This window comes from Paenibacillus sp. P46E (genome assembly GCF_001909095.1).
Taxonomy (GTDB): Bacteria; Bacillota; Bacilli; order Paenibacillales; family Paenibacillaceae; genus Paenibacillus_AQ; species Paenibacillus_AQ helianthi.
Genome location: NZ_LVYZ01000066.1, coordinates 1 through 115,343 on the forward strand (window position 1 = coordinate 1; position 115,343 = coordinate 115,343).

The following is a 115,343-nucleotide window of genomic DNA, read 5'->3' on the forward strand; positions in this document are numbered from 1 at the left end:
AGGAAGGTTACGGCCTGGCCGTACGCCGAATGACGGAACCGGAAAGTGTATTTGGACAACTGAAAAATAACCGGGGCTTCCGGCGCTTTCTGCTTCGCGGCATGGAAAAAGTGACGCTTGAGGTCGGTTGGCTTTGCCTTGCCCACAATCTCTTGAAGCAAGCTGCAAATGACCAAAAACAAAGAGCAACATTTCTCCAGTGACGGGAGAATCGTTGCTCTTTTGACCTTTTTACGGTTTTGAAAATGAGAAGGGTTTGTCTCTACTCGTAGAAAACTACTTTTGGGACAGCCCCTTTTTAGTATTACTGGACATTGAATTACACTAGCAATCAACTTTTGTTAGTCAGCCAATCTCTCTCGGCTTGAGCCTCTCCGAAGCGTGAGAATATGCATTTCAGATGGACTCCCCCAGCGTAAGGGAAGATGGGCTGTGCCAAAACCACGGCTAATCAGCATTTTTGCTTTGGTTGTAGAACCGTCTTTTCTCGGAAGCACAAAATGACCTGCGTTATACACTTGATAGAAAGGATCAACATGGCGTTGGCCGACAAAGGGCAACACTACCTGTCCTCCGTGCGTATGACCGGCCAGTACCAAATCTGCAGGAATCTCTGATTGCTGCGACAGCCATAGCGGATCATGTACGAGAATAATTCTGCAGAGTGAAGCATCCGGACCCGATAATGGTGTTAAGGGCTGATACGCCTTCTTACCACCCTTCCGCGGAAAGTCCACACCTGTCAGGAGCAGTCTGCTCCCCTTTTTTTCAATAGCGATGCTCTCGTCTTCCAGTAAAATCGCTCCGCTCCCACGTATGATGTTGTCCACCAGTGAAATATTCGCCCTGTAATCATGATTGCCATGCACTGCGTAGACCGGGGCCAGTCCAGCCACCAATGTCATATTATCGTAGAGACGGTTCATAGACCCGCCTTTTTCTGTCAGGTCCCCTCCAAGGAAAACGGCATCCACTTTCCCCTTCATTGGATTCAGTAGCTTTATTGGAAGGCGCCTCCGGTGTATATCTGAGATAAAAAGAATACGGAAGCCTTCAAATGCACCTGGTAAAGCTTCAAGAAATATTTCCTCGGCAATAATCCGGTTTCTGAATGCTGCCACAAGCATCATAGCTGCAAACACTGCAAGTAGCAGCATAATGATTGACAGAATGCCAAGCAGCCAGGAGGCTACCATAATGTATTCAAGTCCGGAGCTCCAATAAGTCCCCAATACAAAAGGAAAAGAAGAAGAAGCAAAAATATTACAATTAATGAGTTGATGAACATTTTGCTAAAACGCAGCCGCTCCGAGGGATAACTTTCTGCACGTGAAGGTGTGGAGCTTTCCTCATCCACTGGTCTTGCTTCCCGTTTTATCTTTTTCCCGGGTTGGACTGCGGAGTGGCGGCTTTTTCTAGACAGGGTTCCCGCAACTGCTGCAGGAGAATCGTTAATTGTCGGCGGGGCTGATAAGGTCCGCGATTCAGTTCTTTTTCTGACAGGAGCAGGCTGTTCAGCTTTATTTGGTTTCTTGCGGGACTTCACCCGGCTAAGTTCCTCGCTCATGACTCCCTCCGGTAACGGATCACAAGACCCGAGAACACATCAATGATAAAGTGGCATAAAATGGGTGCCCAAAGTGTTCCTGTGTGTATGTAGATATATCCCAGCCCGTAGCTGCTGAGGAATACCCACCCTGTTGGAATCCAGTGCCGCAAATAGCGCACATGAATAACAGCAAATAAAATACTTGTCCAATAAGGCCCAAACGAATGCTGAACTGCCCCCCGGAACAACAGCTCCTCGCAAACCGATACAATGGCTGCGATGACAAGGATATGCCATACTGGTCTTTTACCAAAGAGCAGCTCGTTAATTCCGCCATCATCCATGCTATCTTCTGGAACAATATGGGTCAGCAAGAAGTCTACCACCAGCATAATAGCAGCCAGTCCAAGCCCCCAAAACACAAATTGTGCGTTTTCCGGAAAATTTAATATGTGAATGGGGTTTCTTTTCTGTAATAATATCCATATCAAACCGATAATTAAGGTAAGGCCCTGAGTGATATACAAATTAAGTAAAAGAAGCTTATCGGTTAACTGCTGAGGATCGGCTTTTTTAATCCTGATTTCACCAAATTTGAATTTTTTCATTGTAACCTGCCTGTTCTATATTGTTTTTACATAAGATAATTTACCTAGAAGAAGGAGCATTAATTATGAACAGCCGTACCTCCCGCACTCAAATGTTATACACACTAGGTTTTCTGTTATTTCTGATATCCGCATTCGCCGCTTTTTTTACGGGAGTGAAGGTCGGGGCAGACAAAACAGAAGCCAAATACGAACACCTCGATAATAAAGATACCGCAGAGGAATACTCCGGCTCCTATCAGCAGCAGGATCTTGTTACGTTCTATCATAACGTATTTTTGCCCTATCGGGAATTCAAGCGCAATTGGAGCACTGAGCTGGACAACCTGGCACGCAGCACAGATGCGCGTGAGAATGCAGCAACCCTGAAGAATCTGAGCATTCTCGCAGACAAGCAGTATGACAAGGTCACTCAGGATTCGATCTTCACGGGCTCACCTATGCTCTATGAATCCCAATTGAATATTTTGAAGAGCCTGACTTTGTTCTCCCAGGCCTCCAGCAAAGTTAATGCAGGTGCATCAGGGGCTGAAACAGCCAAAGTGCTAAAGAGCGATAAATTCACAGCCAGTGCTGTAAAATTCGGATTACTCGCGCAAAAAAACTTCTATGACTCCATGCTCAAATGGGGCTCGAAAGACAACAGCAAAATTCCTTCGGAAGCCGCTGAGCTAAAGACTCTCTCTTTTATCCAATGGAAAAAAATGCCTCTTCTAGTTAAGAACGCATCCATAGCTGATATGATGTTGAACCGTTCCATCTATGAAGGTTATGACCCACAGGATATTACAGCCAAAATTGACGATATGATCTATTCCGGCACGGCTAGTTCATTGAATCTAAAGGATATTCAATCCGCCGTCACCCTGTTAATTTCCACAGGAGCGGTGCAGGAACAAGATTTCATGAAGTGGCGTGAACAATATTACGGCAAGGAAACCATGCCACAGCTCCCTTTTTTCTATGAGTAGAACCAGCTATTGCATCATAACGAAAAATGAGAGCCACTTCAAGGAGGCTCTTCTTCAATTAGACTATTGACACATCTGGCATCGTCATGTTACATTATGAAAAATTAATCAAGCAAAACCGATGATGGAACAAAGATTCTGCAAGTCTTCAGAGAGCCGGTGGGTGGTGTAAACCGGTGACGGACAGAACTCTTTAGCGCTCCTGAGATATTGTGTCGAACTATACAGTAGGCACAATCGGATCATCTCCGTTACCAGTGTGGCCTTTGCGGGCCAATGAGGCTGCTTCTTCATACGTTGCAGTGAATTAGGGTGGTACCACGACAACTCTCGTCCCTTACTACGGCAGTAGTATGGGGTTGGGAGTTTTTTTGTTATCTAATTTCCAGTTCGATGGCCATACAGGGGCCCTATTTTCAGGATTTTTTGGTCTGCTGCACACTCTTTCTTTTATGCGACAGCGCGTTCCCCCGTTATTCCGACATATTTTTCACTAGTTATTCTGGCTTCTGGTACTGTGGACTGCCTCTTCAGGGCATCCTTGGGCATATATAGCTTTCCAAATTTAAGGAGGACAAGAAACCATGTTTAAAGTACTAGTATCGGATCCGATCAGCGATTTGGGCATTCAGCAATTAATGGACGCAAGTGATGTGACTGTTGACAAAAAGACTGGACTCAGCGAGGACGAGCTTATCGCCATCATTGGCGAATATGATGGCCTGCTCGTACGCAGCCAGACGACTGTAACTGAGAAGATTATTGCTGCGGGCACCAACTTAAAGGTTATTGGACGCGCTGGAGTCGGCGTTGACAATATCAAGCTTGAGGCGGCCACACAGCGGGGTGTCGTTGTTATCAACGCTCCGGACGGCAATACAATCACAACCTGTGAGCATGCTTTTGCTATGATGATGGCACTGGCCCGTCATATTCCGCAGGCTTACGCCAAAACGATCTCCGGTGTGTGGGATAAGAAAACTTTCCTCGGAGTAGAACTGCGCGGCAAAACGCTGGGTGTTCTCGGTATGGGCCGGATCGGGAGTGAAGTAGCCAAGCGTGCCAAAGCCTTTGGCATGAACATTCTTGCCTATGACCCCTTCCTGACCACTGACCGTGCGGAAAAACTGGAAGTGAAGCTGGCTTCAGTAGACGATATCGTACGCGGCGCGGACTTCATCACTGTGCATACTCCGCTCACCCCGGAAACCCGCCATATGATTTCTGGTCCGCAGTTCGAGGTCATGAAAAAAGGCATGCGCATCATCAACTGTGCACGTGGTGGTGTAATTGATGAATTGGCGCTGGTTGAAGCCATCAACAGCGGCATTGTAGCAGGAGCAGCCTTTGACGTATTTGAAAAGGAGCCTCCGCAAGCTGATCATCCATTCCTCTCCCATCCTAAAATCATCGTAACGCCTCATCTTGGCGCTTCCACCGTAGAAGCCCAGGAGAACGTTGCTATCGATGTATCAGAGCAGGTCCTGCATATTCTGCGCAACGAGCCGTTCATTAACGCCGTGAACATCCCTCCTGTTGCTCCAAGTGTGATGAACAAGCTTCAGCCTTACTTCACACTCGGCGAAAAGCTGGGCAGCTTCGCAACACAGCTTACCGATGGCGCGATCAGAGAAATCCAAGTAGAATATGCCGGCGACCTATCCGATGTAGATACACAGCCTCTGACCCGATATATCGTTAAGGGCGTACTTTCCCGCCACTTTGGACCAGATGTGAACATCGTCAATTCGATGCATCTGGCCAAAACCAGTGATGTGAATGTAATTGTGACTAAGGCATCCAAGACCAAGGGATTTACCAACCTCATCACCGTTACCCTGAAGGCAGATCCGGACGAAGAACGTCTGGTTGCGGGAACGCTGCTGCAGGGTTATGGAGAACGGATCGTGCAGGTCAACAAGTTCCCGGTCGATATTGCTCCAGAAGGCCATCAGATTGTAATTTCGCATAACGATAAACCGGGTATTATCGGAGCTGTCGGTACACTGCTTGGGGAGAACGACGTCAATATCGCCTCCATGCAGGTAGGACGTAAAATCGTTGGCGGCGCTGCGATCATGCTGCTCACCGTCGATAAGGCGGTTCCTCAAGCCGTTCTGGTGAAACTGGCAGGACTGCCGGAAATCAACACCGCAGAAGAAATTGTCTTACTGTAAAAAGTAACTCTTGAACAAATGCTCTTTGGAGAGCGGGCATCCGCCTGCTGTTCCAAAGAGTTTTTTTTCTATTTCGGATGTGTCATTCCCCTGAGCCTAAAGCACTAGAAAAATGTACGTTGTCTAAAGTGAACAACATTACCGCACTATTATAAGGAGATTCACACAAAATTCATGCCCGAAAGACCTATTTAAGCATTTTTATGTCAAATTTTACAATAGACCTCTCCCATTGAAACCGCCTATAATATTACAATACACAACATTATTTTAGGAGGAACTTTTTATGATGGACTGGATGAACAAGCTTCCGTTAAAACAGAGAATTAGAGCCGGTTGTTACTTGATTGCCGCTTTATTCGCTGTCCCTGTACTAATTACACTTGTAGTGATGGGCAAGATGATTATCGGGATTATAATGGTGGCGGTATTGGCTGCACTGACCTTCCCTCTCGCACGCTTCATTGAGAGAACGCTTACATCTTCATTCGATGATATCTCCAACGTAACCCACACAATTGCCAAAGGTGACTTTACCACCCGGGCAGATGAGAACGGTTCCATGGGTGATGTCAGCCGTTCCTTCAATACAATGATCGACAAGCTGAAGAAAATACTTACCGAAGCGTCCCAGATTACCCGCCATGTCATGGATGCCAGCCGCGGAATCGAGGACAAGAATCAGAATCTGAAGATCGTAATGGCCCAGGTCTCCTCCTCTTCCAATGAACTGGCTCTTGGTGCAAATGAAATCTCCGTGGACATCGCCGATATGACTGAATCCATCAAAGACATTGAAACCAAGGTTTCGAATTACACAAGCTCTACCAAAGAAATGAACAGACGTTCCATACATACACTAGAATTAGTTGAGAAAGGCCGCCAATCCGTAGATACTCAAGCAGAAGGTATGCGCAAGAATATACAAGCTACCCAGAAGGTTGCCGACACGATTGAAGCACTATCACACAATGCCCGGGGGATCACGATGATCACCAAAACCATTACAGAAATCGCCGAGCAGACCAACCTGCTCTCACTCAATGCATCAATCGAAGCAGCACGCGCGGGTGAACATGGTCGTGGATTCGCTGTTGTAGCCCAGGAAGTACGCAAGCTTGCTGAGGAATCTACAGCCTCCACCAAAGAAGTATTCAGTCTGGTGCGCAGTATTGAGAATGATATCAAGCAAGCGATTGAGAATATTGCCATCAATGAGGAAGTTGTCCAAGTGCAAAATGATATGATCATTGAAACCGCAAATATTTTCGCCCAGATTGTGCAAAGCGTTCAATATATAACCGAACAAATTGCCGCTTTCTCTTCTGAGAGTGACCTCATGCTGGAGAGCGCATTGAAAATCTCTGGAGCAATCGAAAACATTTCTGCTATTACAGAAGAAACTGCGGCGGGAACCCAAGAGGTATCCGCAGCAATGAACGAACAAATAAATGCCCTGCACTCTGTTGCAGAAGAAACAGATAAAATGACTCAAGCAGTATTTCAACTCCAGAAAACGATCCATATCTTCAAATTTTAATCCCCTTTTTCTTAGACCGATTCATATGAAGCGGTCTTTTTTTGTTCACAAAATAATCAATGTTATTTTCAGCAAATTCAGTTTTTTGGCAGCAGCAAGAACCGTTATTTCTTTTGCACTTCTCTCCGCTATTTTTAATGAAAAAAATAAAATGTATGCAATGGGATTGAAAGGGTGTTTTGAACATTAGTCTTATTAACCCAGATATAAAATGAGTACACCTGATTACTCCAATGTAATCCTCCATTTCCATACATAGGGATAGTTCAATATACCTGATATATTTCCGTTTCAATATTTCTTCACAATTTGTATTATTAAGACTTTTTTGCACTAGATTATTTTTTGGATTCGCCCTGTTTTACAACTCAACCGGACATCTTCTTACAATTGACATTGTTCGTTAATTTCGTCATAAACTGAGCTTTTCAGCACAAATATATTGACAAGAGAGGAGTTAGAAATATATTGTAAAGTAAAAATATGCATTATTTTCAATACATCATAACGGCAAAATTCTCCGAAAGGGAATGACGCAAAGCCATGGATCTACAGTCTCATTTTTATGGGACCAAGACAGCCAGGTTGCTGAACAACCGAAGGTCTGGGAAACCCCCGTTCTTAACGGTTATTCATTGCAGCCGACCTGTACTCTCGTGAGTGCAGGTTTTCTATTGTTGGCTAAATAAAAAACATTGGGTGGGTGGATTATCTGAAAACGGTCGCAGATTATATGGCTGAGGCACTACGAAACCTCGGCGTAACACATTCCTTTGGCATAATCGGCAAGTCTATTTGTCCCGTAGTTCTAAAAATGGTAGATTACGGGATTGAATTTATTCCTGGCAGACATGAGTCCAGTTCCGGGTTCGAAGCAGCAGGTTATGCTCTCAAAACCGGCAGGCTGGGTGTAGCTTTTGGGACCTCGGGGCCAGGCGGAACCAATCTTCTTACTGCTGCAGCGCATGCAAAAGCGAACAACCTGCCTGTACTATTCATTACAGGGCATCAATCTATCAAGGAACTGGGAATTCCACAGTGCCAGGATTCTTCGTCATATCTGGCTGACCTGGCAGACATGTTCAGACCGGCTACACTCTTCAGTAAACTGGTGGAGCGAGGCGATCATTTCAGCACCTTATTTAACCATGCTATTTCCATCGCTCTGGGCGGGCAGCGTGGTCCGGTCCATTTATGTATACCGTTTGATGTGCAGACGGAAATGCTGGAAGAATGCCGGATAGTGATTCCAGAGCGTGAACATCTCGTAAGCACTGCTAATTTCGAACGTGTAATTTCAGCAATTAATACCTCTAGCAATCCTCTTATTATTGCCGGCAAAGGGGTTAACCGTTCTATTGCACACCAAGAGCTTATTCAGCTGGCTGAAACTTTTAACATCCCTGTTGTTACCTCACCGGGAGGAAAAGGTGCGATCCCTTGGGATCACCCGTTATACCATGGACCAATCGGTGTTGGCGGCTGCAAGCACGGTGATGATTTATTGAACCGCAGTGATCTGTTCATTGTGCTTGGATCACGTCTGAGTGACATGACGATCTGCAATCTAAAGGCTGAAAATCACCCTAAAACACTTATCCAATTTGATGTTGACCCTACCTTCGTAGGAAAAATTTTATCTTCACAGACCATCTCTATAGGCGGCGATTTACGCGATAATTTGTCTTTTTATCTAAAGAATATAGATACTGCCGCTATAAAAAAACACATAACAGAAACCGATGTTGATTATGCGGAAGAGTTGCCTGTTCTCTCCAAGCTGTCACTAGCTTCGGTTATGAGTACCCTAAGCGATTTGATTCCTTACAACAACACCGTTTTTGTGGATGACGGCAGCCATGGCTTCAACGCTGTAAAATGGTACAACGTGAAAAAACCGGGCAGTTTTGTCTTTGATGCCTATTTTGCCTGCATGGGCAATTCCATTGGCATGGCCATTGGCGCTAAGGTCGCTTCTCCTGAAGAAACTATTTTCTGCATAACCGGGGATGGCTGCTTCATGATGCTTGGTGCTGAAATCAATACTGCAGTCTGCAAGAATATTCCGGTAATCTTTATCGTAGTGAACAACATGCAGCTGGATATGGCACTTAAGGGAATGGAGAAAACCACAGGCAGAATTGACGGTACAATCTTCGAGGTACCTATGGATGCCGTGAAATTCGCTGAGTCGCTCGGAGCCACGGGCTATAGATGCGAAACTACTGAGCAATTCAACAATGCTGTACAAGCTGCAGTCGCGTCAAACCGTGTAGCTGTCATTGAGCTGTTGACGGACCGTGACGAAGTGCCTCCAACGGCCCATAGGACGTTGAATCTCAACTAAGTTCATAGCAGCGGTAAGAATCAAGCTTACTATGGCCGATTCCTTGCCGCTCATCAAAATTCAGGAGGCATCTCTGTGGAAAACACCAGTAACAGCGGTCTAAAGCATTTTACCAACCTATCCGGCGACTACGGTGCCAAGGCACTGGCTCCAATTAAAGAGCATTTCCCCGAACTGGCCGAGTACATCATGGGCAACGCTTACGGGGATATTTTTCAGCGCACAACGATTGGTTCTGATTGGAAAGAAATTGCTGTTATTTCTTCTTTGATTACTATGGGGCAATTTGAACAGCTCGGAGTCCATTATGTGATGGCGCTCCGCGTCGGAATAACTGTGGACCAGATCAAGGGAATCTTACTCCACCTGGTGCCTTGTATCGGTGCTCCAAGAGTCATTTCAGCCTTTAATGTGCTGCTTGCAACGCTTGAGGAAATCCAATAAATTCTTCTTCAACAATTTTATACACAATTCGACTTTTTTCTTGCTTATTTGAGAAATATATGATTATATTAGAGGGAAAATATCCCAAAACTATAGTTTTCGTGTCGAATCAAAGCGTAAAACCAAAAGTTATTTGGATATATTCTATGACTGAACGACAACGTACAGTCGACATTTCCGTTAATCGTTTCACACATTTAATTTTGGGAGAGATGAGCACATGGGTAAATTTATTTTGAAAACCGATTCTGTTAACAAGGTCATTAATATTGAATTAGAAGGCACTTTCTCCAATGAGGATGGTCTCAAATCGATTCAAGCTTATCAGCAGACCGTTAACCCGATCACACCTTCAGAATACGCACTGCAGATTGACTGCAGAAAACTAAATGTTACTGCTCCTGATGTTGTGCCTCTGCTGGAAGGCTGCTTCATCATGTTCAAAGCTGATGGTTTTGAAAAAGTAAGCCTGACCCTTGAAAATAACCCTATCCTTAAAATGCAACTCGCACGTCTCGGCCGTAAAGCTGGACTTGATAACCTGGAGATTGTTTCAACTGTTCAATCTTAAGTATTGTTTCAAGACTCACCAGCCTGAATGATGGTTGTGAAGCAAGTTTTGTACAAAACTTGAGGGCGGGAAGAATCGCTCATTAACTTTTAGGAGGATTACCATGGCCGGGATACGGATTAAGGACATTGATATCTATCATCCAAGCAAAAAGATTGGCAACGACTTTTTCATACAACATTTTGACGAAAAAGGTATTGATATCCGTGGCCTCCTGGCTACTCTTGGCCGTGATAACCGCTATAGCATCGACAGCAATGAAGAGAATTCTCTGACCATGGCTTTTGAGGCGGCAAGCAACGTACTGGACAAGACCGGGCTTACCGGGGCTGACATCGACCTGATTGCCTATGCCAGTCAGACTCCTGAATACATCTTCCCGACGAACTCACTCATGATTCACCGATTAATCGGTGGGGCTTCCCACACCATTTGCATCGACAGTAATGCCAACTGTGCAGGTATGACTGCCTCGGTGGAACAGGTAAGCCGCCAAATGATCGCCAATCCAAGAATCCGCCGCGCACTGGTAATCGGTTCAGACCACGTTGCTCCGCATGCGGATAAAAACGATCCTGTCTATTTTGCCAACTTTGGTGATGCTGCCGCTGCTGTTATTCTGGAGCGGGACGAGAATTCGGTGGGCTTCATTGATTCTATATATCAGACAGACACATGTGTCTATGGGAACTCGATGTTTCCTGCGGAAGGCTTAGCTAACCTTGGACGCGGTGGTGTAGGTGCCGGAGAGTTCAATGTGAAGTTCATTCCTTTTGATGACTCCATCTGTGTAGATGCAGCCTCGGAATCAATCAATACATTGCTGAGCAATAATGAGATCGCTCCCGAGTCTATCAAAGCCGCCTGCTTCTCACAGCTGTCTCTCCCTAATATTCGCGCCGTATCTGACAAAATAGGCATCGACACCGACGTTGCGGTCTACATCGGCGATGAATTCGGCTATACTTCGACAAGCAGTCCTTTTGTCGCCCTGCACAAAGCAGTGACTACTGGAATGATTGAACGCGGTGACAAAGTGCTCTTCTGGACCGTTGGCGCAGGCTGGCAAAATGTTGCTTTTGTAATGGAATACTAAACATTATTCGTGATACCTAAAATGGCCCGCAAGCAGATCATCTGCTTGCGGGCCATTTGCGATTAGTCTATCTAATAAGTTCGCTGCTCTGATAGCGATTCATTCCATACTCGTTAACGGTGACCTTCATGCTTCTCCCAGCCCATGGTCCGCGACACAGCATCCTGCCAGGCATGGTAACGAAGCTCACGCTCTGCCGGCTCCATAGCAGGCGAGAATACCTTCTCAGCCTTATTAAAGCTATCGAGCTGTTCCCGGTTCCAAATCCCTGACGTAAGGCCGGCAAGCAGTGCTGCCCCCAGTGCGGTAGTCTCCGCATACATGGTACGTGTAACCTCACTGCCTAGAATATCCGCTTGAAACTGCATGAGCAGATCGTTGCGCACCGCGCCTCCATCGACCCGCAGTCCCGTGAGCGGCATGCCTGCATCCTTTTCCATCGCACCGATTACATCTCTTGATTGAAAAGCAAGGGATTCCAGGGTAGCCCGTACCAGATGACCTGCAGTAGTTCCGCGTGTCAAGCCAAAAACCGCTCCGCGGGCATACATGTCCCAGTAGGGTGCTCCCAGTCCTGTGAAGGCCGGAACGACTACAACACCTTCACTGTCCTCCACTTCCCCCGCTTTTCCCTCTGAGTCTGCAGGACCTTCAATCAGCCCCAGGCCTTCATGCAGCCATTGCACCGCTGCTCCGGCTACAAACACGCTGCCCTCAAGGGCATAATACAATTCATCTCCCATACCCCAAGCCACCGTTGTCAGCAGTCCGTGGCTGGAAGCCACCGCCTCAGTGCCGGTATTCATAAGGATAAAACAGCCCGTGCCGTATGTATTCTTGGCACTTCCGGCTTCAAGACAGGTATGCCCAAACAAAGCGGCCTGCTGATCTCCCAGCACCGAGCGAATTGGAATTTGAGCTCCAAACCATTTACTACTTGCTGCTCCGAATTCCCCTCCGGACATTCTTACTTCGGGCAGAATTGAACGAGGTATCCTAAGCTCGGCAATCAACTGCTCATCCCATATCCGCTCGTGCAGATTGTAGAGCATGGTGCGCGAGGCATTCGTCACATCCGTTGCATGTACAGATCCTCCTGTGAGCTTCCAGATCAGCCAGGTATCGATAGTTCCTCCAAGTAGTTCGCCCCGCTCCGCACGCTCACGCGCCCCAGGAACATGATCCAGAATCCAGGCTAGCTTGGTTGCTGAGAAGTAGGCATCCACTACAAGTCCAGTCCTGGCAGCAATCACATCCGCAAGTCCGCGCCGTTTCAGTTCTTCGCACTGCTCGGCCGTTCGGCGGTCTTGCCAGACGATGGCCGGGTAGATAGGCTTCCCGCTGTCCTTCTCCCAGATCAAAACGGTTTCCCTCTGATTGGTAATACCGATAGCTGATATCTCGTCAGCGGGCCTCCCGCTTCCTCTTATGGCCTCTCTGGCTGCCGCCAGCTGTGTCTCCCAGATTTGATTAGGATCATGCTCCACCCATCCCGGCCGGGGAAATGACTGGCTGATCTCAAATTGCCCCTGAGAGATCATCCCTGCTTCATAATCGAACAAGATCGCGCGCGAACTTGTAGTTCCTTGGTCTAATGATAAAATCATCTCTATAGGCCTCCTAAAACTGGCTTCGTAAGCATAGCGGTATGTTCCACGGTGAACAAGATTAATGTGGTGGTTTCAACAAAAAGCACCTCTGCGGTCAGAGGCGCTGTCATACGTTGTCTTGGGTTTACTGTTTTTCGACAGGAAGCCGCAGAATGAACTCGGTTCCTTCGCCCAGCCTGCTGGAAGCCGTGATGGTTCCGCGATGCGATTCGACGATATTCTTAACGATAGCGAGTCCAAGCCCGGTCCCCCCGGTTTCTCCCCGTACTCGGGCTTTGTCCGCTTTGTAGAAGCGTTCAAATATAAATGGAAGATCCTCCGGAGGAATACCTACCCCTTCATCCCGGATTGCAATCTCCAGATAACGGCGGCCTTCTAATACAGCAGAGCCCGTTAGAACCTTGATGTGTTTATCCGCAGGAGTATGCCGAAATGCATTGTCCAGCAGATTGGTCAGCACCTGCTCCAGCTTGTCTTCGTCAGCCGCTTTGAGAAGCGGTGTATCGTTACCGAAATTCAGTTCGAGGTGGATTCCCCGCTCCTTGGCCCGAACAGAAAATTTACGGTACACCCGTTCCAGAAGTGCCTCCATATCTACCGGGACCTTCATCATATCGGTGTGGCCGGCTTCCATGCGTGCAAGATCGAGCAGATCCTTCACCAGCCGGCCCATCCGCAGAGACTCGTCATGAATAACTTGAACTAGCTCACTGCTCTCCTCAGGAGAAGAAGCCATACCGTCCAGCAAGGCTTCACTGTACCCCTGCATCATCGATAGAGGAGTACGGATCTCGTGTGAAACATTAGCGACGAAGTCGCGGCGCATCTTCTCAAGCTTCACCTCTTCAGTGACATCACGCAATACAGCCACTACTCCTCGAATGGCATCGTCCGAGTATAGCGGAGCCATGTGTACTGACCAGACTCCCTGACGTACATGCACCTGGGAGCGTTGATCCCCACCCTGACTCAGTGTACTGAAGAATAAGGGCCGTAAGGGAGGTGGTACTGCACTGTCATTCCCCCCTTGCGGATAGACCTCGGATTCACTCTCCTGCTCCCAGCTCAGATCACTCCACGTCTCCAGCAGAGCCTGGCCATGCGGGTTGGTCAATATGATCTGCCCCTCGACATCAAAGGTGAGCACTGCATCGCTCATGCTCCGCAGAACACTGGACAGATGTCCCTTCTCATGATTCAGGCTGCGGATATTTTCTTCCAGTTCTTCCGCCATATGGTTGAAGGAGGTAGCCAACTGGCCGATTTCGTCACTGGTCACCAGTGTGAGTCTCGTCCCGTATTCGCCCTTGCGAATGTTATTCGCCGCTTCAATGACCTGCTGCATTGGCTGTGTGATCTTGGTGAACAGGAACAAGGCAAAAAACGTCGTTAAGGAAAACCCTATCATACAAACATAAGTGAACAAGCGTTTGATCGCCCCGGAATTGGCGAAGTTGCTGTCGATATAGGGCAGCAGGAACAACCCCAGTGTGATAAGCACGACAGCAACCAGACAGATGATCGTGATCCACAGCTTCCCGACAAGACTTCTCCAGAATTTCACTTATTTGGGCACCTCTAACTTATAGCCTACTCCCCATACCGTGGTAATCATCGCTGCCGATTCCGGTGATACTTTATTGAGCTTCTCACGAAGTCTTTTGACATGTGTATCCACTGTTCGCAAATCCCCGAAGAATTCATAATTCCACACATCCTTCAGCAGTTCTTCGCGCGAGAACACCTTGTCCGGTGAAATAGCCAAATAATGCAGCAGCTCGTACTCTTTCGGAGTCAGGCTTACTTCCTGGCCGCCGGCAGTTACCCGGTGTGCATCATGTTCAATGATAAGATGGGGAAATACGATATTGTTGCTGGAATTGCTCTCTTTGGACAAAAAGGCTGTCGCAGAGGAGCGGCGCATAATCGCTTTTACCCGGTAGATCACTTCACGGGGGCTAAAAGGCTTGACGACATAATCGTCTGCCCCCATCTCGAAGCCTTGCACCCGGTTGATCTCCTCACCTTTGGCTGTAAGCATCAGAACGGGTGTCGATTTGACACCCCGGAGTCTCGTCAACACTTCTATGCCATCGATCCCAGGCAACATCACATCCAGCAGAATCAGGCCGTAGTCATTGGCCGTTGCTTTGCGAAGTGCGATTTCTCCGTCTTCCGCTTCATCAATCTCGTAACCTTCTTTTTCAAGATACATCTTAAGCAGGCGGCGAATGCGCTCCTCGTCATCCACCACCAGTATTCTGTTCAAATGCTCTGCCATTTCACAACAACCCCTTCATCAATTACAGTACAACGATACTCTCAGGTATTAGTGCCTCTTCGGCAGATTGTTGATTCAGTCTGTTCCGGCGTAGGAATGTAATCCGGCAATCACCAGATTAACTCCAACCAGGGTAAACATTACGACCAGAAAGCCGAGTACGGCGAGCCATGCGGATTTGCGCCCCTGCCATCCGCGGGCCAGCCGCAGATGCAGATAGGCGCTGTAGAACAGCCAAGTGACCAGTGCCCAGACTTCTTTGGGGTCCCATCCCCAAAACCGGCCCCAGGCCACTTGTGCCCATATCATTGCAAAAATCAAAGCCCCCAGTGTAAAGATCGGGAAGCCAATGGCAATCGCCCGGTACGTAATTTCATCGAGGTCATTCTCATCAATTCCATCCAGTACAGGATGAATCGCTCTGCCCAGCGGTCTGCGGGCAACCAGACGCAGAATTCCATATAAAACCGCACCGGAAATCAGCGACCAGAGAACCGTATTGAATTTACGTCCGGCATTGACGCCATTCATCCAGGATGGCGCTTCGAAAAGCGGCTCCTTCATTCCAAGAAACGGCTGGAAGCTCTCAATTTCGCTATGGTAAGGTGCCACGATTGGTGGCATTTTATAACTCACTTTCTCTATTGTACTATCTCCCTGCCCGGGGCTGTCAATCGTAACGTTAGAACGAACGAAAACCGTTTCGTATCCTGCGCCGCGAAATGCAAAAACCGATCCAAGGAACCCAATTATAACAATGATTGAGAACAGAGTAAATTCGACCAGACGCTGCTGCTTGCGGTCACTCTTCTCCTTGCTGGTGAAATCTACGGTACGCAGGAGATACATCAGGCCAGCGGCAAAACCAACGGCAAAGAAAGATTCGCCCAGCGCGGCCAGCGTGACATGGATATTCAGATATATCGATTTCAGTGAAGGGATCAGCGGCTGAACCTCCTGGGGGAATACTGCCGCATAGGCCATGACTATGATGGAGATCGGCACCGCAAAGACTCCGAGAATAATCTTGCGGTATATAGAGAAAATCACGGTAAAAGCGACCATGACCATCATGGATAAAAACGTCATGAATTCGTACATGTTGCTGACCGGAATATGCCCTGAACCGGACCAGCGGGTGAAGAAATAAGCAAGATGACAGACCAGACCCAAGGAAGATACGATAAAGGCGATCCTACCCCAGCGGGCGGTATGCTCTTCCGGCTTCCTGCCGGACCATTTCCGGCCCATGATCGCAATGGTGTACAACATGAACGACCCGCTGTATAAAAAAAATGCGGCAATAAAGACGTCACTGCTGAAGTCGAGCAAGCTCATGCCAGGCCTCCCCCGTTGTCCAGAGATTTTTCATCCACGGTCAAATCTGCCTTCGCCAGAATCGAAACGATCTCACGGCGGAAGCCGAACCAATTCTTATTCGTATGGCCTCCGAGTACCAGCTCTCCTTGATCGATAGCCAGCCATATCCGCCTATGCTGCCAGTAGAAGCCAAGGACCAATCCGAGCATGACAATCCCTGCCCCGATCCATACAAAAGGCATCGCCCGGTCCACACGTATGTTCAAGTAAGCCGTAGACTCCGAGAAATCCACATCGCTCATGCTGCCTACCTCAAGCTCCAGGAACCGCCTGCTGCCGCCAAGCTTGTCATTGATGGCTTCCATCTGGAACTTTTCCTTGTCCACCTGTTTCGGAAAATAGAAATATTGCTGTCCTCCGGCTGGCAGATCCGGCCCCGTAATCAGGAAAAGGAAGGCCGGAGCATTCGGATAGGGAGATATGGATACCGGCTGACCTTCATCGTTCAAACCGAAATCCATATATTTCTCTTTTAGTTCCAGCGTATAAGGGCCAGCCTGAAATGTCCGCTGCGGATTTTTCATATCCAGCTTGAACTTGCCGTAGACCTTACCGCTCTTGGAATTTGTGAGTTCCGGCTGCACCGAGCGCAGCACCGGGGTGAGGTCATAGTCAAACTGATACGCTTTCAAACCTTTGTAGCTCAGCGGTGAATTCACCTGAATATCATGTCTGGCCACCTCGGCCAGCTGCGGCTCCTTCGAAGGATCCGTGCAGTCTGCAGTACATTCATAGAGAACAGCTTTAGTTTCGTAAAGTTTCGGAAGGATTTTGGTCCCGCGGAATTCCTTGGGCATTTCTTCCTCCGTATAGAATTCAACGGTAAACTTCTCGTTCTTGAGATAATAAGTAGTGTCCGGAATCCTCACGGCTTCACCTTGCTGAAAAGCCAGATGCTGATCCATGTTCAGCCCTGGAAGTCCTCTGGCTAATACAGCCAATAAAAAAATAATCAGGCCAATATGGATGACATAAGGCCCCCAGCGGCTAAACCGGTGTTTCTCGGCGAGCAGTGCGCCTCCCTCAGTCCGTACACGGTAACCCTTTTTCTCAAGCGGCTTCACCAGACGAGCGACCCAGGCTTCAGGCTCATCCTGCAGCTCCGTCACAAGCACTACCTTTTGGCGGGTCAGGAATTGCCTATGCTTGCGAATCTTTTGCCGGGTTAACGCCTTGTACAGGGGGAGCACACGGTCCAGGCTGCAGATGACCAGTGAAGCTCCAATAAGCACAAGCAGCGATACGAACCACCAGGATTCATAGGTGTGCGAAAGGCCGAGTTTATAGTAAATCTCCCCGGCTGTTCCGTACGTTTCTTGATAATAGGTTGATGCGTCAATATTGAGAAAAGTGCTCTCCTGGGGAAATATCGTTCCCAGCATGGATCCTAGCAATGTAAGCACTATCAGGTAAATAGCGATCTTGACCGAGGAGAAAAAATTCCACACCAGGTCGATCACCCCCGGATTCACCCGCTGTGAACGCCGGGCTACACCGTCATACCGCATTTCCAGATTGCCTGCTGAGATCTGTTCCTCACCGTCGACCGGCTTGCCACAGGCCTCGCAAAGGACCGTTCCCACCGGATTTTGATGGCCGCATTCACATTTGGTATTAGTAATCAGGGGTCTCTTATCCGTCACGGCTCCACCAGCTTCCTGATCTGGTCGTCAAGCGTGCCGAGATCCAGCTGTCCGATATGAATGCTGTCTACCCTGCCCTTCGTATTAATGAAGAAGGTGGTTGGAAGCGGTGACACACCATAGCTGCGGACGGCATCGCGGCCACTATCCATGACCACAGGAAAATTGATATCAACGAGTTTGACAAAATTCTCGACCGTCATCTGATCCTCACCGACATTTACGCCTACAACCACTACGCCCTGGTCTTTCCACTTCTCCCACTGTGCCTGCAGTGCAGGCATCTCCTTGACGCAAGGAGCGCACCAGGACCCCCAGAAATTAAGCACTACGGACTTGCCCTTGTATTCGTTCAACGTATGGGTCTGGCCATCAAGCCCGAGCAGTTCAAAAGACGGGGCTTTACCGCCTTCCTTAGGCTTGCCGTCCCCTCCAAATACCGAGGAACCGATTGCATAACCTCCAAGCAGAAGTATTACGAACAGAATAATGATTTGAACCGGCTTTCTCGCTTTGCCCACACGCCAGGCCCCCTTCTGTGACGCAACTCATTACTTTAGTTGTTAGGTGTGAACATCCTATGAACATTATAACGAATATTGTCACAGTTTTAGGAGGGGGAATTGTGAACTTTATGTGTCTTTGCGAGTCGGGTTAGCTTTTAGCATCCCTGCTTTGGCAATTTGCTGGAGATGATTGATCTCATCCTTGGTCAAATGGCGGTATGAGCCGCGTTTGAGATTCTGCAGCAGGATATCCCCGAAAGAGATCCGTTTCAAGCGGATGACGGGATGGGAAATCGCTTCGAACATGCGCCGTACCTGCCGGTTGCGGCCTTCATGAATCGTAATGCTGATGACTGTTTCTTTGTTTACTTCATCAATATCCTTGTATTCGACTTCTGCCGGAGCGGTCATACCGTCTTCCAGCTTGATGCCGGCTTTGAGCTTGTCCAGCGCGGTTCCATGCGGAACCCCCTTGACCGTGGCAAGATACGTTTTGGGTACATGGTGCTTCGGATGTGTGAGCAGGTTGGCAAACTCCCCGTCGTTCGTCAGCAGCAGCAGCCCTTCCGTATCGTAGTCCAGACGGCCTACAGGGTATACGCGTTCTTTGATGCCTTTCAGGTAATCCGTTACCACCTTGCGTCCCTTATCGTCGGATGCGCTTGTAATTACACCCTTAGGCTTATTGAACATAATGTAGATTTTGTTCTCGCCCCGGATTAGTCTACCGGCGACCTTGATTATATCTGTTGCGGGGTCCACCTTCGTGCCAAGCGTAGTTACGAGTTCCCCGTTGACTTCCACTTTACCGGCCAAAATCATTTCTTCACACTTGCGTCTCGACGCTACACCTGCCTGCGCCAATATTTTCTGTAATCTTTCCATTTTCGACTATTCACCTCAGGTTAATGATAACCATCAGCGGGATAAATCACAAGTTCATTCCATGGAAAAAATGCTCCTGGACAGGTTTTTGTGTGGGTTTCCACCACTAGCGGGTCCATTTGATAACGTGAAGCCAATTCCAATATGAGTTTGCTGGCCGCAAACAGCTGAACCCCTCGCTCAGACACAGGCGGCAATGTATCCTCTTCCCCGAAGTTGCCTTCCAGGCACACATGAACATATTCCGGGTCTGTCAACAGCGGTGCTGCGTAAATCGAGCCATCTGCTCCTACCCAAAAATCAAAGCCTTTGCCATTAATGGACGGACAGCGGGAATGATGCAGAATAAAACCTTTATACTCCATCGTCTTTCAGACTCCCTCCGTATTGCTGCAATAGCATATGATGTAGGGGGGAACGGGGTGAGGGGGTATTTGAAAATCTTTGAGGGATGCCGTGCGGGTCGGGCAAAAAACGTTGACTAATTGTAACTCCGAGGAATGTTTGGACTTCCGGCCGCTGTTATGTTTGGATTTCCTGATTCTATTCCGCTGATTGCGGTAGAAACCCAAACATAAAGGCGGTCGCTGACGCTCCTACAGTTCCAAACTTCCTCTCCGTTACCTCGTCAACGCGGGTAAACACCTTTACAGAAAACAGCCCTTCACCCGCTCAAGGGGGAGGGTAAAGGGCTTCAAGCGGACTTGCAGGTGCTTGAGGAGCTTGTGGGGCCAGCAGGAAGCATCATCCAAACACCAGCAGACACACTGCAATGGCGGCAATGAAGCCGACAATGTCGGAAAAGAGGCCGACCTTAAGAGCGTAGCGTCCGTTGCGGATGCCTACGGCACCAAAATAGACGGTCAACACATACAGGGTGGTATCGGTGCTCCCCTGGATCGTGGAGGCGATCATCCCGATCAGGGAGTCGGGCCCATGGACACTGATCAGATCTGTGGTATAAGCCAGCGAGCCGGTACCTGTAAGCGGACGCAGCAAGCCGAGCGGTAATACTTCCGGAGGCACCCCTATCCCTTTAAGGGCGGGTGAGATGAAGCTCATGAGAAAGTCCAGTGCACCCGATGCACGAAAAACACTAATCGCGACAAGCATGCCTACAAGATGGGGAATAATTGCAATAGCGGTGCCGAAGCCGTCCTTGGCCCCTTCGACAAAAGACTCATAGACAGGGACCTTTCGCGTAAATGCGTATAGTGGTATAAAGGTAATCATGACCGGAATCGCCCAGGCCGAGATAAGGCTGATTAGCTGAAACAAGGCACGCTCACCCTTTCGCAGAAGAATGCGGCAGCGCAGCATGTACAGGACGCACGGCAGGCGGCGGCCCCGGCGGCTTGCGGAGCAGAGCCAGGCGGCGGCACAGACGGTCTGCCGCAACAGCCGCCAGCGTCGCCACCGCTGTTGCGGCAAGCGTCGTACCGACAATAGCCGACGGATCTGCCGATCCATAGTTCATCCGGATGGCAATCAGCGTCGCCGGGATCAGGGTAATACTGGCCGTGTTCAATGCGAGCAGGGTACACATCGCCGGAGTTGCGGTCTCCTTGTCCGGATTGAGGGTCTGCAGTTCCTGCATCGCCTTGATTCCCATAGGCGTGGCCGCATTCCCTAGACCGAGCAGATTGGCGCTCATGTTGGAAAGGATATAGCCGATGGCAGGATGGCCTTTCGGCACATCAGGAAACAGAAAAGATACAAGCGGGCCCAGCACTCTGGCAATTTTTTTTAGCAGGCCTGCATCTTCGGCAACCCGCATGATCCCCATCCAGAACACCAGGACACTGATTAGGCCAAAACTGACGGTAACCCCATTTTTCGCTCCGTCAAATACAGCGGCCGTGAATGCGTCCATACGGCCGTTCACAGCCGCGAATACAAAACCGATGAGGATCATCCCCAGCCAGATCCCATTAATCATGTGATTCCCTCCCTATTCTCTACTGCCTTCTATTCATTTCCTTGTGTCACCCATTTGAAGAAGCGCCCGAAGTGCGCTTCCGAATGCCTGCAGCCAATGGTTCACCGGATAGGCACCTGCTCCTGCCGATTCGTATTTTTTCTCATAAGCTGATTGCTCCGGCGGCAGCTGCTCCGGCGGATAGACCGGAACTCGGCCTATCTCCTTCCCTCCGAGCTGAAGCACCAGGATTCCTTTGAGGCCAAAGCTTGCGCTGCTGCGCGCCCCTTGCTGATCAGCTGCCTTTGTCGCAGGAAGAAGTACAAGCTTAGTTACAAGCCGAGCCTCCTCACCTTGACCTAGCGGATATGAAAATGTCCGGCCTGTCACGTAACCATAGCCGCGAATTCCTTCACCACGTTCGATAAGTCTCTTGAGGGGATAGTGGTTGAACCCGAAATCCAGCAGAGCCGCATGATCATTCCAGTCATCCCCGTCATTCAGCGTGACGGCGATAAGCTGCTGGCCCCCACGGGTAGCGGAGCTGACGAGGCAGCGGAGCGCTTTTTTGGTATACCCTGTTTTCACTCCGTCTGCCCCCTCATACAAGCGGAGCATTTTATTTTTGTTAAGCCATTTGTAGTCCCATTTCTCATATGGATTGTCAGCCGTCTTCTCCCGGGTTTTGACAATCTTCTTGAATACCGGATTATGCATGGCGTAGGCTGTGAGCACAGCCAGATCATTGGCGCTGGAATAGTGCCCTTCTGCGTCCAGCCCATGCGGATTGGCAAAATGGGTGTTTTGAAGCCCCAGCTCCTCCGCCTTAGCATTCATCAGATAGACAAAGCCCTCTTCCGTTCCTCCAACATGCTCCGCAATAGCCGTTGCCGCATCATTTCCTGAGCGCAGCATCAGCCCGTACAGCATATCCTCCAGGCTCATTTCTTCTCCTTGTTTCAAATACAGGGACGAGCCTTCTTTGGCAAAGGCATTTTTGCCGACCTTGACCTTGGAATGCAAATCACCATTCTCAATAGCCACAAGCGCAGTCATGATCTTGGTCAGACTGGCAATCAGCATAGGCTCGTCCCCACGGCTGCTGTACAGAATTCTGCCGGATTCCACATCAATCAGCGCTGCAGCCCTGGCATGGGTGGAGATGGAGCGATTCTCGGCCTTGACGACAGGCTGTGAAGCTGTAGCCAGCACCAGAGCACATAATATAAGGATCAGCGGCAATTTAAAATTTGGTGTATTCATGTTCATCCTCCGGCTTCTTATCAGTTCGCTTGTGTTGTACAAGTGTATGCGGGTCCACGGACAGGTATGTCCTTCTTTATCACAAGTTGAAAAGGACACCTTCCTTAGTAAGGACGGTATCCTTTTCAGTGAGAAAGAGGTTTATAGCGTGAAACTTAAGGGGATACTTATCTTTTCACAAAAAGGGACACCGCCGTTTAAGCGGTATCCCCCACGAATGCTATTCCGTTTTGAAACGAACCTATACAGTTAGTGCGTAGATGAATCTGAAGTGACCGTCTCGTGCTTAATCGCTTCTTTTTTGACCAAAGGGGTTGGTACCACTTCTGCACCTACAGGAGTAGCATTTTGCGAGCCATTCTGGAACATGGTTTGAATTTTGTCAATAAGCCCGGGGGTAGCGTCGATAATTTTCTCAAACAAATGAGTTTGATTATCCAGTGGCACAATGTGCACACCTTCCTTACCCACTACGAGAAAAGCGATCGGACGAATGGATACCCCGCCGCCGCTACCGCCGCCGAACGGAAGCATTTTAACGCCGGACCCTGTGCCGTTAACACTCGGTGCATCATCTTCCACACGGAAATCACTGCCGCCTGCGGCAAAGCCGAAGGCTACTTTACTGATAGGCAGGATCACGCTACCATCAGGGGTTTCTACCGGATCGCCAACAATCGTATTGACATCCACCATACCTTTAATATTTTCCATAGCGGTCTGCATGAGACCTTGAATCGGGTGATCTGACATCTAAGTACTCCTCCTCTGCGGTCTGAAAAGATAAGGGAAATGCCTACTCTTGTTACAGTTTGCTCATATATCGCGCATGATATGTACAATGGGTGATAATAAAAATACAGCGGTTATAATCAAGCTTTTGGTGATCTTCCCAGATCTAGCCTTCGCCAATTCGCCTCACATAAAAACCGCAGGGGAGGCCAAAATGATGCCTAAGCAGAAAAATCTGTATGTGGAGGCTGAGATATGATTTTTGCAAAGATCTGGCAGGCGGATATGGAGGGCAGCGGCGTGATCCCTTTGGTCAAGGGCTTAAGCGACGGGCAAAAGGATATACACAAAGGATATGTGGTCGTAGATATGAATCCCCAGCCCGGGAAGTATGCTGGAGCGGGAGACGACAGGAATGAAATCACGGTCTTCAAGGAGGTCGTCATTCCGGATGGCAAGCGTCTGTCCTACGATTTGTTCATGCAACTTCATAACTATTATGATCAGAGCTTCAACCAAAGTGATCCTGCCTCACCTAAAAATATTGGGGAAATCAATGAGTTTCTGGAGTATGCTGCCGTTACGGCACCTATGCGCCTCGCCCGCAAGTATGCTGAGGATTACCATCATATCCGGGCAGGCTGTTCCAAGGAAGAATGGATAGATACGCTCCGCTCGATCTGGTTCAGAACAAGTAAAGGGGACAGCCCCTCCTATTTTGAGCAAGTATTTATCGGAGAACCGGATGGTAAACGCCAAACATTGAGTGAACATCATTTTTGGTACCATTTTTGCGTCAATACCGGTCCTGATGTGTCCACACGGAATGAGAACTCTAATGTCGTTATTAAGCATATTGATGTTGGCCGGACCGAAAAAAGTAATCTGGCAGAAGTGATTACGTTAACCTTTACTTTTGAAGAAATGATGAGTAACGGCAGCAAAAAGAAACAGGTCAGGGATCTAGGCGGATTTTTTGTAGGTACCAGCGCAGAAGGCCTGATGGCTCTGGGGACAGTAGCCTATCTGGATGGCCGTGCACAAATCCCCATGGAGCTTAACGGAGAAGCTTTTGAATTAATGATGTACAGAACGGAAGATACTGCTAAAAAACCGCAGAGCTTCTCCCCCAGGTTCAAAACCCCTGTGCATGTATAAGTCGCTTAAGACAATAAAAAAGGCAGGACGCGGTATATACTGCGTCTCTGTCTTTTTTAGCTTTCACTATTCTCATGCTTCCTCACTGGGGCTTGGAGGCTTGCGGCTTAACAGCTCCTTCCAGCGCCGGAGTCCGCCTTCCACTTTAGAAATTCGCCGCAGGAGCACAAACCCTGCAAATAAAGTGTACCCCATAGAAAGCTTCCCTACGATTACTGCTTCCGTGGAGAAGCACAACTCATCCCGGAATACCGGCGCAACAAACAGCTTCGGGGCTTTTTTCAGCCGGACCATACTGGAGAACCGACCTGCAAGTGTCCACTTCATCCCCCAGAGTGCTCCCACTGCCGTTGCAGTACCTGCCGCATCACCCAGTGAGAAATCTGTAGACCAGTCAAACTTTGTGATCTGGAGATGGGACAGCGTACTTGCCAGCCATTTTTTCAGACCATGCGTCGCCTTCAGTGCTTTGCGGACATTCCGCAGCCATACGGAAACCAGTTCCTTGTCGATTTGCTCATCTTCATCTTTGTCTGTGCGGACCGGTGCGATACCGCTCTCTTCCAGCTTCACTTTGATACCCTTTTCCATTCCCTGAAACACTAGCGCAGGCAATTCATAGTGAAATTTGACCAAGCCAAAGACGGCTTTGATATCCAATTCTATCCGGTCATCTGTCCCCATCCTGCACAGCCGGAAATGAAAATGTATGTATGAAGCCAGAAGCACAAGCAGCAGTACAATCACAAGCAGCAACAGTGTCAGGGGTATTGCCAGCCATAACGTCACTAGAGTAACCTCCATGCAATCCTTAAATAGGAGCTTGTGGTTTAGTATGGCTTATCACCTGGAAAACATTCTGTATTTACACAAAAAACCCCATCACCTCCATTATGCTGCCATCCTGCATCATAATAGGGGGGTACGGGGTTATGCTAATTCATATATAAGTACGTTGTTTTATGCCTGTTCTGTATCCTCAAAATTCATCTGGCTATCCAGCTTGCTGAACAAGAGCTGTGTCTCCTCTTCCAGATCATCAGAGGAACCATCGAAACTTGAAGGCTCCGGCAGCTCCTTCAGATCCGCCAGCCCAAAGCTTTCGAGGAACGATTTGGTTGTTCCGTAGAGGATGGGACGTCCTACTGCTTCTGCACGCCCCACCTCATGGATCAAATCCTTGTTGTTCAGCGTATGAATGGCCCGCTCCGACTTCACACCACGGATCTCTTCAATCTCTATCCGGGTAATCGGCTGGCGGTAGGCGACGATAGCCAGCGTCTCAAGCGCTGCCTGAGACAACGAAGAACGTGAGGGCGAATAGGCGAGCCGTTCAAAATACGGCGCATGGTCCGGCAGGGTTGCCAGCCGGTAGTTTCCGGCAATCTGAACCACCTGCAGACCACGTTCCTGTGAGACATAATCCTCTTTCAGTTCCTCCAGCGCTTTGCCGGCAATATCCGGGCGCTGCTCGGTGATCTCAGCAATCTGACGGACGGACAGACCCTCATCGCCGGACAAGAACAGCAGGCCTTCAATAATCGATTTCAGCGTTTTGTATTCCACTTAGTGCTTCTCCTCCTCTCCACTCCATGATGATGTCATCAAATAATTTCTCCTGATAGCAGAATATCGCCTTCATCTTCATCAGCTCCAGGATCGCGAGAAAGGTTACCACGATTTCATGCCTTGCCATTTCATCATCCAAAAGAGCAGAAAAACGCATTCTGCCGCCTGTTCCTTTGCGCTGAAGAGCTTCCGACACATCCCGTATTCTGTCCTTTACCGAAATTTCATCCCGGGTGATACGCTGATAAGAGGATCTTCTGGCGGCCTTGCTAAGCGCTTTACGAAATGCGGCGATCAGATCGGCGGTATGCAGTCCCTTGATCGTATTGTCGATTTGGGCCGGCACAAAAGGACCCAGATCCTCCGGCTCCTTGGTGAAAATCAGGCTTCGTTCACTCTCCATATCCAGCAGCTGCACGGCGATGCTCTTGAACTTGCGGTATTCGATCAGCCGCTGAACCAGCTCTGCCCGCGGGTCATAGCCGTCATCCTCGTAGTAATCGAAATCCTCGATTTCGATTACCGGCGGCTTCGGCAGCAGCAATTTGCTCTTGATCGACAAGAGTGTTGCAGCCATTACTAAGAATTCGCTGGTAATATCCAGTTCAAGTTCCTGCATGCTCCGCAGGTATTCCATGTACTGCTCGGTGATCTCGCTGACCGGAATGTCCTGGATGTCGATTTCCGCCTTGTCAATTAAATGTAAGAGCAGATCGAGCGGACCTTCGAACGTCTCCAGCTTATACAGTACAGTCACGCGGTTTCCTCCCGCCAAAAAAAAGTAAAGTGCAGCGCCGCCCGGGCGCTACACAAGTAGAAAGTTCTTATAGTTCATGCTTTCTTCTTATACATATAAATAAGCACGATTTCAGCCGATTCGTCAAGAGGCTCCCTCACTTAAGTAGAAACGGCTTCACCGTCCTTATAGGGATTGTGCCTTTTCAGCGGGAAATAGAGGGATAGTTTATTGCACCGAGCAAATAAATTTATATTTTAAAGAGTTTGTTCAGGTTCGCCATTTCAATAGCAGCCGTCGCAGCATCCCAGCCTTTGTTGCCGGCTTTGGTTCCAGAGCGCTCAATGGCCTGCTCGATATTCTCGGTTGTAACCACGCCGAAAATCGTCGGGATACCGGTCTTGAGATTGATTGCCGCTACACCCTTAGCAACCTCGTTGCACACATAATCATAATGTGTCGTAGATCCGCGGATGACGGTACCAAGTGTAATCACCGCATCATATTTGCCGCTTTCGGCCATTTTTTGGGCAATCAAAGGAATTTCAAACACTCCCGGAACCCAGGCTACATCCACTTCATCATCAGCTACACCGTGACGCTTGAAAGCATCTAGTGCGCCGGATAGCAGCTTGCTTGTAATGAATTCGTTAAAACGTCCAACAACTACCCCATATTTCAATCCCTCAGATACTAAATGTCCTTCTAAATAATTCGGCATTGTATTCATCTACCCTTCATTAGTAAGTGTTATGGATGTTACAGCTTGGAATCCTCATTTTGCTCAATGTTGTCAAAAGTCAGCAGGTGGCCGAGCTTGGCCTGCTTGGTATGAAGATAATTCGTGTTGTCCTTATTCTCCGGCATTTGAATCGGCACACGTTCCACAACCTCAAGACCGTAACCTTCCAGTCCCTTGATCTTACGCGGATTATTGGTAAGCAGCCTGATCTGGCTCACTCCCAGATCCTTCAGAATCTGTGCTCCAATTCCGTAATCACGCAGATCGGCAGGAAAGCCCAGCTTGAGGTTGGCGTCTACAGTGTCCAGACCCTCCTCTTGAAGCTTGTAGGCGCGGAGCTTGTTGATCAGACCAATACCCCGGCCCTCCTGGCGCATGTAGAGCAGAACACCACGGCCTGCCGCTTCTATCTGAGTCAGCGCTGCTTCGAACTGCGGACCACAGTCGCAGCGGTGGGAGTGGAATACATCGCCGGTTAAGCATTCGGAGTGTACACGTACCAGCACCGGCTCCTCACCGGAAATATCCCCTTTGACCAAAGCAACATGCTCTTTGTCATCGACTTCATTCGTGTAGGCGATCGTCTGAAATACGCCAAAGTCGGTCGGCAGATTTACCGACACCTCACGGTTGACCAGGTGCTCCTTCTCATTGCGGTAATGAATAAGGTCCTTGATGCTGATCAGCTTGAGATCATGCTTGCGCGCAATCTCCACCAGATCCGGCAGGCGGGCCATCGTCCCGTCTTCCTTAACGACTTCACAGATCACGCTCACCGGATAAGCACCGCACATGCGCGCCAGGTCCACAGCAGCTTCCGTATGGCCGGACCGCCGCAGGACACCACCCTTCTTCGCAATCAGCGGGAACATATGGCCCGGTCTGCGAAAATCGGAAGGCTTCGCATCCGGGTCCATCAAGGCCTGAATGGTCTTTGATCTTTCTGCGGCAGAGATACCTGTCGTCGTATCCTTATGATCGACGGAGACGGTAAAGGCGGTGCCATGGTTGTCGGTGTTATTCGCCACCATTGGCTGGAGATCCAGCTCCTCCGCCCGTTCTGCCGTAATCGGCACGCAAACCAATCCGCGTCCTTCGGTAATCATGAAGTTGATCACTTCCGGCGTGGAGCGTTCGGCTAGCGCGATGAAGTCCCCTTCATTCTCACGGTCTTCATCATCCACCACGATGATGACCTTGCCGCGCATCAGATCATAAATCGCATCCTCAATCGGGTCCAGAACACTGTCGTTCTTTGCTTGCTGGCTCATCTTTCTGTCCTCCTGACAGCTTTACGTTAACCCTTTGCGGGTTCGTCGTAAGCCTGATCATAGTTTATACAAACCCGTTCGCCGCAAGAAAATCGTGGCTGATCCGGGAGCTGTTCTCTTCTTCCGTATTCCCTGAACGTGAACCATAATTCAGCAGGTGGTCCACATATTTGCCGAGCACATCGCATTCAATATTAACCCGGTCCCCGTTTCGCTTATGAGCCAGGACCGTTTCACCGAGCGTATGGGGAATGATTGAAACTGTAAACATAGAGGCCGAAGTGTCCACCACGGTCAAGCTGATGCCATCGATTGTAATGGAACCTTTGGGAATGATGAACTTGAATAACGATTTACGCTCTGGCGCTATTTCGAAAACCACCGCATTCTGATCCCGCTTGACCGAACGAATCTCACCGGTTCCATCCACATGTCCTTGAACAATATGTCCTCCGAATCGGCCACCAGCAGCCATAGCACGCTCCAGGTTCATCTTGCTTCCGCTCCGCAGCTCCTTGAGTGTGCTGTTGCGGTAAGTCTGGGGCATAACATCTACGGTAAAAGAATGATCTCCGAGCGAGGTCGCCGTCAGGCAAACACCATTGACGGAAACACTGTCGCCGATCTTCAAATCATCCATAATGAGGGAAGCTCCGATGTTCAGTACCATCATTTCGCCGCCACTGGTAACCCCGCGCAGGACACCGACCTCCTCAATCAAGCCTGTGAACATGTGATCCCCTCCTGAAATTTGCTTTAACGGATAGGCGTTCCGCTGATACACACATTATCCCCGAGCACCTCGACTTCCAATCCTTCAAGTGTGATCGCGCTCTTCATCAGTTCTACACCGGGAAAGTCGAAGGTTCCAGGGGCAGCTACACCTCCACCAACAATCTTCGGAGCGAAGAATAGAATCACGCGGTCCACCAGCCCATTCTCCAGCATAGCGCCATTCAGCGTTCCGCCACCCTCCAGCAGGATCGAACCTATCTCTAGTTCACCTAACGCACACATCGCCGCCTTCAGATCCACACGCGGTCCGGTGCCGCTGACAACGATCTGCACACCAGCGTCCAGCAATGCCGCCCGCTTTACCGGATCAGCCGATTCTGTAGTAACGACAATAGTTGGTGCCCCGCCATCTCTTACGACAGCGGAATCAAGCGGAATCCTCAGCATAGAGTCAATCACGATGCGGACCGGATTCAGTCCTGGTACATCCATTCGGGTCGTTAAGGAAGGGTTATCGGCAATCACCGTGTTCACACCGACCATGATACCCTGATGACGGTGCCGCAGCGTATGTACGATCTCCCGTGCCTGTCCATTGGATATCCATTTGCTGTCCCCTGTCCGGGTCGCCAGCTTCCCGTCAAGCGTGCTGGCGCTTTTCAGGGTAACGAAAGGCTGCTTCGTCAAAATATACTTGATGAATTTCTCATTCAGACGTTGTGCACGGCTGCTAAGCAGACCCACTTCCACCTCAATCCCCTGCCCGCGAAGCATAGCAATGCCTCGTCCTGCAACCTGAGGGTTAGGATCCTCACAAGCCACAACCACACGGGCTACGCCTTCATCAATCAGCCTTTGGCTGCAAGGCGGAGTCTTGCCGTAGTGGCTGCAGGGCTCAAGGGTTACATAGGCTGTACTGCCTTGCGCCTTCCCTGCTGCCATATTCAGCGCATGTACTTCAGCGTGGCCTGTTCCGCGTTGAAGATGGGTACCCAGACCGATCATGGCACCGTCTTTCACAACAACACAGCCGACGACCGGATTAATCCCCGTCTGCCCTTGCGCTCTTTCCGCCATATCCAGGGCCAGTGACATATAAAATTCATCGTTCATTGTATCCATGTCATGCCTCCGATCCCAGCTGTATCTTTCCTGATTCTGATCAAAACAGAAAACCCGCCTCAATCTCCAGGTGGAGTTCAAGACGGGTTATACGAGAGTTTACTGGCAGTACTAAATAAAACTGTGCGTTTCACAGTCAGAATATCCAAATGTGAAAGTTCGCACATAATATTAGGTAACACTGCAGCACGCCTGTCTATAGATAAGCACAGCACGTCAGTCAATCTCTCCTTCTTCCATCCAGACTATACTGTCGGTCCCGGAATTGCACCGGGTCCACCGTCCGTATAAAACATACGAAGCGGGTAGCGGACTTAGCAGCGCCATTGGCATTTACGGCCAACCGCAGAAGCATCACCGCCGGTAGGGAATTACACCCTGCCCTGAAGGATTGATCATATTTAATTAGTTTTAAGTTTTGCCTACAACAAAATTATCACTTTGAATCATGAAATGCAAGTGCGTTTATGAAATTAACTTTATTTATGTAACTTAATTATCTTTTTGAATCCGAGTATCTGCACGCAATAAATCACGGATCTCGATCAGCAATGCTGCTTCAGGAGAGGGTGCTGGCGGCTCGACGACCTCCACTTTTACCGTCTCCTTGCGCTTAAAGCGGTTAGCCAGCTTCACCACCATGAAGATTGAGAAGGCAATAATAAAGAAATCAACCACTGACTGCAGGAACACCCCATAGCTCACTACCGCTTTTCCATGAGTAAAATGTAGACCGCTTAAATTAATGCCCCCGGTGATTATCCCTATCAGCGGCATAATAATATCAGCAACCAGCGAGGATACAATTTTCCCAAACGCTGCACCAATCACCACAGCTACTGCCAGATCGAGCACGTTCCCCTTCAGGGCAAACTTTTTAAATTCCGACCACATTTGAATTCCTCCAATGTTTTAAATTTGAAGCTATTATATCATCTCTAAAACCTTTTTAAGAAAGTATTTAGCTTATCTTGTGCAGAAACCTAAGGATGAAGCTCCCGGTAAGTGTTCTCAATGAGTCGGCTGTAAACAGAAGGCGGATACTGCTGTACCCGTTCGTAAGCAATCTGTGACTGCTGGCGCGCTTCCTCCATCTTCCCCTGTCTGGCGTAGATCTTGGCTTTGTAAGCATAGGAAGTAAAAACACCAGCGCGGTCCAGCGGATGGTAGGCATCATCAGGCAGTGTAACCTTTGACAGAGAAGCCAACGCTTCTTCATCCCGGCCTAGATAATACAGGGCAATACCCATTTGAAGGCAACGGCTGGATTCATACCTGCTCCCTTCAGCTTGATGCTGCTGTCCAAGCACTAAGGCTTCTTCATAATGCTGCTCCACATTAGCCAATCTAATTTCAGCCAGATGGACAAGCTGGATAGACTGCTCATCTTCTGTAAACCGTGCAAACAGCCTAGCCTTGTCCAGATGCAGTTTAGCCTCTTCCAGATTCCCGGACATCAGAGCAAGATTCGACAGCATACGGTACAGATGGTCCGCTAAATAATACACACCTTCCTCCCGAGACAATGCAATTGCTGCTAGTGCGGCAGCCCGGCTTCCTTCGTAATCTCCCAGTGCTGATAAGGTAACACTATGTGCATAATGAAGGTCTATTTCGAATAAAAAATCGTTGCCGACCTTTTTGCTCATATATTCCTCCCTAACTCTGAGAATCAGTTCGAGGCTCTCTGCATACCGGCTCTGCGTGAACAACAGGGCGTAAGCTAAATACTGAACTTTAGCACTTTCCACATATAAATTAAACCGTTCGTAGATCTCTACAGCCCGCCGGATTGCCTCTTCACCGCCTTCTGTTCCGGTATAATAGCAGGCATTCACATAAAACCCCATAAGCCGTGCGGCATCCACGGTCATAGGAAGCTTCCCGTCCATCAGAGGCTTAACAGCAGAAACAATCGAATGATATTCTTTTTGTTTGAGCCGGGCTTCAATGTCGCGAACCAGACGGGCCAGGTCAACGCTCTGCTCCTCTTCCAGAAAGTAACCCGCATCCACCCCAAGCCGCGCTGCTAAAATTTGCAGACTTCGCATGGAGGGCAGTGCACGGCCGTTTTCAATTTGACTGAGCATGCTTTTGGTCAGATCATCTCCAGCCAGTTCGCTCTGAGTGAGGCGTTTGGTTGTGCGCAAGTGCTTAATTTTATCTCCAATCGTCTGTTTGCTTGTCATGTGCCTTGCCATCCTTCTATCCGTCTATTTTCTTCAGTATAGCGTAACAGATCGTTGAGAAAAAGTTGTGTTAAATTAAATTAAACTTTATATTGCATTTTCCTTTTTCCGCGAATACAATAAGTTTAATTATATTTAACTTTTTGAAGGAGTGTTTCTCATGATTGTAAATAACGCCATTCCCAAGGTTCCCAGCAGCCGAAACATGTTCCTCTTCTTCACCGGCAAATTGGCCTCTGTCCTTGGGTCCGGGATGTACACTTTTGTAGTGGGATTATACATTCTAAATCTCACTGGCTCCGGTGGCAGCTTTGCTGTAACGATGGTATGCGGGCTGCTGCCCCGGATTCTGCTTGCTCCTTTCGCCGGAGTGTTGGCCGACCGGATAAACCGCCGCAAGCTGCTGATTAGCTCAGACCTTGGTGCTGTCCTGACCCTGCTGCTCACCTATCTAACGGTATCTCTGGCAGGCATCTCCTTATTCGCTATCTATGCATCTTTGATTCTGCTGTCCATATGCTCTACCTTCTATGGAATCTCCGTATCCTCATCTCTGCTGCAGCTTGTAGATCACAACCATATCCAGCGCGCCGGCTCGCTTAATCAAATCGCGGGTTCCCTCGGCAACCTGCTCGCTCCAGTATTAGGCGGCATGCTCTATACCATGATCCCTCTCAAGCTGTTCATGCTGCTGAATGCCCTTGGTTTCACCGTTTCCACTCTCATGAGCTGCGGACTGCGGTTCAAACAGCCTCATCCGATTCCAACAGGCCCGTTCTCGGGGATGTCATCCAACGTTCTGGCAGAGGTACGGGGCAGTCTTGCCGGAGGCATCTCGTATGTTCTGAATAAGCCTGTCATCCGTGCGGTAATAATCATTGTTTTCTGGGTTAATTTTTTCGTAGTCTCGCTCAATGTGGTGTTACCCTTTGTTACCGTGCGGACCCTTTCCCTCTCTTCCGGTCAATACGGCATAATCAATGCCATGCTGGCGGCAGGCATGCTGGTTATGTCCCTGCTATTGACTGTCCGCCGTCAAAACAGCAATCCCTCACGCTCCCTGATCCATGGCTTGTCTATGCTTGGCCTTCTGCTTCTAGCGATGGCGCTTCCGCTAATATTGCCCTTCAACATCACCTCTGCTTACATTTTTCTTCTTGTCCTGATGTTTCTTGTCGGTATCACTGTAATGAATATCAATATTCCGGTTCAGGTCTACTTGCAGCAGACAGTGGAAGAGGAATATCGCGGCAGAGTATTTGCTGTTGTGGAGACTGCCTCAGGAGCAATTGCACCGGTAGGGATGCTTCTCTTTGGGGTACTCCTGGACCTCATTCCGGCCGCTTTCCTACTGATGGCTTCCGGAATTTCGATTTTACTTGTCACACTACTGGGACGGAAAGGACTTCTTACCAGCCATGAGCAGGAGGCCGTGCAGAACAGGGAAGGCGGAGCACGGATTCATACATGAGGGGGTTTACAGATTGAAGTCAGTCGCCGGGCTATATTAAAAATGCACGCGGCAATCTCTCTGCCGCGTGCATTAATAACTATATGAGGCTAAAGCTTACTGTTTGCGTCTTCTGAATACCATACTGAGGATAAAGCCGACAAGGATCAGACCCAGACCTGCCATGTAAATAGGCAAAGGACTTCTCTCTCCAGTCTGCGGCAGTTTGCCGCCTGAAGCCTCGGAAACCGTTCCTTTCGGAACGTCATCCTCATTGACCTCCACTCCGCCAAGCGGAATGTCATCATCAATCGAAGTTACAGCCGTCGGTGATGAAGAAGGTGAAGAAGACGGTGTTAATGACGGTGTAGCGCCCGGAGTTACTACAGCACCTGCAGGAATCTGCGGCTCTTCAATAATAACACCCGGCACCTCAGTCACTGCAGGTGTTATTACAGGCCCTCCCGGAATAAAGGTTGGCGTTGGCACTGTTGTTGGTACTACCGTAGGTGACGGTGTTGGCGACACGGCCGGTGATCCTGTCGGCGTTGTGGTAGCAGATGGAGCCGGTGACGGCGACTCGCCAGGTACTGTAGATGGTGTTGGTGTTGGTACTGTTGATGGTGTCGGTGTTGGCACCGTTGATGGTATCGGTGTCGGTGTCGCCAGCTTCGTATTAAGTACAGTAAGGTTGATATTGGCTGAAGAGCCAATGGTCACCGGATACTCACGGGAATCCAGCGTATATCCTGAAGGAGCAGCCGTTTCAATCAATACATAGCTTCCCAGCCAGATATTGTTGAACACCGCACGACCTTCTGTATCCGTGGTCCGGGTATTGACGAGCAGCCGTTCGGAGCCGTTCAGACGATAAAGATCGAATGTTGCCCCTGCAAGTTTAAGTGCGCTGTCTGCTGCGTCCATCTTTTGAACAGTCAGGGTTCCACGTACACCGCTGCCTGTTCCAGAACCGCTGGAGACACCCACAATAATCTCTTTCGTAGTGTCCTGGGTAACCGACTTCACATTATTACCGCTCAGATTGACAGTATTGACCAGCTTATCTCCGGTGTTCGCAACAATCAGTGATTGATAATCCACAATATATGCGAAATGAATATCATGGAGGAAGCTGAGGATGAATTTCTGCTTGCCGTCAGCATCTGCGCTGATGTTCAAGGTATAATCCGCATCCTTCACAAGCTCCGGAGCACTCTTGCTAACCTCCCCATTCACTCCTACTGTAGTAGGATAGAGGTGGAAGGAATCGGGCAGCAGGATCTGGTTGGAGCTTGGGATATCTGTCAATACTGCATTCTTCACAGTGGATTGAGAGCGATTGACAACAATTGTCCAATTCAGCTTATCACCATTCTGCAGGCCATCCTTGAAGACATATTCTCCTCCATAAGGAATGTTTACAGAAGCGGTTAAATCCTTGGATACTTTTTGGGTGCCATCCAAGAGCTTCGCTGTATTAGTCACCTTGGAATCAATCAGCTGACCTTCCAGAAATGTATTGAACACAACATAATAAGGTGTATTTATGGCATTTAAAAATTTGATCTTTAGTTCGTTGCCGGCGTCGACAGAATAAATATATGCATTCTTTGGAATCTCTGATCCCTGGGACGGTTCACCATTGGCATTGATATTCATGTTATAGACCCTGAGCGAGCCATCCCCCATGGTCTGTCCGGAGGTCAGGATATCGGTTATATTCGGGTCGGCAATCGCCTTGCTGTTGTAATTGATTCCAATTTTCCAGGTAAACATTTTATTACTTGCATTATAGGCCCCGGTTTTGAAACCGTTATTCTTCACCTCGGCACGGGGAATGAATAATCCCTGGGCTTCCGTCCAGAGCGGTGGGCCTTCAATGTCCCGCCAATCCACCCGGGCGTTGTTCACAAAATTATCGGTGTTGCCATAGAGCCAATCATTGTTGAATTCTGTGCGGTAGGTGATGGTATGGGTTACTGAGAGAGGCTTCGTAAACTTGAGCTTGAACCCGGATTTGGGCTCACCCGGTTTATTCAGCTCCCACTGGTAATCGGACTCACTCAGGACTGTGCCGCTTGCATTCCGTACGACCAGAGTTCCCGGAATGAACTTTTGTCCTCCCTGCGGGAAGGTATCCGTCACCACTACGTTACTCATGGGAAAGTTATCACCGTTCACGGTGATTTTCCACTCGGTAGTATGATTCGTGTAGTCTACACCTGACAGCGTTTTATAGATGATGGCCGGACGGATCTTCTGTGTCGCATCCACGTTGTAAGTACTGTCCGATACAGTATTGGTAATGGTGGTGTCCTTCAGTACGCGGCCTATGGACTTGGTTTTATATTCAATACGGTAGGCTGAAGAGATACCGTTCAGGAACTCCAGCTTGAAACCGTTTTTCTCAACATCGATTAAGCCAGTTACTTTATAATCCACGTTCGGCAGAAGAGGAGTTCCCTTGATCGCCGTACCTGCAGAATTCAGTGTCACCGGATAGACCACTAGCGAATCCGAAACCAGGTTTTGCGTATAGTTGAAGTAGTCCTTCAGTACCGCGCTGCCTTGCGGAATCACCTTATTGTTATAGTTGTACTCGATCGCCCAGGTAATGATCTGCTTACCCCATTCATAGTTCGTTGCCACCTTATTCAGGCTTCCGCCACGCTGGATGGTTACGGTAGAGGATGAACTTACCGGATCACGTCCTGCCCCTGTAAAAGTGGCCGTATTCGTGAAGCTGTTCAACGAATCACTGACTACTGCCGTCGAATAGGCAATACGGTAAGCACCGTTAATGACAGGATCCGTGAAGCGAACAGTCAGTAGTCCGCCCGTGACTTCAGCCGAATATTTGCTGGCGTCAACCAAAGCACCTACAGTGACTGTGCCATCCAGTTGAACGCCCAGTTGATATACGGCCAGCGAAACGGTGCTGTCCATAGATAAACCTTCAGGAATCGGGTCCGTAATCACAGCACCCGTTACCGGCTCCAGCTTCTTGTTGACATCGACGGTCCAATCAATATGATCCGCGTTGAAGCCGCCTGATACGCCTTTCTTCTCAATCGTTGAGCCCACGGATGGCTTGAAATTCACCGTAACCGTCTGGGAGCCGCCGTTGACTGGGAACACGATTTCCTGAGTTGTACTGCCCGAAATGACCTGTTTGTCAAATTGAGTCTGGATTCTCAAAGTCCCCTGTACATTGTCATGAGTCTCGATGTATCCGTTGAAGCTCATGAGCACCTGATGGGTAGACTGGCTGACCGTGAAGGTACCTACTTCCCCGTCATCCGACATTAGTGAACCACTAATGTCGTTGAACAGCTGGAATTGTGCGGGAATCTGAAACGCAAACGTATCTCCAGCAACGTATCCGTGTCCATTCGGAAGCGACCACGTATAGTCCAGTTTGACTTTGGAACCTACCTCATACACATTGTCTGTCACCGTCTGGCCATCCGGCCCGTACACAGCCATAGACACACTGGTAATAATGTCCCGGTCATTCTCAATTCCCGCAGCCGTAGCCTGCGTAGTAAACCCTATGCCGTATGCATATTGCACTAACAGCATGAGGATGACCAAGGCTACACTAATTCTTTTTTTCACCATACTCAAAAGCCCCCGTTCCCCATTGATTTTCAACTTCGCAAATCCTCTTACCGTACCGCTGCCCAAGATTACCGCAGAACTGCCCAGGTATAGACCTACTCCGCTTGGAAGCCAGCTATGTATTCCGGAATTATCCTGCGCCATCTTATGTGAATTCTCTCTATGTTATTCTTCTCTGGCCAGAGTCTGCGATATATACTTATATCACCGTAGTATAGATCATTAGAATCAGAAATTGTTAAAATTCCGTATTTTTATTTTTTGTTAAAAAATCCATGTCACCCAAGGGGGAATCCCCTGAACCGTCAAGCTTTTTTTGACCGCCAGTGTGCTAACGATTTCATAATATTCTCAGCTTCGCATATAGATTCCCCTGACTTTAGTCGCATGTTTCTGCGTTGCATCTACGGACTTGCCGGAAAATCCGTTTCGAACCCGATTTTATACGGTGTCCATCCGCCAGTGCAAGTAGCTGTATTGAAATTATCGGGGAGCGGATTCCTGCCAGGATACATCACTCAAGAGGTGCGGAAGAGGGGGGATTTATCTGCATGCGGAACAGGCATACTCCGCTTATCGGGCGGGTTATGCCTGTTTCAGAAAACAGATGATTGGTTCATCCAAATTCGTTATCCGGTTTATTTAAACTCTGGGAGCCAGTCCCCATGCGCTGCAATCAAATCATCGCACATGGATACAATATCATCCAATGACAGCTCAGCAGACGTATGCGGGTCCAGCATCGCTGCGTGATAAATATGTTCTTTTTTGCCGGTTATTGCCGCTTCAATGGTCAGCAGCTGCGTATTTATATTCGTCCGGTTCAGCGCGGCACATTGCGGCGGCAGATCGCCCACATAGGTAGGAGTCACTCCGCTGGCATCGACAAGACAAGGCACTTCTACACATGCTTCACGCGGCAGATTAGGGATTAGTCCGGTGTTCAATACATTACCCCCGATTTTGAAAGGCACATTGGTTTCAATGGCTTCCAGAATATACGAAGCATACTCCTGGGAGCGTTCATGATGAAGCGATGTATTATTAACCAGTTCCGCACGCATCTGCTTCCACTCGCCAATCTGCTCCACACAACGGCGCGGATATTCATCCAGCGGAATTTGGAATCGTTCAATCAACTCAGGATAGCCTCTTTTGATGAAATAAGGATGATATTCCGCATTATGCTCTGAAGATTCTGTAATGTAATATCCGAATTTCAGCATCATTTCGTACCGTACCCTATCGTGATGACGCTCTTTCTGCTGCTTCTCGGCGGCCCGGCGCTTGATTTCCGGATACAGATCCTCCCCATCCCTCGTAACCTCCAGCAGCCAAGCCATGTGATTAATACCGGCGATCTTCGCCTGCACACCTGTCTGGTCCATCCCAAGCGCTTCGAATAAGCCTGGAATACAGTGCTGCACACTGTGGCACAATCCAACCGTCTGCACTCCGCCATACGTATTCATTACATTGGTCAGTACAGCCATCGGGTTCGTGTAATTCAAGAACAGAGCGTCCGGGCACACCTCACGGATATCAGCGGCAAAATCAAGCATCACAGGAATCGTGCGCAGATTGCGAAAAATGCCGCCAATGCCGACAGTATCCGCGATTGTCTGCCGGAGTCCGTATTTCTTGGGAATCTCAAAATCTGTAATCGTACAAGGATCATAGCCGCCTACCTGGATCGCATTGATCACGTACTTGGCACCGCGCAGCGCTTCCTTCCGGTCGGTATAGGTCTTCACCATACATGTGCTGCCGGTGCTGGCCTTGATATTATTCAGCATGCTTTTGGAATCCTCCAGCCGTTCCAGATCAATGTCGAACAAAGCAAGCTCAAAGCCCTGCAGGGCCTCTGTCCACATACAGTCACCTAACACATTCTTGGCAAAAACTGTACTTCCGGCACCGATAAATGTAATTTCGGACATCATACATTATCCTCCTCATAAGCTGTACTATTCATTAATTAATATAGATGATAGCGCATACAATGCATATGGAGAAAGACTAGAGAAGTATGGATAATTGTCGCATTATTTACCATACTTCGATAGTCAAGAGGGTGACCCGCAACCTGTTTCACAGGCTCTGGGTCACCCTCTGTTAACGATTTACAAACCGCTCAGCAAATCCACATTCAGATAATTCGAATTCCCCAATGTGCTGTCATACCCCAGTTGAATTGTATTGGAGCCTGCATACAGCGGTATTGATACGGATACAGTTCCGTAGGTACTCCAGCTCGAGGTTGAATTAAACACCAGATTGGCTGCAACCACAACTCCATTCACTTTTACATAACGCGATGCATTGCCGGCGGCCGCAGCGTAACGGAAGGTCACTGTTCTGGAACCAGATGTATTCTGGTTAACATAAAAGTCGATGGATGTTCCGGTCGTGTTCCAGCCTCCCACATAGCCTCTTCCGCTGAAACCGGCATGGGTGCTTTCATTAATCATCCCTCCACCGGAGGCCAGGGTCCGCCGCGCATTCTCCGCTTCATATGCGCCGTTCCCGGCAATATAGCCGGTGTAGCCGTCAGCTGGTACAAGCTGGAGAATTGAAGCTCCCGCTGCTGCAGCCAGACTTTGCACGTAGGAAGTGCCTGTAGGGCGGAGCCAGTCGCTGCCAATAATCTGATCGGTAACCCGCCGGTGATTCCAGGCTTGTGTTGCGTTTTGCTGAAGAAAACTTAAATATTGCGTTTGACCGCCTTGTACGCGCAGACGGTTCAGGTTACGGGTGAAGACCATTTTGAAGCCGGCGGCATCATTTTCCCCTTCATACATCAGGCTTTGAGCGGACACCATTTTGTTCACAACATATTGGGCGGCAGTATTGGCATCTGTGAGATAAGTTGAAGTTCCGGTAGCCTGGTACATAGAAACCGTGGCTCCGAGAAAGGTTCCATAGTTATAGGTAAAGTCCCAATCCTTGACGATGCCGCTGCCCGTCCCTTCGATATGATCGTTGACCTTGCTCCCGTTCACCAGGGTTGACTTGGTCCAGTTGTAGATTTGGGTGGCTTTGGTCAGATATGCGGAATTATTATAGGCATTGCGGAGCTTGACGGCAGTCATGACCATTGGAGCATTGGTCGCCATGTTTTTTTGGGCGTTCGCCTGACCCGGAGTATGTGCGTCCCTTCTCCACCAGATGCCCCCGTTATACGCCGTGTCCCATTCCGAATAGATTTGGTCGAACAGATAGCTCCCGCGGTTAAGGTACTCAGCAGTTCCGGTTAGTTCGTAAGCCCTCATGCAGGGGCCAGTGCCCACCAGCCCAGATCGTCATTGAACGCATTGGCCATCATGTCAGGATACTTGGTGTTGAAGCCGGTATAGATATCATCAATCATCGTCCGGTATACCGGGCTGTTGGTGCGTTCATATGCATCCATTACCGTTTCCCACAGCTGTGCTTCCCACCAGAAATCCGTATAGAGGCCGCTATCCGGCCCGTATGCATGCTCCGGGTGAATCTGATCGCTATTGACAAAGAAGTATTTCGCGGATGAGTCGTAGAACACATTCACCAGCGCGGTCATGGCATCATCGGCATTTGAAGCGGTGAAGGCCTCCGCTTTCGAACCCGCACCAGGAGTGAGCAGAGACAGGACCAGCACGGCAGGCAAAGCGGCCGAACAAAGTTTTTTCCAGTGGATCACGTTCATTGCCCCTTTCAATATCAGTGGGATACTTTCAGATGATCGAGATTCAGATAGTTCGTACTTCCCTTACCGGTATCATAGATTAATGAAATTGTGTTGCTGCCGCTGTTCAGGGTGACATTCGGTATAGTAACAGTGTTATAGGAATCCCAGCTCCCTGTTCTGTTGAACACCACATTATTGACAACCCCTGCCCCGTTTACATACAGATAACGCCCTGCGTTACCCGCTCCGCCGGAATAACGGAAGGTCTCCAGCTGATCCTTCTTCCAGGCCATTCCTCCACCGAAGTGATCGTTCCATGCGGTTTGAATATCCGTCCATAGTTCCAATACAGCCGTTTTGTACTCCTCTTCACCGGTAGCCTGGAACGCCCGCAGCAACGCAAGCGCGGTCCAGGCCATATCATCATAATAATTGTGGAGAAAGGTCCCGCCATTATAAGTACGAAGACTGCGGCTATACTCCCGGATTTGCAAGGCTAATTCAGGGTCATGAGTACGCTCATAAGCATCTATAAGAACATCGAGCACATGAGCATGCCACCAATAATAGAAGTTGTCATCCGGCCGGTAGTACTCTCGCGGAAACCACTGATTCATAATTCCGGTTTTTTCATTGTAAAAATGCTTCTTCAGGCTCCGCTGGGCCTCGTCCGCACGCGCCGGCCAATCCGCCTTTGTTACCGCTTCAGCGGAAATGTCCATCAGATCACCTCATATATCAGGATGATGGGTATACCAATCGGACTAACAATGCTGGTATTACTTAGCTGCCAGTTATCCTGCTTAGCTCAGCCATCCGTTCCAGCAGCTTGATGCCGCTAAGCTGGGAGCTGAGCTGGACAATACCGGCAGGCGGGCGGCTCCAGTCTGTACCAAACAAGGCGCCATCCGCCCCCTTCCCGCTCTCCCAAAGGCGTTCTGCATTTCTGTGCAGAAAAGACACAGCTTCACTTACTTCCGGATCAGCCTTCACCCATTCCGCAGCATAGCGGACCAGAATTCCCTTGAACAGCCCTCCGTCCCCATTCCCTTCATCCGGCAAAATACCGGACTGCGGATCAGCCAGCTCCTTAACAGCAGCACTGAAGGTCTGCCGGGCGTCTTCAAGGTAAGCGGCCTGCCCCTTAATCCGGTATAGCTCGATGGCCGCACCGATATATACCCCTTGATTGTAGGTGTATTTCCAATCCTTATCGGTTGAGCCGTCACCCGCACGGTTCATACCATCCCAGACAAAACCAGTCTCCGGGTTGACGAGATGGTGCTTTTGCCAATGGAAAATATTCTCTGCCCATTCCAGATCCTGCGGATCGGCGAAGGACTGATACAGGTCTCTCTGACCCGCGCGGACAGCCGCTGTATGGAATGAGGTATTTCTTTTGAGGTATTCAGCAGGATAACCTCCCTATTTTTATGTTTTTATTAAGCGCTTACATTAAATGGTATATTGGTATGAAATTAATATGTCAATCAGTATTTTAAATGAAATGATATATCAATAACAGTGACAGAATCCGAATCATCAAGCATAACTAAACCACAAAAAAACCCATCCGGTAGAATGGGTCTTCTGGCTAATGCCGTTTGTTCCGGACCGCAGATCCGGTTGAGCTGCCGGGGATCAGCTTCGCTTCCAGCATTACTTTATGGGGTACAGAATGCCCGTTCATTAGACTCAGCACATTCTCTACAGCGATCCGCCCCATCTCCTCCTCATTCTGGCGCATATGAGTGAAGGAATAGCCGCCTCCGAGATGTGTCGGCGGACTGTCGAAGCAAATAATCGAAATGTCCTCAGGTATTCGCAGCCCCAGGCGTTCCACTGCTGTTTTGGCGAGCAGGGCAATATTGTACTCTATGGCAAACAGGGCGGTAATCGAAGGATGACTCTCCAGATGAGAGATCAGGCGCGCTATATCCCTTTCAATATTATCCGGGTTAAAAAACTTAGGAAGTGTCGAAGTTAGGTCGCTGACCCACAGCTCTTTGTCCACCATAATCCCCCGCTGGGCGTGAGCCTGAATGAAGCCTTCGATCCGGTCTTCGACGGCCGTTGTATCCACCGGCGGAGGGGATAGAAACGAGATATGCGTATGCCCCAGATCGAACAAATATTCGGTGGCTTCCAGCGCAGCCTGAAGATTATCCGAGCTGATTGATGCCGCGGCAACCCCCTTCAAATGACGGTCTACCAGTACCAGCGGGAATTGCCCAATGACCAGCTTGAGAATCTCAGCATTGAAATATTCGCCCTGTGCCGGGAAAATAATAAGTCCATCCACGCCCAGGTTGAGCAGCTTCTGGATGGATTGCTCCTCATTCTCGGGAATTCCGAAGGTTCTCCGCAAGACCAGAAAACAGTCGTTATCACGCGAGGCCTGTTCCATACCGTAGATCAGCCCGGTCCCGTAACTGTTGCCGAAGTCCGTTATGATCAGCCCTATGGTTTTCTCCTCCGTGTTAATTGCAGTGCCCCGGCTGCCTGATCCTACCGGGAATTCCTGAGGTTCAGCAGGATCAGCCACAAAAGACCCCCTGCCCGGCTTGCGGACGATCAAATGCTCTGCTGCCAGCAGCTCCAGTGCTTTTTTACTGGTGATCCGGCTTACATTATAGGTTTCGGCAAGCTCTTTTTCGGAAGGAACACGTTCACCAAGCCTATAGGCTTGAGTCAATATGCTTTCCTTCACTTCATCAAATATTTTCTCATACATCGGCTTGGAAGAAGTCGGTTCGTTCATGACCTTCACAATCTCCTGACTCTGATTTTTCGTGATTATACATAATAATATATCATGATATATTAAGATTGTCGACGTATGCATAGTATTTCTGACAAGGGGAGCTCTAGTTTAGCCAGTATCCGTCAAGGATGTGTATGCCCTCGGGACATCGTGTGACAAGCTCGTATGCACAGCAAAAAAAAGCAGACCCCTTTTTGAGGGATCTACTTTTGGGAACTTGTACAACGATTAATAAATTAAGCTTCGATAATTTCCACCGAAGTCATTTTGTCGCGTCCTTGGAACGCATCCACCTTGTCCATACCTTCTACAACTTTACCGAATACAGTGTGTACGCCGTCAAGGTGTGGTTGTGGAGCATAGGCAATGTAGAATTGGCTTCCGCCAGTGTTTTTGCCGGCATGCGCCATAGCCAGTGAACCGCGTTCATGCTTGTTCGGGTTGATCTCACAGTTGATGGTGTAACCTGGACCGCCGGAGCCTGTACCATTTGGGCAACCGCCTTGAGCTACGAAGCCAGGGATCACACGGTGGAAGACCAGACCGTTGTAGAAGCCGTCTTTTGCCAGCTTTTCAAAGTTGGCAACCGTGTTAGGTGCATCATTTTCAAACAGATCGATCAGCACGACGCCGCCATTTTCAAGAGTAATTTTCGCTTGCTTTGCCATATGTAAATACCCCTTTCGAAATTACAGATGTGAACACTTTTATTAGTTTACTATGAAATCACGCACAAAGCAAAGCAGACGGAAGAGAAATCCGCCTGCTGTATTGCTGCTACACATTCTCCGAAGTAATAACTTACTTCATCACCGTCTGCTTCGCAATGCGAGCCGGGATCACATCATTGGCAATAATGTCCTGATGAGACTCGCGCCGCACCACAAGATCACTTTGCCCGTTCTGCACGAATACTACTGCCGGACGGCGAATCCGGTTATAGTTGCTGGCCATCGAGTAGTTATAGGCACCGGTGCAGGCTACGGCGAGCAGGTCCCCGCTCTCGACCTTCGGCAATTCCACATCCCAGATCAGCATATCACCACTTTCGCAGCATTTGCCGGCAATGGATACTGTTTCTTCGTTAGGTTCAGCCGCACGGTTGGCCAGCAGCGCCTCATATTTGGATTCATAGAGTGCCGGACGCGGATTATCAGTCATTCCCCCGTCAACGGCAACATATTTACGCACACCTGGAATCTCTTTGTTCGTGCCAACAGTGTAGAGCGTAGTTCCGGCATCGCCCACAATACTGCGGCCGGGTTCTACCCAGATTTGTGGCAGCGACTCGCCAATTCCGGCAAAATGCGTCTTCACCGCACCCGTGATCGCTGCGACATATTCAGACACCTTCAGCGGTGTATCACCTTCCACATAACGAATCCCGAAGCCGCCGCCCAGATTGACTACCGGGAACGATACACCAAGTTCTTCCTTTACCTTCCGTGTAAATTCAGCAATCCGCTCTACCGCAAGCTCGAAACCTTCCGTTTCAAAAATCTGCGAACCGATATGGGAGTGAACACCCAGCAGGTGAAGATTGTTTTTCTCCGAAGCCAGTCTTACCGCTTCCTGAGCAGAGCCATTGCCAATATCGAAACCAAATTTGGAATCAGTCTGGCCGGTGGAAGCATACGCGTGATGGGCATGAGCCTCCACACCCGGGGTCACCCGCAATAGGATATTAACAGTGACTTCCTTGCGCTGGGCAATGGCCTGTAGCATGCTTAGCTCCACGAGATTGTCGACCACGAAGCAGCCAATTCCGGCATCAATCGCCATCTCCATTTCATCCGGCGTTTTGTTGTTACCGTGGAAATGGATACGTTCTGCCGGAAATCCGGCCTGAAGCGCAGTATACAACTCCCCATCCGATACAACATCCAGAGATAGTCCTTCTTCGTCGGCCAAGCGGCACATCGCCATAACCGAGAAGGCTTTGCTGGCATAAGCAACCTGAAATCCGAGCCCGGATGCGGTAAAAGCCTCCATGTATTCGCGGCACCGGCGCCGGACCAATTGCTCGTCCACTATATATAGCGGGGTACCATACTCCGCCTTCAATTCTGTCACATCACATCCGCCGATCTCCAGATGATTGGCATCATTAATTCGGCTCGTCCCGTGTAAAAACATTTGTGCAGTCCTCCAATTTCTGTGGAAAGTCTTGTTCCACCCTGTCTATTTAGTGTATTCAGTATAACAGACAAAGGGAACACCATTGAATGGACTAATTTGCAGTTGATTTGTATTTTACTACGACTCGTCCTTTTTCTTCTGAACAGGCGCCATCCGTGTATTGTCTCTGGTTTTGTTGAAGGAAGGCCTTGTTTTGGCGCTGAGTACAGGCTGACGCAGAAGAATCGCGCCCATAGCCTTTGCATTAAACGGTATAAATGGCCACATATACGAAGAATTGTAGGAACGGTGCGTAGTCAGCAGAATCACCAGCAGCGTAGAGCCGATCATAAAGCCCGGCACCTGGAACGCGGCCACGGCGAGCAGCAGCGCAAGCCTGACAATCCGGTTGGCCAGCCCCAGTTCATAACTCGGTGTGGCAAACATACCAATCGATGCGACAGCCATATACAGCACCACCTCATTGACGAAGAGGCCAGTATGAACGGCAATGTCACCCACCAGGATGGCAGCAATGAGGCCCATCGCTGAGCCGAGTGGAGTCGGGGTGTGCACAGCGGCCATACGTAGCAGATCGACCCCAAGCTCGACGAGAAGAAACTGGGCAAGGAGCGGGATTTTGGCCGTTTTCTGCGGTCCGATGAAATCAAGCATTGCCGGTTTCAGCTCAGGGTGAATTACGAGCAGCATCCAGAGCGGCAGCAGGAACATTGAGGCGAAAATCCCAATAAAGCGCACCCAGCGCAGATATGTCCCCATAAATGGGGTCTGCCGGTTCTCCTCAGCGTGCTGACACAGATCAAAAAAGGTTGTCGGCAGAACCATCACGCTTGGTGAAGTATCGACAAAAACCACCACCCTGCCTTCCAGCAGATGGGATGCGACAACGTCCGGACGCTCTGAATAGCGGACCATCGGGTAGGGATTCCATCCCCCGTCCACGATAGCTTCCTCCAGCTGTTTGTCAGCAAGCGGGATACCATCAATATTCACACTTTTAATTTTGTCGGTAACAGCCTTTACCTGGGTTTTATCAACAATATCATCAATATAAGCCACACAGACATCCGTACGTGTGCGGCGTCCCACCTGGTGTATCTCATACTTCAGACCTGGATCGCGAACCCGTCTTCTGACCAGAGCGACATTGCTCAGGAGTGTCTCTGTGAATCCGTCCCTGGATCCGCGTACCACCCGTTCAATAGAGGGTTCATCGGGATTGCGCGAAGGATAGGAACGGGTGTCCATGATGATAACTTTATTCTCACCTTCAAGAAAAAAAACACTCATTCCTGAAAGGACCTTGTTGATGCTCTCGCTTAATAATTCCCCTTTCTCCACCTGCACATGAGGAATGTATTCCGTCATAAAGCTGGCCAGGACATCCGCGGAAATATTCTCAGGGGTAAGATACGTCAAGCGCTTCAGGATTTCATCGATGATTGTATCTTTGGCGAATCCGCTGATGCACAGCAGTGCCGCCTTGCGCCCGCCAAAGGTCATCTCCCGGAACACCACATCAAAGGATGAACCCAGACCCATCACTTCGGTCAGTGTTTTTTTGGTATCCTCCAGCCTAAGCGGGATTGTATCATCACCCTGCCAGTAAGTGATAGACTGCTCGAGAGAATCGGACAGCTCCGCATCGCGTTTCTCCTGCAGGGGATCCCCGTTCTTCTTGTCCTTCGCCTTATCCTCATTATTCTTCTTTGCAGTTTTTCCTTTTGGATCGGATTGGCTCGCCTGGACTTTCCCTGCTGATCCTTCCCCGGACTGCTTGGAGGCGGATTCATCATCCGATCCCGTCTCTGGTTCGTCGTCCTCTGACTCCTCGTCGTCCCCGAACAATCGGGCAAAAAAGCCCTTTTTGCTGCTCTCCGGTTCCGCTGATCCCAATTCCTCCGATGCCTCAGCATCCTGTGCGCCGTCTCCGGCTGAGCTTTTATCGGCAGTGGTGCTGCCTTGTGCGGAATCATCGGTTGTGGAAGGTTCCTCGCTTTTTGCCGTTCCTTCTTGATCCGGTGTGCCTGCCCCATCCGATGACTCGAGATCATGGTCGCTATATCCGCTCGCCCCGGCGTCCACTCCAATGTCCACATCGCTGTCCACATTGCTGCCCTTGGGACGGCTGGCTTCATCATCTGTCTTTCCAGCAATAACGGGTGGACTGTCAGCCGACTGATCCCCTGTTCCAAGCTCACCAGAGATTTCAGTGCCCTGTCTACCTGTCTCTTCGTCTGCCTTTGTATCACCGCCGGCACGTGTCCCGGTGTCCGCTTCACCTCCCGAATCACTTTTCCCTACTGTATCTGCAGTAGCTTCCGCAGTTCTAGAAGTTCCAGAAGCTCCGGATTCCGCTTGGGTCGCATCCGTATCCCCGGTCTCCTCGTTGTCTCCAAACAATGAGGCCAGAAATCCCTTTCCGCCGTTCCCTGTCTCTTCTGTATCAGGTTCTTCCGCAGCTCCAGTATCCTGAGTCTGGCAGACCCCGGGAGATGAAGCATCTGCGTCGGCCTTGTCTTTTGTTGCTGAACCCTTTGTATCACCAGTCCGGGCTGCATCACCCGCATCCGTTTGTGGGGAGTTTCCATCAGCGGTACCCAGCTCTTCCGATGCTTCCATCTTGGTTGTCCCTGCCTCTGCTTCACTCCCGTCTTCTCTATCCGCCCCTGGCTCGGTTCCGGCAGAAGCAGCAGATTGATCATCTGTACTTGAAGCCTCCCCGGATTGCCCCCTGGCATCCTCGCGGTCCTTTCCAGACTCCTGTTCCTTGTCATGCGGCTCATCCATGTAATATCCGCTGTGAACATACCTTACCACGCCATAACCCCCTTTTACTGTTGGTACACAAACCAATCGAACAAAGAGCCTGCAACCTTGCCGCAGACCATTGCCATGAGCAGCCCGAAGAGCAGATGAGTCATATGCAGACGTTTGGCCAGTATAGGCAGCACATTCAGCACCTCGGTCAGGGCTGCAGCCAGCATACCGACAAATACCCCGTCAAACAGACCTACCGCAAGCTCCGCCAATGGGCCGGCGGCAATCCGCCAATTCCAGAAATCAGACATGGTGCCAAGCAGCGCCCCTCCCACCATAGCTCCTTCATACCAATGCACTTTATCGTAGGAGGAGGTCAGCTGAGCCAGCCGGGGTACCATATCCAGCACGATGAAAAGAGCGATTACCCCGCCGCCTACAGCAATACCTCCGGCAATGCCAAGCAGCAGATTCAGAGCCAGCGTAAGCTGTGCGGTCATGTTCATTCCTCCGAGTGCCCGGAGGCTTCATCTCCACGGCGTTTTAGTTTGCTGTACTCTTCGTTAACTACATAATGGTCGATATTTTTCTGATAGAGGAACATCTCCACTTCAAGCGGGGTGGGTTCCTCGTTCCACTTTTTCTTAAAGAGATGATTGAAAAAAATCACCATGCCAAACCCGATGCCCAGCGAATAGGCAACCTGAAACACATACGGATGTTCATCCCTGCGGCCTGTCAGCATCTCAACAATCCTGACCTGCACCTCCAGCATGCTGACATCGGCATGGAAATTCATAATCGTAAGCGCCGAGCCGAAGAACAGCAGCAGCCAGACCAGGACAAACAAGGCAATGGAGGGTTTACGCGATTCCACTGGCCCCTCAATCTGTACTAAGGTCCTCCCCTCGCCTATCGGCTGGATATCTGCTCCCGGCAGAAGGTCATGAATCTTTGGAATGACCGTCAGCAGGTCAATCAGGATCAGATTACCGTCACTTTGCGCTGGGTCCAGCAGCAGGAGCGAATACAGCGGCTCTCTCCACTCCGGTTCGGTTATCAAATAAGCCACATCCCGCAGCAGAACACCTTTGCCTTTGGGTACCGTCACCCGGTTTTTGAGCTGTATGTAAATTGCAGGAGCCGGATGGGCAGTCATGCGCGGACACCTCCTGAAGGATCTGATGTGAAGCGGCAATGAGCAAGAATAACGGTAGTATGGGAGAAAAGGCTTATTTTTACTCTTGGTCTGCACAAAACTATGGTTAGACTTCATCGTAAGCAGGGGAACACAATCACTCACTCCCCTGCTTCATCCTTCCTGTACAAGTGGAAACGGCTGCGCCGCCCCTATAAGGATGGCATCCTTTTCAGCGAGAAAGAAATAGAGAATTTATAGCGTGAAACATATCGATAAATAAAAAAAAGACTGCCCTATCCTCACAGGACAGTACAGCCGTCATAGATTTATTGGGAAAAAAGCGAGGATACGTAACAGCCCCTTGCATAGCTTCAGTGTACAGTGCCCGCTTCATTATCTTCAGACTCTACAGTGTCGTACCATTCATTCACTTCACGGGTGATCTGTTCGCCGCCGCCCGCTTTCCATGAAGCCACAAAATCATCAAAAGCTGCCAGAGGCTGGTCTCCGTATATGATTGCACTAAACGCTTCATTCTCCAGATTGCTCAGATAGTCTTGCCTCGATTTCATGGTTTCCGTTGCGGGTCCGGTGAACATGTCTTTATGGGATTTATCCTTCTGCTGTAAAAGCAATTTGGCCGCTGCCGGAGTGCTTTTGCCGTAATTGACCGCGATATCCTTCTCCAGCCGGGTAGACGGCTCCTTGCCATCCGCAAGATTGAGCATCGCCTGGAGCTGGGCGTAAGGGACACGGGCTCCGTCGCGGACCAGCAGATAACGGATGCTGTTCACGTAGCCGCCGGAAATTTTGTCACTGGGCAGCATCTTGCCGCTGGCGCTCAGCTCATAGTCATAACCTGCAAACAGCCCATTCTCCAGCCCGCTCCCCGGCTCAGGAGCTGCAAAGTTGTCGAACAGATAATTCTCATAGGTAAAAAAGGCTTCCGGGTGCTTCATGGCTTTGCTGATCAATGTAACCCCGTTGGAGAAAGGTGTGCCATGGCGCATGACGGTTCCATCCGGTCCGGCGGGAATGACGCCTGGTGTCCAAACTGCACCCGGCACATGCTGCAGTGTATCCTTCAATGGCCAGCCGCTCATCCAGTAAGGGCCGGGGATAATTCCCGCTGTGCCGGCAACAGCAGGTTCCGCAGTCTTGTTCTCATCCCAGAGCGCCGCCTCGTGAGGAATGTAGCCCTTGCTGTGCCATTCTCTCAGCTTCGCAAGCCCCTTCGCGATCGCCGGGTTCACAGAGCCGTACTCCAGCTTACCGCCCCGGCCGGTGTTCCATTGATCCGGAAGAGCGCCATACGCGCCGAAGATCCAGGAAGGGTCGCCCATCCATGTACTCATCGTCGATTTGAAGCCGATGCTTAGCGGAGTAACCTGATCGGGGGCCAAGCCGTCCGGATTATGTGTTTTGAAGGCCTCCATGACCTTCTCAAGCTCTTCCATGGTAGCGGGTACCTGCAGATGCAGTTTATCCAGCCAATCCTGGCGGTACCACAAAATATAATCATGATTATATGCATAATCGAGAACAGGCAGACCCATTTTCCGGCCTCCGCGGCTGTAAGGATTCCACACGTCGGGGTCCTGGGCCATCGCTTTCTTCCAGGTCGACGAGGCATAGGTATCGAAGAGCTCTCCTACCTCAGCATACAGCCCGGAATCAATCAGATCCTGTGCAATCGCGGTATCTGCTGTACCGATGGTCACAACATCAGGCATTTCCTGGCCTGATGACAATGCAAGGCGCAGCTTGGTCCCGAATGCACCATTGGTGTCGGTAATGGACCAGAGTGTCTGGATCTTAATGCCGAACATCTCCTTGGCCCAGCGTGTGGCTACATTTTGCTCGATGGATTCCCCGTTCTTGAATTTCAGCTGCGGGTCAACTCCCCATACAGTAGTGACCGTAACTTCAGGGTCATACTTGTCCTTGTAGGCATTGTCGTTCGCAACCACCGCAGGGGAGATAACGTCTGAATTGGGATTCGGCGGGATAACCCCGGCATCCTTGTCCTTACAGCCTGCGAGACTGACTGCCAGCATGCCACTCAGGAACAGTACCAGCAACCTGTTTTTTCTGTCCGCACCCATCATTATCCCCCTCTCTTGATTAACCCGTTCTTCTCTATCCTTCTCGAAATTCATTTGGGGTCATCCCGTAGTGCTTTTTGAACATTTTGCTGAAATACTGCGGGTTCTGGTAGCCCAGCTCCGTCGTAATCTCATAGACTTTCTTGTTCGTATGCTTCAGCAAGTACAGGGCACGTTCCATCCGCATGCGGATGATATAATCCCCGAGTGCTTCTCCCGTCTCGGCTTTATAGATTTTGGACAGATATACCGGATGGAGATAGACTTGGTCAGCTATTGTCTTCACGGACAATTCATAGCCTGACGGACTTCCGACCAGCGCATGCACCTGTTTGATGATATGGCTTTTCGTGTATTGATCACTCTCCGAGAGTTCTGCCTGAAGTCTGTCCAGCCGTTCAAACGCCCATCCCCGAAGCCTCCCGCTGGATGAGCTAAGATCCTGAGCCAGCAGCGGGTCCAGGACAAGCTCGTCAATCTGATGCATGAACTGGCCGCTTTTGTGGGCAATGTACATAAATGCGCTAGTAATAGACAGGAATACCTCATACAGATGTTCTCTGGAAAATGAGGTATGCTCCATGTCGCGGAACACATCCTCAAGCTTGCTGCGGACAGCTTCCCACTGCTTCGATTCCAGCAGATGAATCAGGGTGGGCGGCCGGTACAGGCTGTCCAGCGGTTTGAAAGCCAGCGGCTCCGGTGCATGCCGATCCTTGAGAAACACTACTGAACCGGAATCCACAGGCGAAGCCAATACCATGGACCCGAGTCCGCTGCGGTATGCGGCCGTCATTCCGTCCGGGAAGACAAACCAGTCCGTAACGGTCAGCGAGATCTCCCCCTTCAGATAGTTGCTGACGGCTCCCTGAAAACGCGTAATTGACTCTTGTAACCATTCATGACGTTTGGCTTCGTGATTATCTGTCATTAAAAGCTCGCGCCCAGTTTCATCGTTCGGTTCCACGAGCAGCACCAGGCAATCATGAGGGGCTTTGCAGAACCACACACGGAAATGGCTGTGAAAGAGCTCCTCGGCAATGTTGCCGATAGCATATTCCATGAGAGAGATGGAAGCAGGGTCCATCGTCAAGTAATGCCTTCCAAGCTGGATGAGCAGCAGTACGGCCTCAGCTCCGGGCTCAAAACCGATTTCATAGGCCCCCAGCTTCTGGACAAGCGCCCGTTCAGACATTTGTTTCCCAAGCAGCAGATCGTGCATCAGCTTGCCGCGGAGCACGCTGAAATCCCCTTTCCGGGTATACATCAGCTGATGATACTTATCATGGGCTTCCCATTCATCCTTCAAAGACTCTATGGCAGTAGAGACACTCAGCATGAATTCCTCATCGCTTACAGGCTTAAGGATATAGTCGATAGCTTGAAGCTGGATCGCTTTCTTGGCATAGCCAAAGTCGGAATACCCCGTAAGGAGAATACAGCGGAGATTCGGCCAGCGGGCGGTTGCCGCCTCTATCAGCTGCAGCCCGTCCATCCCGGGCATAGAAATATCTGTAACGATAATATCAATCGATTGCCGCTCCAGAATCTCCAGCGCTTCCGTTGCAGATGCGGCCTGGTATATCTCCCGCACCCCAAGTACCTCCCAGGGGATGGTTCGGGCCAGACTTTCGGTTACATACGTTTCATCATCCACCAGCAGCAGTTCAATCATTCTTGTCCCTCCTTAAGTGCCTTCTCGGAAGGATCTGCGGGCAGCAGCCAGTACAGCGTGGCCTGCAGACCCCCCAGCGGTGATGGTGCGAAGGCAATGCCCGCCTGTTCACCAAAGCGCAGACGCATCCGCTGATGGACATTCCAGAGCCCGCAGCCCATCTCTTCATCCATCGCCCGGCCCAGCTTTTCCTCTAGTAAAGCGATCTCTAGCGGGGTCATGCCTAATCCATCATCCTCAACCGTCAACATCATTGTCCTGCCCTGGCACACACCTGTAATCCGTACCTGCCCTGCCCGTGCCGCCGGCTCTATGCCATGCAGCACTGCATTCTCCACCAAGGGCTGAAGCATAAGCGGAGGAATCTCCACTCTGCGCATTTGCGGTGGAATATGGATGGTGTATTTCAGGCGGCTCATTCTCATGTTCTGAATCTCCAGATAATGTGTCACGAACTCCACCTCTTCGGGCAGCGGGACCATCTCCCGCTCCTGCCGGGTGGTGTATCTGTAATAACGGGACAAATGATGGGACATCCCCACTACCGCTTTCATATTGTCCAGCTTCGCCATGCTTGTAATGAAAGAGAAGCAATTGTAGAAAAAATGGGGATTAATCTGTGACTGCAGCTGCTTCAGCCGGGCCTCCCGCACATGGATCTTTTCCATCAGCACCTTTTCAATCAGTTCCTGTATCTGCTCCACCATGCTGTTGAACCGGATCGAGAGGAAGCTGAACTCGTTTCTGCCCTTGATCCCCATCCGGACCGAATAATCTCCCTGTTTGAGCTTCTGAAATCCGCCTACCAGCTGTCTGACGGGCACCTGCACCTGTACGTACAATAAATAGGCGGTAAGACAGCTCATTAGCAGCAAAGCGCTGACTGAGAAATAAAACAGCCGGTTGGAGGTATGGATGGGCTGCAGAATTTCAGACAGTGGCATATAGTCGATAAGGGTCCATCCCATCTTGGAGGAATAGACAATATTAACACTATAAGACTTCTGTCCTATTTCCAGTGTCCGGTTCCCGCTACCCGTCAGCTCTTCCGGTCCCAGCTGCTTCACCAGCTGATCCGCCAGAACCCGGTCGGCACTGCGGTTATATATCAGCCCTGTACCCTGTTTATAATAGAACGGGTCTCTTCGGCCATCGCTCTTGAATTGATCCAGCATATCCTCAATATTCCGGCTGTCGAACTCCACTTTCATAATGGTCTCTGCCCTTCCGGGAGAGAACTGCGGCATAGAGGGTGTGTAGGAAAACCAGGAGAACAGGAAGCGCTCTTCGCCCTGATCCTTGATGGTATTCACCTGCCAGCCGGTTTTGACCTCATTCCTGAGCTCATCGTCACTATACGGCAGCGCATCATTCTCCGTTACCATCCGGCGGACTGAAGGGGAATAAAGCGACAGCTTACTGTTCCAATTGGAGGAGCTTTCCTGAATGCTGATTTTGGTCTGTATGCGCTTAACAAGCTGAATCGCCTTTAGATTCAAGTTTTCTTGTTCCGGTGCCATATCCTTCAGCGTCAAAATATCCGGATCGTGAATAAGCAGGATCGGCCAGGAGGACAGCAGCTCCATCTGGGACTCCACCTGATTCTGAAAAAAGCGGAGCTGGGTATTATTCGAGGTGTTCAGCTCACTGCGCAGCACATCGGTGGTCGTTTTGTTGGAGAAGAAATATAGAAGCGTGATCGGGATGAGCATAATGACCATAATCCCTACGATTTTGCTGAACAAGTTATATCTGTACATCTGTTTCACATCCCGCACCTGAGTCGATAGCTCTTATTGTACAAAGTTTCTTCAGGGACGCAAAGGGAATCACTGGAATACACGCATGTTCGGAACCTTAGCGAAACTTTCCGGCATTGAATGCAGTCTATATTAACAGTTATTAACAAAAGGGGAGGGTGACCGCAATGAATCGAGCTCTAAAAACAACAATTCGCCTGGGAATGACGGCTTCTGTACTGATAGCTCTAACACTTCCGCCTACAGCTCACGCTGCCGACAAGGTCCAAGTATATGAGACTTATCAGGATGAAGTGAAGGGAATCGAGCTGTACTCTGTCAGCCAGTTAAATGGCGATCATTTCGATGCTGCAGTTATTGCCAGACAGGCGGATGGGAGCTATGCCAAATGGCAGGAGCCTTTCCATTCCTTTGTTCAGGATGGCAGCGGGCTGCTAAGGTTGTCGGGTTATGATGATCCGGAGCAAAGCTATGTATATGATGTGAAAAAAGAAACCATTATCCGCAAAACCCCCTACACGGTTTCTCCTGACGGCAAGTGGGGATACCTTGAACGCTCCCGTTATCTCTTCGTCCCGGGGGTTAAGCCCTATAGCGGTTACGTTGCCAAGATTCGGGACTATTACCTGAAAAACATGCAAACCCGTGCTGTCTCGATCTACAATTCCACCGAAAGAAGGTTTGACGCCTTCTGGCTGAATGGACATACCCTGCTGGAGAATGGCTATCTTGAGACGGCGAAGCAGAATGTGATCAGAACCTATGATCCAGCCACTGGTGAGCGGAAAGAATTGCTGAAAGGCTCACTATATAACTGGAACCAGGCAAAAGGCATACTGCTATACGTCAAGAACGAGCCCCAGCGCCTGCCATGGATCTATGACCTGAAGACCGGCACATCAAGACTGCTGGACGGCAATAGCGAAATGAAGGCTTTGTTCCCGTATACCACTCCCCCGCTGGTGTCGAAGCTTCCGCAGGAATTAGCAGTGAATGAATTGCCTGTTATCCAGGTACCGGTATTACAGGAGAATGAGTACTTCGTTAATGTGGATGGTACAAGTGTCGGAATTCCTGCGGCATTTGCCAAAGAGGGGGTAACCTGGCTACCCGTTAAGCCTCTGGCCGCTGCTCTTGGCTGGGATCTCCGGCTGCAGCCGCAAAAGTCATCCTATAAAGCAGCGGATTACCGGTATGAGCTGACTGGCAGCAGTGCAAGTCTAGTGCTTACACCCTCGAACAGCTTCATTACCGGAGGCAGAATGTATTTGACCCGTGAACAACTGAAGCAGTTGGGCTATAGCTCCATTGTACTTACTCCTAATTTGGACTACTGATTGCCAACCGCCAGCAAACTGTCTACTGTTCTTAACAGAGCTTCTACCTTGTTTATTCCATAAATAAGAGGCCTCCCGGCTGTGTGGCTGGGAGGCCTCTTGTTGTACATCAGGGCCCTGGGGTCACTCCCCTCAGGCGGTGCGCTTAGTAGTGGATAATTCAAGATTTGCCGGTACCACCTGCCGGCTCTGCTGATTCGAGATGAAGAACAAGGCCGTCCAGATGAGCGCAAAGCCGGCGATTTGCGGCAGCGTGACGATCTGGTGGTAGACAATCCAGTTAATCAGGATACCTGTCATTGGAAAACTGAGCTCAGCAAGCGTAGCAAAGGAGGCTTTGGTGGTGTTTAGGCCTTTGTAATAGAGCAGCATACTGAGTAGTCCCGGCAGCAGCGCCTGCAGAAGAAGATTAATTGCAATCGCTGACGATGCACCCAAGCCGCCATGGATCTGCCAAGGGGCTCCTTCCATACTCGTAATGACGAACAGTAACGGCAGCGCCAGAATGAAGCGCAATGAAGTGACCGTTTCGTATTTCATCGAGCCCAGCAGATATCTTCCCATCACCGTAGATCCGCCCCATAAGGCGGCGGCTCCCAGCGCCATCAGACTGCTCACCCCGACGAAGTTGTTCACATGGCCGAAAGGAATGGTCCAGCCGAAGGTCAGCAGATACGTTCCGGCCAGAGCAACGAAGATCAGCGGCCCGAAATTTTTGGGCAGGCGCTCCTTCAGAATAATGGCAGCCAGGCCAATGGCGAACAGCGGCTGTAACTTTTGCAGCAGAAGGACCGCATTCAGATCGCCTGTGGACAAGGCCTTGGTGAAGAGTATCGTAGCCACGGCTGAGCCGCCCCAAGATACAATAAGCAGCGCAACAGCCTGGCGTAGACGGACCGACTTAAGCTCAGCGCGGTGGCGCCACAGCACAGGGGCTGCGGCCAAAAAAAGCACGACATGCTCCAGCAGCACAATCTGTGAAGAAGTCAGTGATTTAAGCAGAATAATGCGGAACAGCGGATCGACGCCCCATAGTGCAGCACCCAGAACAACCAGCCAGAATCCGCTGCGCAGCGGCGCTGTGCGGACTCCTGAAGATGAAGCGGTAACTTGACTCATCATACATTCTCCTTGTCGATACAAACCCTCGATAAGAGACCAAAACCCCCAAAAACGTCTGAAAAGGACGTTCTTCGGGGGTTGTTTAGGGCAAAAACACAAGTAGAAACGGCTATACCGTCCTTAACGAACAGTACCCATTGCAGCACCTGCTATCTTTGTCTTATGATCCTCTCTCATCCGGACTTTACCGTCGGCTCTGGATTGTCACCAGATCAGTTCTTTCCTCAATAACTGAGAAAAGAAGTCGCGGGCTTCGTTCGCTTTGAACAACACCGCCGGTCAGGAATTTCACCTTACCCCGAGAATCTTGTATTCCGTTATATTTTTCACAATTACAGGATAACCCCGTTTGCTCGTTTCGTCTAGCCCTTTATGAAAATATTCACATTTTTTTCATTAGACACATCATTTCTGAAGCTCTGGAATCATCTCATTATTTGGAAGAAATGAGGATGTGAATCATATATACTATAAATGTGTGCATTTTATCCAAATTTTTCTTCGGGAAAGAGAGGCCGTTATGAAAAGACCTGTTGCTCTGAATCTGCTCTATTCTGTTCTTGTCCTGATTGCCCTGGCATTTGCCGGATTTATCGGCTATTTCTTTGCTGCATTAGCTCTTGGGCTGGCCTTTTACGCACCGCTTGTGGTGGTGGTTGCCTGCGGCCTGGCTCTTTATTCCGTGATGGCTATTTTTGATTTGCTTTCCAGCCGGGTCCGGAACCTGTCTCTTGCCGTCTTCGCCGGACTTTGCCTGCTGGCCACAGCCGGTTATGAGCTGAACAAAGCTTACGTGAACAGCTTCGCTGTGGTAGATGACCACGAGGTGAATCTCAGTCAGTATAAACCGTTCGGTGTCAACAGCAAGGCCGCAGTTCTGGGTAAGGCCGCAACCTACCACATCAGTGACCAGCTTCCGCATCTGGACGGAGCAACGGCTCTATATCCGCTCTATTCCGCTTTTGTGCAGGCGGTATACCCGGAAGACAATTATGATCCATATGAAATTAATGATGATGACATTATTCTGTGCTCTTCCACCGCCTTTGCCTACAAACGGCTGATTGCCGGGGACACTGACATAATTTTTGCCGCTGCCCCTTCTCTCGCCCAGCAGAAGGAGGCCAAACGGGCGGGCAAGGAACTGAAGCTTACGCCGATCGGACGCGAAGCGTTTGTCTTTTTTGTCAACAAGCGCAATCCGGTGTCTTCCCTGAGTACCGAGCAAATCAAGGACATCTATGCCGGCAAACTGAAGAACTGGAAAGAGGTGGGCGGCAAAAATGACCGGATCCGTGCCTTTCAGCGGGATCAGGGCAGCGGCAGCCAGACAATGCTTGAGAAAATCATGGATAACCGCACACTGATGACTCCACCTCAGGAAGATGTGATGGATTTGATGAGCGGCATCATCAGTCAAACCTCAGATTACCGCAACTTCAAAAATGCGCTTGGCTTTAGCTTTTTGTTCTATGCGTCCGAAATGAACAAGAATGACCGCATCAAACTGCTTGCCATCGATGGTGTGAAGCCTGATAAAGAGGGAATCAGGAGTGGAAAGTATCCAATGACTACAGAGTTCTATGCCGTAACCGCAGGCAGTGTGAATCCCAATGTGAAGCCGTTTCTGGACTGGATACAATCAGCAGAAGGACAGGAACTGGTGGAGAAGACAGGTTATACCTCATTAAAATAACAACAAGATGTTATTGTTCAAAGTGCTTTCTCTATGTCAGATAAAAAAGAAAGCACCGCCGTTTCCATCTGCTCTAAACCTGGTTGTTCTATCGGAAAATGCCCGGCTCCTTCTAAAATCACACATTCTTTTTTACCCTTTAACCGTTTATAAAAAGGTTCACTTACGATAAATGGCGTCATTGGATCTAATTCAGGATGAATAAGTAATAATGGACAAACATCAAAATTTTCGGGTTCAATCATGGATTTCATATTTAAAAAGCTTCTTAGAAACCGCAGAGTAACTTTTGTCCCGGCCGCTCGAGGATCTTTCATAATCAGTTGGGTCAATTCGGGATCATTTGTAATTAATTCCATTCTTGATACTTTTGTAACAGAAATTCGTAACGAATCCAAGACCAAAGGAAAAGCATCCATTGCGAATTTACCCAAACGACTAATCGCCTTATTCGGGGCAATTTGGTCACGAACGTTCGGGTTACTTGTGTCCACAAAGGTTGTTACAACTAACCCTCCAACTTGATTGCTCTTTGAAGCCACATGATAAGCCAGCATGCCTCCAATGCTGGCTCCTAATAACACTATCGTTTTACCATCCCGTTTGATTTCCTGTTCGATCAACTCCGTAAGTATTTCAATCCAATGTAGGTAATCCATGGATTGTAACGACTCAGTGTTGCTTAGCCCAAAAGGAGGGAGGTCAGGAGATACAACATCATATCCATGCTTTTGTAGCATCCGTGCATAGGGTGCCAATAATCTGCCATTCCCGCCTGCACCATGAATTAAAATAACTTTAATTTTTGAATCCGGAGCGTACATACGATCCAGATGGATATGACAATCGTTCCAATCCCACCACTCTTCAGACGGTAGGTTATTTTCATCTATTCGCAATTCTTCAGGAAAAAATTTCTGATATTGCTTCCAATATATTTCGGATTCATTGTATGTTAAATGATTAGTGGTAGTATTCATCTATTCGCCGGTCTTCCCGGAGAACACCTTCGGCCAATTAGCCTGTGCAGAAAATAACCGCCGCCGTTTCTCTGCATCCGGGTCCAGCACCACCTGCGTTTCCCCGTCAAAAATAACAGTGGCCCGCGAGTCCGCTCTATACGGTGGCCATTCCAGGCCAGGAATCGATGGATCCCCCTGGTGTGCGAATGCCGTCCAGGTCTTCTGCATCGTGTCGGACAACTTATGCATATCTGGAGTCACAGTCAAGCCATATTGCTTGAGCAGATGCAGGTTGCCGAACACATACAGAATTTCGGCACCATGAACAGCCTTCTCCAGCAGCGGATGGCCTTGAACCGTCCAGTCAAACCGGTACATCCACACAGGCGCCGCCGCAGACTGGGTCTCCGCAAAGGCAATTGAACTGCCCCAGAAAAAGAGGTCGGTCAGGAGCTCCGCCTGCCCTTCCCAGGACTTCGGATAATCGACGGCAAGCTCCGCCAGATCGTCAATCCCCATAAGCATTTCCAGTGCTTTGAGCGATTGCTCGAAGCTCTCCCCCGGACGTTCTTCCCGGAAAAACAGATTTCCCTCGTGCAGATTGGTACCGATCAGCAGCGGAATTCCTTGTGCCGACCCACCCGCTATAGCTTCAGCAGGATCAGCAGGCACCGTCATAGGCTCGATAACCGGCTGGAAAAACATGCTGAGCGCTTCACCGGACAGCTTGTAAGTCATCCGCGCCGCCGCTTCCAGGATCTGCTCCGCCGGAAGGTTATCCAATACCTCCAAATCACTTCCTGGCGTAAGCCCCAGCTCAGCCAGCAGAGCCGCTGCAATCTCTTGGCCCTGCTCCGGCTGCAGCGTCTGCCCGGCCCCGCTCTCCATAATAGCCCCTGCGAACAGCCCCTGCGCGGCGGGCATTGCCAGCAGCGCAGCAATGCTCATGCTGCCCGCTGATTCTCCAAAGACGGTAACACGCTGTGGATCGCCACCGAAAGCGCTTATGTTGCCCTGTACCCACTTCAGGGCCGCAATCTGGTCCAGCAGACCCGCATTTGAAGCAAAATCACTGCCGAATGGGGACATATGTACAAATCCGAACGGCCCCAGCCGGTAATTTATTGTAACCAGAACAACCTTGCCGTTGCGGGCCATCCGCGTACCGTCGAACATCGGCTGACTGCCGGCTCCGGTCACAAAGGTTCCCCCATGAATCCAGACCATCACCGGCAAGCTCTCCCCGGCTTCCGCAGGAGACCATACATTCAGATATAGACAGTCTTCCGAATAGACTGGGGACGTTCCGCCAAACCGTGTACTGCTGGTGCTCACAGGCTGGTGACTTACCGGACTGAATGAAAGGGCCTCCCTGATGTTAACCCACGGCTGAGGCGGCTGAGGCGCGCGAAACCGCAGCTTCCCGACTGGAGGTGCAGCAAAAGGAATCCCGCGCCATACCTTGACCCCCTCCTCCTCGGCTCCCAGCAGTTTTCCGTATAATGTTGTAACCAGTGGTGCTGTCATATCAATCTACCTCTTCCCGTTATTCCTTGTTATCTTCAATCTGTATATAGAGTCCGGAGCGGAAACGGAACCACTGGAAGACATGGGTAACTACCACCTTCAGTACGGCATATCCCGGCACCGCCAGAATGATTCCGAGCACACCGAACATTTTACCGGCAAAAATTATGACAAAAATGATGGTAATCGGATGTATCTTCAGCGACTTGCCCATGATCTGCGGAGAGATGAACTTGCCTTCGATCAGTTGAACAGCCGTCCATACGAACACCATTTTCAGCAGCATGAACGGAGACGTCACCAGCGCTACGATCAGGGCCGGAGTAATGGCAATTGCAGGTCCCAGATAAGGTACAACCGCTGTACAGGCAGCGACAATCGCCAGAACCAGCGAATATTCAAGCCCGATAATCAAATATCCGATGTAGAGCAAGGCGCCGATGCAACAGCTGACAATAATCTGTCCCCGGATATAGGATGCCACCTGGCTGTTCATCTCTGACATGACCATGCGGGTCTGAGGCTGCAATACCGTAGGAATAAATCTCATCAAGTAATCCGGCAGCCTTTTGCCGTCGCGCAGCAGATAGAACAGAATAAAGGGGGTAGTTACAAGGGCAAGCACAATCTCCGTCAGCGCTCCTACAAAGTTGCCGACACCGTTCACCGCATTGTTCAGGAAAGAAGTTCCCCACGATGTGACTTTGCTTGTAAGGTCATTGACATCCGTCCCCACATTCTCCTGAATCTGCCCAAACAGCTTGCTGCCGGTCAGGTTGATGAATTCCTGTTGGATCTGATCACTGTATTTAGGAAAATTATCAATCAGGCCTACCAGCTGGGTGCGGATCATCGGGATTACCGTAAGCAGGATCAGGGTTATAATTCCGGCGATGATCAGATACAGAATAACGATACCATAAGGCCGTTTGATCTTGCTCCGCCGCTCTAACCGGTCCACCAGAGGGTTCAACAGATAGTAGGCAATCCCCGATAACAGCAGAGGTGCCGCCACGGTATGCAGCAAGACTGAAATCGGTTTGAAGATAAACGGGATTTTGGCAAACACCAGTATATTTACCCCGATCAGCAGTACGATCAGCAGCGTTACCACAAATCGGTTATTCAGAAAAAACTTTTTAAACTTTTCCGGCCATACCTGCAGCCTCTCCATCACTCACGCCCCCTTAACACAATTGCTTCATCATATGTATGATTATTTGCACTTTGTATTAGCATAGTCAACACGGGGGGAGCAAGTCAAATATCCTTTTAATCAAACTTGAGGTCAGAAATTTGGCCTGCGTTCATATAACCGATCGACTGGTAGACTTTGTTGGAGTCCGGATTTTTGCCGTCTGCGTAGAGTACCGGTGTTAAATCTGCACTCAGCAGGTGGTCACTAAGCGCTGCAACCAATGCGCTCGCATAGCCTTGCTTGCGGTGACTTGCAGGGGTGTACACATCGTTAATGCGTGCATGTCTGGCCGAGCGGTGCGTGATCTTTGCCATGGATACGGGGGTATGATCCTCCATCCACAGGTACAAGTCGCCGGAGGCGGCATCTTCAGCAGCTATCGTCAAAAAATCCTCCGGCCGCAGCATCTCACCAAAAGCATCCTCCATGAACCCGGTCAAAAATCCAGCAATCACGGGAACCTGCTCAACCTTAGCTTTTTCCAGGTATCCATGGACCTCTGCAGGCTTCCGTACCTCCGGACAATGATAAGCCTCCAGCATCATATTCGTATGATAGAGCTTACCCTTTCTGTCACAAAAAGCCTCCGCAAATGTCTTCGCGATCTCCGGCTCGGCAGAAATCCCGGGAAACTCATATAACTGTACCCGTTCTGCGAGCTGCTGCACAAGACGCTCCTGCTGCTCTCTCTCTAGCTCTCCGGACACCCACAGCCAGGGATTATGCCCCTGTGATTGTGTGAATATCAGCTTGCGGTCTGACGTGGTCAGCCGGATCGCTTCAGGATATTCGGTAATCCGGTGGATTAGATTATACCGGACCTCCTCCTTCATGAACGCCTCACTTTGCAGCACTTCGTCTCCCGTCTCAAAGCTCTCAAACATTACCATTCCCCCTTAATTTTCCTTATCATTTCATCATAGACCTCCCTCCAGCAAAAATAAACAGCCCGCCGCCAATTTATTCTGGCAGCAGGCCGTTCGTATCCATTATAGTTTTTGTCAGGCTATCCAGCTTCATCTGAGGCTTTCCCTTTCAGTCTCTTAAACCAGCGGGATCACAAGATTCCGGCCGCAATGAGATGTTATTCTGATCTCAGATCCGGTCAGTTGGATGCCGAGAAGCAGCAGCGGGTCAGTATTTCTAACAGATAGACCGTCTCCTGAAAGTACATCGGCTTCTGTCCCATCTTCATTCCGGGGTTCTTCCATGCCAAGACTGCTCATCAGACACGGCTCCCCATAGAAAGCTGAGACCAGCCAGTGCGTGCCTGGAGCGATGCCCGCCAGCAGAGTCGGGATAGCCGTCCGCGGACGAAGGACATTGGTATTCGTTTGCGGCCGGATCATCACGGCTTCGCGGTAGCCCGCTAGCCCCAATACTCCGCTAACACCATGACTGCTGACAGCTGTCACCGCGTATCCGTCAGCGGAGCGGAGCTCCTGAAATGCCGGCTCCAGGGCCACGGCAAAACCGCCTTCTGCCGCATCCAAGGCCCGCCCCGTCTGCACCCGGTGAATGCGGATATGCCATGGAAGACCGGCAACCACCCAGGTCTGCACCTCCACATTCGCCCAAGGCTTCCAGCGGGAGTACAGGATATTGTCTTCGATCCGTGTCTCTATATTTTGCCGGCGTACCCGGTACAGATTATCCCCTGCCTCGCTAAGTGCCAGCATGGAATCGAACGCGCCTTGGGCAATTCCCCATTCCGAGCGGGGCACACTGAAACCAAAGGCAGTCGAATAAACGAATTTCTCGTATTTAGCGGAAGTGTGTGTATGCTCATTGGTCGATAGATGACCGCTGTTGAAGGCGGCCACATGATCCGTCTCGGGCTGGCGGCAAATGACCAAATGTGCAGGCTGCTGTACAGCTAGCGTTTTCAGTTCAGGAAGCGGCAGCTCTTCAGACAGCCAAAAGGGGTGATTGTCCTCCAGCGCAAGCGGCATGAAGAACTTCAGAGACCAGTAAGGCGAGCCCGGTGAATTATAGTTCTCGGCCATCACCAGGTTCGGATAGGCATAGCCGATGGTCAGCACGCCCTCTTCATTCAGGATATCCTGCTTCAGCCACCAGCGCATGTTGCGAAGAATGAGTCCCTTAATCACCCCGTAGGGCATTGTCTCTACCTCAGCAAAAGCCAGCGCACCCCAAAAAGCAGACTGCGCAAACCGGTACGCCAGACTTCTTCCATACGGAAGAGCCGAGCCGTCCCCGGCAAACCAATGGATGAATTCTTCGGCAAACTTTACGGCCCGCTCTTTGAACACACGGGAACGCTCAGGGTCTTCATCACCCATCAGCTTAGCGTACAGCAGGCCGTAGAAGTGGAGGGCAAATGGAACATAATAATCCATATGCCCGCCGATTCCATCGCTGTACCAGCCATCCGAGAGATAGAAATCATCAATCCGGCGCAGGTTGTTCTCAAGCTGCTGCCCGTCATAAGGCAGTCCGGCTGTTCGAAAGCCCAGATTCACCAGTACGTTGAAGAAGAGCCAATTGCAATCGTGGCAGGGATGTGCATTCATCTGATTCAGCCAGGTGTACAGATTGGCGCGCTCCTGGCTGTTCAGCGGAGTCCAGATCCGCTCCGGGATCAGTGACAGCGCATAGCCGAACGCCGCCATTTCCACAAGCCGCTGGTCATAGTCGGCGACCTCGCCCCAATATTCCTGGTGCCCGGGATCGGTGCCGTTCCTGATGCCATCCAGGATCAGTTCCCACATGTCATCCTCCCCGCCTCCCGCGAGAAAAGGCACAAATCCCCACAGCACACGGGAAAAGCCCTCCATTTCCGCAATATCCGGACCATAATGAACTCCGGTTACGCCCAGCTTCACGCGGGCATGCCCTTCGCTGTAATGTGATTTCAGCGGATGAGCAAGCTGCAGGAAGGCTTCCTGCAGCTCCGATTTGGTGATCAGCGGATTAGCTTTTAATTGCTCCAGCGGATTGGTTTTTGTCCGCTGCAGTTGGCTGTCCATCATTACCACTCCCTAACTGTTTCTTTTACTCCCAATAGTAAGGTCCCTTGCCCGTCAGCCGTGCCAGCCCTTCGACATAGAAGAAGTCCCCATAAATCAAGGGTACGTCAATATTGGTGCCAGCCGGGTAATTGCTTATACCATGGAGAATCAGACCCTCTTCAGCATCATTGTCCCAGGTGCCGTAATTGCGGTATAGCGATTCCAATATCCGGATGGCAGGTTCCCTGTATACCGGTGCCTCCAGTTCGCCAAGCTTGTCCGCGAGGAGGAGCAGCCCGCTTGCGGCGCAGGCTCCTGCCGAGGAATCCCGGAAGTTCCGTGCTTCACCGGGTGCGCGGAAGTCCCAATGCGGCACATGATCTTCCGGCAGGCGTGCCAGGAAAAAATGGGCAACCTTTTGGGCCGTATGCAGGTATTCTGTTTTGCCGGTATGATGGTAAGCAAGCGCCAGGCCGTAAATGGCCCAAGCCGTTCCTCTGGACCAGGCAGACTCCGGCGCATAACCCTGACCGCCAATGCCTTCAATGAACTCCCCGCTCTCCGGATCGAAACGGACAATATGATAGACTGAACCGTCCGGGCGGATGAAATGCTTCACTACCGTATCCATATGCGCTTCAGCAATGTGGCGGTAGCGCGGGTCTCCGGTCACCTCCGCCGCCCAGAAGAGCAGGGGCATATTCATCGCACAGTCAATAATTGCATAACCTCTGTTGTCTTCGCCTTCATACCAGGGGTTCCAGGCACGGATATAGCTGCCTTTCAGGTTGAAGCGGCCCGCCAGGTAATTCGCCGCCTTCAATGCTCGGATCCTGGAGACCTCATTGCCGAGAAGCTTGTAGGAAGCCACACTGGTTAAGGTCCAAATGAAGCCCAAATCATGGTCCAGACGGACATACTCATTCAGCACTTGGTCCAGCTGTTCCTCGCATTGCTCGGCCAAAGCCCGCAAGGACTCATCCCTGCTGTCGTTATACAAAAGCCACAGCTGACCCGGCCAGAAGCCTGCCGTCCACCAGAACGGCTGCTCCAGTACATATTGTCCGCCCCTACTCGCATGAGGGAAGCCTGCGCCGATCCGCAAGCTGTTCTGCTGTGTCTTCTTCAGCGCCTGATGCCATGCTTCTTCTGCCCACGCATGTTTTGTTTCTGCTATCATCTTTAGCCACCGCCATTCATTTATTTGGAATTGATCATGTCTCCATGAACTGAAACTCGAATTCATAGCTTTCCTGCTTGCCTGGTTTCCCCGAGGTGTGGAAATCCATTCCGTACCAGGTCCTGGCCTCGCCAAAATGATTGCTGTAGACATGCTCCGAAATCTCTGGTCTGAGCGCACCGGTATTATAGAGGATACGCAAACCTTTTCCTCCCGTGCCCCGCAGCAGAACACTGCCCTCCTCCAGCACAGGCTGGCAGAAGGTCACTAGCCGTTCCATCAGCGCCGCCGGGGCTTCGGCAAACCGGAAATCGTCTGTCATTGTAAGTGCAGGAAGGATGTCTGAGGTCTGCCAACTGAACGACCGCGTCAGCCGCTCCAGCGGTCTGTACCCGTATGCAGAGGTCAAATCCAGCTTCAGCACACTCTCATCCCCCCCTGCCTCAGCTTCCAGCACCTTGGCACAAGCCCCGGCACCCGGCAGCTGATACTGCCCGTCAATAATAGGCACACTGTGCCCCTGAGAACCGTTGCAATCATAGGTATACCGCTCTGCACCGAAATATCCTGCCGTGTACTCTCCGCTGCCGAGATCAGAGAGATAGACCGTGTCATCCCCCAGCAGAACAAATTGGCCAAGATCATTATGATTGTGCGGCTCGTCGTTATTTCCGCCTTTGGCGGCAAAACCGAATACCCCGGCCGGAGTAATCTTCCGGGTAACCAGCCATTCCGCATCCGGTAAATAGCTGCTGCTGCTGGCCCACTCGCTCCGGCTGTTCACCGGACTGCGCCAGATCAGGTTCCGCACCGCCGGTGCCCAGCGGCTGCAGTGGTCCTCTGTATATGAAGCCCTAATCGAAACAGGCGGCGATTCCACTTCAGAATAGATGGTGCCCAGATAGTGGCTGAGTCCCAAAGACACGCTGACTCTCTGCTGCGAATCGGAGAAGTTGGCTACGACATTACCGCCAAGAAAACATTTCTGCTGGAATGCAGCGATGCTCTTCACCTTCTCGAGCCGGAACCAATCCAGTTCTCCCCGGCTTCTGCGGCGGAGCAGGTCAGCGTAATATACGAAATAGCCAAAGCCGTAATTCCAGTAACCCATCCCTTCCAGACAGGCACCGTCTTGGCCAAAGCCCTGAAGATAATATTCCATGGTCCCCTGTACCTTGAACAGAATATCCGCAAGCGTCTCCGGGTCCTTCAGCATCAGCATCGCTGCCGCACCGACCGATCCCGAGCAGACCGCCGCCCAGTTATGCGTTGCCGTCTCCCAGTGATAAGGCCCGGAGTTCAGATAAGGTCCGAACAACCGTCTCTGTACCTCTTCTTTGATTCTCGTATGTAGTAGAACAGGAAGCCTGTCCCCAAGCAGACAGCTGATCTCACTCAGTGCAAAACCGGTTTCAGCCGAGAACAGATCTATCGTTTCCGGGATACCGCTATTGCCGGTATGGGCTGGCAGACACCATGTGTATTCGTTGCAGATGCTCCATATTATCTCGCAGACCGCATGGATATGGATTTCCTGCTCCGGCTCCAGCAGAGACAGCAGTACTGACGTGTTCAGCATTCTCCTGCGTTCAAAATAGGGCCGTTCATACTCCAGTCTGGATCCGGTGCGGGCAAAAACAGTAAACAAATCATAGGTAAGCTCAGGTACCTTTTCCCCTCTGAGCCTGTTCCCTTCCGCAAGAATTTCTGCGACCTCCTCCGCATATAGCGGTGAATTCCTTACCGTAGACCAGAATCCGGTTGAATCCCCATTAGGATAATACAGCCGGATATCGGCTGGCTCCATATTCTGTACGGTTGCAAGCAGTTCGGATCTTAGCATCTTATGTCGCCTCTCTCTACGGCACACGGTTATCCCCGGTATTCAACGGGCGTTACTCCTGCATGCACCTTAAAAGTCTTGATAAAATAGCTCTGGTTGTCATACCCCAGCTGTTCACAGATCTCGCCAACTGTAAAATTTGTTCCATCCAGCAGTTCCTTGGCTCTTTCCATTTTTAGTTTTGTAACATATTCGATAAAAGTTGTGCCTGTCTCCTTCTTGAACAGCCTGCTGAAATAGCTGGCGTTCAAATGGAGATGATCTGCTACCTCATCCAGACTGATCCGTGTTCCCAGACGAAGAGAAACATATTGGCAGGCCTCGGTGACTTCGGTCCTTTTGCTGCCCCCGGCGCCAGCCCCCTTCGCCGCAACAATGGATTCCAGATGATTATCCAGCCATTCCCGCAGGGATGGCAGTGAATCGATATCCACGATCTCTTTGTGCAGCGTATCCGCCGAATACGCCGGACGGATGAACTGGAGGGAGTGCAGCTTCAGCTTCAGGTCGAGCAGCAGCTTCAGCGTCCAGTCCTTGACCGACTCCGGAGGATACCGCTCTTCCCGGATCAGTGAGATCCACTTGCCGGTCACGGTACGCGCCTGCTCTGCATTCCTGCCCAGCAGTACCTCCCGCAGCTCCACAGCAGCCTGATCATAATGTGCAAACAAATTGCCCGCCGCGGCGGTGCTATTGGCAGACTTACGCGTAACGGTATCCCCTGGCATCAGATAGAAGCGCTGCTCTTCGCCGTTCAGCAGCCCATTCAGCTGCTGCTTAAGTCCTTCCGGTGTTCCGGTGCCCTCTCCGGTAATAAAGGACATGCGGACCTTCAGCACCTTCGACAGGGTAGACTGGATAATCTTCAGCCCGGCTGCGGCTTCCGCATAAATATTGCCCTGCAGACCAGGCCTGTAGGAGAACAGCAGGAACGAAGATTTGTCATTGTAGCCAATATAAAGTCCGCGCGGCTTCATCCCGTCCAGCACTTCATTCATCACATTACTCACAGCAAAATGCAGCGTCTGATCCGAGGAGAAACGGTATTTCACATGCCGGTAATCCTCCAGGTAGGCAATAACAGGCAGGCAGAATTCCCCCTGCTGGAACAGTCCGTATTCAGCAGCCTCAGCCAGCCATTTCTCCGGTGACAGCAACGGCTGATGGATGAAATTCTTGATGCTCCGCTCCTTGCGCAGCTCCTTAGTCTCTCCGAACAGCTGCCGGATGCGGGAGGTCTCCCAGCCCGCACGATTCTCTTCATCCATGGATTCCTTGAATCTGCACAGCAGCTGCACAAGATCCTCCGGGTCCAGCGCATCCTTTAGCAGATAATCCTGCACATTGAGGCGCATCGCCTGCTGGGCATATTGAAATTCATTGTGGCAGGATAAAACCGCGATCCGCACACCCGGCCTCAGCTCTTTGATACGGGCGGACAGCTCAAGTCCATTCATCCGCGGCATGCCGATATCCGTAATCAGAATATCCGGTATCTCCTGCTGTGCATGCTCCCAGGCACTCTCCCCGTTCTCATGCGTACCCATCAGGCGTAAGCCAAGCTCCTCCCAGCAGATACTCTCGGACAACAGCTCGATCACCGGATAATCGTCATCCACAAGCATCACCTTATACATCCCGTATCTCCTCCCTGTGCGGAATATGCATCTCTATCGTGGTCCCGTTGCCGATTTCACTGAGAACATTGATGACAAAATCCTCACCGAACAGCATCCGCATCCGTTCCACTACATTGGACATACCCATCCCGGAGAAAGAACCCTTGGGCTCTTCATTGCCGGGGCTCATCTCCGTTCCTGCGGACTGCATCCGTCCAGCTATACTCTCTAGCCGGGCTTCATTCATCCCTAGGCCGTTATCGGTTACAGACAGGACCGTATAGCTCTCCTCCACATCCGCACGGATACTAATTACGCCCGGCTGCTGGCTGAGCCCATGAATGAGCGCGTTCTCAACCAGCGGCTGAAGAAAAAAGCGCGGGACCTTAATCAGAAACGCCCTAGGATCAATATCCAGCTGTACCCGGGCCTCCTCCTTCTGGCGCAGATTCATCAGGCTGACATAGTGGGAGACCAGATCAATCTCCTCATGCAGAAAAATCTCGTCCTCTTCACGGCTGATTGTCATCCGCAGCAGCATGGACAGGGAGCTGATCATTTTAGCGCTCTCCGGATCACCTCGCTTCATGACCTTCATACGGATCGAGTTCAGCACGTTGAACAGAAAATGAGGGTTGATCTGAGCCTGGAGCATTTTCAGCTCCGCTTTTCGTTTACGGGCCTGGGTGTCTGAGACTTCTGCGATCATTTCCTTGACCCGGTCCAGCATCTGGTCGAACATCAGCCCCAGCCGCCCGATTTCATCATTGCCCCGGACTCCGGAGCGCACCAGCAGGTTCCCGCGCTGCACTGCAGTTGTTACTTTGCCGAGCCTTACCAACGGTTTCGTAAAGGCACGGACAAGCGTAATGAGCAGCAGCAGGAAGACGAAAAAAGAGATCAGCTGGATGACAAACACACGGTTAAATATAGAGCTGATATCCACGATGCTCTCCTTGTAAGGCTGCATTAGTACCAGCCGCCAGCCGTTGAAGGACAGCTGCTGCTGAACAACTAGATATCGCTCCCCGGCAATGGTAACGACCTCTGAAGCCTGTAAAGAATCCACGGCATTTACATACGGAAACGGTTTGCCAATGCTCCCTGCATCTCCACCGGAGACAACATGGTTCTCTCCATCCAGCAGAACCACCTTCTGTCCTGCCGACAGATTGCCAAAAATATCATGAAGCTGATCCTCCATAATGGTCACAACGGCATACCCGTAGATCTCGGTGCTGTCAAGGCGCAGCGTTCGCGCCACCGTCACCTGATACGGATGATCAAACTTGTCGTAGGCTAATTCAGTGGGCTCTACTCCAGCCCAGTAAGACTCCAGCCCCTTCAGTTCTGTCATCTTGCGGAACCAGGGCTTCTTCTTCAACTCGAGCGGATTGTAATCGCTAACAGAATAATTCATATAATATTTATCGTTGGTCAGCAGAATCGTTACATAACTGTTCTGGCCAACGACAGTAAGGGTATCGAGCTGTTCGAGCACCCGGTTCTGGTCCATGAACCTCTGGTATTCGTTACCGCTTACATTGTTGGCTGCGGCAAGCTTAAAATACGCTTTCAATCCGGGATTGGTCTGGACATAATTGGCGATGGTCAGCATCCCTTTCAGGCTGTTCGTCACCGAGCCGTTCACCAGCTGTAAGGAATCTTCTGCATTTGCAATAGCCTGCCGTTTGACGGCCTCCTGGGTTAATGAATTGTAGATCAGCAGCGTGAGCGCCGCAGGAACCAGAATACAGGCAATGGATGCGACAATCAGCTTGTGACGGATCGATTTGGGGGCGAGCTCCCTGAGTCTGCTGAACATAGCGGTGTCCCCCTTCAATATGTACCCCTGAAACAAGCAGAAACGGCTTGGCCCCCAAGTGAAAAAGGACTTCCGTTTCTGCGGGAAAATATATACTCATCTTGTATACATTCTATGAAATGATTATAGCAAATTATTTTTTATTGGCTGCAATTATTTTATTCACACGGTCCTGGGAATTCTTGATGGTCGTATCCACATCCTGATCCCCAAGGATCATCTTCTCATACTCCTCGTTAATGGCTTTGTAGACCTCTGCCTGGTAGGTAGCCGGTGGAATGATCGCTGACGCCTTGGAAGCCACCAGCGTGTCAACCAGTGATTTCTTGTCAACCCTCTCCGGATTCTTGGTACCAGCCAGGATGGTATCGATAATCCCCTGCACCTGATCGCTCGTTACCTTGCTCCAGGCCGGAATATTCTTGCCTTGAACAAGCTGGCCTTCGGTTGTATACCAGCGGACAAATTTATAGGCAGCTTCTTTGTTTTTCGATTTGGCGGCAACGGACACATAATCCGTAGTCACCGGTGTCAGACCCTTTTCATCAGCAGCGTTGTTCTTAGGGAATGGGGCTACGGCTACATTAAAGTTCAAAGGCACCTTTTCTGTACCGCCGATCTCCGTGTTCATCCAGCTTCCGATTAGAATCATGCTCGCAGACTGGTTGAAGAACTGGGTGCGGTAAGCCAGCTTCTGGGAGATCATGTCCGAATAAGGAACGGATGACTTATCTTGTTTTTCCATTCTCATTCTCAGCTCGAGCGTCGCCTTGAAGTTCGGATCATCCAGATTGGAGGTTCCGTCCGCCTTCAGAAACTCGGAGTTCTGCGGCTGGTTCTCCATCTTCAGCTTCAGGAATTCCATCCAGCCACCTGCCTGAGGACCATGGAAGTATGCGCCGTAACGCTTCTCTGCTCCTTCGCCCTTTGTCAGCTTCCGGGCATAGTCGGCAAAATCATCCCAAGTCCAGTCGGTTGGCACGGCAAGTCCTGCTTCATCCAGATTATCCTTGTTTAACAGCACGTACCATGGATTGAATTTGCCCGGCAGCGCATAGACCTTGCCGTCCAAATGAGTATCCACTTTATAATCTTCTTCTACCTTGAAGCCATCCTTGGCGATATACTCATCCAGCGGTTCAGCCATCCCCAGCGCGATGCGCTGGGCATATCCGGCTGCGTCACTGAACATCAGGATATCCATAGGCGCGGAGGAGGCTGCCTCCAGATCCAGTTTTTTGAAGGCTTCCTGGGTATCGCCCTTTTCACTCAGCTGCACCAGCTCAATGATCACCCCCGGATTGGCCGCTTCATAGGCTTCCAGCGTGTGCTTCCAGTTGTAAGCCTCCTCTGTCCCATAAGTATAGAGCCGCAGGTTGGTTTTCTCTGTATTGCCGGCTGCGGCTCCGTTCGTTGCTTTGCCCGCATCTGTGTTCGCCCCGCCATTTGCACTATTATTGCTGTTATTCCCGCCGCAGCCCGCCAGCAGGCTTAACATCAGAACCCCTGCAATCACCCCGGACCAACCTTTTCTTTTCATCATCATTGAACCCTCCCTGGATTATATCAGTGACTCACAAATGAATTATAGAATACGCTTACATTTGGCACATGAAACAATATTTACTTTTATTGAATTATTTTTACTTCTATTAACCTTTTACACCGCCAAGTGCGATGCCCTGGGTGACATTCTTTTGTCCCAGGATAAAGATAATAATCAGTGGCAGGATGGCAGATACCGCCGCCGCCATAATCAGGGAATAGAACTCTCCGCTCATAGAAGTGAACTTCTGGATCGCTATCGGCAGAGTCAGTAATTTGTCGCTCCGGATGAAGATCAGCGGATTCTGATAATCGTTCCAGGTCCAGATGAACCGGAGGATCGCATACGTGGCCACCGCTGGCTTCACCAGAGGTAAGGCGATGGACCAGAAAATGCGCGGATGTCCGGCACCGTCGATTTTGGCTGATTCAATAAACTCCTGGTGCAGGCCCATAAAAAACTGACGCAGCATAAACGTCCCGAGCACACTGAAGGTCCCGAGCAGCACCAGACCCAAATGGCTGTCGAACAGCCCGATGTTGCGGTAAATAATAAACTGTGGAATCAGGATTGCCTGCCCTGGAATCATATACGTTACCAGCACAATCATGAACAGGAAATTGCTGGCCCGGAATTTGATTTTGGAGAACCCATAGGCCGCCATGGCCGAGATTAGACAGGATGCCGCTGTGGTAATCACCGCAACCTTGATCGAATTCCAGTAGTATAAAGTGAACGGATAATCACCAAACCATACCGCTTTGTAGTTCTCTATCGCATTCCATTCCTTCGGAAGCCACTGGATGGGATAGGCGAATACTTCCGACTCCACCTTGAACGAGGTGACCAGCATCCATACAAAAGGCAGCAGGAACAGCACACTGCCGGCAAACATGACCACCGTAACTATGATTTTCAACCCATCGGCGCCTGGACGTTTTTCCATATGCTTAACCCTCACTTCTCTGTCTAGTAATTGACCCATTTCTTCTCTGCCAGCCACTGCCCGAACGTAATCAGCATGACGAACAGGAACAGTACAACGGCAATCGCTGAAGCGTAGCCAACCTTAAGATTGACAAAGGCCGTATCATACAAATACCAGACCATCATCGTCGTAGAACCAATCGGGCCGCCCTGGGTCAGCACCGCGATCACATCGAACACTTTAAACGTGGCAATGATGCCGGTTACAAGCAGGAAGAAGGTCGTGGGCGACAATAGCGGAAAGGTAATCCGTCTGAATTTGGTCCAGGCGTTGGCTCCGTCAATTTCGGCAGCCTCGTACAGATCCTTCGGAATGGACTGCAGCCCGGCGATGTAGATAATCATGTTGAAGCCGATGGAGATCCAGACCGAAATCATCATAATAGAGATTAGGGCAAAATGCGGATCAGCAATCCACTTTGGCGGGTCAGCAATCCCGATAGCCTTCAGCATTTCGTTAATCGGGCCGTATGAAGGCTGGAACAGCACCTGCCATACAATCGCTACGGCGACGGTCATCGATACATAAGGGACGAAGTAAGTGATTTTAAAATAACCCTTCATGTACACATACCGGTCAATCAATATCGCCAGTACCATGGATACCAGCAAATATACCGGTACTGTCAGCAGAAAGATAAAATTGTTGCGCACCGAGCGGATAAACATGTCATCCCGCAGCAGATTGCTGAAGTTCTGCAGCCCTACCCAGCGGATACCGTCAAAGCCTTGCACAAAATTCCAGTCGGCAAAACCTAGTACCAGGGTGGCAATGATCGGTATTAACACCAGAATCGTTACCCCGATCAGCATCGGGCTTACAAAGAGCAGCCCAGACAGCGTTTCTCCCTTTTGCAGCGACCAGCCTTTGCGATTCCGCACAGCCGGCGGCTTTTGCGTTAAAGTCTCCATATTTTGCCCCATGTCTCACACCTCAATGGTTTTGTTATAGATCAATCCCTTTTCTCTGTTCTCATTATAAAAAAAATACCGTCAGCGCTTTGACGGTATTTTGATCTTATTCAGTGTAATTTTTACTTCTTCTTTTTACCCTTGGCACCCTTCTCCGTCTGGGCCTTCAGCCCGCCATCATAGGTGTAGAGGATATGATCCTCCAGTTGTTCCCCTTGGAGCACCTTCCGCACCAGCTTTTTGCCCGCCTTGGGCGTCATCTCCCTATACCAGACTCCCTCCGGATATGAGATCACTATACAGGCGTCCGAGCATCTTCCGTTACACTCGGTTACTGTGGTATGTATCTTACTTGCCGCTCCCTGTTTCTCAATTTCATCCTCAATGGCATCAGCTACTTCTTCGCCTTTATTCTTTCTGCAGCTGCTGCCGCCGCAGATCAGCAGATGATTAACCGTTCCTTGCAGATTCCAGGTCGTCATTAAATGTATACCCCCTTCTGAACACTAATACCCCGCATAAGGATCATTCTAAACTCTAGCCATTCTCCCGATGCCCGTCAATAGCTTACAATCCGGTTTTCCTGGACTGCGGAGGGCAAAGTCTTGGTTACCAGCCTCATCAGATGGGGATAATATCTTTTGCTTGCCCGGTCTTCAAGACCATTACATTGAAGATAAAAGGAGAACAACACTTATGAAAATCCTGTATATTTACGCCGTACTTGGCTTACTGGGCTTGACCATATCGATATCCTTGGATTGGTTAACCGGAACCCCATTATCCATGTCGTTCAGCTTCCTTACCTCGATCTTCAACACTACTACCTTCGAGGAGGTGGCCGTCATTATTATATTCTTCTTACTTCCGTTTATCCAACTAGGGATGGATGCTTACAACAGGAAAAAGAAACTCAGCCAATGAGGCTAACGGTACCAGCCAAACCGTTTGCGCACATGGTGGACAAGGAACAGTAGAAAAGGAATTACCGCGCAGAGAACCGGAAGAATGTATTTCAGAAACGCTCTCCCTTCGTTCAAGTGACTGGCGTAATTTTCAGCGCTCACAAATGAGCTGAACAAGACAATGACTCCAACAGGTACAACCAGTTTCCGGTAATCCTGAACGTTAAACAAATCTGCAGTGATTACTGTCGCGGCGTAACAATAGATCGACATTTTAAAGAAAACACCGATGATCAGGGTCAAAATGACTAAGGCATCCAGACGCTGGATAAAGTTAGCCACGTTTACCAGCGTGATCGTCGTATAAATGGGAAAGGACGCTCTACTATATATATTTTCTCCAAGTACGGATATTTCAATGGCATGGGTGAAAGTGAGCAGCAGCCCGCTTAGGATCACTGCCATGACCCCTGCTCTTTTGGCTTTTCGGGGTTTGTTGAAATGAGGCAGAACCGTTGTCATGCAAACCAGTTCCCCAAACGGAAAAATCCAGATGCTGGGATAAGCAGAGCTTAGCGCATCCCACCAATCGTCGGCTTGAAGGGGAAACAAATGCTTAAAGTCCACCAGTCCGGCAGCGATAACAATAAAATTGCAGAACAGCCCCATGATCATGATGATCCAAAAATAAATTTCCGCTGTCCTGGCGAATACCTCAATCCCCTTGTTCAGGATGTACATGACCGCAATCACCATAATTGCATTGATAACCAGGATCGGAGTCCGGTCGTAAGTAGACGAGATTAACAGATCTCCAGCCTCCCGCAAATTACGGGAGCCGTTGAACATCAGCACCGGAATATACAGCAGACTCAGCGGCCAGCCAATGGCCTTACCCAGTATTTTTTGTGTATAGCCGCTCATGATCAGTCCGGGAAACTGACGATACAGATCGTAGTAGATCAGATAGAGCAGTACTCCTCCTGGCAGGGCCATTAATATGGACAGCCACACCGCATGGCCGCTTTTCAGACCTATAGGAACAACCAGGGCCGTCCCCAGTTCAAACAGCACTATCATGGCAAACAATTGACTGGATCCGATGACTTCTTTTTTCATAAGAAAGCTCACCTATCTTTTCATTGTATCAATCTTTATTTTTCAGGTGACATGAACGGAGCGAGCCGCATTCCTGTACCCCGGATATACGCTTCAACCTTGAGATCAAGTGTTCCTTTGGCAAAGATCTGGTCCCATTCGTTCTCCACAGTTCTCCAAGCATTGGGGTGGGTACGTTTTAATTCATTCCCAAAATTCAAATAATCAACACCCGTCTGCTGTGCCGCTTGGAATGCCTGCTCTATTTCTGCCTTCGTCAGCTTTTCCATAGCCTCCTCCAGCTTGATGATTTCCTCATTTTTGCTCAAGTCCACACTGCTCTTGGTCTCATTAATATTCCCTTCCTCACTGACATTCACATGAAAAACCGGAAATCCCTCCCGCAATTCCACCTTGACCTCGGTTCTGGATAATAACACGTTCACTGCAACTGCTTTTTTCTGTTCTCCCGCATCGATGTCCACATTCGTTTCGATAATTTTATTCAGTATCCAGTCTGTTCCCCTGGCTTCGGGGCCGTCGATCCATGTTTCCAGCTTCCCCTTCTTGAATACGGCCTGGCCTCCCATGGTGATAATCGTCTCTGCTTCCGATTGCTCCAGGTTTGATTTCTTCTTACCTGCTTCAACATTGCCAATCATGCGCAGTCCGCTGACCGTGAAGCCCCCCTCCCCTGTCATTTTATTAATCAGCTCAAAAACGTCAACCCGTTGATTTTCCCCCCACACATTGGAAGTATTTTGAATCTTCTTAGATAATCCGATGGAGGGAATACTCTCCTGCGGTGTGAATACTTTTAGAATGGAAGCAGCACTTGTGTCTCTTGAGATCAGAACAGCCGTATTGAGCCTAAGTTCATGAGATCGCTCGAAGATATCCAATACACCGCTGATCCCGCCTTTTGCGATAGACTCCCCCAGCACCAACAATTGGGTATGGGCAAAAAATAGCTGCCGGCTCGCCTGTTTCGAGGTTTTGCGCAGGGCCCCGAATACGGTATGATCGTTTGACGTATAGATGGTAATTGCGGACGCTCCGTTGTTTGCCCCTTGGCTTGTAGCAGTGGCTGAAGGGTTGACAACCTGGAACGTTACCTTGTATTCACCCGGTTTCGTACCCTGATCTATTCCGATTCCGCTGACAATAGCCAGCTCGTTCAATTCTCTGCTGTTCCAGCAGCCTGTCAGACTCAGGGACAGTCCCAGATATGCAATCAGGCAACCTCTCATTTTAACTTTCATTGGTGTTTACCCTTTTGCCTTTAGCTTCTTTTTTGCGCACATTACTATTATGATTGTTCAGACGCGGCCGGATTTTCATAAAATGAATGGGTGAACGAATTAAGGTGTCCTTCTGCGCCTTAAGGGCAAAAGGAGCTATAGGAGACATATAAGGAACTCCCAATGAGCGCAGGCTGCATAAATGTGCGATCAGGATTAAAGCCAGAATAGCTATGCCATAAAGGCCCATAAAGGCTGCAACAAATACAATGACAAATCGCAGCAGCCTTACTGAGAGTGCCATGTTAAAGGCCGGTGTAGTGAAGCTGGAGATCCCTGTTAAGGAAACAACGATAACCATAGCTGGTGAAACAATTCCCGCCTGGACGGCCGCTTGTCCCAGAACCAAACCTCCAATGATGGAGACAGTCTGACCAATCGTGGAGGGCAACCGAATGCCCGCTTCACGGATAATTTCAAAGGTCACCTCCATCATCAATGCTTCCACAAAGGCCGGAAAAGGCACCCCTTCCCGCTGCGAGGCCAGATTAATCAGCAACGGGGTCGGAATCATCTCCTGATGAAAATTAAGCGCGGCAACAAAGATAGCGGGACCGAACATCGAAATCAGCAAACAGAGAAAACGCAATAGACGGATCAATGTAGAAATATCAAATCGCTGATAGTAATCCTCTACCGTATGAAAAAACATAAAAAACGTTGTAGGTGCAATAAGCACAAAAGGGGTCCCATCTACAAAAATGGCGATTCTCCCATCGAGCAGATTCCCAGCCACGCTGTCAGGCCGTTCTGTATTATACAGCGTGGGAAAAGGGGAATAACCACCTTCTTCAATAAGCTGCTCAATGTACCCCGATTCCAATATGGAATCCACTCTGATTTCTTGTAGCTTTTCTCTTAGATTCTGCAAATTAACTTCGTTTACTATGCCATTAATATACATGATGGCCACACTAGTCTGTGTCACAGCACCCAGTGTCATCGGCTCTACCCACAGATTGGGATTTTTAATTTTGCGGCGGACCAGAGAAATATTAACCCCAATTGTCTCCGTAAAACTCTCCTTGGACCCGCGGATCGATACCTGTGTACTCGCTTCAGACACAGGACGGACCTCGCCTCCGCTAGTGTTGCCGCATATTGCTTCTGCCATGTCTTCGATAAGGATAAGGATATTTCCGGACAAAAGGGCTTCAAAGAGCTCACTCATCGTGGTGACGGACTTCCCTTTACCTGGATTCAACGCTTTTTCTTTCATATATTTATAAATGTCCAGGCTTGTTGTTAACTTCTGCCCTTCCACGTTTACATTCTGAAAAGACATGGCGTGTGAGATGAACTCATTCACGATTTCCTTATCCGTAAGGCCATCCATATATACGGCAGCAATCCGGGGAGCATCATCTATCGTTTGGAAATATCGGATAATCAGATCCAGACTGTTACCGAGACCTTCCCTGATGTTCTCCAAATTGTCGTTAAGGTTCTCTGTAAGCGGGGAGTTTTGATTGCTATTATCCTCCGTTTGCGGCTGTTTCGGTTTGGTTGTACGAGTAGCCATCATCACCACCTCCTGCCCATACTATTCGCCCGCTCCTCTTTTTTTATGCAGCATATGGAATAGACACACGCAGGTACAAGCGGACTAACTTCAAGGATCTATGCATACAAAAAGACTGCCGGCACGAGAATTTCGTACGGACAGCCTCTGGTTATACTATATTCAATAATCTCCAGCCAATTAGTGTTCGTCCACTACGCCAAGCGCCTTGTTCTTTTCCTTGAAGCGTTCATTATGCGAGGAGACATAAGCCACCTTGGGGGCCTCAGGGTCCAAATACAGCTTCGCGCTATTCAGAGCAAGAACCGCATCGGTGAACGTGCCGGCAATTAGCCGGACCTTGCTGCTGTAATCTACGAAATCTCCGGCGGCAAATATACCCGGAAGGTTCGTTTCCAGCCGACCGCTGACATTGGCACACCATTCGCCCATATCAATTCCCCAATCCTTTAGCGGTCCAAAGTCGCTTTTCAGCCCATGATTCACAATCACTGCATCCACTTCAAGCTGCTCGTGTTCGCCCGATTCCATATGGCTGATGGTGACCTGGTCTATCTCCTCCCCATTGCTGCTATGCAGCTGGCTAACCGTGTGGGGCACGCGGACTTGAACCGATGAGGCTTTCATCCGGGCAATATTCTTCTCATGACCGCCAAACTGCTCGCGCCGGTGAACAATCGTTACACTGGCGGCAACCGGCTCCAGCTCATTCGCCCAATCCACCGCCGAATCGCCGCCGCCTGAGATCAGCACCCGCTTGCCGCGGAATGGTTCCAGCTCCTGCACAGTGTAATGAAGGTTCGTCACCTCGTAACGGTCGGCCCCCTCAATCTCCAGCTTCGCCATCTGCAGGATACCGTATCCTATGGTGAGGATGACCGTGCGCGTCCAATGCCGTTCGCCGCCCGCTGATGTCAATATATACGTGCCATCCTCTTGCCGCTCCTGAGCAATGATCTGTTGGCCCAGTACGATGGTAGGATCAAAGGTCCGGGCCTGCTCGGCCAGCTGATCTATCAATTTGCGGCAGAGTATTGGAGTAACTCCCCCCACATCCCAGATCATTTTTTCGGGATAAATGAGCATTCTTCCGCCCAGCTCATCCTTGGCTTCAATCAGCTTCGTCTTCAGGTCGCGCATCCCGCTATAAAATGCTGTATACATACCGGCAGGACCCCCGCCAATAATGGTCACATCGAATAATTCCAGCTCTTTGCTCATGTAATCCCCTCCAGGTGTAATGGTATTTCAACGAATTAAGATCGGGTACGGGCCAGCAGGTAGAGAAAATAAGGTGCTCCAATCACGGCAACCACAATACCAGCCGGAATTTCGGAAGGCTGCAGAATCCAGCGGCCGATGGTATCCGCCGTAAGAACAAGCAGTGATCCCAGCAGCGCCGAAGCGGGCAGCATGAACTGATGCTTCGGCCCCACCAGGCGCCGGGCCAGATGCGGCCCCACCAAGCCTACGAAACCGATTCCCCCGCTCACGGCGACACTGGCCGCTGCTAGACCCACTGCAGCCCCCAGCAGGCGGAATTGCTCCTTCGTTACCGCCGCGCCGAGTCCGGTTGCAGTCTGATCCCCCAGGTTCAATACATTCATGACTCTGGCCTTATAGATCACATAGGGCAGCAGAATGAGTATCCAAGGCAGCAAGGAGAGTACGAACTTCCAGCTGGTCCCCCAGATACTGCCCGCAAGCCACGTAGCGACAAATTGATATTTGTCGGGGTCCAGGCGCAGGGTAAGCACAATCATAGCCGCGCTCATACCTGCCGCAACCGCCACCCCGGTCAGCAGCAGCCGGATCGGAGAGATTCCCTCATGCCGCTTATAGGCAAGCGCATAGATCATGGCTGCCGTACATGCAGCCCCGACAAAAGCTACCAGCGGAAGCATAAATACAGGTGCGGCTGTGGTTGCCGGATAAAAAGAAACCAGCAGCATCACCATGAGTCCCGCTCCGGCATTGATACCAAGAATTCCGGGATCGGCCAGATCATTGCGGAACACACCCTGCATCACCGCACCCGAAACCGCAAGTCCGGCTCCGATCAGAATCGATATCACAATCCGCGGCAGACGAAAATCGAACAGGATGAGCTCCTGTTTGTCTGTGCCACGGCCGAGCAGGGTATGCAGCAGCTGGGACGGGGTCAAATGTATGTATCCTGTGTTCACACTGATCACAAAAACAGCTGCGATCAAGGCTGATAGTACTGCCAGCACTTGAAATCCCCGTCTGCGTCTAACCTCATCAAAACTTATTGCCACCCTTTTACGCACCTTCACAGCTCCCTTCTTTCTTTGCGGGCCAGATACAGAAAGAAAGGCACACCAATCAATGCCAGAATCGCGCCCAGCGGCGTTTCATGCTGCGGAATAATGGTTCTCGCAGTGAGGTCGGCTAGCACAACCAGCAGACTGCCAAGAACAGCGGAGCAAGGAATAATCCACCGGTAGTCCACACCGACAAGATACCTTGTCAAGTGGGGAATAATCAGGCCTATGAACCCTACAGCTCCTACGACCGAAACCGAAGAACCGGCAAGAACCAGAACGATCAGAGCACCTGCCAGCTTCACCAGACCTGTACGTTGCCCGAGACCTTTGGCAATATCCTCACCCAGGCTGAGCATGGTAATGGAACGGGATAGAGCAATTGCCCCGAGAATCGCCACAAATACCCACGGGAACATGATCTTGAGCTGCAACCATTTCGTTCCGGCTATACCTCCCGCATACCAGAAGGCCAGATCTTGTCCGATTTTAAAATATAAAGCCACTCCCTCACTTAAAGCCGAGAGCAGAGCACTCAATGCCGCACCAGCCAGTACAAGGCGTGCTGGCGTAAGTCCGCCTTTAGCCAGGGAACCGATACCATATACGATCGCCGCACCAGCCCCTGCACCTGCAAAAGCATACAGAATCAAACCCATGAACGGCAGATTCGGCATAAAAGCAAATACAAGCGCCAGCGCAAAACCTGCGCCTGAATTAATGCCCATCAGCCCCGAGTCCGCGAGCGGATTGCGGGTCATCCCCTGCATTATGGCTCCAGCTACCGCAAAGCTAGCCCCGATCATCACACCACCAAGCACGCGGGGAAGCCGCAGCTCACGGATAATCTGGTGATCCGTAATTTCCGGATTGAAATGAAAAACAGCGTTCCATACCACCGGCAGCTTAATGTCCGCAGCCCCGAAAGAGACCGAAACCGCAATTCCCAGCGCCAGGGCAATCAGACCGCCAACCAGGATCAGCGTAGCTGCCCAAGGACGCGAACGAAGCTTCACCTCATCCTGCCGCCTAAGTGGACCTGTGCCGGCTGCTGTCTGTTGACTCATAGGTTCCACCTTTTTCTCATGAAATTGATAATCATTATCATTATCATTATCATTATCACATTGTAAAGGAAGAAGCTGTATTTTGGCAATGGACAAATATGATTCGCAGCTTTATACAAAACCAAAACCCCCGGAAATCATCCTGAGGAAGCGACAATTTACCAGGGGTATTGAATGTAGTACTCTTAAAATCTGAAGACGCTTTTATCGGGTATAGTCTTCATATTCATCGCGTCTGCTCGATTTATGATACATGTATTCATCATTCTTCAACTTGTAGAGAGCACCCATCCCGGAAAAAATGAAGAACAACACCAGAATCAGAGAGTACGCATACATGAATTTATCAAGGTAGAAGCACAGGATGATCGCCACAAAGTTCAGCACCAGCAAGGCGACCGCAATTCTAGCCCATATTTTTTTCATAGCAGATCCTCCAGTAAAATCATATTGATTATCCTTATCCATCTCCGCGATGAGTCCGCTATGGATCAATTAGAGAGCGGCTTAACGGCGATTAATAACTTAGATTTGTGGAAAATGTGAACTTGATACGAGTGCATAGGATGGACCTCCGTGTAGCTTGGCGGCAATGTATATGTATACTCTTCCCCGTCAATTACTACCTTCACTTTATCACTCGCCCGATACTGAGAGAGTCGTTCAACAACAGTAGCTTCTTCAGTAGAATAACCCATTACCAACGCGTCCACACTTAGCTGATAGATATTGATTGCAGTGATTAAGAGGAGAAGATAGGCGAAAAGGCTAAATAATGATCCCAGTATTTTTTTCCAGAGGGTATTTAGCAAGGCCTGATTTCTTCTCACCCCTAACGTGTACTCAACCAATAGCAGATAAGAAACTACAATATCAACTGTTAATTCAACCAGCAGTACTCTGCGTTCAAATCCACTGTACTTCACGACAATCCCTAAATCTAATAATAACAACACAACAGCGAAGGCAACTCTTATTATGTTTCTCGTTTTCATTGGCCACAACATTTTATTTAAAGCTCAAAGTATCGTCCATAATTCTGCCCTCCAGGGTTAGCAAATAGTGATATTGCGCAATCCATACTTCATCCATGCTTACATTCAATGTGGTCTGAACAAATTCGATAGGAGAATCACCTACAGTTGATCACAAGAGCAATTCTTTCTCAGGATAACACTACTGTGCTCAAATCATATGTATTAAAAGCCTCAAAAAATTCTTCAGGCTCTTCTTCTCTCCAAGTATCCAACTTCAATCTATTCACGCCTCCACCCCGCCAAAAGAAAGGATATGTATACTAAGTCCCAGTCCCAACTCACCCAACGCCCTGACTGTTTCCGGAGGCAAGTCCATTCCCATCTGGCCGTAATCGGATCTCAGATAAGCATTGAGTCGAACCGTCTCATATTGTTGCTTCAGCTTGCTGATTTGCTCACGATATGGAAGCAGTTTCTGTATTAATAGGGCTAGAGCCTCTTCAGGTGCCACATCTTCAGAAAACTTCTCTGTAATATGCCAGCTGTCAAATGGAGCTTGTCTATTATTTAATTTCGCTAGCAGTTCTCCATTTCTGGTTATGTTGCTTGGAACTGTACTCAGCATATGGCTTATTTCATCAAAATTCAGACTCTTATCGTAGATACTAAAGGTAAATTCACCTTCCATACTGCAAATCCATCCCCCTATGTCATTTATTCATAATCCACATGTATTTACTCCTCCCCTATTTATATCATAAAGTAGTGAACTCCGGTGTAAAGGGAAAAACCTTTGTAGAACAACCGTTAACTATAGTTTTGAACGAACGATTACAATAATATTTCGAAAAGGGCATCCCTGTCGCCATCTCTGGCTGAGGAATACCCTTCATATCATAAATTCCTATGCAATTTGCCCAGCGCCGAAACCTACAACAGCTTCGAAATCACCGTTCCCGACAACAGCTGGCCTAGCGTTTGGTCCAGCGGTAGCGGCTTATTGCCGAGACATGTCCGCACAGCGGTCAGCAGCACGCGTACATCATACTTGCTCGGATGCACAGGAATCACTTCTTTTTCCAGCGCCAGCAGACTGTACACGGCCATCATCGCTGATCTCACGGAATACTCAACAGTAAAGACACAATCGTCAGGCACTTCGGCAAATTGTCCGAGGAAAGCCAGATTCGTACTGCCCTGCGGAACAACCTGCGGACGGTCACCCGTCACACGCGGCATAAACTGGGAAGTGATATATGGCATCATGCAGGGAATGACATTTGTCGTATGCTCCAGAATTTCCGGAATCCGGTCCTTCAGGCCGATATGGTAGCACAGCTCTTCCAGCAGCTCGCGTCCGGTACAATCGCTCATCTTCTTCTTGATATAGTTGCCCTCGGCATCCGGGAATAGGCCATACGCCCATAGTACCTTCACATTCTCCGGCTGATTGATGAAATGCGGCTGCTTCGGTGCAGTCCAGGACATCATCCAGTTGGAATCCTTGATCGTAACAACACCGCCCATACCGGGCAGATCACCGGTCAGCTCGAGCAAATAAGGGAAGACGATCTCATCATCGGTAAACGTCATCGTAAAAGACAGCCATTTCGTCTTGTCAATGTCCCCGCAGAATACTTCCGGATGGCCGAAATCGGGGGATTTGGCGGCAAGCTTTTCCCATAGGCTCCAGCAGCCGCGCTCCGTAACCGAACGGTTGAGAACCGCAGGATGGTCCATATCGCCAAGAGTCGAATTTTCCGTCATCGAGCCGTTCGTTACCATCACCAGATCGGTGCGGGAGGTCGAAATAGTCTTTGGTGTTCCGTTGACCAGAACATGAATGGCCGTAACCGTCTTCTCCCCGCCAGTGATATCCACATCCAGATCGGTGACCTGATGTCCCTTGTCAAAATGAACTCCTTCACTCTCCAGCCACTTCATCAGCGGTAGAATCAGCGAATCGAACTGGTTATATTCCGTATGCAGGATACCCTTCAATTGATTCATCCCGGAGATCAGGTGCATGAAACGTTCCATATAACGTTTGACCTCAACCACACTATGCCAATTCTCGAAGGCGAACATGGACCGCCAGAAATACCAGAAGTTCGTGTCCAGGAAGCTCGGGTCAAAAAACTGCTCAATCGTCACCGCGCCCAGCTTCTCCTCTGTCACCATCACCAGCTTACCGAGCTGAAGCGCGTGGGCCGTAGACAATCCCAGCGAGGAAAAGTCGGCCTTCTGCCCTGCATTCTCTACCAGACGGCAGTGAGATTCGATCGGTTCGGCCAGATTCAGCTCACGGAACTCATCCAGCACCGTCCGGTCAGGGTTGGTCAGCGACGGAATGAAACCGAACAGCTCCATAAAACACTCAAAATGCTCCTCAATTTCGCGTCCGCCCCGGGCACTGTAGCCGTCTTTGGCGTTCCCCGCGCCGTCCATCGAGCCGCCATATACTGCAGATTGCTCCAGAATATGAATGTTCCGGCCGGGCATATGCCCGTCTCGGATCAGAAAAGCCGCCGCTGACAGCGAGCCAATCCCCCCTCCGACCAGATATGCTTTTTTCGAAGCAATGCCTTCCTGTACGAGCGGGTTAATTCTTTGATAGGTTCCCATTTGTCCTCTTCCTTTCATCGAACTGGATAAGTGACTCTAGAACTGACTTCACTATACCCAGCGGAACCTAAGAATTCTATGGACAGCTCACCGCATCTGTACAGGGTTTACACATCTGCAGGAGATTGTGTCATTTTATCGGGGCGGTATGATAGTTCGCCAGACTCCGGGAGATACTGCCGTCCATAATCCGCGCCACTTTGTCCACGATCTGTGCCGGGTCAGTATTCGCTCCTGCCTTGAGCCAATGGATGACCTGCTCCAGGATCGCCAGGGTATAGAAATCAGCAATATCTTGCATAGCCTGCGTACTTACCCGTTCCGGCTCTTTCATGTTCAGCTCCTCTACGACCTGAATCACCACCTCATAGATCACCCCGTACAAAAACCCCTCCAAATGCTCGCGCCCCAGGGAATGGAAGGTGTTCAGGCATATGGTTTTGTTGCTCTGTGTATAGTACAGCACGCTCAGGAACCCCTGCTTCCAACCGGAGCAATTGCGGTATGGCTCTAAGCCTTCAATGATTTCGGTCTGGTAGACCCAGCCAAGCAGCTCATATATATCCTGAAAATGATTATAAAAGGTATGCCGGGTCACCCCGCAATCGCAGGTAAGCTGCTGAATGGTGATTTTGTGGAGCGGTTTAGTGAGCATCAATTTCTTGAGTGAGCGGGCCAACGCATTTTTCGTGACTTGTGAATAGGACATAGCTTCCTTCTGCCCCCTGGATAATAGATTGACCTTGCGGATTATCATACTATGTAAAATATTACTCTTCCTTCCATTACGTATGCAAGAGGCCCGAGGAGCATGTGCAGGATCGTCAGGTCACATGGGAACAGAAAATGGGAGATCTGGTGCTGGGACGGTGAGCTGTGAATAAAAGCACAAAAAAGACGGGCAAACCTCTATCGTTTGTCCGTCATCTCACTTGTCATGCACACAACAATTGCATAGCCATTATTCAGGCCCATCATTTCAGCCACAAGGCACTGCCTTCAGCATAATTTTCTCGGATTAATAATCTCTACTAATTCATTAAGAAGTCCAAAATATTCATTCCGCTGCCCGTATTAGCCTTGTACAGTTCGGTATATCCGCATTCCCGGCAGCTGATAGTGATAAATTTTTTGTTTTGGACATCAAAAAGCTTCGCAAAGTTGCCGCCGGTTGCCTGGAACTGGTCCACGGCATATTCTTTACATCCGCATTTATTGCAAATAAATTGTTTTTTAGCCATGGTGCTCTCTCCTCCAAAGGGTTTCTCTGTTTCGTCTAGAGTATGTGCTGTTACTTATTACATCGGCTGAACACAGACGGAAAATAATCATATTGCCCACAATGATGCTAAAGACGCAGAGGCACACTATGATTTACTTGGTGGTCTAGGCCGTATTTCATTGGCAGATCAGAAGCGAATAACAATATCATATCATCCATAATTTTCCTCATCCAGCAAATCCAATAAATAAGTAAAAAAGACCCACTTGGGGGCTTATGGGTCAGGGTCAGGCTCAGGCAGTTATCTGAAGATCTGAATATTAATTATACTTCTAAAATCCAGTTTTGTTCCGCACCAGTCTTCCGGTAGATCGTTCCCAGCGCCAAGATACATCATGCCCCTGCATATGCAGTCCCCCAGACCATTCATCTATTCCTTGTATCAGAACGCGGTCCGCCCTTCCGTTCTTTATCTGCTTACCCAGCTCAGTCATTGTAACCTGCCGGCTCAGAAACTCAGGAATTTGCCGGAAATCCGTATCATCAACAGCCCCGTCGATGTACATCAGAGGATGATTACCCGCTGTCAAAGCACGCACATACTTGAAGTATTCGATATCCCCCATACCAAGTACATGCAAGGCATCCGTAACTTGACGGAATAACTCCAGCGGCGTATGCGCCCCGGCTTCAAGCGCTTCAAGTGTGGTCTGTTCCACAATTCCCAGGCCATTCTCTACGGAAGGAAGCCGTGATAAATGGGCCATGAAGGCTTCATAGGCAAAAGGCAGGCCGGACGCCGCCAGCTCCGACTTCTTCAGTTCAAGCAGATCAGCCATTTGGGCAGGATCAGCTGAAGCATACGCCTGCCAAAGCTCACTTCCAAGCTCAATTTCCCGCTTTCCGATCGTCCGCCAGGTCCCGGATAACGTTCCAAGCTGTGCCGGAGTAAGCTGTCCCAGACCATGGAACGGTTCGATTCCCGGAAACTCCCCGATGCAGAGCAGACTAAGCTTGGTGCGGCCCGGCATATTCCTATTGAACGTATGCAGCAAATAGGCAAGCATACTCTGGTCAAACAGGTCATGCTCAAACCAAAGTACTACTTCGTCGTACCGGGTATAGTCGCGGAGCTTACGCTCCTGTTCCTCACAGCCCGCTATATACTCATTGGCCGGAATACCGAGAGTTGCCTCCAGCACCAGAGAGCGCTTCGCACGTTCCTCCGGCCGGGAGAGGTCTTCAAATATTGGACCAGAGGAATAAATCTCCCTCCATACCAATACATCCCCTTGAACAATTCCTTGCTTTAGCATGTTACCCACCGTATCGCCATTCACAATATGCAGCATATTTGCGCCCCTTTCGTACAAATGATTGAACACGGAAGCCAGATCGGCAACCGGGAGTGTGCCTTTCAGCTTTTGGCGTGCATCGTGCAGCCTTTTCTTGAGTGTCTGCACCGGAGTCCCGAGATAAGCGGAAATCTCCTGGAGGGAATAGCCGTAGAAATAAAACAGCTGCACCGGGACCCTAAGCTTGGCGGATAACGCGGCCACCGAGTTTTGCAGCACCTGCTCCTCCGCATATCGTTCCGCAACCTCCGCCGCACCCGGCGCATTCTGCAAACCCTGCAGTGTTTCATCCAGAGGAATCGTGGGTTGAAGCTTGCGCCGGAGTACACGCTGACCTTGCCTTACGACAATCGTCTTGAACCAGCCCGGAAAGGCAGCCGGGTCGCGCAGCTTGTGCAAATTCAGAAACGTTTCAAAGCATGCTTCCTGAACTGCATCCTCGGCGAGATGGACGTCTTTCAGCAAGTCGTAAGCGACCGCGTATGCCATCCCCCGGCAATGCACCATCAGCTGTGCGAACGCCTCAGCATCTCCTTGTCTCGCCTTCTCCACCCACTGACGCATGTCCGCCATCCCCTTCACTTTCATGTTCTTATACTATAGGTGCCATAATCACGGGCAAAGGTTACATTGTGCCGGAGAAGTAGAAAATAGATAGAGAAACAAACTGAACTGGCCTGGAATAGTAACCATAGACCCTTTCCCGCTTACAATAAATATCTTGATATATAGTGTAATGAATACACACTGGTGCCGCCACATTTTATTCTTTCTGCAATACAAGAAAGCAGTCCCTTGGAAAGAAGTGGACTGCGTGGCATTAGTAAACGTTCAGTTCAAGTCGTTGTTTATTTAAAAAGAGGGTTTTAAAATTCTTGAATAGAATAATTTATGAGGTAATAAATTTGTACACATAAGGAGATCAATCTATGGCAAAAAATAAATTACTAAGAATGGACAATGTTGGCATCGTTGTAGAATCCCTTGATGACGCAATTCCTTTCTTCGAGGAGATTGGCTTGAAGCTCGAAGGGCGAGCCACTGTCGAAGGGGAATGGGCTGGTCGCGTAACCGGGCTAGGTTCACAGTGTGTAGAGATTGCTATGATGGTTACCCCAGATGGCCACAGCCGAATTGAGCTTTCGCGATTTCTCACTCCACCCACTATATCTGATCACCGGACTGCTCCTGTAAATGCCCTCGGTTATCTGCGTGTCATGTTCACTGTTGAAGACATTGACGAAATGGTATCCAGACTCACTAAGTATGGTGCTCAGCTCGTTGGCGAAGTGGTTCAGTATGAGAACTCGTATCGGCTCTGCTACATTCGTGGAACCGATGGACTTTTAATCGGTTTAGCGGAACAACTCGATAACCAAATCCCATAAGTATAATACATGTTCATTTTTCTATATGTTGTCGTTTAATGCATACTCAGAACAATACATACCTAACAATAGCAACACAAAAAGCCGCCCCTCCCGAGGCGGCCTTCAAACGTTCATTTCACCCGTCACATTCACTACACACACTTAACTCCGGCTCCGCCGCTTCCTTATTCCTGGCCTTTCTCTTGCTTACTGTCTTACCGTAACTCTACTGTGCGATCTGCTCGCGGATATTCGCGAGAATCTTCTTCTCCAGCCTCGACACCTGAACCTGCGAGATGCCGAGGCGGCTGGCGACTTCGGATTGGGTCTGGTCGCGGTAGTAGCGCAGGTAGACGATCAGGCGCTCACGCTCAGTCAAGGCCCCGATGGCCTCGTTCAGCGCCAGCTTGTCGAACCAGCGCTCCTGCGTCTCGTCAGCAATCTGGTCGATCAGCGTGATCGGGTCTCCGTCATTCTCGAAGACGGTCTCGTGGATCGAGGTCGGCGGCTTGTTAGCCTCCTGGGCGAACACGATTTCTTCGGGCGTGACCCCCAGCGCTTCTGCGACTTCCCCGATGGTCGGCAGACGGTCCAGCGTCTTGGACATTTCGTCCTTCATTTTGCGCACCTTGTTGGCCATTTCCTTGAGGGAACGGCTGACCTTGAGGGTGCCGTCGTCCCGGAGGAAACGCTGGATCTCGCCGATAATCATCGGAACGGCATAGGTGGAGAATTTGACCTCGTAGCTGAGGTCGAATTTATCAACGGACTTTAGCAGTCCGATACAGCCAATCTGGAACAAATCGTCAGGCTCATACCCGCGGTTCATAAACCGCTGCACCACCGACCAGACGAGGCGAATATTACAGTTGACCAGCGTATCGCGGGCCAGATTATCTCCGGCTTGACTGAGTGCGATCAGACGTTTGACCTCCGCATCGTCCAAATAGGTCGGCGGAGCTTTTTTTGACTCTGCATCCATGGCTCCAACCCCTAATTGTATAAAGCTTTTTTCGAGACGATGGTTTTCTTCATTGAAATGGAGGTACCGCGCCCCGGTTCACTTGCAACTTCGAATTCATCCATGAAATTCTCCATAATCGTAAAGCCCATACCCGAGCGCTCCAGCTCCGGCTTGGAGGTATACAGCGGCTGCTGGGCCAGCTCCAGATCCTCAATCCCCCGGCCTTTATCCTCAATGGTGAGATGCACGGTTTCATGCTCGATGGAGGCGGAGATGCTGACAACTCCTTCAGGATCACTATCGTACCCGTGGATAATGCAGTTGGTAACAGCCTCCGACACCACCGTCTTCAGGTCATTCAGCTCTTCCATCGTAGGATCAAGCCGGGAGACAAAAGCCGCCACTACCACGCGTGCGAATGATTCGTTCTCCGACAGTGCGGCAAACTGGACGCTCATGAAGTTACCCGCTTCACTTTTTGTCATAACGCAACCTCCAAATCCGAGAGTGCAGCGCTCTCGTCGTCATATAGGGGCATGATTTTGAACAAGCCCGACATTTCCAGCAGCCTTTTTACAGGTGTGGTGGCGTCACAGACGACCATTTTCCCGCCTTTGCTGCGGATGAGCTTGTACCGCCCGAGAATGACGCCTAAACCCGAGCTGTCCATAAACTGCAATTCCTTCAGACTGAGAATCAGATGCTCTACCTGGCCCCGCATGATTGCTTCATCCATATCCATTCGTACATACTCGGCTGCGTGGTGGTCCAGCTCTCCTGACAGCCGTACAATCAGCACACCTCTGTGATGCTCCATCTCCACATGAGAATTCATACCTGCCACTCTCCTCTTCGTTGCTTTGAGAAAACGTCCTGTACATCAGTTCTTTCCCCTACAAGGACAAGGTTTTCTACGCGGGAATTCTATAATCCTGCCTCACGACAAAACTAGAAGAAAACCCCTACGAATCAACAGAAAGCCTGAGTCTAATCTACAAAAAGCAAGAAATTAATCAGCCCTGAACATGGAACCCGTTGTCCGCTTGAACAGTCTCCACCAGCCTGCCTTCGGCACATCTGCGTCTGCCTTCAGCTCATATTCCTTCACTTTAGTTGTTCCCTGATAGACAACCAGCTTGCCTACTGTTTGCCCTGCCTTTACAGGGGCTTTAATGCTGTCCGGCACCACAAGCTCATGACGAATACCCTCCTGGGTAATTCCCTTCTTCAAAAGCACACTATAGGTTTCTTTGGCGACAAGCGGAAGCTGGGTCTTCACGCCTTTCTCAATTTTCACACTGCCGATGGTGTCTCCCGCTTTGTGAATCGTATGGACTTTATATTGGGAAAAGAGGTAATCGAACATCGCGGACACTTCACTGTTGCGTGTCTTGGTATTGGGTTCACCCAGCACCACCGCAACGGCACGCAGTCCATCCCTGGCCGCAGTCGCGGAGAGGCAGAACTTGGCTTCGGACGTGTAACCTGTCTTCAGGCCGTCAGCCCCCGTATAAAAGCGCACCAGCTTGTTCGTGTTCACCAGCCAGAACGGCTTGGACGAGTCCTTGCGCAGGTAATCCTGATAGGAACCGGTGTACTTGATAATCCGCTCATGCTTCAAGAGCTCCTGGCTGATAACAGCAATGTCATGGGCGGAGGAATAGTGGTTCTCGGCCGGCAGACCGTTGCAGTTGGCAAAATGCGTGTCCTTCAGACCAAGCGCCTCGGCCTTTTGATTCATCTGATCGACAAAAGCGCTCTCGGAACCGGCCAATTTCTCAGCCATCGCCACAGATGCGTCATTGCCCGAGGCCATGGCTATACCCTTAAGCATTTCATCCACAGTCATTTCTTCGCCGGGCTCCAGAAAAATCTGCGACCCGCCCATCGACGCGGCATATTCGCTCGTCCGCACCTTGTCGGTCAATTGCAGCCTGCCTTCATCCAGCGCCTCGACGGTCAGCAGCATAGTCATGATTTTGGTAATACTTGCCGGCGGGAGTTTATCGTGGCTGTTCTTTTCATAGATCACGGTGCCGGTATTCGCATCCATCAGAATGGCAGAGCGCGCTCCGGGTGCCAGATCCACAGCAGCGGTGTTCTTACCGGTGTCTTTAGCTTTGGTCTTTTCCTCTGCATACGCGCCTGAAGCTGAGCCCAGAACCGAAGCAGCAACACACAGCACAAGCAGTACATAACGCATTTTCCTCACAATGGTTCCCCTCCTGAACATTAACCTTCATTTCACAGGTACTGTGTTCCAGTCTGGTCAGAAAGGGTGAAAATTATTCCATTTGTGCGTAAAAAATGCCCCACCATTCCAGCAAAAGCCGCTTAGAGAGCCAGTACACCCCGGCGCATAGGGTCAAGGAACTCATCAGTGGAATGAGTTGCAGATGGAGTGAGGATAGTCAAAGGCGCAAAAAGCCACCCGTGACCGGATGGCTTAAGCACTTACTCTACACCTATTAGTACAAATGGCACGAGACCTGGTGACCCGAATCCAGCTCGCGCAGCACAGGCTCGTCCTTGCGGCATTTGTCCATAGCGAAGGGACAGCGCGGATGGAAGGCACAGCCGGATGGCGGTGTCTCCGGGTTCGGCACATCGCCGGTCAGCACAATCCGTGACTTCTTGAGTCCCGGATTCGGCACCGGCACGGCAGACATCAGCGCCTGCGTGTACGGATGCAGCGGCTTCGCGAACAGATCCTTGGTCGGGGCAAGCTCAACGATGCGACCCAGATACATCACCGCGACCCGGTCGCTGATGAACTTCACCACGGACAGATCATGGGAGATGAACATATAGGTCAAACCATATTGCTCCTGCAGATCCTGCATCAGATTGAGTACCTGCGCCTGAATCGACACATCGAGCGCAGAGACTGGCTCGTCGCAGACGATAAACTTCGGGTTCAGCGCCAGCGCCCGGGCAATGCCGATCCGCTGCCGCTGGCCGCCCGAGAATTCATGCGGGAAGCGGTGGGCCTGATATGGCGACAGGCCCACAACTTCCATCAGCTGTTCGACACGGCTTTTCAGCTCGCTGTTCTTCCCCGCTTCATGCGTCCGCAGCGGCTCCTCCAGGATACGCTGCACAGTCCAACGCGGGTCCAGCGAGGCATACGGGTCCTGGAATACCATCTGCATGTCGGTGCGGAACCGGCGAAGCTGCTCGGTATCCAGGCTGCGCACATCCGTACCATTGAACATGATTTCGCCTTCGGTTGGCTCAATCAGCCGCAGGATGGTCCGGCCCGTGGTGGATTTGCCGCAACCGGATTCACCGACTACTGCCAGGGTCTCCCCCTGCTCCACAGATAATGTGATGCCGTCCACCGCTTTTACAGCGCCGACCTGCTTGGCAAAAAAGCCTTTACGGATCGGGTAATGTTTCTTCAGGTTGCGGACTTCCAGAATGGCGCTCATGATACCTCCTCCTGCTGCAGCAGACAACGGCAGCTATGTCCAGCCTCGATTTCAAGCAGCTCCGGGCGTTCCGCCCAGCACCGGTCAACTACCATCGGGCAACGCGGTGCGAACCGGCAGCCAGACGGCAGATTAGCCGGATTCGGCACCTGGCCCGGAATCGAGGTCAACCGGTCACTCTCCCCGGCAAGCTGGGGCAGCGAAGCCAGCAGGCCTTGCGTGTAAGGATGCATCGGCTTGTTATACAGCGTCGCTACATCAGTCTCCTCGACAATCTGACCCGCATACATGATCACGACCCGGTCGCACATCTCCGCGACGACGCCAAGATCATGGGTAATCATCAGAATGGACATGCCCTCCTTCTGCTGGAGCTCGCGCATCAGATCGAGAATCTGTGCCTGAATCGTCACGTCCAGAGCCGTGGTCGGTTCGTCAGCAATCAGCAGCTGCGGGCTACAGACCATCGCCATGGCGATCATGACACGCTGGCGCATCCCGCCGGATAACTGATGGGCATACTGCTGGGCAATTTTTTCCGGACGGGGAATCCCTACCTTGCGCAGCATTTCAACCGCGCGTTCGTCCGCTTCCTTCTTGCTGAGCTTCAGATGAAACCGTGCCGATTCGGATATCTGCCGGCCAATCTTGAACACCGGATTCAGCGAAGTCATCGGCTCCTGAAAAATCATCGCGATCCGGTTGCCCCGGATATTGCGCACTTCCTTCACCGGCATCTCCAGCATATCCCTGCCTTCAAAACGGATCTGTCCGGCAGCAATCCGGCTGATCCGCTTAGGAAGCAGCTGCATAATTGACAGCGAGGTAATGCTTTTGCCGCAGCCGGATTCGCCGACAATGCCTAGCGTCTCCCCTTTGCGTACAGACAGGCTGATGCCGTCAACCGCACGTATGGTACCCGCAGCCGTTACGAACTCGGTGCACAGTCCAGATACTTCAAGCAGTTCTGCCATCTTCATCCCTCCCGGCGGTAGATTTATATACACTGTAGAAGTTGAACTTTGGATTTTAATCGTAACATTAATACTACTCACGGGTTTAGCGTGAAATTTTGCCAGTCAGCTTTACTTTTCGTTCTCATCGACTCCGAGATACTTCAGCGCAGTCAACGCATATACTTTGGCGCATTGGATGATCTGCCAGACTGGCGCTTTTTCATTGAAGTTATGAATGGTGGACAGCTCGGCCGGGCCGTATTGCAGCACAGGAATCTGGTGGGTGCGGAAATGACGCGCATCGCTGGACGCCCATTGCAGGACACCGTAGGCATCCTCGCCGCTTACCTCACAGATGCTCTGAACCAGATCGCTGACAATCGGCTCTTCTGTAGACGTCCAGTTGGCATTGCCCTGGAAGCCGAAGCCTTTGACCTCGGACTCGATCCCCGCTTCAAGCAGCAGCGAACGCGCGCGGTCCAGCACATCCCGGTAATCGACGCCAAAAGGAACCCTCGAATCCACCTGTACCGTGCACCGGTCAGCCACCACGTTGACCTTGGTTCCGCCCTGAATCGTACCGATGTTGACGGTCACATGATCGAACACCTGATAGGCGATGGAGCCGTCCTGCTCACGTTCCTTCACATAATCCTGGGAAATGCGGATGATCTCCATAACCTCCTCCGGAATATCCGGCTTGATGTCCCATAAACGCTGCAGGGCTTCAATCCCCTTGGCCGCTTTGACAATCGCACTCTCGCCCACAACGGGGGCCAAGCTGCCATGTCCAGGCGTGCCTTCCACCGTGAATTCGAACCAGCAGCTGCCTTTTTGCCCGATTGTCGGGTTCAGCGGACCGGAAGGCTCGGCAATAACTGCTGCCGTTCCTGCAACCAGCCCGCGCTCAAGCACCCACGGCACACCAAGGTGACCGCCTGTTTCTTCATCCGGTACCACCAGCAGCGCCAGATCACCTCGCAGCGGAACACCCAGTCTGGACAGCAGCCCCATGCCGAAGATGAGTCCGGCCAATCCGGCTTTCATATCAGAGGCGCCTCTTCCCAGCAGATAGCCATCGATGATGTCGCCGCAGAACGGGTCGAAATCCCAGCGGGACAGATCCCCGGCAGGGACCACATCGGTGTGTCCGCAGAAGATTAGTTTTTTATCGGAAGGCTCATCGGCCCCGGTTTTCAATGTGGAGACAAGGTTCAGCATCGTTTCGGTGGCCGGATGCACCTCTGTGTCTATTCCTGACTGCTTCAGATATTCCATTATAAAGCTGCTTATGTCCCGCGAGTCACCCGGCGGATTCTCGGAGGGAAAACGGATCAGCTGCGAGCACAGCTCCAGCAATTGCTCTTGCTCGGCATCGATCGCGCTCAGCACTTTGCTTTTCCAGTCTGTCATGGGATTTTGTCTCCTTTATGTCCTCGTAATTTGGAAAAAGAGGGACCGCAGCCCGAAAGGCCCGTCCGCTCTTTTTGAAATCTGCTATTCCTGAATCGACAACGGGTAGAAGCGGATGACTTCATCCGGGTAGAATGCATAACCGCTAATCTTGTTACTCATGCCGACAATTCGGTTGTATTCATACAGATAAGCCCAGGGTGCTTCGCTCGTGATGATCTCTTGAGCCTGCTTGTACAGCTCCCCACGTTTGGCTGCATCAGTCTCGGTATTGGCTTGTTCCCACAGCTTGTCTACTTCGGCATTCTGGTAGTTATTGTAGTTGGAGGAGCCTTTGCCGTACATCAGGAAGCCGAGGTGATAACCCGGATCGTTGACAAAAGAAGTCCATTTGGAGATATACGCCGTCAGATTCTTTGTTTTCTGCTGCTCCAGAAACTGGGCGCGGGCCAGCTTGTTGATGTTCATGGTGACACCGATTTTGGCCAGTTCTGCCTGGATCAGCACTGCATCATCTTCCCAGTCATCGAAGCCGGAACCGAGCGTGAAGTCAAAGGTAAATCCTTTTTCGTAGCCTGCTTCCTTAAGCAGTTCCTTGGCTTTGTCCAGATTATGTTCATAGACGTAGCCTGCATCCGTGAAGCCCGGCGTATTGCTGGCTACCGAACTCTTCATTTGTTTGGCTTGTCCATACATGACACCTGTCAGCAGCTCATCGTAAGGAATCGCATAGTTGATGGCCTGGCGGACCTTTTCGTTGTCAAAAGGCTTCACTTTGTTGTTCATTGCAAAATAGAGAATCCGGTTGCTCGCATTGGAGGCTATGGTCAGATCGGTGTTAGCCTTCAGGGTGCCAACATCCTTCGGAGGAATTTCGATCGACATATCCACATCACCTTTGTCCAGCAGCAGTACACGGTTGGAGGCTTCCTTGGTGAACTTCAGCGTCACCTTACCGAGCTTCGGCGCACCCTGCCAGTAGTCTTCGTTCGGGGTGAAGACCGCTTCTGTGGCCGGGTCCCATTTCTCAAGTGTGAACGGGCCGGAGCCGGCAGCATTCGTCTTAAGGTAGTCTGCACCTTGTGCTTCTACGTTCTTCTGGTCCACGATGGAGAAGGTGTACATCGCCATAATTTGCAGGAAATTATGATTGGCATTAGTCAGGGTGATTTCAACGGTGGAATCATTAACGGCGGTAACGGACTTGATCGCAGCCATGCCGTAGAGGAAACTGCCTGAGCTGGACTTCGCCACACGGTCAAAGGAATACACGACCGATGCCGCATCCACCGGATTGCCGCTCTGGAACTTCACTCCGGATTTCAGTTTCATGGTATAGACAGTATTGTCGCTCGACACTTCCCAGCTCTCGGCAAGCATCGGCTGAATGTCTTCGGTGTTGGCGATATTTGCACCATTTTCTGTCTTGATGCCGTAGGTGACAAGCTGGTCATAAGCCGCAAGCACCAGGGTATCGGAAGTCAAATCGTTGGCTTCCGCCGGATCGAGTGTAGTGCCGCCTTCGGAATACGCGACTGTCAGGAAAGGCTTCTCTGCAGCCGCGGGTGCTGCGGTTCCCTCAGCCGCCGAAGTGGCAGCAGGTGTCTTCGGGTTGGCGCTGCTTGCGCAGCCGGCCAGCATGATTGAAAAAGCGACGAGTGTGGACAGCAGTTTTACTCTTTTCATCAATAATTCCTCCCTTTTCTATCCTGGCTACAAACACATTGCTGCTGATTTATCTATACCGGGCTATTCATCGGCGAGAGACGGACTCAGCCGCCAGCGCTCCTCTTATTTGCCCGAACGCAACCGTGGATCAAGGACATCTCGGAAACCATCGCCGAGCAGATTAAAACCAAGAATGGAAGTGGCAATCCCGAGGCCCGGGAAGGTGACCAGCCACCACTGGCCGGAGATAATATACTCTCTGCCTTCGGAGATCATCGCCCCCCACTCGGCAATCGGCGGTTTGACGCCAAGGCCGAGAAAGCTGAGGCTGGAGGCTGTCAGGATGGCGAAGCCCATCCCCAGTGTAGCCTGGACCATCAACGGAGCTAAGGCGTTCGGGAGAATGTGCCGGTACAGGATTACCGAGTTCTTCACTCCGATGGCCCGGCTCGCTTCCACATACTCCTTCTCACGGAGCGAGACGGTCTGGCCGAACATCAGCCGCGCAAACTCCGGGATGCCGACGATGCCGACGGCGATCATCGCACTGGTCAGGCCCGCCCCTATCGAAGCAGCGATCGCCATGGACAGCACCAGCGACGGGAAGGAGAGCAGAACATCCATCAAGCGCATAATTATGGTCCCAGTCCGTCCGCCATAGTAGGCGGCTACCCCGCCAAGCGGGACACCGATCAGAAACGAAATGGCTACGGCGATCAGGCCGGTCCAGATGCTGATACGTGCTCCATAGAGCACCCGGCTGAAAATATCCCGCCCGAAATTGTCCGTTCCGAACCAATGACTGCCGGAAGGTGCCTGCAACTTGTTCGCCATGTCCGTAATATAGGGATCATGCGGCGCAATCCAGGGCGCAATCAGGGCGGTAATGGTCCAGATGAGGATAAAGACAAGTCCGATCGCGGCCAGACGGTTATGCAGAAGCAGAGTGAACAATGTTTTGGGTTTATGAACAGCTGCAGGTAATGAAGGATTGCCCTGTGCTGAGTGTGCTGCCGTGCTCAATGGAAATCTCCTCCTTTTACGGAACATCCGATTATTCATAGCGGATTCGCGGATCTATGAGGCCGTAGATCAGATCAACCGCGAGGTTGATGCCGCAGTAGAGTATGGCGCTGACCAGCGTGAAGGCCTGAATCGGTGCGTAATCCGCAGCCAGTATGGAATCCGTAACATAGCCGCCGATGCCCGGCCAGGAAAAGATCGTCTCCGTGATTACCGCACCGCCCATCAGGTATCCGAACTGCAGTCCGAGAACAGTAAGCGTTGGAATCAGTGCGTTGACCAGCGCATGCTTATAGATAACGGCTGATTCCTTGAGTCCTTTGGCCCGTGCGGTCCGGACGAAGTCCTGATCCACGACCTCCAGCATGCTGGAGCGGGTCATCCGGGCTACGATGGCCATCGTGCCTGTGCTGAGGCAGATCGCCGGAAGCACCAGATGGACGATACTGCTTTTTAACGCGATGATATCTCCAGATAAAAGGCTGTCCAGGACGTAGAGCCCGGTAATATGCGACGGCGGATTGAGGTCACCGCTGATTCGTCCCATCGGGGCAGGCGCCCAGCCAAGAATGGAATAAAAGATATAAATGAACATTAGGCCCAGCCAGAAGATCGGCACACACGCACCAATCAGTGAGAAGACACGTGAGATGTGGTCGAGAATCGACTCCTTGCGGGTTGCGGCAATGATGCCTACTGGAATCGCCACTACAATTGCAATTAGAATGCTCGCAAGCGTCAGTTCCAGGGTCGCCGGGAACCGCGTAGCCAGATCACTCGCTACGGAATGTCCCGTATGATAGGCATAGCCGATATTCCCCTGGAACAGCTGTCCGAAATAGCTGAAGAATTGAATGTACAGGGGTTTGTCCAGTCCCATGTCCTGGCGGATTTTGTTGACCGTCTCCTCTGGGGCCTGTTCTCCGGCCAGCATGATTGCGGGATCACCCGGCAACACCCTGGAGAGAATAAACGTGATCACGATAATGCCGAGCAAGGCCGGAATCATCTGCACCAGTCTTTTTAGTGTGTACGCAAACAATGGTTCAACCCCCTTACGGCTCAGTTACCTTCTTGTGTTCAGCCATTTTGTACTGCAGCCGCAGATTCCATGTCAGGTACCATGCGGTTTCTTGGTTCTCTTTAGTAGTTGTGCTAATTCTACATAGAATTCGAACCCCTCACTACGTCCCGTTTAGCTAAAAAAAAGCACAACCGTTTGTCGATTGTGCACTACAACCCTGATTTTATGTAACCTTATCTGACACAACGTTCCGCTAAAATGCCATTCCAGCTTATTTTTCCTGCAGGTAGTAGTAGATCAAGCACAAATGGCAAACAAATTGCTCGCGCGGATCATTCAGATCAAAGCCCGTAATGGCGCGGATGCGCTCCAACCTGTATTTAACGGAATTGCGGTGGATATAAAGACTGTTCGCCGTCTCGATCAGGCTCCCCCGGCACTCCAGATAATGATAAAAAGTCAGGAGCATGTTGCTGTCATGCTCCTGGTCATACTGCCGAAGCTTTCCCAGCTTACGTTCGAATAAGGCAGCGAAGCCATCTCCACTTAATCCCTCCAGCAGATGGTACACCTCGATCTCTTCGTAGCGGGTCACCCCGCCTGCTCCTTGACCCAGGCGTCTTGCGACGGACAGCGCTTTGCGTGCTTCATTGTAGCTGGTCTGAATATCCCAGAGGTATTCCGAAGTTCCTACTCCCGTCCGGTAGCTGCCCAGGCCTTCTGCTTTGTCGAGCAACCAGCCCTCCAGCGTAGCCGTCCAGGATGCCTCCTTATCTCCGGCCACGCCGAATTTCCGGCCTTCCGGTGCCGGCAGGAACAGCACCGCCCGATTCGAGCGGAATTCCGCATGAGGAGTGACGCCACGTTTGCGTGCCTCCTGCTCCAGCAGCCGGTTCACCGTTTCCTCACTCGGCGCGGTCTCGCCCTCAATCACAGCAACTTCCCATTTATGCTCGGGATTCATGCCTAGCTGGCGCGCCCGCCGCTCCACTTCATGCCTGGAAGGCAAGGGGGGAGTCAGCAGCTCATCGATAAAGTTTCCGCGCAGACGGAACTCTGTATCCTCGGCTACTTTTTTCCGCATCAGCTCCAGAGCGAACACCAGGCGGGCCTGCTCAATCCCGACCTCCTCCATATCATCCAGCTGCTCCTTGTCCACCAGCAGCTTGGCTACCGTCCGCCGGTCTACATGAATGTTCCAGCTCAGCGGCTGCTCCGCCAGCGACCAGTCAAACTGGGACGGCGAAGAAACAATAATATTCCGCTCCGTATCGACTAGCGCTACAGACGCTTTTAAGAATTCAGCCACATTGTCGCTCACCGCCTGAATCCCGCTGTTCTCCAGTACCATCGTGGTCAGCGTCCGGTAGACCTCCTCCGCACGGCGCAGCAGCATGGCTTGACGGCCAAGCAGCAGCTCCATCACAGGCTGAGTGATATCCGTATATGGGATTTCCGGCGGTATCTCCACGATAGGCAGACCGCAGGCATTGCTCGCCTCAATTGCCCCTTGCGGAATTTCCTTGAGGAAACGGGCAGGCTTGATCGCCAGCGCGGCTGCACCCAATTGATCCAGGGTGTAGACCAGCTCGGTCAACAGCGATGGGTCATGGCGGATAGAGTATGCCGTGGTCAGCAGCATCACACCTTCGCTAATCCAGCCCTTCAGGTCAGGAACCTCCATAATATCCACAAAACGGACCACCCGGTCCATCCCCGAAGCGCCGCTGATGATGGTTGCCTTGGACAGAACCGGAAGCTGCATCAGCTCTCTTAAAGTAATCCCCCGAGTATTCAACGTTTCCTTCCCCCTTTTGCTGTCTTCAGTATTTCATGATTTTTCCTCAAATATGCCAAACCTCATTCCCGATAGTTTAGCAGAATTTGTCGAATAACTACAAGGGGGACGGCTTCACCGTCCTCTGCTAGAGGCGGCTTCCATTTCAGCGAGAACTAGAAGGAACCTTTACCTCATTCAATAAAATGCAAAAAAGCAGGTACCTCCCTTTGAATAAGGTGGATACCTGCTTCTTCAAGTCATATAAGGACATGCCGGCTATTACCGCCGGAGAAGCCCCGGCAGCGCAGCGGCAGACGCCGCCGCGCCGAGCGAGAGGATCGGGTCCAGTGCGCGGACCCCAAGCTTCTCCTCAAGCTCCGCCGCCAGCCCGATGGTGGCGAAGCCGGTGCAGGCCAGCACAATGGCCTCCGCTCCGCGGTCCTTAAGCCGCGCAGCTGCGGCCAGTGCACCAGCCCGCCCGCCGGGCGTGTTCAAATCAAGAGTCGTCGTGACTCCGTCCGGACGGTCCATGCCCACATAAGCTTCTCCGAGTATACTTCGTATCAAGGGCGGAACCTCCGTGAGGATGGTCAGCACTCCTACCTTGGTGGAATAAGCCATCGCCACATGTGCCGCGCAGGAACCCGCACCCAGTACTGGCACCCGAACTGCGGCTCTGGCTTCCTCCAGCGCGGGATCTGCCGCGCAGCTGATCCCGATAGCAGTGCAGCCGCTGCGTTCCAGCTCGCGGGCCAGTTCGATTATTTTGGGGACCGATTGTGCTTCTGTCTCCTCATCGAATACCCCCTGGGGCTGCTCCTGAATGCAGCGGCTCACAACGGGCAGCCCGAAGCGGCGCTCAATCAGCTCTCCGTGCAGATGAATCGCTGCTTCCTCCTCCAGTGTGATGACACGTATGATTCCCAGCATCCCTATCCCTCCTGTCCTGAAGCCTCCTGCAGTCTGACCGTCTATTCAATCTTATAGCAGTTCTCCGGCACGCATAATCAGCTTGTCATCCAAGTAGACGTCCGGCTTCATCACTACCGCATCGATGTGTACGCCTGCGGCAACAACTCCGCCGAAGGTATTGTTGCTGCCAAAAGCCACATGGATCGTGCCATAGACCTTCTCGTCCTCCAGGACTACACCGGTAATCCGCGCTTTGTTATTCGTGCCGATTCCGAATTCGCCGAGAAGCCTACCATCCCCTGCACCCAGCATCTCCAGCAGCTTGTCCCCGGCTTCACCATCCGCCGCAGTCAGGCGGCCCTGCTCTACTGTAAGCACCATCGGACTGCTCAGTGCGCCGATCCCGGCAATGGAACCGTCCACCTTGATGCTTCCTGAAGCGGTGCCTTCCAGGGGTGCGATATAGGCTTCGCCCGAAGGAAGATTGCCGGATTCTCCGGGATTCAGATATAGACCTGTACTAAGGATGCCTTCCCGTCCCTCAATGGAGAAGGACAGGCTTAATCCTTCCTTCTCGATACGGACACTGCGGCTGCCGGATAACAGCAGGGCTATCTGCTCCGTCATAACTTTAACCTGTCCATAGTCTGCGGTAATAGCACCTTGGCTGAACATATCATCGGTCATCCCTGGCATCGTGGCCACCCGGGTACCTGCTGCTGCCGCCTGCTTGCGGGCCGCCGTATGGGTCATGGAATGGGTAGTAATGCATACAGCAACATCCGATTTGGCCATTGCTTCGGCAATGGCGGCTGGCGGTTCTTCACCGGACCGGGTCCGTTCCTTCATAACCATCAGCACCGACTCGGCACCGAGCCGTTTGCCCGCCTCATAGACCGATTCGGCAAGCTCACGCTTGTCATCATCCGCCACGACAACAAGCTGCTCATGGCTGCCAAGCCCCAGGCAGTCCTTCAGGACATTCATACTGATTTCGATCCGTTGTTCACTCATGTTCGCTTCCTCCTGATTACACCATTTCAGCGATCAGCTTCCCCATCAGCGCATTGGACAACACGACAGGGACACCAGCTGAAGCCGCCCACTGTCTATGCTGCTCCACATAACCCATACAGTCAAGCACAATCAAATCTGTCTGATCCTTCAGCTTCTCCGCTGCGGCACGGAATTCCGCCTCATTTCCAGTGTATGGAGAGACGGCGGCAAAGGGCAGTGTGCTGCCGGATGCGGCAAATTTCTCGTTCAGGTTCTGCTCCTGTTCGGGAAGGGGCCCTATCAGCCCCAGACGGCGCTTGCGGGTTAAAGCCTCCACCACCGGCGGAATAATCCGGTCCGGTTCAATCAAATGGGCCCTGACTGTCCGGAGACCCGGGAATTCACCGGTGCAGAGCAGCAGAATCGTCGTAATTCCCGCCGCTTCCATGGCATCAATCTTCCCCTGGAGCACCGGCATTATCCGCTCCCTGGAGACAACAGCAGCCGAACCATCGCTCATCCGGGAGGTCAGGACATATTCTCCCTCACGTGGAGCGTAGTTCTCCTTCACTTGCGCCGGAGTGAAGCCGTCCAGTACTCCGGACTGGAGCAGCTCCGCGCGTCCTTCCAGATACTTTTCCAGGATAGGTGCTACATCAGTTCTCGGGGCTTGTCCGATAGTAATCAGTCCAAGTTGTTTCAAACTTATCCCTGCCTCCCTCCTAAGCTCAACCCTTTGGCTAAGAATCGCAGCGCACCACATCAGGCTGTAGGAACCACTGGTTTGCCGGAAGTCTGCAGTACTTTCATGGAGCCGTACAGCTCTATAATTCGCTTGAATTCTGCCATGTTATAGAACGAGCAAAGACCTTGGCTGAATTCCTTGGCCGTCTCAATGGCAAAACGGACCGCCGAAGCGATATCGACCTCATGACTCGCTCCGGTACCACAGCCCGGAACCATGGATTGGGCGGTAATGGCCAGACCGACAACCGGAGCATCTGTTGCCACTGCGGGTTGGAGAATCGAATTAATATGGTAGAGATCATTGCCATATGGAGTGATGTCCTGGGTCGTCACGGGGAAAGTAACGGGAAGCTGGCCTGTCGTCATTTCCAGAAGTCGCAGCAGATCCTCGCTCACTCGCAGGATATAGCCCTCCTTAACGGTAGGCGAAATCGCAATCCCTTTGTGATTGATCACCCGGTTGCCTTTGGTGGTGTCAATGGACAGAACCGCTTCCATCTCCGGCAGCACCTCATGTTCATTCATCTGCAGAATATCGACCGGAGAGTCCATGAAATCCACCGGCTCATGCGGCAGGGTCGGCGCATCCGGGCAAATATGTGTGGTTACCAGCACATCGCCTTGCAGAATATCTCCCTTGGATTGCATATCGGCCAGCTTCAGTGCTGAAGCTACAGCAGCTACTGCTCCATCTGCATCAGAGACAATCCCGATCCGGCCGGGACGCGCCCCGATACCGCCCAGTCTGCCCACAATGCCAAACGTTGGTGCACTGCCGCCTGCTCCTTTGCCATTACTGCCCGGGATTGTGATTTTCACGAATTCTGTGCTTCCTTTATCGCCTTCAACCTTCTTCACTGCTACCTTAACCGCAGGATACGCTGCAAATAGCTGCCTGATCTGCTCGCCATTCACATAAGCGCTGTCCATCGTGTTCAATACCGTTATCGTCTGATGAAGTGCCATTACAATTCCTCCCCGGGTGTGCTTTCTCTCAATCTGTTAGAGTTATACTATCTTAAATTCCAAACGCTCCACAATGTACCGTCCTGCCAAAACTACGATGCTTTTCTTGTCCTTTGCACATAAACCTTACGCGCAGCGTATGCTCTGCTCCAGGGGCCTATTTCATTCAGAGTCTATTAGGTAATAAACGGTTCTTAAACGAAGTAGGAGTACCTATTCAGTGGGGATCATGATAACGTGAACTATACACACCTGCATATGATGCTGCCATATGAATTACAGATCAGGAGGACTTCTTATGCTGCAAGAACAGCTGGTCACGAATATTCAATCCGAGGCTGAGGCCACAGGCTTTTCGGGAACCGTACTCGTCAAAAAAGGTAACCGTGCTGCGGCCTCTGGCGCTTACGGTTACGCCGACAAAGCAGAACAAAGACCAAACCGTCTAGGCACCCGTTTCGGCAATGCTTCCGGCTCCAAGCTGTTCACAGCGATTGCCGTCTGCCAGCTGGTAGAGCAGGGCAAGCTTGCGCACGACAGCAAAGTCATAGATATTCTGGACCAGGCGGATTTCCCCCAGTTCAGCCCTGACATCACCGTTCACCACCTGTTAACCCATAGTTCAGGCATTCCCGATTATTTTGACGAAGAGACGATGGATGATTTCGCTGCTCTGTGGATCACCCGGCCGATGTATCAGCTAAGACAGCTTAAAGACTTCCTGCCCATGTTCCAGGAGCTGCCAATGAAATTCTCGCCAAGCACCAGATTCCATTACAATAATGCGGGGTATATACTGCTCGGTCTGCTCGTGGAGAAGCTTGGCGGGATGCCATTCACGGATTATGTGGAGCAGCATATTTTTGCAGCCTGCGGAATGGCTGACTCGGGTTATTTCTCGCTTGATGCGCTACCCGGCAATACCGCACAGGGCTACCTCGTGAAAGAGGACGGAACCTGGACTACCAATATCTACTCCATCCCCGTAAAAGGAGGCGCGGACGGTGGCGCGTTCGTCACTGCCCCCGATATGCTGCTGCTGTGGGAAGGGCTGCTCGGACAGAAACTGCTGAGTCCGGAGATGACTAACCTGCTGCTTACCCCTCACATCCATGAGGACAAAGAGGAATATTACGGCTACGGGGTATGGATTACGAAGCGCAGTGGAGAGATTTATAAATATCATGTAACGGGCTACGATCCTGGGGTATCCTTCCATTCTGCATACTACCCCGCCAGTGGTACTACAGCCGCCGTCCTCTGCAACCATAGCCGTGGCGCATACAGGATTATGCAGGCCATAGAAAAGTGTCTGGACTCGCAGATGGATATGTGAAGCAGAAAACTTACGGTAAAGAAGACGTGGGGAGCTTAAGGAGCGCGTTATTGAGGGGCGGGCAGATTTCTATGATTAATTCGATTAGAAGGGCTAGCTATCTGATTTCCCAAACAACAAAAATCCGTACAGAACATAGTTGTTCCGTACGGATTTTTGTTAGGTGTATAGGGCTCTGCTGTTGTTCTAGAGCTTAGTGCATGTGGGATTTCGATCTCAACCTAATTAATACCGTGTGACCCCATCCTTGGTCACCAATGCGAAGACCAGCGGTTGCGGGGGAACCGGCTCGGCGGAAATCAGGTAAGCTTCCAGCACTTTGGCTTCCGCTTCCTGCACCTTGTTCACTCCAGCGTCGTTCACATGCAGGACAGCGAGTGTTTCGCCTGCAGCTACAGCATCCCCGACTTTCTTGGACAGCTGAATACCGACCGCCAGATCAATGACCGATTCCTTCGTTTCCCGGCCGGCACCAAGCAGCATGGCAGCGATGCCAATTTGCTCAGCCTGGATGCTCTCCACGTATCCGGCAGTTACTGCCTTCACTTCGATGAAGGTCCGTGCGGACGGCAGTGTATCGGGCGACTCCACCTGGGTAACATCTCCGCCTTGGGCCAGGACGATCTGCTTGAACTTGGCCAGTGCACTGCCATCCTCAATGTGGGACTTCAGGATCGAGCGCGCTTCGGCCTCATCCTTCGCTTTTCCCCCGAGAACCAGCATCTGACTTCCAAGTATCAGGCAGACCTCTTCCAGATCTGTAGGCCCGTGACCTTTAAGGGTTTCGATGCCTTCCTTGATTTCCAAGGCATTGCCGATGCCGTAGCCCAGGGGCTGGTCCATGTCGCTGATGACCGCAACCGTGTTACGACCCAGATGTGTTCCGATATCGACCATGGCCTGGGCCAGAGCAATGGAATCGTCCAGCGTTTTCATGAACGCGCCGCTGCCGGTTTTGACATCGAGTACAATGGCATCAGCGCCGGCGGCGATCTTTTTACTCATGACGGAGCTCGCAATCAGCGGAATGGATTCCACCGTGGCGGTCACATCACGCAGCGCATACAGTTTCTTGTCCGCTGGGGTGATATTACCGGACTGGCCGATGACGGCTGCACCGATCTCGCCAACCTGGGTGAAGAACCGTTCCCGGTCCATCTCCACAGAGAAGCCGCTGATCGACTCCAGCTTGTCGAGAGTGCCGCCGGTATGTCCCAGACCACGGCCGGACATTTTGGCGACTGGTACTCCGGCAGAAGCTACGAGTGGAGCAAGCACCACAGTTGTTTTATCGCCCACGCCGCCTGTAGAATGCTTGTCTACCTTGATGCCCGCAATCGGACTAAGGTCAACCTGGTCGCCTGACATGGCCATTTCCAGGGTCAGATCACCGGTTTCGCGTGCGTTCATCCCCTGAAAGTAGACCGCCATTGCCCAGGCAGAAATTTGATAATCCGGAATTTCACCCTTGCTGTAGCCCTGGATCAGATAAGCAATTTCTTCACGGCTCAGCTCGCCGCCGTCTCTTTTCTTCTGAATCAGATCAACTGCCCGCATTATGCCTGCACCTCACGCACAAAAGCGCGCACCAGGCCGATAAATTTCGGTTTTGTCAGGTTTGCCACCTTCACCACCTGCTCATGCGTCAGCGGCTCCAGCTCATCCCCAATAGCCATATCGGTAATACAGGTAATACCCAGCACCCGCAGCTTGCTGTGGCTGGCAACAATCACTTCCGGCACCGTGGACATGCCAACAGCATCTCCGCCGAGAAGGGCGAGCATTTTGAGCTCAGCAGGTGTTTCGTAGGTTGGGCCGCTGATTCCGGCATAGACGCCTTCCTGTAGCACCAGTGCTTCACCGTCCACACCTTTGACTTCAGCCGCCAGCTTTTTGGCCAGAACGATATATTCAGGGTCATACGCACGGGACATGTCCGGAAAACGAACACCCAGCTCCGGATCATTAGGTCCGATCAGCGGATTATCGCCGGTCATGTTCAGGTGGTCGGTAATCAGCATCAGATCCCCGGCTTTGAATGAACGGTTCATGCCGCCACCCGCATTGGTAATTACCAGTGTACCTACGCCCAGCTTAGCCATTACATATACCGGAAGTACAACTTTGCGCATGGCGTAACCTTCATAGTAATGGAAACGGCCCTGCATAATCATAACGTCTTTGCCTTCCAGCTTCCCGATCACGAACCGACCGGCATGGCCTTCCACCGTCGAACGCGGAAAGTGGGGAATTTCTCCGTAAGGCAAGTAAATGGCATCTTCAATCTGATCGCCCAGATCGCCAAGACCCGAACCTAGAATCAGACCGATCTTTGGAGCATATGCACCCAGTTTGGATTGGATATATTCAACGGCTTCTTTGACCTGCATGCCATAAGGGGTATTTGCGTGTTGTGTCATAAGTAAAATCCTCCCTATATCAATTGTGTATGGTGTAAAGTTCTGTTCAGCAGAGGCCTTAACCTACATCTTCGGAATAAACGCCAGGACCAGCTTCAAAAAGTGCTCGCGCACGCGGTCCGCCGTCTCCATTACCTCCGCATGATTCAGCGGCTGGTCCAGAATACCAGCAGCCATATTAGTGATACAGGAAATACCCAGCACCTCAATGCCGGCATGACGGGCAACAATGGTCTCCGAAACGGTAGACATCCCGACCGCATCCGCACCCTGGCGGCGAAGCATCACGATTTCAGCCGGTGTTTCGTAGTTGGGTCCAAGCAGTCCGGCATATACGCCTTCCTTAAATTCAAAACCCTGTGCTGCCGCAGCTTCTTTAGCCACTGCTATCAGACGGGGGCTGTAGGCTGTAGACATATCAGGGAAGCGCACACCCAGTGCATTGTCATTGGGGCCGGTCAGCGGATTGCGTCCGGTCAGGTTCAGATGATCGGTGATCAACATCAGATCGCCAGGCTTGAAGTCCGTGTTCACACCTCCGGCGGCATTGGTCACCAGCAGGCTGGCTACTCCCAGCTCCTTCATTACACGAACGGGAAAGGCTGTCGTTTCCGGGCCATAGCCCTCATACATATGAAAGCGGCCCTTCATCATGACCACACGGCGTCCTTCGATCATGCCGATCAGCAGTTCACCCTCATGTCCTTCCACCGTTGATACCGGGAAATGAGGAATTTCATGATAGGGAATGACCACCTCGTCGGTGATCAGATCCGCCAGCACGCCAAGACCCGAACCGAGGATGAGGCCGATCTCCGGGGCAACCGGACATTTATCTTTGATATAGATTGCAGCTTCCTGAATATTGCTCTGAGTAACTACGTTCATGATTATATTGCCTCCTAAAGGGTTTGTGGGATTACTTCAATTCCGCCAAAAAGCTTGTCCCGTACTGCGGCGCTTTCGCCCCGAAGTTGTCGGCAATTGTCGCTGCCACATCGGAGAACGTCTGCCGGATGCCGAGGCTGTCCGGGTTCTTGAACCGCGGACTGTAGACCAGCAGCGGTACATATTCGCGCGTATGATCCGTTCCGCTGTGGATCGGGTCATTCCCGTGGTCTGCCGAGAGGATCAGAAGATCGTCTTCCGTTAACGTCGACAGCAGCTCAGGCAGCGCCTGATCAAACACCTCCAAGGCATGACCGTAACCCTCTGGATCCCGGCGGTGGCCGTACAGGGAGTCGAAGTCTACCAGATTGGTGAACAGGAAGCCGTCAAAAGGCTTGCGCAGCTCTGCGATTGTAATTTCGATACCATGCTCATTGCTTTTGGTCGGATAGGAGGCCGTAACCCCTTCACCCGTAAAAATATCATTGATCTTGCCGATGGCAATTACGTCCTTGCCGATATCCTTCAGCGCATTCATTAGGGTTGGCTCCGGTGGTTTCACCGCATAGTCATGACGATTCGGCGTGCGTACGAAGTTCCCCGGTTCGCCCACATAAGGGCGGGCGATTACACGTCCCACCGAGAATTCAGGAGCCATCGTCATCTCACGGGCGATAGCGCAGGCGCGGTACAGCTCTTCCAGCGGGATAATATCCTCATGCGCAGCAAGCTGAAACACACTGTCTGCGGATGTGTATACGATCCACGCGCCTGTCTTCATCTGTTCCTCACCATACTCTACCAGTATCTCCGTTCCGGAGGCTGGTTTGTTGCCAATCACCTTACGGCCGGTAGCGGCTTCAAACTTCTCAATCAATTCAGCAGGGAAGCCGTCAGGGTAAGTATTGAAGGGAATCTCAATCTTGAGTCCCATCAGCTCCCAGTGGCCGGTCATCGTATCCTTACCTACCGAAACCTCCTGCATTTTACCGTAATATCCGGTTGGTGCAGCCACAGGTTCAAGCGGCGGCAGCGGTGCAATATTCGCAAGGCCGAGCTGCTGCAGGTTAGGAAGCTTAAGACCCGGCACCCGTTCCAGAATATGACCCAGCGTATGGGCACCTTTATCTCCAAAGCCTTCGGCATCCGGCGCTTCACCGATACCTACACTATCCAGTACAATAAATCCGATTCGTTTAAATGAGGACATTGCCGTCTTCACTCCTTTAGTAGTATGCAAGACTTGAGCCGCTGATCTTTCAAATGAGTTCCACCTGGTGGAGCCTTAGGTTTCAGTATGATTCCATCATAGCGATCTTACTCACAAAAAGCATCTTTTGCCGACTGCGGACTTGATTATTGTAAGTGATCTCTTAGCTTAAACGTGTTTCCGGTTATCTGGCCCGCGGATGATGGCTCTCATAGACATCCTTCATATTCTTACGCGCAATTCCGCTATAAATCTGTGTAGTAGAGATATCAGAATGTCCCAGCATTTGCTGCACGGAACGCAGATCAGCCCCACCCTCCAGCAGATGCGCTGCAAAAGAATGTCTTAACGTATGCGGAGTGATGTCCTGCTCGATTTGGGCTTCGCGGGCGTATTTCTTAATGATTTTCCAGAATCCCTGACGGGTCAGCCTGCCTCCCAGACTGTTCAGAAACAGGGCTGACTCATCCGTATTGCCGCGAAGCAGCTTGTCCCGCATGCCAGCCGTATACCGGGCTACACATTCAGCGGCCATCTCCCCCATGGGTACGATCCGCTCCTTGCCGGAAGATCCGGTGCAGCGCACATACTTCATATCTGTATGCACATCCTCCACATTCAGCGAGATCAGCTCGGAGACGCGGATACCAGTGGCATAGAGCAGCTCCAGCATTGCCTTATCACGTTTACCCGGGGGAGTGTCTTCACCAGGTGCTTCCAGCAGCCGTTCCATCTCTTCCACACTCAATATCATCGGAGGTTTGCTGCTTGGTTTGATTTTGTCCATATCCAGCGTAGGGTCCAACCCGATCAATCGTTCCTTCAGTAAATAATGAAAAAAAGCCCGGAGTGACACCGTGTTCCGGTTCACCGTTGCGGCTGCGCGCCCTGCTCCCCGCTGTGCTGCGAGATAGAGCATAATATGTGATCTTTTGATCTCCTCCGGCGAGGTAAGGCCCCGCTCTTCGATAAAATCCATAAACTGTGAAATGTCCCGTCCGTAGGACTCAAGTGTGCTTGGCGACAAGCCT

General features: G+C 50.7%; 101 protein-coding genes, 3 riboswitches and 1 other annotated feature (1 of these 105 running past the window's edge). Of the genes, 15 read left to right on the forward strand and 86 right to left on the reverse strand.

Annotated elements, in window-relative coordinates:
- On the forward strand, nucleotides 1–203 hold a 203-nt coding region (locus tag A3849_RS24460; RefSeq protein WP_178382791.1), incomplete at its 5' end, for a transposase.
- A 138-nt stretch (nucleotides 204–341) separates the two neighbouring features.
- Here A3849_RS24460 and A3849_RS24465 read toward each other — a convergent pair.
- Genes A3849_RS24465 through A3849_RS24475 form a run of 3 tightly spaced genes read right to left on the reverse strand, consistent with a single transcriptional unit; the run spans nucleotide 342 to nucleotide 2,157 of the window.
- A complete protein-coding gene (locus A3849_RS24465) occupies nucleotides 342–1,196 on the reverse strand; it encodes a metallophosphoesterase (RefSeq protein ID WP_074113733.1) in 855 nt (284 codons plus the stop codon).
- The gene (locus tag A3849_RS24470; RefSeq protein WP_074113734.1) at nucleotides 1,190–1,567 is read right to left on the reverse strand and encodes a hypothetical protein; all 378 of its coding nucleotides are present in this window, start codon (nucleotides 1,565–1,567) and stop codon (nucleotides 1,190–1,192) included. Before A3849_RS24470 ends, A3849_RS24465 begins: the two co-directional genes overlap by 7 nt.
- Nucleotides 1,564–2,157, reverse strand: a complete 594-nt coding sequence (locus A3849_RS24475; RefSeq protein WP_074113735.1) for a CPBP family intramembrane glutamic endopeptidase — start codon at nucleotides 2,155–2,157, stop codon at nucleotides 1,564–1,566. The genes A3849_RS24470 and A3849_RS24475 overlap by 4 nt, the downstream gene beginning before the upstream one ends.
- A gap of 65 nt (nucleotides 2,158–2,222) precedes the next feature.
- Between A3849_RS24475 and A3849_RS24480 the strand changes: the two genes are divergently transcribed.
- The 7 genes from A3849_RS24480 to A3849_RS24510 all read left to right on the forward strand — a co-directional run bounded on the left by A3849_RS24480 (nucleotide 2,223) and on the right by A3849_RS24510 (nucleotide 11,303).
- Nucleotides 2,223–3,128, forward strand: coding sequence for a hypothetical protein (locus A3849_RS24480; RefSeq protein ID WP_074113736.1), 906 nt, complete (start codon nucleotides 2,223–2,225; stop codon nucleotides 3,126–3,128).
- Between the two features lie 112 nt (nucleotides 3,129–3,240).
- Nucleotides 3,241–3,469, forward strand: a binding site (T-box leader).
- 243 nt (nucleotides 3,470–3,712) lie between these two features.
- Nucleotides 3,713–5,305: a phosphoglycerate dehydrogenase gene (gene serA, locus A3849_RS24485; protein ID WP_074113737.1), complete on the forward strand. Its 1,593-nt coding sequence runs from the start codon at nucleotides 3,713–3,715 to the stop codon at nucleotides 5,303–5,305.
- A 289-nt stretch (nucleotides 5,306–5,594) separates the two neighbouring features.
- Entirely contained in the window at nucleotides 5,595–6,845 is a 1,251-nt protein-coding gene (locus A3849_RS24490) for a methyl-accepting chemotaxis protein (RefSeq protein ID WP_074113883.1), read from the forward strand.
- Between the two features lie 499 nt (nucleotides 6,846–7,344).
- Nucleotides 7,345–7,438, forward strand: a riboswitch (cyclic di-GMP riboswitch).
- Between the two features lie 110 nt (nucleotides 7,439–7,548).
- Nucleotides 7,549–9,192 carry a thiamine pyrophosphate-binding protein gene (locus tag A3849_RS24495; protein WP_083613647.1) on the forward strand — a complete coding sequence of 548 codons (1,644 nt, stop codon included), beginning with the start codon at nucleotides 7,549–7,551 and terminating at the stop codon, nucleotides 9,190–9,192.
- A gap of 75 nt (nucleotides 9,193–9,267) precedes the next feature.
- Nucleotides 9,268–9,636 carry a carboxymuconolactone decarboxylase family protein gene (locus tag A3849_RS24500; RefSeq protein ID WP_074113738.1) on the forward strand — a complete coding sequence of 123 codons (369 nt, stop codon included), beginning with the start codon at nucleotides 9,268–9,270 and terminating at the stop codon, nucleotides 9,634–9,636.
- Nucleotides 9,637–9,856: 220 nt separating this feature from the next.
- Nucleotides 9,857–10,207, forward strand: coding sequence for a hypothetical protein (locus A3849_RS24505; RefSeq protein WP_074113739.1), 351 nt, complete (start codon nucleotides 9,857–9,859; stop codon nucleotides 10,205–10,207).
- A gap of 103 nt (nucleotides 10,208–10,310) precedes the next feature.
- A complete protein-coding gene (locus A3849_RS24510; protein ID WP_074113740.1) occupies nucleotides 10,311–11,303 on the forward strand; it encodes a 3-oxoacyl-[acyl-carrier-protein] synthase III C-terminal domain-containing protein in 993 nt (330 codons plus the stop codon).
- Between the two features lie 113 nt (nucleotides 11,304–11,416).
- Here A3849_RS24510 and glpK read toward each other — a convergent pair whose 3' ends face one another.
- The 12 genes from glpK to ytfJ all read right to left on the reverse strand — a co-directional run bounded on the left by glpK (nucleotide 11,417) and on the right by ytfJ (nucleotide 23,542).
- On the reverse strand, nucleotides 11,417–12,910 hold the full coding sequence (gene glpK, locus A3849_RS24515) for a glycerol kinase GlpK (RefSeq protein ID WP_074113741.1): 1,494 nt from the start codon (nucleotides 12,908–12,910) through the stop codon (nucleotides 11,417–11,419).
- A gap of 127 nt (nucleotides 12,911–13,037) precedes the next feature.
- Nucleotides 13,038–14,477 carry an ATP-binding protein gene (locus A3849_RS24520; protein ID WP_074113742.1) on the reverse strand — a complete coding sequence of 480 codons (1,440 nt, stop codon included), beginning with the start codon at nucleotides 14,475–14,477 and terminating at the stop codon, nucleotides 13,038–13,040.
- On the reverse strand, nucleotides 14,478–15,194 hold the full coding sequence (locus A3849_RS24525) for a response regulator transcription factor (RefSeq protein WP_020427515.1): 717 nt from the start codon (nucleotides 15,192–15,194) through the stop codon (nucleotides 14,478–14,480).
- Nucleotides 15,195–15,269: 75 nt separating this feature from the next.
- Nucleotides 15,270–16,532 carry a cytochrome c biogenesis protein CcsA gene (gene ccsA / locus A3849_RS24530; RefSeq protein WP_074113743.1) on the reverse strand — a complete coding sequence of 421 codons (1,263 nt, stop codon included), beginning with the start codon at nucleotides 16,530–16,532 and terminating at the stop codon, nucleotides 15,270–15,272.
- Nucleotides 16,529–18,199, reverse strand: a complete 1,671-nt coding sequence (gene resB / locus A3849_RS24535; protein ID WP_074113885.1) for a cytochrome c biogenesis protein ResB — start codon at nucleotides 18,197–18,199, stop codon at nucleotides 16,529–16,531. Before resB ends, ccsA begins: the two co-directional genes overlap by 4 nt.
- 14 nt (nucleotides 18,200–18,213) lie before the next feature.
- On the reverse strand, nucleotides 18,214–18,738 hold the full coding sequence (resA, locus tag A3849_RS24540; protein WP_074113744.1) for a thiol-disulfide oxidoreductase ResA: 525 nt from the start codon (nucleotides 18,736–18,738) through the stop codon (nucleotides 18,214–18,216).
- A gap of 111 nt (nucleotides 18,739–18,849) precedes the next feature.
- Nucleotides 18,850–19,608 carry a pseudouridine synthase gene (locus A3849_RS24545; RefSeq protein WP_074087583.1) on the reverse strand — a complete coding sequence of 253 codons (759 nt, stop codon included), beginning with the start codon at nucleotides 19,606–19,608 and terminating at the stop codon, nucleotides 18,850–18,852.
- Between the two features lie 20 nt (nucleotides 19,609–19,628).
- Entirely contained in the window at nucleotides 19,629–19,973 is a 345-nt protein-coding gene (locus tag A3849_RS24550; protein WP_074087582.1) for an N-acetylmuramoyl-L-alanine amidase, read from the reverse strand.
- A 379-nt stretch (nucleotides 19,974–20,352) separates the two neighbouring features.
- On the reverse strand, nucleotides 20,353–20,841 hold the full coding sequence (locus A3849_RS24555; protein WP_256700907.1) for a spore maturation protein: 489 nt from the start codon (nucleotides 20,839–20,841) through the stop codon (nucleotides 20,353–20,355).
- A gap of 52 nt (nucleotides 20,842–20,893) precedes the next feature.
- The gene (locus A3849_RS24560; protein WP_074113746.1) at nucleotides 20,894–21,547 is read right to left on the reverse strand and encodes a nucleoside recognition domain-containing protein; all 654 of its coding nucleotides are present in this window, start codon (nucleotides 21,545–21,547) and stop codon (nucleotides 20,894–20,896) included.
- 33 nt (nucleotides 21,548–21,580) lie between these two features.
- On the reverse strand, nucleotides 21,581–22,795 hold the full coding sequence (locus A3849_RS24565) for a D-alanyl-D-alanine carboxypeptidase family protein (RefSeq protein WP_074113747.1): 1,215 nt from the start codon (nucleotides 22,793–22,795) through the stop codon (nucleotides 21,581–21,583).
- Nucleotides 22,796–23,038: 243 nt separating this feature from the next.
- Complete coding sequence (ytfJ, locus tag A3849_RS24575) at nucleotides 23,039–23,542, reverse strand: GerW family sporulation protein (RefSeq protein ID WP_074113749.1); 504 nt, start codon at nucleotides 23,540–23,542, stop codon at nucleotides 23,039–23,041.
- 234 nt (nucleotides 23,543–23,776) lie between these two features.
- Here ytfJ and A3849_RS24585 point away from each other — a divergent pair, with 234 nt between their 5' ends.
- Nucleotides 23,777–24,679, forward strand: a complete 903-nt coding sequence (locus tag A3849_RS24585) for a hypothetical protein (RefSeq protein ID WP_074113751.1) — start codon at nucleotides 23,777–23,779, stop codon at nucleotides 24,677–24,679.
- A gap of 72 nt (nucleotides 24,680–24,751) precedes the next feature.
- Here the strand turns inward: A3849_RS24585 and A3849_RS24590 are convergent, their stop codons facing one another.
- The 9 genes from A3849_RS24590 to A3849_RS24630 form a co-directional block, all read right to left on the reverse strand.
- Nucleotides 24,752–25,468: a DUF2953 domain-containing protein gene (locus A3849_RS24590; protein ID WP_074113752.1), complete on the reverse strand. Its 717-nt coding sequence runs from the start codon at nucleotides 25,466–25,468 to the stop codon at nucleotides 24,752–24,754.
- Between the two features lie 171 nt (nucleotides 25,469–25,639).
- Nucleotides 25,640–26,245 carry an SMC-Scp complex subunit ScpB gene (gene scpB, locus A3849_RS24595; RefSeq protein WP_074113753.1) on the reverse strand — a complete coding sequence of 202 codons (606 nt, stop codon included), beginning with the start codon at nucleotides 26,243–26,245 and terminating at the stop codon, nucleotides 25,640–25,642.
- On the reverse strand, nucleotides 26,214–27,005 hold the full coding sequence (locus tag A3849_RS24600; RefSeq protein ID WP_074113754.1) for a segregation and condensation protein A: 792 nt from the start codon (nucleotides 27,003–27,005) through the stop codon (nucleotides 26,214–26,216). Before A3849_RS24600 ends, scpB begins: the two co-directional genes overlap by 32 nt.
- 229 nt (nucleotides 27,006–27,234) lie before the next feature.
- A complete protein-coding gene (ribH, locus tag A3849_RS24605; RefSeq protein WP_074113886.1) occupies nucleotides 27,235–27,705 on the reverse strand; it encodes a 6,7-dimethyl-8-ribityllumazine synthase in 471 nt (156 codons plus the stop codon).
- Nucleotides 27,706–27,743: 38 nt separating this feature from the next.
- On the reverse strand, nucleotides 27,744–28,997 hold the full coding sequence (locus A3849_RS24610) for a bifunctional 3,4-dihydroxy-2-butanone-4-phosphate synthase/GTP cyclohydrolase II (RefSeq protein ID WP_074113755.1): 1,254 nt from the start codon (nucleotides 28,995–28,997) through the stop codon (nucleotides 27,744–27,746).
- A gap of 64 nt (nucleotides 28,998–29,061) precedes the next feature.
- Complete coding sequence (locus tag A3849_RS24615) at nucleotides 29,062–29,730, reverse strand: riboflavin synthase (protein ID WP_074113756.1); 669 nt, start codon at nucleotides 29,728–29,730, stop codon at nucleotides 29,062–29,064.
- A 23-nt stretch (nucleotides 29,731–29,753) separates the two neighbouring features.
- Nucleotides 29,754–30,854, reverse strand: a complete 1,101-nt coding sequence (gene ribD / locus A3849_RS24620; protein ID WP_074113757.1) for a bifunctional diaminohydroxyphosphoribosylaminopyrimidine deaminase/5-amino-6-(5-phosphoribosylamino)uracil reductase RibD — start codon at nucleotides 30,852–30,854, stop codon at nucleotides 29,754–29,756.
- A gap of 224 nt (nucleotides 30,855–31,078) precedes the next feature.
- Nucleotides 31,079–31,249: riboswitch (FMN riboswitch) on the reverse strand.
- Nucleotides 31,250–31,346: 97 nt separating this feature from the next.
- Entirely contained in the window at nucleotides 31,347–31,748 is a 402-nt protein-coding gene (mscL, locus tag A3849_RS24625; RefSeq protein ID WP_074087570.1) for a large-conductance mechanosensitive channel protein MscL, read from the reverse strand.
- Nucleotides 31,749–31,837: 89 nt separating this feature from the next.
- Complete coding sequence (locus A3849_RS24630; protein ID WP_074113758.1) at nucleotides 31,838–33,043, reverse strand: helix-turn-helix domain-containing protein; 1,206 nt, start codon at nucleotides 33,041–33,043, stop codon at nucleotides 31,838–31,840.
- 160 nt (nucleotides 33,044–33,203) lie between these two features.
- Between A3849_RS24630 and A3849_RS24635 the strand changes: the two genes are divergently transcribed.
- A complete protein-coding gene (locus A3849_RS24635; RefSeq protein WP_074113759.1) occupies nucleotides 33,204–34,514 on the forward strand; it encodes an MFS transporter in 1,311 nt (436 codons plus the stop codon).
- Nucleotides 34,515–34,610: 96 nt separating this feature from the next.
- Here the strand turns inward: A3849_RS24635 and A3849_RS24640 are convergent, their stop codons facing one another.
- From A3849_RS24640 to A3849_RS24710, 15 genes are all read right to left on the reverse strand, one after another.
- On the reverse strand, nucleotides 34,611–38,258 hold the full coding sequence (locus A3849_RS24640) for an LPXTG cell wall anchor domain-containing protein (protein WP_256700901.1): 3,648 nt from the start codon (nucleotides 38,256–38,258) through the stop codon (nucleotides 34,611–34,613).
- Between the two features lie 494 nt (nucleotides 38,259–38,752).
- Nucleotides 38,753–40,054 (reverse strand): alpha-glucosidase/alpha-galactosidase, encoded by a 1,302-nt coding sequence (melA, locus tag A3849_RS24645; protein WP_074113888.1) that lies wholly within the window; start codon nucleotides 40,052–40,054, stop codon nucleotides 38,753–38,755.
- A 183-nt stretch (nucleotides 40,055–40,237) separates the two neighbouring features.
- Nucleotides 40,238–41,386 carry a glycoside hydrolase family 76 protein gene (locus tag A3849_RS24650; protein WP_074113760.1) on the reverse strand — a complete coding sequence of 383 codons (1,149 nt, stop codon included), beginning with the start codon at nucleotides 41,384–41,386 and terminating at the stop codon, nucleotides 40,238–40,240.
- A complete protein-coding gene (locus tag A3849_RS24655) occupies nucleotides 41,383–41,793 on the reverse strand; it encodes a glycoside hydrolase family protein (RefSeq protein ID WP_074113761.1) in 411 nt (136 codons plus the stop codon). The genes A3849_RS24650 and A3849_RS24655 overlap by 4 nt, the downstream gene beginning before the upstream one ends.
- 20 nt (nucleotides 41,794–41,813) lie before the next feature.
- Nucleotides 41,814–42,503 carry a glycoside hydrolase family 76 protein gene (locus A3849_RS24660; protein ID WP_074113762.1) on the reverse strand — a complete coding sequence of 230 codons (690 nt, stop codon included), beginning with the start codon at nucleotides 42,501–42,503 and terminating at the stop codon, nucleotides 41,814–41,816.
- A 61-nt stretch (nucleotides 42,504–42,564) separates the two neighbouring features.
- Nucleotides 42,565–43,131 (reverse strand): glycoside hydrolase family 76 protein, encoded by a 567-nt coding sequence (locus A3849_RS24665; RefSeq protein WP_083613650.1) that lies wholly within the window; start codon nucleotides 43,129–43,131, stop codon nucleotides 42,565–42,567.
- A gap of 244 nt (nucleotides 43,132–43,375) precedes the next feature.
- The gene (locus tag A3849_RS24670) at nucleotides 43,376–44,542 is read right to left on the reverse strand and encodes a GntR family transcriptional regulator (RefSeq protein WP_074113764.1); all 1,167 of its coding nucleotides are present in this window, start codon (nucleotides 44,540–44,542) and stop codon (nucleotides 43,376–43,378) included.
- Nucleotides 44,543–44,781: 239 nt separating this feature from the next.
- Entirely contained in the window at nucleotides 44,782–45,213 is a 432-nt protein-coding gene (locus tag A3849_RS24675; protein ID WP_074087558.1) for a peptidylprolyl isomerase, read from the reverse strand.
- Nucleotides 45,214–45,346: 133 nt separating this feature from the next.
- A complete protein-coding gene (lysA, locus tag A3849_RS24680; protein ID WP_074107529.1) occupies nucleotides 45,347–46,681 on the reverse strand; it encodes a diaminopimelate decarboxylase in 1,335 nt (444 codons plus the stop codon).
- Between the two features lie 120 nt (nucleotides 46,682–46,801).
- Complete coding sequence (locus A3849_RS33695) at nucleotides 46,802–48,532, reverse strand: spore germination protein (RefSeq protein ID WP_074113889.1); 1,731 nt, start codon at nucleotides 48,530–48,532, stop codon at nucleotides 46,802–46,804.
- A gap of 986 nt (nucleotides 48,533–49,518) precedes the next feature.
- Nucleotides 49,519–49,944, reverse strand: a complete 426-nt coding sequence (locus A3849_RS24690; protein ID WP_074113765.1) for a stage V sporulation protein AB — start codon at nucleotides 49,942–49,944, stop codon at nucleotides 49,519–49,521.
- A 2-nt stretch (nucleotides 49,945–49,946) separates the two neighbouring features.
- The gene (locus tag A3849_RS24695) at nucleotides 49,947–50,603 is read right to left on the reverse strand and encodes a stage V sporulation protein AA (RefSeq protein ID WP_074113766.1); all 657 of its coding nucleotides are present in this window, start codon (nucleotides 50,601–50,603) and stop codon (nucleotides 49,947–49,949) included.
- 353 nt (nucleotides 50,604–50,956) lie between these two features.
- Complete coding sequence (locus A3849_RS24700; RefSeq protein ID WP_074113767.1) at nucleotides 50,957–52,690, reverse strand: type 2 periplasmic-binding domain-containing protein; 1,734 nt, start codon at nucleotides 52,688–52,690, stop codon at nucleotides 50,957–50,959.
- Between the two features lie 34 nt (nucleotides 52,691–52,724).
- Nucleotides 52,725–54,365, reverse strand: a complete 1,641-nt coding sequence (locus A3849_RS24705) for a response regulator (protein WP_074113768.1) — start codon at nucleotides 54,363–54,365, stop codon at nucleotides 52,725–52,727.
- Nucleotides 54,362–56,125 carry a sensor histidine kinase gene (locus tag A3849_RS24710; RefSeq protein WP_074113769.1) on the reverse strand — a complete coding sequence of 588 codons (1,764 nt, stop codon included), beginning with the start codon at nucleotides 56,123–56,125 and terminating at the stop codon, nucleotides 54,362–54,364. Before A3849_RS24710 ends, A3849_RS24705 begins: the two co-directional genes overlap by 4 nt.
- 167 nt (nucleotides 56,126–56,292) lie before the next feature.
- Between A3849_RS24710 and A3849_RS24715 the strand changes: the two genes are divergently transcribed.
- Nucleotides 56,293–57,462, forward strand: coding sequence for a hypothetical protein (locus tag A3849_RS24715; RefSeq protein WP_074113770.1), 1,170 nt, complete (start codon nucleotides 56,293–56,295; stop codon nucleotides 57,460–57,462).
- Between the two features lie 132 nt (nucleotides 57,463–57,594).
- On the opposite strand, the gene A3849_RS24720 is transcribed toward A3849_RS24715, so the two are convergent.
- Complete coding sequence (locus tag A3849_RS24720; protein ID WP_074113771.1) at nucleotides 57,595–58,581, reverse strand: DMT family transporter; 987 nt, start codon at nucleotides 58,579–58,581, stop codon at nucleotides 57,595–57,597.
- A 164-nt stretch (nucleotides 58,582–58,745) separates the two neighbouring features.
- A riboswitch (FMN riboswitch) is annotated at nucleotides 58,746–58,894 on the reverse strand.
- 210 nt (nucleotides 58,895–59,104) lie between these two features.
- On the opposite strand from A3849_RS24720, the gene A3849_RS24725 reads away from it, so the two are divergent.
- Nucleotides 59,105–60,280, forward strand: a complete 1,176-nt coding sequence (locus A3849_RS24725) for a PstS family phosphate ABC transporter substrate-binding protein (RefSeq protein WP_074113772.1) — start codon at nucleotides 59,105–59,107, stop codon at nucleotides 60,278–60,280.
- Nucleotides 60,281–60,297: 17 nt separating this feature from the next.
- Here A3849_RS24725 and A3849_RS24730 read toward each other — a convergent pair whose 3' ends face one another.
- The 13 genes from A3849_RS24730 to A3849_RS24790 all read right to left on the reverse strand — a co-directional run bounded on the left by A3849_RS24730 (nucleotide 60,298) and on the right by A3849_RS24790 (nucleotide 77,333).
- A complete protein-coding gene (locus A3849_RS24730) occupies nucleotides 60,298–61,260 on the reverse strand; it encodes an alpha/beta hydrolase (protein WP_074113773.1) in 963 nt (320 codons plus the stop codon).
- Entirely contained in the window at nucleotides 61,261–62,769 is a 1,509-nt protein-coding gene (locus A3849_RS24735) for a carboxylesterase/lipase family protein (RefSeq protein ID WP_074113774.1), read from the reverse strand. It abuts the gene before it with no gap.
- Between the two features lie 19 nt (nucleotides 62,770–62,788).
- Complete coding sequence (locus A3849_RS24740; protein WP_074113775.1) at nucleotides 62,789–63,943, reverse strand: AI-2E family transporter; 1,155 nt, start codon at nucleotides 63,941–63,943, stop codon at nucleotides 62,789–62,791.
- 98 nt (nucleotides 63,944–64,041) lie between these two features.
- The gene (locus A3849_RS24745; protein ID WP_074113776.1) at nucleotides 64,042–64,851 is read right to left on the reverse strand and encodes a GNAT family N-acetyltransferase; all 810 of its coding nucleotides are present in this window, start codon (nucleotides 64,849–64,851) and stop codon (nucleotides 64,042–64,044) included.
- A 159-nt stretch (nucleotides 64,852–65,010) separates the two neighbouring features.
- Nucleotides 65,011–66,957 (reverse strand): DUF2264 domain-containing protein, encoded by a 1,947-nt coding sequence (locus A3849_RS24750; RefSeq protein ID WP_074113777.1) that lies wholly within the window; start codon nucleotides 66,955–66,957, stop codon nucleotides 65,011–65,013.
- A 25-nt stretch (nucleotides 66,958–66,982) separates the two neighbouring features.
- The gene (locus tag A3849_RS24755) at nucleotides 66,983–68,119 is read right to left on the reverse strand and encodes a glycoside hydrolase family 88 protein (protein WP_074113778.1); all 1,137 of its coding nucleotides are present in this window, start codon (nucleotides 68,117–68,119) and stop codon (nucleotides 66,983–66,985) included.
- Between the two features lie 34 nt (nucleotides 68,120–68,153).
- Entirely contained in the window at nucleotides 68,154–69,962 is a 1,809-nt protein-coding gene (locus A3849_RS24760) for a heparinase II/III family protein (RefSeq protein ID WP_074113779.1), read from the reverse strand.
- A gap of 29 nt (nucleotides 69,963–69,991) precedes the next feature.
- Entirely contained in the window at nucleotides 69,992–71,599 is a 1,608-nt protein-coding gene (locus tag A3849_RS24765; protein WP_074113780.1) for a response regulator transcription factor, read from the reverse strand.
- Nucleotides 71,592–73,406 carry a cache domain-containing sensor histidine kinase gene (locus A3849_RS24770; protein ID WP_074113781.1) on the reverse strand — a complete coding sequence of 605 codons (1,815 nt, stop codon included), beginning with the start codon at nucleotides 73,404–73,406 and terminating at the stop codon, nucleotides 71,592–71,594. The genes A3849_RS24765 and A3849_RS24770 overlap by 8 nt, the downstream gene beginning before the upstream one ends.
- Before the next feature lie 133 nt (nucleotides 73,407–73,539).
- Nucleotides 73,540–74,949: an ABC transporter substrate-binding protein gene (locus tag A3849_RS24775; protein WP_074113782.1), complete on the reverse strand. Its 1,410-nt coding sequence runs from the start codon at nucleotides 74,947–74,949 to the stop codon at nucleotides 73,540–73,542.
- A 109-nt stretch (nucleotides 74,950–75,058) separates the two neighbouring features.
- Nucleotides 75,059–75,898: a carbohydrate ABC transporter permease gene (locus tag A3849_RS24780; protein ID WP_074113783.1), complete on the reverse strand. Its 840-nt coding sequence runs from the start codon at nucleotides 75,896–75,898 to the stop codon at nucleotides 75,059–75,061.
- Between the two features lie 23 nt (nucleotides 75,899–75,921).
- Nucleotides 75,922–76,863 (reverse strand): carbohydrate ABC transporter permease, encoded by a 942-nt coding sequence (locus tag A3849_RS24785; protein WP_074113784.1) that lies wholly within the window; start codon nucleotides 76,861–76,863, stop codon nucleotides 75,922–75,924.
- Between the two features lie 110 nt (nucleotides 76,864–76,973).
- Nucleotides 76,974–77,333, reverse strand: coding sequence for a (2Fe-2S) ferredoxin domain-containing protein (locus A3849_RS24790; RefSeq protein ID WP_074113785.1), 360 nt, complete (start codon nucleotides 77,331–77,333; stop codon nucleotides 76,974–76,976).
- Between the two features lie 214 nt (nucleotides 77,334–77,547).
- Between A3849_RS24790 and A3849_RS34115 the strand changes: the two genes are divergently transcribed.
- Nucleotides 77,548–77,775, forward strand: coding sequence for a YczF family membrane protein (locus A3849_RS34115; RefSeq protein WP_074113786.1), 228 nt, complete (start codon nucleotides 77,548–77,550; stop codon nucleotides 77,773–77,775).
- Between the two features lie 2 nt (nucleotides 77,776–77,777).
- Here the strand turns inward: A3849_RS34115 and A3849_RS24800 are convergent, their stop codons facing one another.
- From A3849_RS24800 to A3849_RS24860, 13 genes are all read right to left on the reverse strand, one after another.
- Nucleotides 77,778–78,875: a GerAB/ArcD/ProY family transporter gene (locus A3849_RS24800; RefSeq protein ID WP_074113787.1), complete on the reverse strand. Its 1,098-nt coding sequence runs from the start codon at nucleotides 78,873–78,875 to the stop codon at nucleotides 77,778–77,780.
- A 35-nt stretch (nucleotides 78,876–78,910) separates the two neighbouring features.
- Nucleotides 78,911–80,116: a Ger(x)C family spore germination protein gene (locus A3849_RS24805; RefSeq protein WP_074113788.1), complete on the reverse strand. Its 1,206-nt coding sequence runs from the start codon at nucleotides 80,114–80,116 to the stop codon at nucleotides 78,911–78,913.
- Entirely contained in the window at nucleotides 80,106–81,677 is a 1,572-nt protein-coding gene (locus A3849_RS24810) for a spore germination protein (RefSeq protein WP_074113789.1), read from the reverse strand. The genes A3849_RS24805 and A3849_RS24810 overlap by 11 nt, the downstream gene beginning before the upstream one ends.
- 180 nt (nucleotides 81,678–81,857) lie before the next feature.
- On the reverse strand, nucleotides 81,858–82,898 hold the full coding sequence (locus tag A3849_RS24815; protein WP_074113790.1) for an NAD(P)/FAD-dependent oxidoreductase: 1,041 nt from the start codon (nucleotides 82,896–82,898) through the stop codon (nucleotides 81,858–81,860).
- A gap of 35 nt (nucleotides 82,899–82,933) precedes the next feature.
- Complete coding sequence (locus tag A3849_RS24820) at nucleotides 82,934–83,956, reverse strand: FecCD family ABC transporter permease (protein WP_256700904.1); 1,023 nt, start codon at nucleotides 83,954–83,956, stop codon at nucleotides 82,934–82,936.
- Nucleotides 83,957–83,970: 14 nt separating this feature from the next.
- The gene (locus tag A3849_RS24825; RefSeq protein WP_074113891.1) at nucleotides 83,971–85,029 is read right to left on the reverse strand and encodes a FecCD family ABC transporter permease; all 1,059 of its coding nucleotides are present in this window, start codon (nucleotides 85,027–85,029) and stop codon (nucleotides 83,971–83,973) included.
- 204 nt (nucleotides 85,030–85,233) lie between these two features.
- Nucleotides 85,234–85,455, reverse strand: a complete 222-nt coding sequence (locus tag A3849_RS24830) for a hypothetical protein (RefSeq protein ID WP_074113791.1) — start codon at nucleotides 85,453–85,455, stop codon at nucleotides 85,234–85,236.
- 65 nt (nucleotides 85,456–85,520) lie between these two features.
- On the reverse strand, nucleotides 85,521–86,024 hold the full coding sequence (locus tag A3849_RS24835) for a hypothetical protein (RefSeq protein WP_143191895.1): 504 nt from the start codon (nucleotides 86,022–86,024) through the stop codon (nucleotides 85,521–85,523).
- Nucleotides 86,025–86,289: 265 nt separating this feature from the next.
- Nucleotides 86,290–86,694, reverse strand: coding sequence for a DUF4279 domain-containing protein (locus tag A3849_RS24840; RefSeq protein ID WP_074113793.1), 405 nt, complete (start codon nucleotides 86,692–86,694; stop codon nucleotides 86,290–86,292).
- A gap of 242 nt (nucleotides 86,695–86,936) precedes the next feature.
- Nucleotides 86,937–88,631 (reverse strand): oleate hydratase, encoded by a 1,695-nt coding sequence (locus A3849_RS24845; RefSeq protein WP_074113794.1) that lies wholly within the window; start codon nucleotides 88,629–88,631, stop codon nucleotides 86,937–86,939.
- A gap of 130 nt (nucleotides 88,632–88,761) precedes the next feature.
- Entirely contained in the window at nucleotides 88,762–89,340 is a 579-nt protein-coding gene (locus A3849_RS24850) for a TetR/AcrR family transcriptional regulator C-terminal domain-containing protein (protein WP_074113795.1), read from the reverse strand.
- Between the two features lie 322 nt (nucleotides 89,341–89,662).
- Nucleotides 89,663–89,872 carry a zinc ribbon domain-containing protein gene (locus tag A3849_RS24855; protein ID WP_074113796.1) on the reverse strand — a complete coding sequence of 70 codons (210 nt, stop codon included), beginning with the start codon at nucleotides 89,870–89,872 and terminating at the stop codon, nucleotides 89,663–89,665.
- Between the two features lie 313 nt (nucleotides 89,873–90,185).
- Nucleotides 90,186–91,772, reverse strand: coding sequence for a sigma-70 family RNA polymerase sigma factor (locus A3849_RS24860; protein ID WP_074113797.1), 1,587 nt, complete (start codon nucleotides 91,770–91,772; stop codon nucleotides 90,186–90,188).
- Nucleotides 91,773–92,137: 365 nt separating this feature from the next.
- On the opposite strand from A3849_RS24860, the gene A3849_RS24865 reads away from it, so the two are divergent.
- Nucleotides 92,138–92,596, forward strand: coding sequence for a VOC family protein (locus tag A3849_RS24865; RefSeq protein ID WP_074113798.1), 459 nt, complete (start codon nucleotides 92,138–92,140; stop codon nucleotides 92,594–92,596).
- A 208-nt stretch (nucleotides 92,597–92,804) separates the two neighbouring features.
- On the opposite strand, the gene sigF is transcribed toward A3849_RS24865, so the two are convergent.
- The 15 genes from sigF to A3849_RS24940 form a co-directional block, all read right to left on the reverse strand.
- Nucleotides 92,805–93,560, reverse strand: a complete 756-nt coding sequence (sigF, locus tag A3849_RS24870; protein ID WP_074113799.1) for an RNA polymerase sporulation sigma factor SigF — start codon at nucleotides 93,558–93,560, stop codon at nucleotides 92,805–92,807.
- Between the two features lie 11 nt (nucleotides 93,561–93,571).
- Nucleotides 93,572–94,027: an anti-sigma F factor gene (spoIIAB, locus tag A3849_RS24875; RefSeq protein ID WP_074113800.1), complete on the reverse strand. Its 456-nt coding sequence runs from the start codon at nucleotides 94,025–94,027 to the stop codon at nucleotides 93,572–93,574.
- Nucleotides 94,024–94,377 carry an anti-sigma F factor antagonist gene (spoIIAA, locus tag A3849_RS24880; RefSeq protein WP_074113801.1) on the reverse strand — a complete coding sequence of 118 codons (354 nt, stop codon included), beginning with the start codon at nucleotides 94,375–94,377 and terminating at the stop codon, nucleotides 94,024–94,026. The genes spoIIAB and spoIIAA overlap by 4 nt, the downstream gene beginning before the upstream one ends.
- Nucleotides 94,378–94,551: 174 nt before the next feature.
- Complete coding sequence (locus A3849_RS24885) at nucleotides 94,552–95,745, reverse strand: D-alanyl-D-alanine carboxypeptidase family protein (RefSeq protein WP_074113892.1); 1,194 nt, start codon at nucleotides 95,743–95,745, stop codon at nucleotides 94,552–94,554.
- Between the two features lie 265 nt (nucleotides 95,746–96,010).
- On the reverse strand, nucleotides 96,011–96,973 hold the full coding sequence (locus tag A3849_RS24890; RefSeq protein WP_074113802.1) for an ABC transporter ATP-binding protein: 963 nt from the start codon (nucleotides 96,971–96,973) through the stop codon (nucleotides 96,011–96,013).
- Nucleotides 96,970–97,947, reverse strand: coding sequence for an ABC transporter ATP-binding protein (locus tag A3849_RS24895; RefSeq protein WP_074113803.1), 978 nt, complete (start codon nucleotides 97,945–97,947; stop codon nucleotides 96,970–96,972). The genes A3849_RS24890 and A3849_RS24895 overlap by 4 nt, the downstream gene beginning before the upstream one ends.
- Before the next feature lie 111 nt (nucleotides 97,948–98,058).
- Complete coding sequence (locus A3849_RS24900) at nucleotides 98,059–99,342, reverse strand: M20 family metallopeptidase (protein ID WP_074113804.1); 1,284 nt, start codon at nucleotides 99,340–99,342, stop codon at nucleotides 98,059–98,061.
- An 84-nt stretch (nucleotides 99,343–99,426) separates the two neighbouring features.
- Nucleotides 99,427–101,028, reverse strand: coding sequence for an ABC transporter substrate-binding protein (locus A3849_RS24905; protein ID WP_178382794.1), 1,602 nt, complete (start codon nucleotides 101,026–101,028; stop codon nucleotides 99,427–99,429).
- 105 nt (nucleotides 101,029–101,133) lie between these two features.
- A complete protein-coding gene (locus A3849_RS24910; protein ID WP_256700905.1) occupies nucleotides 101,134–102,033 on the reverse strand; it encodes an ABC transporter permease in 900 nt (299 codons plus the stop codon).
- Nucleotides 102,034–102,064: 31 nt separating this feature from the next.
- Complete coding sequence (locus tag A3849_RS24915) at nucleotides 102,065–103,075, reverse strand: ABC transporter permease (RefSeq protein ID WP_178382795.1); 1,011 nt, start codon at nucleotides 103,073–103,075, stop codon at nucleotides 102,065–102,067.
- A 253-nt stretch (nucleotides 103,076–103,328) separates the two neighbouring features.
- Nucleotides 103,329–104,855: a PucR family transcriptional regulator gene (locus A3849_RS24920; RefSeq protein WP_074113807.1), complete on the reverse strand. Its 1,527-nt coding sequence runs from the start codon at nucleotides 104,853–104,855 to the stop codon at nucleotides 103,329–103,331.
- 261 nt (nucleotides 104,856–105,116) lie between these two features.
- A complete protein-coding gene (locus A3849_RS24925; protein WP_074113808.1) occupies nucleotides 105,117–105,767 on the reverse strand; it encodes an aspartate/glutamate racemase family protein in 651 nt (216 codons plus the stop codon).
- A 51-nt stretch (nucleotides 105,768–105,818) separates the two neighbouring features.
- Nucleotides 105,819–106,763, reverse strand: coding sequence for an aminopeptidase (locus A3849_RS24930; RefSeq protein WP_074113809.1), 945 nt, complete (start codon nucleotides 106,761–106,763; stop codon nucleotides 105,819–105,821).
- A 16-nt stretch (nucleotides 106,764–106,779) separates the two neighbouring features.
- Complete coding sequence (locus tag A3849_RS24935) at nucleotides 106,780–107,448, reverse strand: AroM family protein (RefSeq protein ID WP_178382796.1); 669 nt, start codon at nucleotides 107,446–107,448, stop codon at nucleotides 106,780–106,782.
- 59 nt (nucleotides 107,449–107,507) lie between these two features.
- Complete coding sequence (locus A3849_RS24940) at nucleotides 107,508–108,458, reverse strand: DUF1177 domain-containing protein (protein WP_074113811.1); 951 nt, start codon at nucleotides 108,456–108,458, stop codon at nucleotides 107,508–107,510.
- A 298-nt stretch (nucleotides 108,459–108,756) separates the two neighbouring features.
- On the opposite strand from A3849_RS24940, the gene A3849_RS24945 reads away from it, so the two are divergent.
- Nucleotides 108,757–109,794: a serine hydrolase domain-containing protein gene (locus A3849_RS24945; protein ID WP_074113812.1), complete on the forward strand. Its 1,038-nt coding sequence runs from the start codon at nucleotides 108,757–108,759 to the stop codon at nucleotides 109,792–109,794.
- A gap of 225 nt (nucleotides 109,795–110,019) precedes the next feature.
- Here the strand turns inward: A3849_RS24945 and A3849_RS24950 are convergent, their stop codons facing one another.
- The 5 genes from A3849_RS24950 to xerD form a co-directional block, all read right to left on the reverse strand.
- Nucleotides 110,020–111,351 (reverse strand): pyrimidine-nucleoside phosphorylase, encoded by a 1,332-nt coding sequence (locus A3849_RS24950; protein WP_074113813.1) that lies wholly within the window; start codon nucleotides 111,349–111,351, stop codon nucleotides 110,020–110,022.
- Nucleotides 111,351–112,214, reverse strand: coding sequence for a purine-nucleoside phosphorylase (locus A3849_RS24955; protein ID WP_083613652.1), 864 nt, complete (start codon nucleotides 112,212–112,214; stop codon nucleotides 111,351–111,353). Before A3849_RS24955 ends, A3849_RS24950 begins: the two co-directional genes overlap by 1 nt.
- Nucleotides 112,215–112,277: 63 nt before the next feature.
- On the reverse strand, nucleotides 112,278–113,102 hold the full coding sequence (locus tag A3849_RS24960; protein WP_074113814.1) for a purine-nucleoside phosphorylase: 825 nt from the start codon (nucleotides 113,100–113,102) through the stop codon (nucleotides 112,278–112,280).
- Between the two features lie 31 nt (nucleotides 113,103–113,133).
- Entirely contained in the window at nucleotides 113,134–114,312 is a 1,179-nt protein-coding gene (gene deoB / locus A3849_RS24965) for a phosphopentomutase (protein ID WP_074113815.1), read from the reverse strand.
- A gap of 184 nt (nucleotides 114,313–114,496) precedes the next feature.
- Nucleotides 114,497–115,343, reverse strand: the 3' portion of a protein-coding gene (gene xerD / locus A3849_RS24970) for a site-specific tyrosine recombinase XerD (RefSeq protein WP_074113816.1). 47 nt of this gene lie beyond the right edge of the window; 847 of the gene's 894 nt are visible here — the last part of the coding sequence; the start codon falls outside the window, past its right edge; it ends in the stop codon at nucleotides 114,497–114,499.

Excerpts from the sequence above, each read along its gene's own strand:
- A3849_RS24710 (WP_074113769.1), bottom strand. The coding sequence starts at position 56,125 with ATGTACAGATATAACTTGTTCAGCAAAATCGTAGGGATTATGGTCATT.
- A3849_RS24735 (WP_074113774.1), bottom strand. The coding sequence starts at position 62,769 with ATGACAGCACCACTGGTTACAACATTATACGGAAAACTGCTGGGAGCC.
- A3849_RS24865 (WP_074113798.1), top strand. The coding sequence starts at position 92,138 with ATGGCAAAAAATAAATTACTAAGAATGGACAATGTTGGCATCGTTGTA.
- A3849_RS24720 (WP_074113771.1), bottom strand. The coding sequence starts at position 58,581 with ATGAGTCAAGTTACCGCTTCATCTTCAGGAGTCCGCACAGCGCCGCTG.
- A3849_RS24825 (WP_074113891.1), bottom strand. The coding sequence starts at position 85,029 with ATGAGTCAACAGACAGCAGCCGGCACAGGTCCACTTAGGCGGCAGGAT.
- spoIIAA (WP_074113801.1), bottom strand. The coding sequence starts at position 94,377 with ATGAATTCTCATGTGGAGATGGAGCATCACAGAGGTGTGCTGATTGTA.
- A3849_RS24545 (WP_074087583.1), bottom strand. The coding sequence starts at position 19,608 with ATGGAAAGATTACAGAAAATATTGGCGCAGGCAGGTGTAGCGTCGAGA.
- A3849_RS24930 (WP_074113809.1), bottom strand. The coding sequence starts at position 106,763 with ATGAGTGAACAACGGATCGAAATCAGTATGAATGTCCTGAAGGACTGC.
- A3849_RS24905 (WP_178382794.1), bottom strand. The coding sequence starts at position 101,028 with ATGAAAAGAGTAAAACTGCTGTCCACACTCGTCGCTTTTTCAATCATG.
- A3849_RS24480 (WP_074113736.1), top strand. The coding sequence starts at position 2,223 with ATGAACAGCCGTACCTCCCGCACTCAAATGTTATACACACTAGGTTTT.
- A3849_RS24765 (WP_074113780.1), bottom strand. The coding sequence starts at position 71,599 with ATGTATAAGGTGATGCTTGTGGATGACGATTATCCGGTGATCGAGCTG.
- A3849_RS24835 (WP_143191895.1), bottom strand. The coding sequence starts at position 86,024 with ATGAAAACGAGAAACATAATAAGAGTTGCCTTCGCTGTTGTGTTGTTA.
- A3849_RS24960 (WP_074113814.1), bottom strand. The coding sequence starts at position 113,102 with ATGAACGTAGTTACTCAGAGCAATATTCAGGAAGCTGCAATCTATATC.
- A3849_RS34115 (WP_074113786.1), top strand. The coding sequence starts at position 77,548 with ATGAAAATCCTGTATATTTACGCCGTACTTGGCTTACTGGGCTTGACC.
- A3849_RS24745 (WP_074113776.1), bottom strand. The coding sequence starts at position 64,851 with ATGTTTGAGAGCTTTGAGACGGGAGACGAAGTGCTGCAAAGTGAGGCG.
- A3849_RS24815 (WP_074113790.1), bottom strand. The coding sequence starts at position 82,898 with ATGAGCAAAGAGCTGGAATTATTCGATGTGACCATTATTGGCGGGGGT.
- A3849_RS24750 (WP_074113777.1), bottom strand. The coding sequence starts at position 66,957 with ATGGACAGCCAACTGCAGCGGACAAAAACCAATCCGCTGGAGCAATTA.
- A3849_RS24585 (WP_074113751.1), top strand. The coding sequence starts at position 23,777 with ATGATTTTTGCAAAGATCTGGCAGGCGGATATGGAGGGCAGCGGCGTG.
- A3849_RS24845 (WP_074113794.1), bottom strand. The coding sequence starts at position 88,631 with ATGGGAACCTATCAAAGAATTAACCCGCTCGTACAGGAAGGCATTGCT.
- A3849_RS24475 (WP_074113735.1), bottom strand. The coding sequence starts at position 2,157 with ATGAAAAAATTCAAATTTGGTGAAATCAGGATTAAAAAAGCCGATCCT.
- melA (WP_074113888.1), bottom strand. The coding sequence starts at position 40,054 with ATGTCCGAAATTACATTTATCGGTGCCGGAAGTACAGTTTTTGCCAAG.
- A3849_RS24925 (WP_074113808.1), bottom strand. The coding sequence starts at position 105,767 with ATGCTGGGAATCATACGTGTCATCACACTGGAGGAGGAAGCAGCGATT.
- ribH (WP_074113886.1), bottom strand. The coding sequence starts at position 27,705 with ATGCCGAATTATTTAGAAGGACATTTAGTATCTGAGGGATTGAAATAT.
- A3849_RS24725 (WP_074113772.1), top strand. The coding sequence starts at position 59,105 with ATGAAAAGACCTGTTGCTCTGAATCTGCTCTATTCTGTTCTTGTCCTG.
- A3849_RS24945 (WP_074113812.1), top strand. The coding sequence starts at position 108,757 with ATGCTGCAAGAACAGCTGGTCACGAATATTCAATCCGAGGCTGAGGCC.
- A3849_RS24630 (WP_074113758.1), bottom strand. The coding sequence starts at position 33,043 with ATGACAAGCAAACAGACGATTGGAGATAAAATTAAGCACTTGCGCACA.
- A3849_RS24505 (WP_074113739.1), top strand. The coding sequence starts at position 9,857 with ATGGGTAAATTTATTTTGAAAACCGATTCTGTTAACAAGGTCATTAAT.
- deoB (WP_074113815.1), bottom strand. The coding sequence starts at position 114,312 with ATGTCCTCATTTAAACGAATCGGATTTATTGTACTGGATAGTGTAGGT.
- A3849_RS24810 (WP_074113789.1), bottom strand. The coding sequence starts at position 81,677 with ATGGCTACTCGTACAACCAAACCGAAACAGCCGCAAACGGAGGATAAT.
- A3849_RS24660 (WP_074113762.1), bottom strand. The coding sequence starts at position 42,503 with ATGGACATTTCCGCTGAAGCGGTAACAAAGGCGGATTGGCCGGCGCGT.
- glpK (WP_074113741.1), bottom strand. The coding sequence starts at position 12,910 with ATGATTTTATCATTAGACCAAGGAACTACAAGTTCGCGCGCGATCTTG.
- A3849_RS24730 (WP_074113773.1), bottom strand. The coding sequence starts at position 61,260 with ATGAATACTACCACTAATCATTTAACATACAATGAATCCGAAATATAT.
- A3849_RS24610 (WP_074113755.1), bottom strand. The coding sequence starts at position 28,997 with ATGAGCCAGCAAGCAAAGAACGACAGTGTTCTGGACCCGATTGAGGAT.
- A3849_RS24465 (WP_074113733.1), bottom strand. The coding sequence starts at position 1,196 with ATGGTAGCCTCCTGGCTGCTTGGCATTCTGTCAATCATTATGCTGCTA.
- A3849_RS24860 (WP_074113797.1), bottom strand. The coding sequence starts at position 91,772 with ATGCGTCAGTGGGTGGAGAAGGCGAGACAAGGAGATGCTGAGGCGTTC.
- serA (WP_074113737.1), top strand. The coding sequence starts at position 3,713 with ATGTTTAAAGTACTAGTATCGGATCCGATCAGCGATTTGGGCATTCAG.
- A3849_RS24850 (WP_074113795.1), bottom strand. The coding sequence starts at position 89,340 with ATGTCCTATTCACAAGTCACGAAAAATGCGTTGGCCCGCTCACTCAAG.
- A3849_RS24780 (WP_074113783.1), bottom strand. The coding sequence starts at position 75,898 with ATGGAAAAACGTCCAGGCGCCGATGGGTTGAAAATCATAGTTACGGTG.
- ccsA (WP_074113743.1), bottom strand. The coding sequence starts at position 16,532 with ATGAGCTTGCTCGACTTCAGCAGTGACGTCTTTATTGCCGCATTTTTT.
- A3849_RS24510 (WP_074113740.1), top strand. The coding sequence starts at position 10,311 with ATGGCCGGGATACGGATTAAGGACATTGATATCTATCATCCAAGCAAA.
- sigF (WP_074113799.1), bottom strand. The coding sequence starts at position 93,560 with ATGGATGCAGAGTCAAAAAAAGCTCCGCCGACCTATTTGGACGATGCG.
- A3849_RS24560 (WP_074113746.1), bottom strand. The coding sequence starts at position 21,547 with ATGATTAATGGGATCTGGCTGGGGATGATCCTCATCGGTTTTGTATTC.
- A3849_RS24855 (WP_074113796.1), bottom strand. The coding sequence starts at position 89,872 with ATGGCTAAAAAACAATTTATTTGCAATAAATGCGGATGTAAAGAATAT.
- A3849_RS24715 (WP_074113770.1), top strand. The coding sequence starts at position 56,293 with ATGAATCGAGCTCTAAAAACAACAATTCGCCTGGGAATGACGGCTTCT.
- A3849_RS24550 (WP_074087582.1), bottom strand. The coding sequence starts at position 19,973 with ATGGAGTATAAAGGTTTTATTCTGCATCATTCCCGCTGTCCGTCCATT.
- A3849_RS24640 (WP_256700901.1), bottom strand. The coding sequence starts at position 38,258 with ATGGCGCAGGATAATTCCGGAATACATAGCTGGCTTCCAAGCGGAGTA.
- A3849_RS24885 (WP_074113892.1), bottom strand. The coding sequence starts at position 95,745 with ATGCGTTATGTACTGCTTGTGCTGTGTGTTGCTGCTTCGGTTCTGGGC.
- A3849_RS24800 (WP_074113787.1), bottom strand. The coding sequence starts at position 78,875 with ATGAAAAAAGAAGTCATCGGATCCAGTCAATTGTTTGCCATGATAGTG.
- A3849_RS24615 (WP_074113756.1), bottom strand. The coding sequence starts at position 29,730 with ATGTTCACAGGCTTGATTGAGGAGGTCGGTGTCCTGCGCGGGGTTACC.
- A3849_RS24695 (WP_074113766.1), bottom strand. The coding sequence starts at position 50,603 with ATGACTGCCCATCCGGCTCCTGCAATTTACATACAGCTCAAAAACCGG.
- A3849_RS24895 (WP_074113803.1), bottom strand. The coding sequence starts at position 97,947 with ATGGCAGAACTGCTTGAAGTATCTGGACTGTGCACCGAGTTCGTAACG.
- A3849_RS24650 (WP_074113760.1), bottom strand. The coding sequence starts at position 41,386 with ATGAGGGCTTACGAACTAACCGGAACTGCTGAGTACCTTAACCGCGGG.
- A3849_RS24525 (WP_020427515.1), bottom strand. The coding sequence starts at position 15,194 with ATGGCAGAGCATTTGAACAGAATACTGGTGGTGGATGACGAGGAGCGC.
- ytfJ (WP_074113749.1), bottom strand. The coding sequence starts at position 23,542 with ATGTCAGATCACCCGATTCAAGGTCTCATGCAGACCGCTATGGAAAAT.
- A3849_RS24805 (WP_074113788.1), bottom strand. The coding sequence starts at position 80,116 with ATGAAAGTTAAAATGAGAGGTTGCCTGATTGCATATCTGGGACTGTCC.
- A3849_RS24940 (WP_074113811.1), bottom strand. The coding sequence starts at position 108,458 with ATGGCACTTCATCAGACGATAACGGTATTGAACACGATGGACAGCGCT.
- mscL (WP_074087570.1), bottom strand. The coding sequence starts at position 31,748 with ATGTGGTCGGAATTTAAAAAGTTTGCCCTGAAGGGGAACGTGCTCGAT.
- A3849_RS24555 (WP_256700907.1), bottom strand. The coding sequence starts at position 20,841 with ATGATTACCTTTATACCACTATACGCATTTACGCGAAAGGTCCCTGTC.
- A3849_RS24690 (WP_074113765.1), bottom strand. The coding sequence starts at position 49,944 with ATGACCGCACAGCTTACGCTGGCTCTGAATCTGCTGCTTGGCATTGCC.
- A3849_RS24755 (WP_074113778.1), bottom strand. The coding sequence starts at position 68,119 with ATGATAGCAGAAACAAAACATGCGTGGGCAGAAGAAGCATGGCATCAG.
- A3849_RS24890 (WP_074113802.1), bottom strand. The coding sequence starts at position 96,973 with ATGAGCGCCATTCTGGAAGTCCGCAACCTGAAGAAACATTACCCGATC.
- A3849_RS24830 (WP_074113791.1), bottom strand. The coding sequence starts at position 85,455 with ATGAAAAAAATATGGGCTAGAATTGCGGTCGCCTTGCTGGTGCTGAAC.
- A3849_RS24775 (WP_074113782.1), bottom strand. The coding sequence starts at position 74,949 with ATGATGAAAAGAAAAGGTTGGTCCGGGGTGATTGCAGGGGTTCTGATG.
- A3849_RS24675 (WP_074087558.1), bottom strand. The coding sequence starts at position 45,213 with ATGGCAAAGCAAGCGAAAATTACTCTTGAAAATGGCGGCGTCGTGCTG.
- lysA (WP_074107529.1), bottom strand. The coding sequence starts at position 46,681 with ATGTTTTTACACGGGACGAGCCGAATTAATGATGCCAATCATCTGGAG.
- A3849_RS24670 (WP_074113764.1), bottom strand. The coding sequence starts at position 44,542 with ATGAACGAACCGACTTCTTCCAAGCCGATGTATGAGAAAATATTTGAT.
- A3849_RS24700 (WP_074113767.1), bottom strand. The coding sequence starts at position 52,690 with ATGGGTGCGGACAGAAAAAACAGGTTGCTGGTACTGTTCCTGAGTGGC.
- A3849_RS24955 (WP_083613652.1), bottom strand. The coding sequence starts at position 112,214 with ATGACACAACACGCAAATACCCCTTATGGCATGCAGGTCAAAGAAGCC.
- A3849_RS24785 (WP_074113784.1), bottom strand. The coding sequence starts at position 76,863 with ATGGGGCAAAATATGGAGACTTTAACGCAAAAGCCGCCGGCTGTGCGG.
- A3849_RS24490 (WP_074113883.1), top strand. The coding sequence starts at position 5,595 with ATGGACTGGATGAACAAGCTTCCGTTAAAACAGAGAATTAGAGCCGGT.
- A3849_RS24565 (WP_074113747.1), bottom strand. The coding sequence starts at position 22,795 with ATGAACATGAATACACCAAATTTTAAATTGCCGCTGATCCTTATATTA.
- A3849_RS24470 (WP_074113734.1), bottom strand. The coding sequence starts at position 1,567 with ATGAGCGAGGAACTTAGCCGGGTGAAGTCCCGCAAGAAACCAAATAAA.
- A3849_RS24840 (WP_074113793.1), bottom strand. The coding sequence starts at position 86,694 with ATGGAAGGTGAATTTACCTTTAGTATCTACGATAAGAGTCTGAATTTT.
- A3849_RS24740 (WP_074113775.1), bottom strand. The coding sequence starts at position 63,943 with ATGGAGAGGCTGCAGGTATGGCCGGAAAAGTTTAAAAAGTTTTTTCTG.
- A3849_RS24950 (WP_074113813.1), bottom strand. The coding sequence starts at position 111,351 with ATGCGGGCAGTTGATCTGATTCAGAAGAAAAGAGACGGCGGCGAGCTG.
- A3849_RS24760 (WP_074113779.1), bottom strand. The coding sequence starts at position 69,962 with ATGCTAAGATCCGAACTGCTTGCAACCGTACAGAATATGGAGCCAGCC.
- A3849_RS24790 (WP_074113785.1), bottom strand. The coding sequence starts at position 77,333 with ATGACGACCTGGAATCTGCAAGGAACGGTTAATCATCTGCTGATCTGC.
- A3849_RS24900 (WP_074113804.1), bottom strand. The coding sequence starts at position 99,342 with ATGACAGACTGGAAAAGCAAAGTGCTGAGCGCGATCGATGCCGAGCAA.
- ribD (WP_074113757.1), bottom strand. The coding sequence starts at position 30,854 with ATGGATACAATGAACGATGAATTTTATATGTCACTGGCCCTGGATATG.
- A3849_RS24635 (WP_074113759.1), top strand. The coding sequence starts at position 33,204 with ATGATTGTAAATAACGCCATTCCCAAGGTTCCCAGCAGCCGAAACATG.
- A3849_RS24705 (WP_074113768.1), bottom strand. The coding sequence starts at position 54,365 with ATGATTGAACTGCTGCTGGTGGATGATGAAACGTATGTAACCGAAAGT.
- A3849_RS24770 (WP_074113781.1), bottom strand. The coding sequence starts at position 73,406 with ATGTTCAGCAGACTCAGGGAGCTCGCCCCCAAATCGATCCGTCACAAG.
- spoIIAB (WP_074113800.1), bottom strand. The coding sequence starts at position 94,027 with ATGACAAAAAGTGAAGCGGGTAACTTCATGAGCGTCCAGTTTGCCGCA.